This is a genomic window from Ramlibacter sp. JJN2-2R, assembly GCF_057747835.1.
Genome location: NZ_CM173226.1, coordinates 2604246 through 2716345 on the forward strand (window position 1 = coordinate 2604246; position 112100 = coordinate 2716345).

The 112100-nt window shown below is 71.6% G+C and carries 106 protein-coding genes, 1 tRNA gene and 1 other RNA gene (2 of these 108 cut by a window edge); 51 read left to right on the forward strand and 57 right to left on the reverse strand.

All coding sequences use genetic code 11. The features are described from left to right. Positions 1 to 217, reverse strand: the start of a protein-coding gene (locus AC3ANR_RS12665) for a sulfate ABC transporter substrate-binding protein (protein WP_488288467.1). 809 nt of this gene lie to the left of the window's left edge; the window shows 217 of its 1026 coding nt (coding positions 1-217); it begins with the start codon at positions 215 to 217; the stop codon falls past the left edge of the window. Between the two features lie 110 nt (positions 218 to 327). Here AC3ANR_RS12665 and AC3ANR_RS12670 point away from each other — a divergent pair, with 110 nt between their 5' ends. Then, positions 328 to 600 carry an oxidative damage protection protein gene (locus AC3ANR_RS12670; protein WP_488288468.1) on the forward strand — a complete coding sequence of 91 codons (273 nt, stop codon included), beginning with the start codon at positions 328 to 330 and terminating at the stop codon, positions 598 to 600. A 13-nt stretch (positions 601 to 613) separates the two neighbouring features. Beyond that, positions 614 to 2404, forward strand: a complete 1791-nt coding sequence (locus tag AC3ANR_RS12675; RefSeq protein ID WP_488288469.1) for an FAD-dependent oxidoreductase — start codon at positions 614 to 616, stop codon at positions 2402 to 2404. Here the strand turns inward: AC3ANR_RS12675 and AC3ANR_RS12680 are convergent. Further along, the gene (locus AC3ANR_RS12680) at positions 2401 to 3135 is read right to left on the reverse strand and encodes a response regulator (protein ID WP_488288470.1); all 735 of its coding nucleotides are present in this window, start codon (positions 3133 to 3135) and stop codon (positions 2401 to 2403) included. The genes AC3ANR_RS12675 and AC3ANR_RS12680 overlap by 4 nt on opposite strands. Positions 3136 to 3309: 174 nt before the next feature. Between AC3ANR_RS12680 and AC3ANR_RS12685 the strand changes: the two genes are divergently transcribed. From AC3ANR_RS12685 to AC3ANR_RS12720, 8 genes are all read left to right on the forward strand, one after another. Next, on the forward strand, positions 3310 to 5121 hold the full coding sequence (locus AC3ANR_RS12685) for a nitrite/sulfite reductase (protein ID WP_488288471.1): 1812 nt from the start codon (positions 3310 to 3312) through the stop codon (positions 5119 to 5121). Continuing rightward, positions 5118 to 5507, forward strand: coding sequence for a DUF934 domain-containing protein (locus tag AC3ANR_RS12690; RefSeq protein WP_488288472.1), 390 nt, complete (start codon positions 5118 to 5120; stop codon positions 5505 to 5507). Before AC3ANR_RS12685 ends, AC3ANR_RS12690 begins: the two co-directional genes overlap by 4 nt. Further along, complete coding sequence (locus tag AC3ANR_RS12695; RefSeq protein ID WP_488288473.1) at positions 5507 to 6232, forward strand: phosphoadenylyl-sulfate reductase; 726 nt, start codon at positions 5507 to 5509, stop codon at positions 6230 to 6232. The genes AC3ANR_RS12690 and AC3ANR_RS12695 overlap by 1 nt, the downstream gene beginning before the upstream one ends. Next, entirely contained in the window at positions 6229 to 7161 is a 933-nt protein-coding gene (cysD, locus tag AC3ANR_RS12700) for a sulfate adenylyltransferase subunit CysD (RefSeq protein ID WP_488288474.1), read from the forward strand. The genes AC3ANR_RS12695 and cysD overlap by 4 nt, the downstream gene beginning before the upstream one ends. A gap of 164 nt (positions 7162 to 7325) precedes the next feature. Further along, positions 7326 to 8621, forward strand: coding sequence for a sulfate adenylyltransferase subunit 1 (locus AC3ANR_RS12705; protein ID WP_488288475.1), 1296 nt, complete (start codon positions 7326 to 7328; stop codon positions 8619 to 8621). A 112-nt stretch (positions 8622 to 8733) separates the two neighbouring features. Next, the gene (gene fdxA / locus AC3ANR_RS12710) at positions 8734 to 9057 is read left to right on the forward strand and encodes a ferredoxin FdxA (protein ID WP_488288476.1); all 324 of its coding nucleotides are present in this window, start codon (positions 8734 to 8736) and stop codon (positions 9055 to 9057) included. A gap of 15 nt (positions 9058 to 9072) precedes the next feature. Then, positions 9073 to 10176 (forward strand): NAD(P)/FAD-dependent oxidoreductase, encoded by a 1104-nt coding sequence (locus AC3ANR_RS12715; RefSeq protein WP_488288477.1) that lies wholly within the window; start codon positions 9073 to 9075, stop codon positions 10174 to 10176. A 77-nt stretch (positions 10177 to 10253) separates the two neighbouring features. Further along, positions 10254 to 10329 (forward strand) — tRNA-Asn (locus AC3ANR_RS12720). Between the two features lie 307 nt (positions 10330 to 10636). Here the strand turns inward: AC3ANR_RS12720 and AC3ANR_RS12725 are convergent. The 9 genes from AC3ANR_RS12725 to AC3ANR_RS12765 all read right to left on the reverse strand — a co-directional run bounded on the left by AC3ANR_RS12725 (position 10637) and on the right by AC3ANR_RS12765 (position 19068). Beyond that, positions 10637 to 11236: an NADPH-dependent FMN reductase gene (locus AC3ANR_RS12725; RefSeq protein ID WP_488288478.1), complete on the reverse strand. Its 600-nt coding sequence runs from the start codon at positions 11234 to 11236 to the stop codon at positions 10637 to 10639. Positions 11237 to 11273: 37 nt separating this feature from the next. Next, positions 11274 to 11777 carry a hypothetical protein gene (locus AC3ANR_RS12730; protein ID WP_488288479.1) on the reverse strand — a complete coding sequence of 168 codons (504 nt, stop codon included), beginning with the start codon at positions 11775 to 11777 and terminating at the stop codon, positions 11274 to 11276. A 317-nt stretch (positions 11778 to 12094) separates the two neighbouring features. After that, complete coding sequence (locus AC3ANR_RS12735) at positions 12095 to 13363, reverse strand: acetyl-CoA hydrolase/transferase family protein (protein ID WP_488288480.1); 1269 nt, start codon at positions 13361 to 13363, stop codon at positions 12095 to 12097. Positions 13364 to 13464: 101 nt separating this feature from the next. Then, the gene (locus AC3ANR_RS12740; protein ID WP_488288481.1) at positions 13465 to 14607 is read right to left on the reverse strand and encodes a CaiB/BaiF CoA transferase family protein; all 1143 of its coding nucleotides are present in this window, start codon (positions 14605 to 14607) and stop codon (positions 13465 to 13467) included. A 309-nt stretch (positions 14608 to 14916) separates the two neighbouring features. Continuing rightward, positions 14917 to 15561 carry a bifunctional 4-hydroxy-2-oxoglutarate aldolase/2-dehydro-3-deoxy-phosphogluconate aldolase gene (gene eda, locus AC3ANR_RS12745; protein ID WP_488288482.1) on the reverse strand — a complete coding sequence of 215 codons (645 nt, stop codon included), beginning with the start codon at positions 15559 to 15561 and terminating at the stop codon, positions 14917 to 14919. Positions 15562 to 15668: 107 nt separating this feature from the next. Then, entirely contained in the window at positions 15669 to 16688 is a 1020-nt protein-coding gene (locus AC3ANR_RS12750) for a TRAP transporter substrate-binding protein (protein WP_488288483.1), read from the reverse strand. 41 nt (positions 16689 to 16729) lie between these two features. Beyond that, positions 16730 to 17980 carry a TRAP transporter large permease gene (locus AC3ANR_RS12755; protein WP_488291803.1) on the reverse strand — a complete coding sequence of 417 codons (1251 nt, stop codon included), beginning with the start codon at positions 17978 to 17980 and terminating at the stop codon, positions 16730 to 16732. A 108-nt stretch (positions 17981 to 18088) separates the two neighbouring features. Then, complete coding sequence (locus tag AC3ANR_RS12760; protein ID WP_488291804.1) at positions 18089 to 18538, reverse strand: TRAP transporter small permease subunit; 450 nt, start codon at positions 18536 to 18538, stop codon at positions 18089 to 18091. Positions 18539 to 18585: 47 nt separating this feature from the next. Further along, positions 18586 to 19068 (reverse strand): gluconokinase, encoded by a 483-nt coding sequence (locus AC3ANR_RS12765; protein ID WP_488291805.1) that lies wholly within the window; start codon positions 19066 to 19068, stop codon positions 18586 to 18588. Positions 19069 to 19253: 185 nt separating this feature from the next. Here AC3ANR_RS12765 and gntR point away from each other — a divergent pair, with 185 nt between their 5' ends. From gntR to AC3ANR_RS12780, 3 genes are all read left to right on the forward strand, one after another. Then, the gene (gene gntR, locus AC3ANR_RS12770; protein WP_488288484.1) at positions 19254 to 20279 is read left to right on the forward strand and encodes an HTH-type transcriptional regulator GntR; all 1026 of its coding nucleotides are present in this window, start codon (positions 19254 to 19256) and stop codon (positions 20277 to 20279) included. A 218-nt stretch (positions 20280 to 20497) separates the two neighbouring features. Next, on the forward strand, positions 20498 to 21205 hold the full coding sequence (locus AC3ANR_RS12775; RefSeq protein WP_488288485.1) for an OmpW/AlkL family protein: 708 nt from the start codon (positions 20498 to 20500) through the stop codon (positions 21203 to 21205). A 215-nt stretch (positions 21206 to 21420) separates the two neighbouring features. Continuing rightward, entirely contained in the window at positions 21421 to 22266 is an 846-nt protein-coding gene (locus AC3ANR_RS12780) for a hypothetical protein (RefSeq protein ID WP_488288486.1), read from the forward strand. A gap of 65 nt (positions 22267 to 22331) precedes the next feature. Here the strand turns inward: AC3ANR_RS12780 and AC3ANR_RS12785 are convergent, their stop codons facing one another. The 3 genes from AC3ANR_RS12785 to AC3ANR_RS12795 are packed head-to-tail and all read right to left on the reverse strand — an operon-like array spanning position 22332 to position 24940. Further along, positions 22332 to 23606 (reverse strand): MFS transporter, encoded by a 1275-nt coding sequence (locus tag AC3ANR_RS12785; protein ID WP_488288487.1) that lies wholly within the window; start codon positions 23604 to 23606, stop codon positions 22332 to 22334. Positions 23607 to 23646: 40 nt separating this feature from the next. Then, entirely contained in the window at positions 23647 to 24021 is a 375-nt protein-coding gene (locus AC3ANR_RS12790; RefSeq protein WP_488288488.1) for a protein tyrosine phosphatase family protein, read from the reverse strand. Between the two features lie 34 nt (positions 24022 to 24055). Next, positions 24056 to 24940, reverse strand: coding sequence for an MBL fold metallo-hydrolase (locus AC3ANR_RS12795; RefSeq protein WP_488288489.1), 885 nt, complete (start codon positions 24938 to 24940; stop codon positions 24056 to 24058). Positions 24941 to 25094: 154 nt separating this feature from the next. Between AC3ANR_RS12795 and AC3ANR_RS12800 the strand changes: the two genes are divergently transcribed. Next, positions 25095 to 26474, forward strand: a complete 1380-nt coding sequence (locus AC3ANR_RS12800) for an MBL fold metallo-hydrolase (protein ID WP_488288490.1) — start codon at positions 25095 to 25097, stop codon at positions 26472 to 26474. Positions 26475 to 26487: 13 nt separating this feature from the next. On the opposite strand, the gene AC3ANR_RS12805 is transcribed toward AC3ANR_RS12800, so the two are convergent. Together AC3ANR_RS12805 and AC3ANR_RS12810 are read right to left on the reverse strand one after the other, a co-directional pair. Beyond that, a complete protein-coding gene (locus tag AC3ANR_RS12805; RefSeq protein ID WP_488288491.1) occupies positions 26488 to 27846 on the reverse strand; it encodes an ATP-binding protein in 1359 nt (452 codons plus the stop codon). After that, positions 27843 to 28505, reverse strand: coding sequence for a response regulator (locus AC3ANR_RS12810; protein ID WP_488288492.1), 663 nt, complete (start codon positions 28503 to 28505; stop codon positions 27843 to 27845). The genes AC3ANR_RS12805 and AC3ANR_RS12810 overlap by 4 nt, the downstream gene beginning before the upstream one ends. A 148-nt stretch (positions 28506 to 28653) precedes the next feature. On the opposite strand from AC3ANR_RS12810, the gene dsbD reads away from it, so the two are divergent. The 8 genes from dsbD (at position 28654) to AC3ANR_RS12850 (ending at position 36096) form a co-directional block, all read left to right on the forward strand. Further along, a complete protein-coding gene (gene dsbD, locus AC3ANR_RS12815; RefSeq protein ID WP_488288493.1) occupies positions 28654 to 30420 on the forward strand; it encodes a protein-disulfide reductase DsbD in 1767 nt (588 codons plus the stop codon). Continuing rightward, entirely contained in the window at positions 30417 to 31247 is an 831-nt protein-coding gene (locus AC3ANR_RS12820) for a TlpA family protein disulfide reductase (protein WP_488288494.1), read from the forward strand. The genes dsbD and AC3ANR_RS12820 overlap by 4 nt, the downstream gene beginning before the upstream one ends. After that, positions 31244 to 32095, forward strand: coding sequence for a thiol:disulfide interchange protein DsbG (gene dsbG, locus AC3ANR_RS12825; RefSeq protein ID WP_488288495.1), 852 nt, complete (start codon positions 31244 to 31246; stop codon positions 32093 to 32095). The genes AC3ANR_RS12820 and dsbG overlap by 4 nt, the downstream gene beginning before the upstream one ends. 35 nt (positions 32096 to 32130) lie before the next feature. Beyond that, entirely contained in the window at positions 32131 to 33495 is a 1365-nt protein-coding gene (locus AC3ANR_RS12830) for a dihydrolipoyl dehydrogenase (RefSeq protein WP_488291806.1), read from the forward strand. Positions 33496 to 33506: 11 nt separating this feature from the next. Next, complete coding sequence (locus AC3ANR_RS12835; protein ID WP_488288496.1) at positions 33507 to 33827, forward strand: hypothetical protein; 321 nt, start codon at positions 33507 to 33509, stop codon at positions 33825 to 33827. 53 nt (positions 33828 to 33880) lie between these two features. Then, a complete protein-coding gene (locus AC3ANR_RS12840) occupies positions 33881 to 34276 on the forward strand; it encodes a DUF302 domain-containing protein (RefSeq protein ID WP_488288497.1) in 396 nt (131 codons plus the stop codon). A 51-nt stretch (positions 34277 to 34327) separates the two neighbouring features. After that, positions 34328 to 35029, forward strand: coding sequence for a c-type cytochrome (locus tag AC3ANR_RS12845; RefSeq protein ID WP_488291807.1), 702 nt, complete (start codon positions 34328 to 34330; stop codon positions 35027 to 35029). A gap of 119 nt (positions 35030 to 35148) precedes the next feature. Beyond that, entirely contained in the window at positions 35149 to 36096 is a 948-nt protein-coding gene (locus AC3ANR_RS12850) for a c-type cytochrome (RefSeq protein WP_488291808.1), read from the forward strand. On the opposite strand, the gene AC3ANR_RS12855 is transcribed toward AC3ANR_RS12850, so the two are convergent. From AC3ANR_RS12855 to AC3ANR_RS12875, 5 genes are all read right to left on the reverse strand, one after another. Next, a complete protein-coding gene (locus tag AC3ANR_RS12855) occupies positions 36093 to 36860 on the reverse strand; it encodes a DUF2894 domain-containing protein (protein ID WP_488288498.1) in 768 nt (255 codons plus the stop codon). The two genes, AC3ANR_RS12850 and AC3ANR_RS12855, sit on opposite strands and share 4 nt — an antisense overlap. After that, positions 36853 to 37530, reverse strand: coding sequence for an OmpA family protein (locus AC3ANR_RS12860; protein ID WP_488288499.1), 678 nt, complete (start codon positions 37528 to 37530; stop codon positions 36853 to 36855). Before AC3ANR_RS12860 ends, AC3ANR_RS12855 begins: the two co-directional genes overlap by 8 nt. Continuing rightward, a complete protein-coding gene (locus AC3ANR_RS12865; RefSeq protein WP_488288500.1) occupies positions 37527 to 39701 on the reverse strand; it encodes a DUF802 domain-containing protein in 2175 nt (724 codons plus the stop codon). The genes AC3ANR_RS12860 and AC3ANR_RS12865 overlap by 4 nt, the downstream gene beginning before the upstream one ends. A 2-nt stretch (positions 39702 to 39703) precedes the next feature. Continuing rightward, positions 39704 to 40489 (reverse strand): DUF3348 family protein, encoded by a 786-nt coding sequence (locus AC3ANR_RS12870; RefSeq protein WP_488288501.1) that lies wholly within the window; start codon positions 40487 to 40489, stop codon positions 39704 to 39706. 420 nt (positions 40490 to 40909) lie between these two features. Next, complete coding sequence (locus tag AC3ANR_RS12875; protein WP_488288502.1) at positions 40910 to 41125, reverse strand: DUF3820 family protein; 216 nt, start codon at positions 41123 to 41125, stop codon at positions 40910 to 40912. A gap of 134 nt (positions 41126 to 41259) precedes the next feature. Here AC3ANR_RS12875 and AC3ANR_RS12880 point away from each other — a divergent pair, with 134 nt between their 5' ends. Continuing rightward, a complete protein-coding gene (locus AC3ANR_RS12880; RefSeq protein ID WP_488288503.1) occupies positions 41260 to 42180 on the forward strand; it encodes a cation diffusion facilitator family transporter in 921 nt (306 codons plus the stop codon). Between the two features lie 13 nt (positions 42181 to 42193). Here the strand turns inward: AC3ANR_RS12880 and AC3ANR_RS12885 are convergent, their stop codons facing one another. Beyond that, positions 42194 to 42469 (reverse strand): hypothetical protein, encoded by a 276-nt coding sequence (locus AC3ANR_RS12885; protein ID WP_488288504.1) that lies wholly within the window; start codon positions 42467 to 42469, stop codon positions 42194 to 42196. Positions 42470 to 42557: 88 nt separating this feature from the next. Further along, complete coding sequence (locus AC3ANR_RS12890; protein ID WP_488288505.1) at positions 42558 to 43052, reverse strand: RcnB family protein; 495 nt, start codon at positions 43050 to 43052, stop codon at positions 42558 to 42560. Between the two features lie 241 nt (positions 43053 to 43293). On the opposite strand from AC3ANR_RS12890, the gene aat reads away from it, so the two are divergent. Genes aat through AC3ANR_RS12905 form a run of 3 tightly spaced genes read left to right on the forward strand, consistent with a single transcriptional unit; the run spans position 43294 to position 45621 of the window. After that, a complete protein-coding gene (gene aat, locus AC3ANR_RS12895) occupies positions 43294 to 44040 on the forward strand; it encodes a leucyl/phenylalanyl-tRNA--protein transferase (RefSeq protein WP_488288506.1) in 747 nt (248 codons plus the stop codon). After that, positions 44037 to 44786, forward strand: a complete 750-nt coding sequence (locus AC3ANR_RS12900; protein WP_488288507.1) for an arginyltransferase — start codon at positions 44037 to 44039, stop codon at positions 44784 to 44786. The genes aat and AC3ANR_RS12900 overlap by 4 nt, the downstream gene beginning before the upstream one ends. 37 nt (positions 44787 to 44823) lie before the next feature. Continuing rightward, a complete protein-coding gene (locus tag AC3ANR_RS12905; RefSeq protein WP_488288508.1) occupies positions 44824 to 45621 on the forward strand; it encodes an IclR family transcriptional regulator in 798 nt (265 codons plus the stop codon). 67 nt (positions 45622 to 45688) lie between these two features. Here AC3ANR_RS12905 and AC3ANR_RS12910 read toward each other — a convergent pair whose 3' ends face one another. From AC3ANR_RS12910 to AC3ANR_RS12940, 7 genes are all read right to left on the reverse strand, one after another. After that, entirely contained in the window at positions 45689 to 46726 is a 1038-nt protein-coding gene (locus AC3ANR_RS12910; RefSeq protein ID WP_488288509.1) for a D-alanyl-D-alanine carboxypeptidase family protein, read from the reverse strand. 122 nt (positions 46727 to 46848) lie between these two features. Next, a complete protein-coding gene (locus AC3ANR_RS12915) occupies positions 46849 to 48387 on the reverse strand; it encodes a 2-isopropylmalate synthase (RefSeq protein ID WP_488288510.1) in 1539 nt (512 codons plus the stop codon). 8 nt (positions 48388 to 48395) lie between these two features. After that, complete coding sequence (gene leuA, locus AC3ANR_RS12920; RefSeq protein WP_488288511.1) at positions 48396 to 50099, reverse strand: 2-isopropylmalate synthase; 1704 nt, start codon at positions 50097 to 50099, stop codon at positions 48396 to 48398. A gap of 193 nt (positions 50100 to 50292) precedes the next feature. After that, on the reverse strand, positions 50293 to 51111 hold the full coding sequence (gene pssA, locus AC3ANR_RS12925) for a CDP-diacylglycerol--serine O-phosphatidyltransferase (protein WP_488288512.1): 819 nt from the start codon (positions 51109 to 51111) through the stop codon (positions 50293 to 50295). Positions 51112 to 51349: 238 nt separating this feature from the next. Then, the gene (gene ilvC / locus AC3ANR_RS12930; protein ID WP_488288513.1) at positions 51350 to 52366 is read right to left on the reverse strand and encodes a ketol-acid reductoisomerase; all 1017 of its coding nucleotides are present in this window, start codon (positions 52364 to 52366) and stop codon (positions 51350 to 51352) included. 163 nt (positions 52367 to 52529) lie between these two features. Then, positions 52530 to 53021, reverse strand: a complete 492-nt coding sequence (gene ilvN / locus AC3ANR_RS12935; RefSeq protein WP_135265519.1) for an acetolactate synthase small subunit — start codon at positions 53019 to 53021, stop codon at positions 52530 to 52532. Between the two features lie 113 nt (positions 53022 to 53134). After that, positions 53135 to 54925, reverse strand: a complete 1791-nt coding sequence (locus AC3ANR_RS12940) for an acetolactate synthase 3 catalytic subunit (RefSeq protein WP_488288514.1) — start codon at positions 54923 to 54925, stop codon at positions 53135 to 53137. 271 nt (positions 54926 to 55196) lie between these two features. Here AC3ANR_RS12940 and AC3ANR_RS12945 point away from each other — a divergent pair, with 271 nt between their 5' ends. From AC3ANR_RS12945 to AC3ANR_RS12970, 6 genes are all read left to right on the forward strand, one after another. Next, positions 55197 to 55763 (forward strand): RNA polymerase sigma factor, encoded by a 567-nt coding sequence (locus AC3ANR_RS12945; protein ID WP_488288515.1) that lies wholly within the window; start codon positions 55197 to 55199, stop codon positions 55761 to 55763. Then, positions 55760 to 56191: a DUF3619 family protein gene (locus AC3ANR_RS12950; protein ID WP_488288516.1), complete on the forward strand. Its 432-nt coding sequence runs from the start codon at positions 55760 to 55762 to the stop codon at positions 56189 to 56191. Before AC3ANR_RS12945 ends, AC3ANR_RS12950 begins: the two co-directional genes overlap by 4 nt. A gap of 14 nt (positions 56192 to 56205) precedes the next feature. After that, the gene (locus AC3ANR_RS12955; protein ID WP_488288517.1) at positions 56206 to 56901 is read left to right on the forward strand and encodes a DUF3106 domain-containing protein; all 696 of its coding nucleotides are present in this window, start codon (positions 56206 to 56208) and stop codon (positions 56899 to 56901) included. An 86-nt stretch (positions 56902 to 56987) separates the two neighbouring features. Continuing rightward, the gene (locus tag AC3ANR_RS12960) at positions 56988 to 57437 is read left to right on the forward strand and encodes an RDD family protein (RefSeq protein WP_488291809.1); all 450 of its coding nucleotides are present in this window, start codon (positions 56988 to 56990) and stop codon (positions 57435 to 57437) included. A gap of 30 nt (positions 57438 to 57467) precedes the next feature. Beyond that, entirely contained in the window at positions 57468 to 57872 is a 405-nt protein-coding gene (locus tag AC3ANR_RS12965; RefSeq protein ID WP_488288518.1) for a diacylglycerol kinase, read from the forward strand. Continuing rightward, positions 57869 to 58453 (forward strand): LOG family protein, encoded by a 585-nt coding sequence (locus tag AC3ANR_RS12970; RefSeq protein ID WP_488288519.1) that lies wholly within the window; start codon positions 57869 to 57871, stop codon positions 58451 to 58453. Before AC3ANR_RS12965 ends, AC3ANR_RS12970 begins: the two co-directional genes overlap by 4 nt. Positions 58454 to 58477: 24 nt before the next feature. On the opposite strand, the gene AC3ANR_RS12975 is transcribed toward AC3ANR_RS12970, so the two are convergent. Then, on the reverse strand, positions 58478 to 58816 hold the full coding sequence (locus AC3ANR_RS12975; RefSeq protein ID WP_488288520.1) for a P-II family nitrogen regulator: 339 nt from the start codon (positions 58814 to 58816) through the stop codon (positions 58478 to 58480). A 15-nt stretch (positions 58817 to 58831) separates the two neighbouring features. Then, a complete protein-coding gene (locus tag AC3ANR_RS12980) occupies positions 58832 to 60496 on the reverse strand; it encodes an NAD+ synthase (RefSeq protein ID WP_488288521.1) in 1665 nt (554 codons plus the stop codon). 8 nt (positions 60497 to 60504) lie between these two features. Here AC3ANR_RS12980 and AC3ANR_RS12985 point away from each other — a divergent pair, with 8 nt between their 5' ends. The 3 genes from AC3ANR_RS12985 (at position 60505) to AC3ANR_RS12995 (ending at position 64163) form a co-directional block, all read left to right on the forward strand. After that, the gene (locus AC3ANR_RS12985) at positions 60505 to 61680 is read left to right on the forward strand and encodes a GNAT family N-acetyltransferase (protein WP_488288522.1); all 1176 of its coding nucleotides are present in this window, start codon (positions 60505 to 60507) and stop codon (positions 61678 to 61680) included. A gap of 67 nt (positions 61681 to 61747) precedes the next feature. Beyond that, positions 61748 to 63259 carry a wax ester/triacylglycerol synthase family O-acyltransferase gene (locus tag AC3ANR_RS12990; protein ID WP_488288523.1) on the forward strand — a complete coding sequence of 504 codons (1512 nt, stop codon included), beginning with the start codon at positions 61748 to 61750 and terminating at the stop codon, positions 63257 to 63259. 112 nt (positions 63260 to 63371) lie between these two features. Then, positions 63372 to 64163 carry an esterase/lipase family protein gene (locus tag AC3ANR_RS12995; protein WP_488288524.1) on the forward strand — a complete coding sequence of 264 codons (792 nt, stop codon included), beginning with the start codon at positions 63372 to 63374 and terminating at the stop codon, positions 64161 to 64163. Positions 64164 to 64223: 60 nt separating this feature from the next. Here AC3ANR_RS12995 and ppa read toward each other — a convergent pair whose 3' ends face one another. Beyond that, positions 64224 to 64769: an inorganic diphosphatase gene (gene ppa / locus AC3ANR_RS13000; RefSeq protein ID WP_488288525.1), complete on the reverse strand. Its 546-nt coding sequence runs from the start codon at positions 64767 to 64769 to the stop codon at positions 64224 to 64226. Between the two features lie 227 nt (positions 64770 to 64996). Here ppa and AC3ANR_RS13005 point away from each other — a divergent pair, with 227 nt between their 5' ends. Then, positions 64997 to 67153, forward strand: coding sequence for a sodium-translocating pyrophosphatase (locus AC3ANR_RS13005; protein ID WP_488288526.1), 2157 nt, complete (start codon positions 64997 to 64999; stop codon positions 67151 to 67153). A 46-nt stretch (positions 67154 to 67199) separates the two neighbouring features. Here the strand turns inward: AC3ANR_RS13005 and AC3ANR_RS13010 are convergent, their stop codons facing one another. After that, a complete protein-coding gene (locus AC3ANR_RS13010) occupies positions 67200 to 67787 on the reverse strand; it encodes a TetR/AcrR family transcriptional regulator (RefSeq protein WP_488288527.1) in 588 nt (195 codons plus the stop codon). 116 nt (positions 67788 to 67903) lie between these two features. Between AC3ANR_RS13010 and AC3ANR_RS13015 the strand changes: the two genes are divergently transcribed. The 8 genes from AC3ANR_RS13015 (at position 67904) to AC3ANR_RS13050 (ending at position 76870) form a co-directional block, all read left to right on the forward strand. Beyond that, positions 67904 to 68722, forward strand: a complete 819-nt coding sequence (locus AC3ANR_RS13015; protein WP_488288528.1) for a metal-dependent hydrolase — start codon at positions 67904 to 67906, stop codon at positions 68720 to 68722. A 61-nt stretch (positions 68723 to 68783) separates the two neighbouring features. Next, entirely contained in the window at positions 68784 to 70217 is a 1434-nt protein-coding gene (locus AC3ANR_RS13020) for an aldehyde dehydrogenase family protein (protein WP_488288529.1), read from the forward strand. A gap of 24 nt (positions 70218 to 70241) precedes the next feature. Then, positions 70242 to 71003, forward strand: coding sequence for an SDR family oxidoreductase (locus AC3ANR_RS13025; protein ID WP_488288530.1), 762 nt, complete (start codon positions 70242 to 70244; stop codon positions 71001 to 71003). Between the two features lie 5 nt (positions 71004 to 71008). Then, a complete protein-coding gene (locus AC3ANR_RS13030) occupies positions 71009 to 71554 on the forward strand; it encodes a hemerythrin domain-containing protein (RefSeq protein WP_488288531.1) in 546 nt (181 codons plus the stop codon). 43 nt (positions 71555 to 71597) lie between these two features. Continuing rightward, the gene (gene moaA, locus AC3ANR_RS13035; protein WP_488288532.1) at positions 71598 to 72713 is read left to right on the forward strand and encodes a GTP 3',8-cyclase MoaA; all 1116 of its coding nucleotides are present in this window, start codon (positions 71598 to 71600) and stop codon (positions 72711 to 72713) included. A gap of 86 nt (positions 72714 to 72799) precedes the next feature. Continuing rightward, positions 72800 to 73411, forward strand: coding sequence for a molybdenum cofactor guanylyltransferase MobA (mobA, locus tag AC3ANR_RS13040; RefSeq protein ID WP_488291810.1), 612 nt, complete (start codon positions 72800 to 72802; stop codon positions 73409 to 73411). Then, entirely contained in the window at positions 73408 to 74697 is a 1290-nt protein-coding gene (gene moeA, locus AC3ANR_RS13045) for a molybdopterin molybdotransferase MoeA (protein WP_488288533.1), read from the forward strand. Before mobA ends, moeA begins: the two co-directional genes overlap by 4 nt. A gap of 10 nt (positions 74698 to 74707) precedes the next feature. Continuing rightward, positions 74708 to 76870, forward strand: a complete 2163-nt coding sequence (locus AC3ANR_RS13050) for an FUSC family protein (protein WP_488288534.1) — start codon at positions 74708 to 74710, stop codon at positions 76868 to 76870. A gap of 380 nt (positions 76871 to 77250) precedes the next feature. Here AC3ANR_RS13050 and AC3ANR_RS13055 read toward each other — a convergent pair whose 3' ends face one another. The 5 genes from AC3ANR_RS13055 to AC3ANR_RS13075 form a co-directional block, all read right to left on the reverse strand. Further along, positions 77251 to 77400 (reverse strand): hypothetical protein, encoded by a 150-nt coding sequence (locus tag AC3ANR_RS13055; RefSeq protein ID WP_488288535.1) that lies wholly within the window; start codon positions 77398 to 77400, stop codon positions 77251 to 77253. A gap of 143 nt (positions 77401 to 77543) precedes the next feature. After that, on the reverse strand, positions 77544 to 80675 hold the full coding sequence (locus AC3ANR_RS13060) for an efflux RND transporter permease subunit (protein ID WP_488288536.1): 3132 nt from the start codon (positions 80673 to 80675) through the stop codon (positions 77544 to 77546). Between the two features lie 15 nt (positions 80676 to 80690). Beyond that, positions 80691 to 82043: an efflux RND transporter periplasmic adaptor subunit gene (locus AC3ANR_RS13065; RefSeq protein ID WP_488288537.1), complete on the reverse strand. Its 1353-nt coding sequence runs from the start codon at positions 82041 to 82043 to the stop codon at positions 80691 to 80693. 171 nt (positions 82044 to 82214) lie between these two features. Next, positions 82215 to 82679 carry a ribonuclease HI gene (gene rnhA, locus AC3ANR_RS13070; RefSeq protein ID WP_488288538.1) on the reverse strand — a complete coding sequence of 155 codons (465 nt, stop codon included), beginning with the start codon at positions 82677 to 82679 and terminating at the stop codon, positions 82215 to 82217. Continuing rightward, entirely contained in the window at positions 82676 to 83440 is a 765-nt protein-coding gene (locus AC3ANR_RS13075) for a class I SAM-dependent methyltransferase (protein ID WP_488288539.1), read from the reverse strand. Before AC3ANR_RS13075 ends, rnhA begins: the two co-directional genes overlap by 4 nt. Before the next feature lie 19 nt (positions 83441 to 83459). Between AC3ANR_RS13075 and gloB the strand changes: the two genes are divergently transcribed. Together gloB and AC3ANR_RS13085 are read left to right on the forward strand one after the other, a co-directional pair. Further along, positions 83460 to 84233: a hydroxyacylglutathione hydrolase gene (gene gloB, locus AC3ANR_RS13080; protein WP_488288540.1), complete on the forward strand. Its 774-nt coding sequence runs from the start codon at positions 83460 to 83462 to the stop codon at positions 84231 to 84233. Next, a complete protein-coding gene (locus AC3ANR_RS13085; protein WP_488288541.1) occupies positions 84212 to 85759 on the forward strand; it encodes a transglycosylase SLT domain-containing protein in 1548 nt (515 codons plus the stop codon). Before gloB ends, AC3ANR_RS13085 begins: the two co-directional genes overlap by 22 nt. A 49-nt stretch (positions 85760 to 85808) precedes the next feature. Here AC3ANR_RS13085 and AC3ANR_RS13090 read toward each other — a convergent pair whose 3' ends face one another. From AC3ANR_RS13090 to AC3ANR_RS13100, 3 genes are read right to left on the reverse strand one after another with little or no spacing between them, the layout of a single operon-like run. Continuing rightward, a complete protein-coding gene (locus AC3ANR_RS13090; RefSeq protein ID WP_488288542.1) occupies positions 85809 to 86846 on the reverse strand; it encodes an NAD-dependent epimerase/dehydratase family protein in 1038 nt (345 codons plus the stop codon). Between the two features lie 42 nt (positions 86847 to 86888). Next, on the reverse strand, positions 86889 to 87419 hold the full coding sequence (gene rfbC / locus AC3ANR_RS13095) for a dTDP-4-dehydrorhamnose 3,5-epimerase (RefSeq protein ID WP_488288543.1): 531 nt from the start codon (positions 87417 to 87419) through the stop codon (positions 86889 to 86891). After that, positions 87416 to 88495, reverse strand: a complete 1080-nt coding sequence (locus AC3ANR_RS13100) for a hypothetical protein (protein ID WP_488288544.1) — start codon at positions 88493 to 88495, stop codon at positions 87416 to 87418. The genes rfbC and AC3ANR_RS13100 overlap by 4 nt, the downstream gene beginning before the upstream one ends. A gap of 252 nt (positions 88496 to 88747) precedes the next feature. Here AC3ANR_RS13100 and AC3ANR_RS13105 point away from each other — a divergent pair, with 252 nt between their 5' ends. Together AC3ANR_RS13105 and AC3ANR_RS13110 are read left to right on the forward strand one after the other, a co-directional pair. Further along, the gene (locus AC3ANR_RS13105; RefSeq protein WP_488288545.1) at positions 88748 to 90028 is read left to right on the forward strand and encodes a methyltransferase domain-containing protein; all 1281 of its coding nucleotides are present in this window, start codon (positions 88748 to 88750) and stop codon (positions 90026 to 90028) included. Then, the gene (locus tag AC3ANR_RS13110; protein ID WP_488288546.1) at positions 90025 to 91356 is read left to right on the forward strand and encodes a DUF4910 domain-containing protein; all 1332 of its coding nucleotides are present in this window, start codon (positions 90025 to 90027) and stop codon (positions 91354 to 91356) included. The genes AC3ANR_RS13105 and AC3ANR_RS13110 overlap by 4 nt, the downstream gene beginning before the upstream one ends. Here the strand turns inward: AC3ANR_RS13110 and AC3ANR_RS13115 are convergent. The 9 genes from AC3ANR_RS13115 to dnaX form a co-directional block, all read right to left on the reverse strand. Continuing rightward, positions 91339 to 92001 (reverse strand): PIG-L deacetylase family protein, encoded by a 663-nt coding sequence (locus tag AC3ANR_RS13115; RefSeq protein ID WP_488288547.1) that lies wholly within the window; start codon positions 91999 to 92001, stop codon positions 91339 to 91341. The two genes, AC3ANR_RS13110 and AC3ANR_RS13115, sit on opposite strands and share 18 nt — an antisense overlap. Before the next feature lie 9 nt (positions 92002 to 92010). Continuing rightward, positions 92011 to 92799, reverse strand: coding sequence for a glycosyltransferase family protein (locus AC3ANR_RS13120; RefSeq protein ID WP_488288548.1), 789 nt, complete (start codon positions 92797 to 92799; stop codon positions 92011 to 92013). 217 nt (positions 92800 to 93016) lie between these two features. Continuing rightward, positions 93017 to 93856 carry an ABC transporter permease gene (locus AC3ANR_RS13125; RefSeq protein ID WP_488288549.1) on the reverse strand — a complete coding sequence of 280 codons (840 nt, stop codon included), beginning with the start codon at positions 93854 to 93856 and terminating at the stop codon, positions 93017 to 93019. 2 nt (positions 93857 to 93858) lie between these two features. Then, positions 93859 to 94671 (reverse strand): ABC transporter ATP-binding protein, encoded by an 813-nt coding sequence (locus tag AC3ANR_RS13130; RefSeq protein ID WP_488288550.1) that lies wholly within the window; start codon positions 94669 to 94671, stop codon positions 93859 to 93861. 67 nt (positions 94672 to 94738) lie between these two features. Continuing rightward, positions 94739 to 95785: an ABC transporter substrate-binding protein gene (locus AC3ANR_RS13135; protein WP_488288551.1), complete on the reverse strand. Its 1047-nt coding sequence runs from the start codon at positions 95783 to 95785 to the stop codon at positions 94739 to 94741. A 115-nt stretch (positions 95786 to 95900) separates the two neighbouring features. Continuing rightward, entirely contained in the window at positions 95901 to 96314 is a 414-nt protein-coding gene (locus AC3ANR_RS13140) for an MAPEG family protein (RefSeq protein ID WP_488288552.1), read from the reverse strand. A gap of 85 nt (positions 96315 to 96399) precedes the next feature. Then, positions 96400 to 96987, reverse strand: coding sequence for a recombination mediator RecR (recR, locus tag AC3ANR_RS13145; RefSeq protein ID WP_488288553.1), 588 nt, complete (start codon positions 96985 to 96987; stop codon positions 96400 to 96402). Between the two features lie 4 nt (positions 96988 to 96991). Continuing rightward, positions 96992 to 97324: a YbaB/EbfC family nucleoid-associated protein gene (locus AC3ANR_RS13150; RefSeq protein ID WP_488288554.1), complete on the reverse strand. Its 333-nt coding sequence runs from the start codon at positions 97322 to 97324 to the stop codon at positions 96992 to 96994. 37 nt (positions 97325 to 97361) lie between these two features. Further along, entirely contained in the window at positions 97362 to 99227 is a 1866-nt protein-coding gene (gene dnaX, locus AC3ANR_RS13155; protein ID WP_488288555.1) for a DNA polymerase III subunit gamma/tau, read from the reverse strand. A gap of 74 nt (positions 99228 to 99301) precedes the next feature. Here dnaX and ffs point away from each other — a divergent pair. Both ffs and AC3ANR_RS13165 read left to right on the forward strand, forming a co-directional pair. Then, positions 99302 to 99398, forward strand: an RNA gene (gene ffs, locus AC3ANR_RS13160) — signal recognition particle sRNA small type. Positions 99399 to 100412: 1014 nt separating this feature from the next. Continuing rightward, entirely contained in the window at positions 100413 to 100604 is a 192-nt protein-coding gene (locus AC3ANR_RS13165) for a hypothetical protein (RefSeq protein ID WP_488288556.1), read from the forward strand. A 53-nt stretch (positions 100605 to 100657) separates the two neighbouring features. Here the strand turns inward: AC3ANR_RS13165 and AC3ANR_RS13170 are convergent, their stop codons facing one another. From AC3ANR_RS13170 to AC3ANR_RS13185, 4 genes are all read right to left on the reverse strand, one after another. Continuing rightward, on the reverse strand, positions 100658 to 100957 hold the full coding sequence (locus AC3ANR_RS13170; protein WP_488288557.1) for a hypothetical protein: 300 nt from the start codon (positions 100955 to 100957) through the stop codon (positions 100658 to 100660). Positions 100958 to 100968: 11 nt separating this feature from the next. Further along, positions 100969 to 102198, reverse strand: coding sequence for an MFS transporter (locus AC3ANR_RS13175; RefSeq protein ID WP_488288558.1), 1230 nt, complete (start codon positions 102196 to 102198; stop codon positions 100969 to 100971). 135 nt (positions 102199 to 102333) lie between these two features. Further along, the gene (locus tag AC3ANR_RS13180; RefSeq protein ID WP_488288559.1) at positions 102334 to 103248 is read right to left on the reverse strand and encodes a LysR substrate-binding domain-containing protein; all 915 of its coding nucleotides are present in this window, start codon (positions 103246 to 103248) and stop codon (positions 102334 to 102336) included. A gap of 151 nt (positions 103249 to 103399) precedes the next feature. Beyond that, positions 103400 to 105730: a sensor histidine kinase gene (locus tag AC3ANR_RS13185; protein ID WP_488288560.1), complete on the reverse strand. Its 2331-nt coding sequence runs from the start codon at positions 105728 to 105730 to the stop codon at positions 103400 to 103402. A gap of 183 nt (positions 105731 to 105913) precedes the next feature. Here AC3ANR_RS13185 and AC3ANR_RS13190 point away from each other — a divergent pair, with 183 nt between their 5' ends. Beyond that, positions 105914 to 106402 carry a hypothetical protein gene (locus AC3ANR_RS13190; RefSeq protein WP_488288561.1) on the forward strand — a complete coding sequence of 163 codons (489 nt, stop codon included), beginning with the start codon at positions 105914 to 105916 and terminating at the stop codon, positions 106400 to 106402. Positions 106403 to 106420: 18 nt separating this feature from the next. Here the strand turns inward: AC3ANR_RS13190 and AC3ANR_RS13195 are convergent, their stop codons facing one another. Continuing rightward, entirely contained in the window at positions 106421 to 109663 is a 3243-nt protein-coding gene (locus AC3ANR_RS13195) for a UvrD-helicase domain-containing protein (RefSeq protein ID WP_488288562.1), read from the reverse strand. Beyond that, positions 109656 to 112100 carry the 3' portion of a PD-(D/E)XK nuclease family protein gene (locus AC3ANR_RS13200; protein WP_488288563.1) on the reverse strand. 66 nt of this gene lie beyond the right edge of the window, so only the last 2445 of its 2511 coding nucleotides appear in the window; its start codon lies beyond the right edge, outside the window; the stop codon is at positions 109656 to 109658. Before AC3ANR_RS13200 ends, AC3ANR_RS13195 begins: the two co-directional genes overlap by 8 nt.

The following is a 112100-nucleotide window of genomic DNA, read 5'->3' on the forward strand; positions in this document are numbered from 1 at the left end:
CGTGCGACTGCCTGACCGCGACGTCCTGCCCGGTCCTGCGCTTCCAGTGCGCCGCGAACGCCTCGTTGAACTCGGTGTACAGCTCGCGCGTGGGGTCGTACGACACGTTCAGCAGCGTCACCGGCGGCTGCGCCGATAGTGCGGCCCGCGACGTGGACAGCGCGCCTGCCAGCGCGGCGGCAAGGGGAATCTTGATAAAGTCGCGGCGATGGGCCATGGAGTGCAGCTTCCGTGAAGTGGGAGCAGCGGATTCTTCGGGCCCGGCGCGCAAACTGGAACGATCGAGTTTTCAGTTGTTTATCCGCATAAGCTAATCAGGAGCCCCTCGTGGCCCGCACCGTCCATTGCATCAAGCTCGGCCGCGAAGCCGAAGGCCTCGATTTCCCGCCCTACCCGGGCGAACTCGGCAAGCGCCTGTACGACAACGTGAGCAAGGAAGCCTGGGCCGCCTGGCTCAAGCACCAGACCATGCTGGTCAACGAGAACCGCCTCAACCTGGCGGACCAGCGCGCCCGCGAATACCTCAAGCGCCAGATGGAGAACCACTTCTTCGGCAGCGGCGCGGACGTGGCGCAGGGCTACGTTCCCCCCAGCGCCTGAGCGCGCAGCCGGCGTGGCCCAACCGGTCGAGCGGCCGCCCGAGGGCACGCCGCGCAGCCCGCGAGCCGGTGACGCCGACCACGGCACGCGCGACGCACTCGCGCCGGCCGGCCCCCTGTTCCTGCAAGGATGCGGACTGCCCGCCGCCTGGGCCGGCGCGCGCGAGTGGCGCATCCTCCAGACCGGCTTCGGCCCCGGGCTGAACTTCCTCGCCACTTGGCGCGCGTGGCGCGACGATCCGCGGCGCCCCGGCCTGCTGCATTTCGTCGCGACCGAAGCGTCCCCCGTTCCGGCGCAGGACCTGCTGCGGGGCGCGCCGGACGACCCGGCATTGCTCGAGATCGCGCGTGAACTGGCTGCGGCCTGGTGGGGCCTCGTGCCGGGCGTGCACCGGCTGGCGTTCGAGGGCGGCCGCGTGCTGCTCACGCTCTGCGTGGGCGATGCCCGGCCGATGCTCCTGGAGCAGGCGTTCGCCGCCGACAGCGTGTTCCTGGACGGCGCGGATCCCGGCGGCGATCCCAACCTGTGGGAGCTGCCCGCCCTCAAGGCCGTCGCACGCCTGTGCCGGCGCGGCACCCGCATCGCGGCCGCTGCGGTGGCGGAATCGGTGCAGCGCGACCTGCGCCAGTGCGGCTTCCAGGTCGAGACGGTGTCCACGCTCCCCGGGCAGGAGCACCTGCGCGGCGTGTTCGAGCCGGCGTGGGACGCGCACGGCCCGTTCGCCGACCAGCGGCGCGCACCCGGCGAGGCACTCGTCGTCGGCGCGGGACTGGCCGGCGCCTCGGTGGCGGCTTCGCTCGCGCGCCGCGGCTGGCGGGTGCAGGTGCTGGATGCGGCCGCCGCGCCCGCCAGCGGCGCCTCGGCGTTGCCGGCCGGGCTGTTGGCGCCGCATGCCTCGCCCGACGACAACCTGCTCTCGCGCCTGTCGCGCGCCGGCGTGCGCATGACCCTGCGGGAGGCAGTCGCGCGGCTGCGCCGCGGCACCGACTGGGCGCCCACCGGCGTGTTCCAGCGGCGCGGCGCGCAGGAGCGCCAGGCGGCCGATCTCGGCGAGCCGGGCCGGCCGTGGCAGGACGCGCGCGAGGGCGGCCTGTGGCACCAGGCGGGCGCCTGGATCAAGCCCGCGGCGCTGGTGCACGCCTGGCTTGGCGAACCCGGCGTGCAGTGGCGCGGGCACGCGCGCGTCGCGTCGCTGGCGCCGGCGCAGGGCCGCTGGCGCGCGCTCGATGCCGACGGCGCCTGCCTCGGCGAGGCCGACCTGGTCGTGGTGGCGGCCGCGCTCGAGAGCGCCCCGCTGCTGGGCGGCCGCGTGACACTGCATCCGGTACGCGGCCAGGTCAGCTGGGACTGGGTCCCGCCCGGCGCGGCCGCGATGCCAGCGACGCCCGTCAACGGCAACGGGCACTTCCTGCCTTCGGTTCCGCTCGACGCCGGCACGGCCTGGCTCAGTGGCTCGACCTACGTGCGCGGCGACCGGTCCACCAAGCCGCGCGCGCAGGAGCAGCAGGCCAACCTCGAGCGGCTGCGGCTGCTGGTGCCCGAGGTGGCGCCGCAACTCGCGCCGCGCTTCGAGGCGGGGCAGGTGCAGGCGTGGTGCGGCGTGCGCTGCGCGTCGTCGGACCGCCGGCCGCTGCTGGGTGAAGTGGAACCGGGGCTGTGGGTGAGCACCGCGATGGGCTCGCGCGGGCTGACCTTCGCGCACCTGTGCGCCGAGCTGCTCGCAGCCCGGCTGCACGGCGAGCCGCTGCCGCTGCCCCTGCGCCAGGCCCAGGCGCTGGACGTGCAGCGCCAGCTGGCCGGCTAGACGCGCGCCAGCAAGGCGTGCAGCTGCGCGGGATCGGGCGGCGTGCCCGGCAGGGCGCGCGCGCCGGCCAGCCAGGCGCGCAGGCGATCGCCCGCCGACGCACTGGCGTTGGTCACGATCAGGTGCGCGATGCGCGGACTGGCCGCGCCCAGCTGGCGCGCCAGGCGCCAGCCGTCGGCCCGCGGCAGGCCCAGGTCGACCAGCGCCAGTTCGTAGTGGTGGTGGCGCGCCAGCTCCAGGGCGTCGGGCAGGGTTTCGGCCTCGTCGGCCTGCGTGAGATCGGCCAGTGCCAGCCGCGCGCGCAGGTACAGCCGGTGGTCGCGGTCGGCGCTGGCGATCAGCGCGCGGCGCAGCGGCGCCTTGTCGGATGCGGGCGCGGCACTCGCGAAGTCGAGGTCGATGTCGAAGTCCAGTTCGACGGGCGGCCGGAACAGCTCGTCCATCGCCGCGACGACGTTCGCCCACTGCACCGGCCGCTCGAATCCGCGCCAGGCCTGGGACGGCTTGCCGGGGCCGATCCAGATCATCCGCAGGCCCGCGTTGCTCGGCGACTCCATCTCGAGCACGGCTTCGTAGGACTGGCTGTCGATGAGGGCCAGGTCGGGCCCCGGGCCGCCCTGCCACAGCAGGTAGCGGATCTCGCGCTCCTCGGACAGGCGCAGCAGCGTGTGGAGGGCGTGCCGCTCCACGTCGGAAAAGCCGATCGCCCAGACCGAAACCGTCGTGCCCATCCCGCCCCTCGACCCCTCATGGTTGGGCCATCCCCCGGCCCTTCGCGCTTTTCCGGCGTGGCCGGCGATTTGCCCGCCGGTCCGCGCCAGTGCTCGCGCATAAGCTTATCCGCATAACGCGAGAACGAAAAAGTCGTTGGGATCCCCGTGGGCCGCTCGTAGAGTCGCGGGCCCATGTACCAGTACACCGAGTTCGACAGGGCCTTCGTGCGCGCCCGTGCGGCCCAGTACCGCGACCAGCTCGAGCGCAACCTCGCCGGCCAGCTGGGCGATGACGAGTTCCGGCCGCTGCGCCTGCAGAACGGCTGGTACATCCAGCGCTACGCCCCGATGCTGCGCATCGCCGTGCCCTACGGCGAGATCTCCGGCACGCAGCTGCGCGTGCTGGCCAGGATCGCGCGCGAGTACGACCAGCCCGACACTGCCTTGCTGCGCGAGGCGCAGGACCGGCAACTGGCGCTGGGCGAAGTGCCGGTGCCCGGCGGCACGCCGGTGGTGACGCGGCTGAAGACGGGCTACGGCCACTTCACCACCCGCACCAACGTGCAGTTCAACTGGATCCCGCTGGCCAGGAGCGCGGACGTCATGGACCTGCTGGCCAGCGTGAACATGCACGGCATCCAGACCAGCGGCAACTGCATCCGCAACATCACCAGCGACGAGCTGGCCGGCATCGCGCCGGACGAGATCGCGGACCCGCGGCCGTTCTGCGAGATCCTGCGCCAGTGGAGCACGCTGCACCCCGAGTTCGCGTTCCTGCCGCGCAAGTTCAAGATCGCGGTCAACGGCGCCGCCGAGGACCGCGCGGCCACCGGCTGGTACGACATCGGCCTGCAACTGCTGCGCGACGCCGCGGGCGAGCTGGGCTTTCGGGTGCAGGTGGGCGGCGGCATGGGCCGCACGCCGATCATCGGCAGCGTGGTGCGCGAGTTCCTGCCCTGGAACCAGCTGCTCAATTACGTGGAAGCCTGCATCCGGGTCTACAACCAGTACGGCCGGCGCGACAACCTGTGGAAGGCGCGCATCAAGATCCTGGTCAAGGCCGAAGGCCAGCGTTACATCGACCAGGTCGAGGACGAGTTCCGCCGCATCGTCGCCGCCGGCGCCCCGCACACGATCACGCAGGCCGAGTACGACCGCGTCGCCGCCTGCTTCGCGGTGCCCGACGTGCACCCGTCGCGCAAGGACGCCCGCCTGCACGAGATCGTGCGCGCCGACGCCGAGGCCGATCCGGCCTACGACCGCTGGCTCGAGCGCAACGTGCACGAGCACCGCCTGCCGCAGCTGCGCGCCGTGACGCTGTCGTTCAAGCGCCTGGGCCAGGCGCCCGGCGATGCCGACGCGGGCCAGCTGGAAGGCGCGGCCGACCTGGCCGAGCGTTTCTCGGCCGGCGAGGCGCGCGTCACCCACGAGCAGAACCTGCTGCTGCCCTGGGTGCACCAGGACGACCTGCCCGAGCTGTGGGCCGCGGCCCGCAAGCTGGGCCTGGCGCGCTCCAACATCGGCCTGCTGACCGACATGATCGCCTGCCCCGGCGGCGACTTCTGCTCGCTGGCCAATGCGCGCTCGATCCCGATCGCCGAAGCCATCACGCAGCGCTACCAGGACATGGACGAGCTGTACGACATCGGCGAGATCGACCTGAACATCTCCGGCTGCATCAACAGCTGCGGCCACCACCACGCGGGCCACATCGGCATCCTCGGCGTCGACAAGGATGGCAAGGAGTGGTACCAGGTCACGCTGGGCGGCGCGGACGGCTCGCACCTGTCCGGTCCCGCCACGCCGGGCAAGGTGGTCGGCCCCTCGTTCTCGGCCGCCGAAGTGCCCGAGGTGGTCGAGGCCGTGCTGGACGCCTACCGCCGCCAGCGCGTGAGCGTCGCGGGCCGCCCCGAGACCTTCATCGCCACCCTGCGCCGCGTGGGCATCGAGCCGTTCAAGGCCGCCGCCAACGCCGCGCGCTTCACCGAGCGGGAGGCCGCATGACCGTGCGCACGCTGACCATCCTGACGGCGCAGCAGTACGCCGGGCTGGGCACCCAGCCGGACGTGCTGCGCCTGGGCAACGACACCGACGCCGAGAGCGTGGCCTTCGAGGGCTCGCAGGTCATCGAGCTGGAGTTCCCGAAGTTCACCGACGGCCGCGCGTACAGCCAGGCCTTCGCGCTGCGCCGCCGCGGCTTCGCCGGCGAGCTGCGGGCCGTGGGCGCGGTGCTGGTCGACCAGCTGGTCCACATGCAGCGCACCGGCTTCACCACCGCGGTGCTGCGCGAGGACCAGGACATCGCCCACGCCCAGCGCCAGTTCGACCGCTTCGCGGCCTTCTACCAGGGCGACGTGCAGGCGCAGCCGCATTTCCGGAGGGCCGCCTGATGCGCGCCGTCGAACTGCATGCCCGTGCGTCCGCGGACCATGACCGCAAGCTGGCCGAGACGCAGCAGCTGCTGATCCGGGCGGCCGCCGAATGCTCGCCGCTGGTGCAGGCCAACAGCCTGGGCGCCGAGGACATGGTGATCACGCACCTGGTCAACGGCCTGGAGCTGGACATCCCGGTCATCGTGCTGGACACCGGGCTGCTGCACGCCGAGACGCTGGAGCTGCTGCGGCGGCTGCAGGCCGCCTCGCGCGCGCCGGTGCGGGTGGTGCAGCCGGTGCGCGAGTCGGTGGTGCAGTTCGTCAAGCGCGAGGGCAAGGAGCCGATGTACCGCAGCGTCGAGCTGCGCAAGGCGTGCTGCCACATCCGCAAGGTCGAGCCGCTGCAGCGCGCCCTGGCGGGCCAGCGGGCCTGGATCACCGGCCTGCGCCGCGAGCAGTCGGCCGCGCGCGCGGAGGTGCCGCTGGTCGACCGGTCGGAGGCGCGCACCAAGTTCAACCCGCTGGCCGAGTGGACCTGGGGCGACGTGTGGCACTACATCGCGCACAACGGCGTGGACTACCACCCGCTGCACGACCGGTTCTATCCCAGCATCGGCTGCGCGCCGTGCACGCGCGCGGTCAGCCTGGGCGAGGATTTCCGCGCCGGCCGCTGGTGGTGGGAGCAGGAAGGCGCCAGGGAATGCGGGCTGCACGTGAAGCCCAACGAAGGAGTGCCGGCATGAACGCCCCGCTCGAGCCGCGGCTGCTCGCGCAGCTGTCCAACCGCCACCTCGACGCGCTGGAGGAGGAGGCAATCTTTGTCCTGCGCGAGGTCGCCGGCGCCTTCGAGCGCCCCGCCCTGCTGTTCTCGGGCGGCAAGGATTCGCTGGTGCTGCTCAAGTGCGCCGAGAAGGCGTTCGGCGTGGGCCGCATCCCCTATCCGCTGCTGATGATCGACACCGGCCACAACTTTCCCGAGGTGACGGCGTTCCGCGACCAGCGGGCGCGCGAGCTGGGCGCCGAGCTGATCGTGCGGTCGGTCGAGGACTCGATGCGCCGCGGCACCGTGCGCCTGGCGCACCCGGGCGAGTCGCGCAACGTGCACCAGTCGGTGACGCTGCTGGAGGCGGTCGAGGAACTGCGCTTCGACGCGCTGATCGGCGGGGCTCGCCGCGACGAGGAGAAGGCGCGCGCCAAGGAGCGCATGTTCTCGCACCGCGACGGCTTCGGCCAGTGGCAGCCCAAGGCGCAGCGGCCCGAGCTGTGGACGCTGTTCAACACGCGGCTGCAGGCCGGCGAGCACTTCCGGGTGTTCCCGATCTCCAACTGGACCGAGCTGGACGTGTGGCAGTACATCGAGCGCGAGGCGATCGCCCTGCCCTCGCTGTACTACGCGCACCGCCGGCAGGTGGTCGAGCGCAAGGGCCTGCTGGTGCCGGTGACCGACCTCACCCCGCCGCGCGAGGGCGAGTCGCCGGTCACGCGCACGGTGCGCTTTCGCACCGTGGGCGACATCACCTGCACGTGCCCCGTCGTCAGCACGGCGGCCGACGCCGGCCAGGTGGTGGCCGAGACGGTGGCGGCGCAGGTCAGCGAGCGCGGCGCCACGCGCATGGACGACAAGACCTCCGAGGCCTCGATGGAAAAGCGCAAGAAGGACGGGTATTTCTGATGGACGCGGTGACGACGCCGGATGCGGGACTGGATCCCGGCCTTCGCCGGGATGACGCTGTGGGGAACGAGCACCAGGTTCACGGCTTTCGCCGGGACGACGGTGTGGTGGCCGATCGACGGCTTCACGGTCGTCGCTGGGATGACAACGTGGTGGATGGCGCGGTGAACGTGGCTCCCCTGCCCCAGGCAGAGGACGAGGCCGCGCGCAGCGCCGCCGCCCTGCGCTTCATCACCTGCGGCTCGGTGGACGACGGCAAGAGCACGCTGATCGGGCGCCTGCTGGTGGACAGCCAGGCCGTGCTGCAGGACCAGCTGGCGGGTGTGCAGCGCGCCGGCGCGGTGGACCTGGCGCTGCTGACCGACGGCCTGACCGCCGAGCGCGAACAGGGCATCACCATCGACGTGGCCTACCGCTACTTCGCCACGCCCGCGCGCAAGTTCGTGATCGGCGATGCGCCCGGCCACGAGCAGTACACCCGCAACATGGTGACGGCCGCGTCCAGTGCCGACGCCGCCGTGGTCCTGGTCGACGCCACCAAGCTGCGCTGGGCCGAAGCCGGCCTGGACCTGCTGCCGCAGACGCGCCGCCATGCCCTGCTGGTGCACCTGCTGCGCGTGCCGTCGATCGTGTTCGCGATCAACAAGCTCGACGCCGTGGCCGACCCGGCCGCCGCCTACCGCCACATCGCCGGCGCGCTGGCCGCGTTCTGTGCCGCCGCCGGCATCGAGGCCCGCGCGGTGGTGCCGCTGTCGGCCTTGAAGGGGCTGAACGTCGTCGAGCCGTCGATCGGCTGGGCCGGCTACGTGGGCCCGTCGCTGCTGCAACTGCTGGAGACGTTGCCGGTCACGGCCGCGGAATCGGCCGAGCCCTTCTCGTTTCCCGTGCAGTGGGTGGAGAAGTTCGCCGCCTCCGCCGACACCTCGCAGGGCCGCCGCGTGTTCTGGGGCCGCGTGGCCACGGGCCACGTGCAGCCGGGCGACACCGTGCGCGTGATGCCGTCGGGCCAGGGCGCGGTGGTGGCCCAGGTGCTGGACGGCGTGCGCCGCTCGCGCCCGGTCGGCGCCGGCCACAGCGCGGGCCTGGTGCTCGATCGCGAGGTGGATGTCTCCCGCGGCGACTGGCTGATCGCGGCCGGGGCCCCGGAGCCGGTGCGCGAAGTGACCGGCACCCTGGCCTGGCTGGACGACGAGCCGCTGGTGGCCGGCCGGGTCTACTGGGCCCTGCACGGGCACCGCTGGGTGAAGGCGCGCGTGCAGCGCCTCGTGCACCAGCGCGACATCCACACGCTGGCCGAGCTGCCCGCCTCCGAGCTGGCGCCCAACGCGATCGGCGTGGTGCAGCTGGCGCTGCAGGAGCCGCTGGCCACGCGGCCCTTCGCACGCGCCCGCGTGCCGGGGTCGCTGGTGCTGGTGGACACCGCCACCCACCGCACGTCGGGAGCCCTGCTGGTGCATTGACCTGCGTCAACGGTCGGCTGGCCCGGCCGTGCGCACCCATCCCATCCCGGCCGTGCGGGTGTGCCCCGCTGGGTAAAATTCGGGTTTCCCCCCAAGCACCGGTCCCCACCCCATGACCCACGTCGTCACCGAACAATGTATCCGCTGCAAGTACACCGACTGTGTGGACGTCTGCCCCGTGGACTGCTTCCGGGAAGGGCCGAACATGCTGGTGATCGACCCCGATGAGTGCATCGACTGCGCGGTGTGCATCCCGGAATGCCCGGTCAATGCCATCTACGCCGAGGAAGACGTCCCGGCCGACCAGGTCGGCTTCACCAAGCTGAATGCCGAACTGGCCCCGGGCTGGAAGAGCATCACCAAGCGCAAGCCGGCGCTGCCCGATGCCGAGGAATGGAAGGAAAAGCCGGGCAAGCTCGGCGAGCTGGTCCGCTGACCCCAAGAAGAATTCATGGAACCGCGACTCAACCAAGAAGTGATCAAGACCGCTGCCGCGCACGACGGCCCGATCGAGACCGATGCCGTCATCGTGGGCGCCGGCCCGGTGGGGTTGTTCCAGGTGTTCGAGCTGGGCCTGCTGGAGATCAAGGCCCACGTCATCGACTCGCTCGCCTACCCCGGCGGCCAGCCGATCGAGCTGTACCCGGACAAGCCGATCTACGACATCCCGGCCATCCCGGTGTGCACGGGCAAGGAACTGACCGACGCGCTGCTGCGGCAGATCGAGCCGTTCGGCGCCACCTTCCACCTGGGCCAGACGGTCACCGTGGTCGAGCGCCAGGACGACGGCCGCTTCTTCGTCGAGACGTCCAAGGGCACGCAGTTCCTGACCAAGACCATCTTCATCGCCGCGGGCGTGGGCGCCTTCGAGCCGCGCGCGCTGAAGGTCGACGGCCTGGACAAGTTCACCGGCACGCAGCTGCACTACCGGGTGAAGAACCCGGCCGACTTTGCCGGCAAGAACCTGGTGATCGTGGGCGGCGGCGACTCGGCGCTGGACTGGACGCTGAACTTCGCGGCCGAGGGCCCGAACAAGGCCGAGAGCGTGATCCTCGTGCACCGGCGCGACGGCTTCAAGGCCGCGCCCGCGTCGGTGGCGAAGATGAAGGAGCTGTGCGAGCAGTACGAGATGCAGTTCATCGTCGGCCAGGTCACGGGCTATGACGAGAAGGACGGCAAGCTCACCGGCGCCAAGGTCACCGGCGCCGACGGCGTGACCCGCGTGGTGCCGCTGGACATGCTGCTGGTCTTCTTCGGCCTTTCGCCCAAGCTCGGCCCGATCGCCGACTGGGGCCTGGACATCGAGCGCAAGCAGCTCGTGGTGGACACCGAGAAGTTCTCCACCAGCGTGCCCGGCATCTTTGCCGTGGGCGACATCAACACCTACCCCGGCAAGAAGAAGCTGATCCTCTCGGGCTTCCACGAATGCGCGCTGGCCGCCTTCGGCGCCGCGCCGATCATCTTCCCCGAGAAGGGCAAGATCCACCTGCAGTACACCACCACCTCGCCCAAGCTGCACAAGGTGCTGGGCGTCGAGACGCCGGTGTTCGACTGACGGGCAAACTTTTTTGCGGCGCCCACCGTCGAGGTCGCGGAAGCGCTTCAAAAAGACCCTATAATCGAAGGCTCTGTTCCCCGATAGCTCAGTCGGTAGAGCGCCGGACTGTTAATCCGTAGGTCCCTGGTTCGAGCCCAGGTCGGGGAGCCAAAATCCAGCAAGGCCCCGCACGCAAGTGCGGGGCCTTCGCCTTTCTGACCCAGTCGTTTCAGGACGAGCGACCGGCCTCCGGCGAATTCAAAACGCCCCGAAGCCCAGCGTGGCCCACACGATCGCGGCCAGGATCGCCACCCCACAGAACAGCCAGCCGGCCGCTCGAAGCGCGCGCCTGGCGCGCCAATGACGAAGAGCCGGTCCGTATGCGGAATCATGCATGGCCGTACTTGGCCACAGTCGCGCTGACCCGGCACTGACGAGGCATCGGTGCGCAGGCGCCGCCGACAGCCGGCACGCGCCATCAAGCCCGCAGTGCCCCGCCCAGCTTCAGCAGCGATGCCACCACGCCCTCCACTGCCTGCCGCGCCTTCTCGTCCTTCAGCGCCCCGGCGTCGTCGAACGCGTGGTCGGCCACGCCCAGCGCGTGCTGGCGCGGGCTGACGACCATCGCGAAGGCCATCTGCAGGTACTGGCGCAGGAAGTTCATCGAGCGCAGGCCGCCCAGCGGACCGGGCGACGCCGACAGCAGGCCGGCCGCCTTGCCGGCCGTGGCCTTCAGGCCCGCGGGGCGCTGGCCGCTGGCCGGCGCGCGCGACATCCAGTCAAAGGCATTGATCACCAGCGGCGTCGGAAAGCCGTTGTATTCCGGCGTGACGACCAGCACCGCGTCGGCCGCCACGATGGCGTCGATCAGGTCGCCGACGCGCTCGGGCACGCCCTGGCTCGCCTCGAGATCGCCGTCGTAGACCGGCAGCGCGAGTTCGCGCAGGTCGAGCAGGCGCACCGACGCGCCCTGGGCCTCGGCGATGCGGCACGCCGCGCGCGCCAGGGTGAGGTTCAACGATCCGGTGCGCACGCTGCCCGGGATCACGAGCAGGGACAGGGATTGGTTCTGGTTCATGCCTTCGATCTTGCCGCCGTTCGCCGGCCCTGCGGCCCTAGCCGAGCTTGCGGTCTTCTTCCTTCGCCTCGGCCATGGCCTCGGGCTCCAGCCGCTCCGCGGCCACGTTGGCGCGGATGAACCATCCCCACGCCGCCAGCACCAGCGCCGTCGCCGCCAGCAGCACGCCCGCGTAGAGCAGGTTCTCCAGGCCCTCGTGCACCGCCTTGAAGGCGGCCACCAGGCCCTCGATCGCAAGGGCCACCACCACGACGACCAGGAATCGCGAGAGGAAGCGCCGCACGCGCGTGGGCGCGCTGACGTGCGCGGCGCGGATCACCTCCTCCTCCGCGATCGTCTGCGCGATCTGCATCGCCACGACGGCCGAGGCGAGCAGGCCCACGGCTTCGATCACGGCATTGGCCGTCCCAGCCGACAACCCGGTCTGCAGGGCGTCCCAGCTGGTGCGGGCCGCCACCAGCATCAGCACCACGCCGGCGGCGGCGAACAGCACCGCCATGAGGGCATGCACCGCCGCGAAGGCCGTGAGCAGGGCTTTCATGGCTGCCCCCGTGCGCCTGGCCGGCGTGCCGCCCCGCAGGCGGTGGCCTCGTGCGTGTCCATCCTGTGCTCCCAACGCCGAGGTGCCGGCGCCTGCGCCGATGCTGCACCGCCGAGCAGCCACCCTTTGTAGGCGCACGCCGACTCGTTCAGCCCGGGCCGCGTCCCGCGGGTAGCAGCCGCGCCGTGTCGCCATCACCGGCACGCCTGGCGAGCCCCTGCGCCCTGACCTAGTCCGGCGTCCGCAAGCCCTGAACGTGTTCGGCGATGTGGCCCAGGATCATTCCGCGGCGGCCTGTGCGATCCCGTCGGTGAGGTTCATGCGAACTCCCCCCAGACCTGCCGCGCTTCGCGCAGCAGCGTGTCGCGCCGCTCGGGCGGGGCGATCGCCACCATCGCGCGGATGCGCTCGCGCAAACCCAGGCCGCGCAGCCGCGCGATGCCATGCTCGGTGGCGATCACGTCGACGTCGCTGCGCGCGGTCGTCACCGGCCCCGAGAGCCGGCTGACGATGCGGGACTCGCCCTTCTTGCCGCTGGACGGCAGCGCGATGATCGAGACGCCGCCCTCGGACTGCGCCGCCGCACGCACGAAATCCACCTGGCCGCCCACGGCCCCGATGTAGTCGGTGCCGATCGCCTCGGCGTTGACCTGGCCGGTGAGGTCCACCTCCAGCGCCGAGTTGATCGAAACCAGGTTGCGCAGCTTCGACAGCGTCGCGATGCCGTGCGTATAACTGGTCGGGCACAGGCGCAGCTGCGGGTTGCGGTCCGCGAAGCGGTACAGCCGCTGCGTGCCGAACAGCAGGCCGCTGATCGTGACGCCGGGGTCCATGCCCTTGTGGGTGTTCGTGACCACGCCGCGCTCCATCAGGTCGGCCACCGAGTCGCCGATCATCCCGGAGTGCACGCCCAGCTCGCGCCGGTCGGCCAGCATGGCGACGATGGCCTCGGGCACCGCGCCGATGCCCACCTGCAACGTCGCGCGGTCGGGGATCAGGTCCGCCAGGTGCTCGGCGATGCGGCGCTCCAACTCGCCGAACGGCGCCGCCGGCAATTCGAGTGGGGCCCGGTCGGTGTGCACGGCCACCGTGATCTCGTACTGCCGCAGCGGCCGGTCGCATGGCGTCCACGGCACCTGGGCATTGACCTCGGCGATCACCACCCGCGCCTTGGCGATCGCGGTGCGCACGTAATCGTTGACCAGGCCGAAGCTGTGCTCGCCCCGCTCATTGGCCGGGCTGACCAGCAGCATCACCACGTCGGTGCGGATCTGGCCGCCGCGGATCAGGCCCTCGATGGACGAGGTGTGGCATGGCACCGGCTCGAGCGCGCCGGCGCTGGCCAGCTTGCGCAGCGTGCCGATGCCGCCGAAGCCGCGAAAGCGCAGGTGGTCGGCGTGCTCGGGCTGGAAGCTGCGCGAGAAGCCGGAGCCGAAGAAGATGCCGGCGCCGCTGTAGCCGGCGCGCTGCTGCACGAGCTTTTCGGTCAGGCTCACCGGCTCGCCGCAGCCCTGGCCGAAAAGGATGCCGTCGCCCGGGCGGATGTGCTGCGCCAGGTCGAGTTGCTCGAGAGCTTCGACGCGCATCGTCAGGCCTCCTGCGCGGCCAGGACCTGCGCGCGCTCGCGCAGGGGCACGAAGTCGACGCTGGATTCCTCGTCGTGCAATCCGGCCATTCGGTGGGTGTCCTAGTCGAGTGCGGCGGCGAGTTCGGTGTCGCCCAATCCCCAGGCGCGGGCCCATTCGCGTGCATCGCCGTCGGTCCCCGGGGGCGAAGGCTGGTCCGGCGGCGTGGCAGAGAAGCGCGGCGCCGGCGCGGGCTGCGTGATCCCGTCGGCGGTGAAGAAGGCCCCCCGCGCGGCGTGCTGCGGATGCTGCGCGGTCTCGCGCGGCGCCAGCACGGGCGCGAAGCAGCCGTCGCAGCCTTCGAGCGCGGCGCACCAGTCGGCACGGGTGCGCTGCGCGAAGATCCGTTCGAAGCGGCTGCGCAGCGCCGGCCACTGGCTGCGGTCGTCGAAGTCAGGCAGTCCGGCGACGTCGGCGCCCGCATCGCGGAGCTTGTCGACCAGCACCCGGCGGAACTTCGCCTCGATCGGCGCGATGGAGACGTATTCGCCGTCCGCGCAGCGGTAGACGTCGTAGTACGGCGCGCCCGAGTCCAGCAGGTTCGTGCCGCGCGGGCCGTCGTGCAGGCCCGCGGCATGCAGGCCGTGGAAGGGCGTCATCAACGCGTTGACGCCTTCGGTCATGGCGGCGTCGACCACCTGGCCCGGGCCGCCGGCGCGCACGTGCAGCATCGCGGCCACCATGCCGAAGGCCAGGAACATCGATCCGCCCGCATAGTCGCCCAGGAGGTTCAAGGGGGGCGTCGGCGCAGCGCCCTCGCGGCCGATCGCGTGCAGCGCGCCGGCCAGCGCCACGTAGTTCAGGTCGTGGCCGGCCACGCGAGCCAGCGGTCCCGTCTGGCCGAAGCCGGTCACGCGGCCATAGACGAGCCGCGGGTTGTCCTGCAGGCAGGCCTCGGGGCCCAGGCCGATGCGCTCCATCGTCTGCGGGCGAAAGCCCTCGATCAGGCCGTCGGCCTTCGCCACGAGCGCGCGCGCCAGGGCCACGCCGGCAGGCTGCTTGAGATCGACGCGCAAGGTGCGCTTGCCGCGCAGCAGCAGGTCGAACCGCGGCGGCCGCTCGATGCCCAGCCCGCTCGGTTCCACCCGGTCGATGCGGATCACCTGCGCGCCCAGGTCCGCCATCAGCATGCCGCACAGCGGGCCGGGGCCGACGCCCACGAATTCGACGATGCGGATGCCCGCGAGCGGCCCCGCGCGCGTCATTCGGCCTCCTGCCGGGCGGCGTCGTTGTTGCGCGGGGATGGCGAGGCGAAGCGCCCCATGGCCATCGACGTCATGTCGATGAGGCGGATGCCGTGAAGAGGTTCCATGGCGGGCGATGCGCTCCAGAGTCGTGCTGCGGATGCCGGCGCACGGGCTCCGACCCACCGCGCCGAGTATTCGTGTCCTCGGACGAGTCGTCCATGGGGGAAACGTGTGATGCCGGGGCCGGGCAGTCTTGGGCGACGTGATGGCCTTCCACGGCAGCGACGCGCCGCTGACGCTGCCGCTGCCGACGGACTCGACTTGGCGCTACGCCGTCGCGCAGGCCAGCGCCTGCGCGGCCAGCTCCCGCACCCGGTCCCAGTCGCCGGCTGCCAGCGCGTCGGCCGGCGTGATCCAGGAGCCGCCCGCCATCGCGACGTTGGGCAGCGCCAGGTATTGCGCCAGGTTCGCCGGCGACACCCCGCCGGTCGGACAGAAGCGCAGGTCCGGCAAGGGGCCGGCCCAGGCCTTGAGGGTCTCGACCCCGCCGACCTGCGCGGCCGGGAAGCACTTGAGCAGCGTGTAGCCCGCTTCGCGCGCCGCCATGGCTTCGCTCGCCGATGCCACGCCCGGCACGAAGGGCAGGCGCGCCGCACCGACCGCGTCCAGCAAGGCCGGCGTCGCGCCCGGGGACAGCGCGAAGCGCGCGCCGGCGTCGAGCACCTGGCGCACCTCGTGCGCGCGGGTGACCGTGCCGGCCCCCACGCACATCCCGGGCACGGCCCGCGCGATGGCTTCGATGGCGGCCAGGGCCGCCGCGGTGCGCAGCGTGACCTCGACGACGTCGATGCCGCCGTCCAGCAGCGCCTGCGCCATCGGGACGGCCTGCGCCGGATCGGCGACCACCACGACGGGAACGACGCGGGAACGGAACGAAGGAAGGGAGGAAGGATTCAAGGTCGGGCCAGGCATGCGGATGGCGACCGCAGGCAGCGCGCTGCGCCGCCCGTGCCGTCCGTTGAAAAAAAAAGCCGATGCCCGCCGCGAGGCGCGCACCGGCTGGCAGGGACGCGCGCGGGCTACTTGCCGCCGCGGATCTTCTTCAGCTCGGCCTGGGTCTCGTTCCACAGGTCCATGCCGACGTCGGCCGCGATGGTGGCGTTCACCTTGGTCAGCTTGTCGCGCATGCGGGCGGACTCGGTCGCGGGCAGCTCGTTGATCTGCATGCCCTTGGCCTTCAGGTCGGCCAGCGCCTTGGCGCCTTCCTCACGGGTGTCCTTGCGCTCGAAGTCGCGGCTGGCCTTGGCGGCGTCCAGCAGCACCTTCTGCTCGTCCTTGGACAGGCCGTCCCACCACTTCTTGGACACCAGCACGATCCACGGGCTGTAGACGTGGTTGGTGACGCTCAGGTACTTCTGCACCTCGTAGAACTTGGACGACAGGATGGTGTTGTAGGGGTTCTCCTGGCCGTCGACCGTCTTGGTCTCCAGCGCGCTGAACAGCTCCGAGAACGGCAGCGGCACGGCGTTGGCGCCCAGGGTCTTGAAGCTGTCCAGGTAGACGTTGTTCTGCATCACGCGCAGCTTGATGCCGTCCAGGTCTTCCATCTTCTGCACCGGACGCTTGCTGTTGGTCAGGTTGCGGAAGCCGTTCTCCCAGTAGGCCAGGCCGACCAGGCCCTTGTCCTGCAGCTTGTCCATCACCTTCTGGCCGATCGGGCCGTCCAGGACGGCGTCGGCTTCCTTGGTGTTGTTGAACAGGAACGGCGTGTCCCACAGCGCCATTTCCTTGGTGATGCCCACCAGGGTGGCGGTGGAGCCCACCATCATCTCCTGCGCGCCGCCGATCAGGGCCTGCTGCATCTGCACGTCCGGGCCGAGCGCGGCGGCGCCGATGGCGCGCACCTTCATCTTGCCCTGCGAGGCCTTCTCCACCTGGGCGGCGAACATCTTGGCGGCGCGGCCCTGGTTGCTGTTCTCGTTCAGGCCGTAGCCGAAGCGGATCAGGCGCGGCTTGATGTCGGCGGCGAAGCCGGCGAGGGGCGCGAGCAGCGAGGCGGCGGCGGCCGCCGCGAGCACGGTGCGACGAAGGATGGTCATGCTTGTCTCCATTGCGAGGGTGGGGGAAGGGAAATGCCGCATCAGCGCATCCACGCGACCGGCATGGTGACCAGCTGCGGGAAGGCGGTGAACAGCGCGAGGATCAGGACGTAGGTCACCAGGAAGGGGTTCACCCCCTTGATCACCTGGTGCAGCGACAGCCGGCCGACGCCGGCCACGACGTTCAGCACGGTGCCCACCGGCGGCGTGATCAGGCCGATGGCGCCGTTCAGCACGAACATCAGGCCGAAGTACACGGGGTCGATGCCGGCCTTGGTGGCGATCGGCAGCATCACCGGGGCGAAGATCAGGATGGTGGGCGTCAGGTCCAGCGCGGTGCCGATCAGCACCAGCACGATCATCATCACCGCCATCAGCAGGCGCGGGCTGTCGACCAGCGGGCCGAGCCAGCCGGTCAGCACGGTGGGCAGGTCCGCCAGCGTGATCATGTAGCTGGCCACCTGGGCGCCGGCGCACAGGAACATCACGATCGCGGTCGTCTTGGCCGCGCGCACCAGCACCGGGCCGATCTCGGCGATGCGCATCTCGCGGTGGATGAACAGCGCCACGGCCAGCGCGTAGAACGCCGCCACCACGGCCGCTTCGGTGGGCGTGAAGATGCCGGTCTTCATGCCGCCGATGATGATCAGGGGCATCAGCATGGCCCAGAAGGCCTTGGCCGTGGCGCGCAGGCGCTCCTTCATCGGCAGCGGCTCGCCGGCCGGCAGCTCGATCTTGCGCAGCACCAGCTTCCAGGCCACGATCAGGCCCACGCCCATGATCAGGCCGGGCACGATGCCCGAGAGGAACAGCGCCGAGATCGAGGTGTTGGTGGTGACGCCGTAGATCACGAACGGCATCGACGGCGGGATGATGGGCGCGATGATGCCGCCCGAGGCCAGCAGCCCGGCGGAGGTGGCCATGGGATAGCCCTGGCGCTTCATCATCGGCAGCAGGATGGTGGCCAGCGCCGCCGTGTCGGCCAGCGCCGATCCGCTCATGCTGGCCATCAGCACCGCCGCGCCGATGGCCACGAAGCCGAGGCCGCCGCGGATGTGGCCGACCCAGGCCTGCGCCATGTCGATGATGCGCTTGCTGATGCCGCCGGAATTCATCAGCTCGCCGGCCAGGATGAAGAACGGCACGGCCAGCAACGGGAAGCTGTCGATGCCGGCGACCAGGTTCTGGGCCAGCAGCTGCGTGTCCCAGAAGCCGAGCACCCAGGCCATGCCGGCGCCGGTGAGCACCAGGGCCAGCGCCATGTTCATGCCGATGCCCATGAGCACCAGCATGCCGGCGGAAAAGACGATGAAGGCGAGTGCTTCGGGGGTCACAGGACCACCTCCATGCTTCGCATTGCGATGGGAGCCCCTTCGGGCGGCCGTGCGGTGCTCATGCCATCACTCCACTTCCGCCGCGTGGCCCAGGTCGAGCGGCTCGCGCTTGACCAGTTCGATCACCGCCATCACGCCGATGGCGACCGCGCACAGCAGCGCCGGCAGCGGAAGCAGCGCGGCCGGGTAGCCCAGCACCACGGAGCGGCTGCCCATGCCCACCACCACCTGCTGCCAGGCGCCCCAGGCGAGCAGGCCGCAGCCGAGCAGCACCGCCAGGCGGATCAGCACGGTCATCGCCATCATCGCGGCCGGGCGCTTCTGCAGCAGGCCCACCAGCGAGGTGAAGGCCATGTGCTCGCCGGCCGGATAGGCGGCGGTGGCCCCGATGAACACCATCCAGACGAACAGCAGGCGCGACAACTCCTCGCTCGCGGCGATGCCGCTGCCGAAGCCGTAGCGCAGCACCACGTTCACGAAGACGGCGACCGCCATCACGCCGAGGCAGCCGGCCATCAGGAAGTTGCTCAGGCGCTGCAAGCGCCCCGGGGCGGCGGGAGGGTTCACGGGGTCTCCTTGTCTTGCAGCCAGTCGGCGACCTGGCGCAGCAGGCCCTCGGGCGGCGCGAGCGCGTCGACGCGCAGCACGCCGGGCTCGCCCACCGGCGATTCCAGGGTCGCGAACTGGCTGTCCACCAGGCTCGCCGAGAAAAAGTGCGAACCGCGGCCGGCCACGCGTTGCCGCGCCGAATCGCGGTCGATGTCGAGAAAGACGAAGCGCAGGCCGGGCGCGGCCTGGCGCAGGCGGTCGCGGTAGGCGCGCTTGAGCGCCGAACAGGTGAGCACGACGCCCTGGCCGTGGGCCGCGAGCTGCGACCCCAGCACTTCGAGCCACTGCGCCCGGTCGGCGTCGGTCAGCGCGGTGCCGCGCGCCATCTTCTGGCGGCTCTCCGGGCTGTGGAAGTCATCGCCCTCGACCAGCGGCAGCCCCTGGGCGGCGGCGATCGCCGCACCCACGGTGGACTTGCCGCAGCCGGCGACGCCCATGATGACGAGACGATGGCTCAAGGGATAGCGCTATCCAAGAAAGGCTGAAAAACTGCACGTGGCAAGAACGGTGTCGATTCGGCCCACGGGACACGGCCCGTGGTGGCCGGACTGCCTTGCCAGTGCAATCGGATAGCGCTATCCTAGCTGGCACCCCACCCCACCGTATCCGGGTTTCCACTTAGATGCATTCGAAGCCTGCCCGGCCGCGCGCCACCGGCCGAGTCACCCTGGCGGACGTCGCCCGTGCCGCCGAGGTGAGCCCGATCACCGTCTCGCGGGCCCTGCGCGGCGAGCGCGCGGTGGATCCCGAACTGGTGGCCCGCGTGCAGGCCGCCGCGGCCAGGCTCGGCTACGTGCCGGACCCGGCCGCCCGCGCCCTGGCCTCGCGCCACGGCAACCAGGTCCCCCTGCTGGTGCCGGCCCTGTCCAACGCCCTGTTCGTCGACCTGCTCGAAGCGGCGCAGGAGACGCTCGGCGATGCCGGCTACCAGACCCTGATCGGCGTGACGCACTACGACCCGGTCGAGGAAGAACACCTCCTGCGCAGCCACCTGCTGCAGCGCCCCGCCGGCCTGCTGGTCACGGGCTTCGACCGCAGCGAGGCGAGCCGCCGCCTGGTGGAGGGCAGTCGCGTGCCCTGCGTGTACCTGATGGAGACGTCCGACCAACCCGGAGTGCACAGCGTGGGGTTGTCGCAGGCGGACGCCGGCCGCGCGATGACGCGCCACTTGCTGCAGCGAGGGCGCCGGCGCATCGCCTTCGCCGCCGCGCAGCTGGATCCGCGCACGATGCAGCGCCTGGAGGGCTGGCGCGTCGCGATGCGCGAGGCCGGACTGCATTCGCCCGTGCTCGAATGGCTCAATCCCCATCCCTCCTCCATCGCGCTGGGCGGCGTCATGTTCGAGCAGATCATGGGCCAGACACCGCCCGTGGATGCGATCTTCTTCTGCAACGACGACCTGGCGCAGGGCGCGCTGCTGGCGGCGCTGCGGCTCGGGATCCGGATCCCGGAGCGGGTGGCGGTCGCGGGGTTCAACGACCTCACCGGCAGCGACCAGATGATCCCGCCGCTCACCACCATCCGCACCCCGCGTTCGGAGATGGGCAGGCAGGCGGCCACCATGCTGCTGCAGTTGATGCGCGGCGAAGCGGTGCCGCGCCGCTGCATCGACCTCGGCTTCGAGCTGGTGGAACGCGGCAGCACCTGAGGCACTGAAGAGCGCCGGGGCGAGGTTCGCTCCGGCTCGATGCGCTGCGGCCGTGAGCACGCCCTGGTCCGGTCGCGTCGCCGCCAGTCCGCCAGCGTGCTCAGCCGCAGCGCAGCTCCCGTCGCATTTGCACCCCACTTGACCCCGCGCAAGGCGCCGGCAACGCGTCGCTCCTAGATTGGCCCCAGCACCGCCATGGAGGCGGATCGGAGGTTGCGATGGTCGACAGGTTTTCCCTCCCCGGTTCGTCGCTGGCCGTGGCGATGCTGCTGGCATCCACGGGCGCGATGGCGCAAAAGGCCGGCGACACGATCCTGGGCCTGGGCTTCGCGGCCATCGCCCCCCGCGAGTCGCTCGGTCCCCTGACCTCGGTGGGCCCGGCGGCGCCGGTGTTCAATGCCGCCACCGCGGGCGCCACGGCGAGCATCGACCGGGTCGACACGATCACGTTCAGCGTTCTGCACATGTTCACGGACCACTGGGCCGCGGAGCTGAGCCTGGGCGTGCCGCCGAAGTTCACCGTGGACGTGCAGTTGCGGTCCGGCCCGCGTCCGGGCGCGGCGACCGCGCGCGAGCTCACGCCGGCGCTGGTGGGCAAGTACCTGTTCCGCAATCCGGGCGACCGCGTGCGCCCCTACCTCGGGCTGGGCGTCACTCATGCCAGCTTCTCCAACGTGACGGCCAACAAATCGGACCCGATCGTGGCGAGCCTGGCGCGGGACTCGGCGTCCCTGAGTTCGTCGTGGGCACCGGTGTACAACGCGGGCCTGATCTACAACATCAACGAGCGCTGGTCGGTGAACGGCTCGGTGTCGTACATCCCGCTGCGCACCGATGCCACCTTCGTGGGCTCGGGCACCACCACCACCGGCCGCCTGACACTCAATCCGGTCGACTACGTGGTGCGGCTCGGCTACAAGTTCTGAGCATGCCCGCGCGCGGTCCGGACGGCACGGCGTCGGATCGAGACGGTGCCCTGACCCGAGCCCGCAACACCTGACCGGAGGATCGACGACGGCGGGCGCAGACATCGCCCGCCGGAGATCCTGGCGCCGTCCTACGGGATCCAGCTCCACCGTCGACGTCCGCACGGCGCGGCCGTTTCTTAGGGTGTTCGCTTCGCGGACTCCAAGCCATCACGATGCCGACGCCATCCGCCCCCGGCCGACGGGGCCTGCCCCGCCTTCTCCTTGCCGGCGCGCTGCTCGCGCTGGCGGCCATCCTGGTCGCGCTCTGGGTCCGGGCCCGGCAGGAGCCACCGCCCGCGCGCCCTGCCGTGTCGCCCGCCGCCGCGCCAGGCCAGGGAGCGCGGTTCGCCACGCAGGGCCCGTTGCCGGACCTGCAGGGGGTCACCGCGTCCAAGGATGTGCGGGAGATCGCGAACTGGGCCTTCGCCACGGGCGACAACGAGGGCAAGTCCGTCGTCATCCTGGACAAGAAGGCAGCCCGGGTCTACGTGTTCGATCCCGCCGGCAAGCTGCAGGCGGACACGCCCGCGCTGCTGGGCGCGGCGATCGGCGACGACTCCGCCCCCGGCATCGGCGACAAGCCGCTGTCGGAGGTGCGGCAGGAAGAGAAGACCACCCCGGCCGGCCGCTTCGTCGCCGAACCCGGGCACAACACCCATGGCGAGGACATCGTCTGGATCGACTACGACGCCGCTGTGTCGATGCATCGCGTGCGCCCGACGGTGGCGGCGGAGCAGCGCCTGGAGCGCCTGAGCTCGCCGACCGAGGCGGACAACCGGATCTCGTTTGGCTGCGTCAACCTGCCGGTGGATTTCTACGAGCGCACCTTGAGTCCCACCGTGCAGAAGACCGGGGCCGTGATCTACGTGCTGCCGGAGACGCGCAGCCTGCGCGAGGTGTTCGGCTCGTGGGACGTGACCGATCCGCATGCGAAGCCGCCCAACCGGGACGATGCGGTGGCGCAGCGGCGGGCCAGCGTGGCCCGGGCGCCGCGTCAGGAGCGCGAATCCACGCCCTGAACCGGCGTGCCCTTGCCCTGAACGGTGACACGGCGCCTGCGCCGGCCACGGCCCCCGGCCGCGCGTCAGTGGGCCGGGTGCAAGCCCGGATTCGTCTCCTCGCCCCAGACGAACAGGACCGCACCCGACAGCGCCATCGCCACCGCCACGAACCAGAAGCCGCTCTCGATGCGCCCACCCAGCGCCGCTGCGGCTCCGAGCCCGAGGGCGCCGATGCCGTAGCCCAGGTCGCGCCAGAAGCGGTAGATGCCGATGGCCGAGGCGCGCCAGGCGGGAGGCGCGATGTCGGCGACGGCCGCACTGAGGTTGGGGTACAGCATGGCCATGCCCAGGCCCGAGATCGCCGCCGAGACACTCCACCATAGCGAGCCCTGGCCGAGCGGCATGAGCGCCACGCCGGCGCCACAGATTCCCATGCCCCAGGTGTTCATCAGGTGGCGGCCCACCCGGTCGGACAGCTTGCCGGTGACCAGCTGGGCCAGGCCCCAGGTGAACCCGTAGACCCCGACGATCCAGCCGATGCCGGGCAGGCCGACGCCGCGCTGGTGCAGGTAGACGGGCCAGAAGGCCCACACCAGCGCGTCGACGAATTTCTCCACCAGTCCCGCCTGGCTGATGGCTGCCAGGCGGCGGTCGCGCCATGTCATCAGCGCGAAGACTTCGGCGGTCGAGGGATTCGCGCCCACGGCGCGGGCCGGCGGCGGCTTGGCGGCAGCGTTCGGCACCGCCGCCCGGCGCATGTCGTCGCGCGCCCACGGCAAGGTCTCCGCGATCGCGGCCCACGCCAGCACGGTCGCCAGTCCGATCACGGTCGCGCCGAACCACAGCAGTCCTGCCCGCGGCCCGAGTGCCGACGCCAGGTAGCCGGTGGCGACCCCGGCCAGGGCGACGCCGACGTAGCCGGCGAATTCGTTCAGGCCGATGACCAGGCCCCGCTGGTCTGCCCGCGTGAAGTCGAGCTTGGCGGTCTGCGTCATCGACCACGTCAGGCCCTGGTTGACGCCGAGCAGCACGGTCGCGACCACCATCCACGACCAGCTCGGCGCGAAGTAGACCAGCGGCGGGATCGGCAGCGCGACCAGCCATCCCAGCAGCAGCACGGGCCGGCGTCCGATCCGCTCGGCCAGCCGGCCCGCCACGAAGTTCATCGCGCCCTTGACGAAGCCGAAGGCCACAACGAACGCGACGAGCAGCATGAAGGAGCCGCGCGGGACGCCGTACTCCGACTCCGCCAGCGCCGGAACGACGTTGCGCATCATCCCGATCGTCATGCCGACCAGCAGCACCTGCAGCAGTTGCTGCAGGAACTGCGAGAGGTTGTGCCGGATGCCGAACTTCATCGCGCGTTGGCGGGCGGGGTCCCGCCGGCAGGCCGGCGCGTCATGCGCCGTGCCCGGCGCCCTTCAGGTCCTGGCCCATGCGGTACAGCGCCGCGGACCGGCGGCCGGTGCGGCAGAAGGCCAGCACGGGTTTGGGCAACTGGCTCACGGCGTCCGCCATCCGGCGGGCGTCCTCCTCCGAATGCCCGGAGGGGCGCACCGGCACGAACCGGTAGTCGAGGCCCGCGGCCCGCGCCGCGGCTTCGATCTGCTCGCTGGTGGGCTGGTCGGGCCCGCCTTCGAGGTCGGGCCGGTTGTTGATCAGCGCGCGAAATCCCGCCTGGGCGGCAGCCGCCACGGCGGCCGGCATGAGCTGGCCGGTGACGTACAGCCCGTCGCCGACGAGCTGGGCCTGGATGGGTGGTTGGCGATCCATGCGGTGTGTCTCTTCCTTCGGGAATGTCGAGCGCTCAGGCCGCGGGCCTGGGCAACGCGTTGATCGGGATGCGCAGGTAGGCCACCCCGTTCTCGTCCACCGGCGGCAGCTGCCCCGCCCGCACGTTGACCTGGATCGAGGGCAGCAGCAGCGTGGGCACCTCGAGGGTGGCGTCGCGCGCCTTGCGCATCGCGACGAAGCCCTCTTCGGTGATGCCGTCGCGCACGTGGATGTTCCTGGCCCGCTGTTCGGCCACGGTCGTCTCCCACTGCGGCGCATCCCGGCCCTGGGGCGGGTAGTCGTGGCAGACGAAGACGCGGGTCTGCGCCGGCAGCTCCAGCAGGCGGCGGATCGACCGGTACAGCGTGTGGGCGTCGCCGCCCGGAAAGTCGGCCCGCGCCGTGCCCACGTCCGGCATGAACAGCGTGTCGCCGACGAAGACGGCTTCCTCGATCAGGTACGCCAGGTCGGCGGGGGTGTGCCCCGGCACGAGCATGGCCTTGGCTTGCAGGCCGCCGATCATGAAGGTCTCGCCGTCCTTGAACAGGTGGTCGAACTGGCTGCCGTCGGGCAGGAACGTGCGCTCCAGGTTGTAGATCTTCTTGAAGATCGCCTGCACCTCGCGGATGTTCTCGCCGATCGCCACCTTGCCCCCCACCCGCTCGTGCAGGTACCGGGCGCCCGAGAGGTGGTCGGCGTGCGCGTGCGTCTCGAGGATCCACTCCACCGCCAGCCCGTGCTCCCGCAGGTAGGCCAGGATGCGGTCGGCCGCCTTGCTGTCGGTGCGGCCCGCCTTGAAGTCGTAGTCGAGCACGGGGTCGATCACGGCGGCGGCCCGGGTGTCGGCGTCCCACACCACATACGACACGGTCCAGGTCGGCGTGTCGAAGAACGCCTGAATGCGGCTGCGCGAAGTCATCTCTGCCCTTCCTTTCAATCTACTTTCAAACATTATATCTATCGATAGATTGTTTTCAAGTCCGCCCTGCGGCGCCGCGCGGCAGAGCCACACGCGCGCATCCGCACCCACTATGCTCGTTCGCCCCCCCGCAACGTGGAAAGGAGCCGGTCGGATGTCGCTCGTGTTCGAACAGTCGTTGACCGCATCGATGGGCGATGCGAGCTACCTCGTCGGCGACGACGCGGCGCGCGTGGCCGCCGTCGTGGATCCGCAGCTGGACATCGAGCGCTACCTGCAGGCGGCCCGCCGGCACGGCCTGGCGATCCGCTACGTCATCCAGACCCACGTCCACGAGGACTTCGCCAGCGGCGCCCACGCGCTGGCACAGGCCACGGGCGCACCGCTGTGCCTCAGCGGCCACGACGCGCCCGCCTACGGGTTCCCGCACCGCCTCGTCCACGACGGCGACGAGCTGGAACTCGGCGGCATCGGCCTGACGGTCAGGCACACGCCGGGCCACACGCCCGAGCACATCGCGCTGCTGCTCGCCAAGGCCGCGGAGAAGGACGCCCCGTTCGCCGTGCTGTCCGGCGGCTCCCTGCTCGTGGACGCCGCCGGCCGGACCGACCTGCTGGGCCCCGAACGGGCCGATGCGCTCACCCGCGCACAGTTCCGGACCCTCACGCAGTTCTTCCTGTCGCTGGCCGACGGCGTGGCCGTGTACCCCACCCACGTGCACGGCTCGCCCTGCGGCGCGGCGATCGGCGACAAGGTGTCGACCACCATCGGCTACGAGCGCAAGCACAACGCGCTGCTGCAGCATCGCGACGTGGACGCGTTCCTGCGCGCCGCGCTCGACGACCTGCCCCCCAAGCCGCGCTACTACCCGCGGCTGAAGGACCGGAACACCCAGGCTCCGCCGGCGCACGCCGGCACGCGGGCGCCGGCCCTGCCGCCCGCGGACTTCAAGGCCCTGCTCGACAAGAACGAGCACCAGTTGCTCGACACGAGGCACATGCTGGCCTTCGGCGGCGGCCACATCCCGGGCGCGTGGAACATCGGCGCGGCCGGCCACCTGTCGATCCAGGCGGGCTGGATGCTCGATCCGGAGCGTCCCCTGTTGCTGGTGCTCGAGTCGGACGAGCAGCTCGAGACCGTGCTGGCGCACCTGGCCCGCACCGGATTCGAGCGCGTCGGCGGCTACCTGGCCGGCGGGATGACCGCCTGGCAGGACGCCGGCCTGGCACTGCAGCCGCTGGCCCAGTTGCACGTCCGGACGCTGGCCGACAGGCTTGAGGACTACGCCGTGCTCGACGTGCGCAGTCCCCAGGAATGGAAGAAGGGCCACGTGCCCGGCGCGCGCCACCTGTTCCTGGGCGAGCTGGCGCAGCAGCTGCCGACGCTCGATCGCACCAGGCCGGTGGCGGTGTACTGCGACAGCGGCTACCGCGCCTCGATCGCGGCCAGCCTGCTGCAGGCGCGCGGCTTCGACGCGAGCAACGTGCCGGGCAGCTGGCAGGCCTGGAGGGAACTCGGCCTGCCGGTCGAGTGACCGGCCAAGCGCATCAGGCGGGTTCGACGGCGGCCAGCGGCAGCACGAGTTCCGCCGCCAGGCCGCGCGGCGTCCGGGGCGCCAGGCGCAATGCGCCACCGTACCGCTGCGCAATCGTGCCGGCGATCGACAGGCCGAGTCCGCTGCCCGGCCCGCTGCCGGCGGCGCGCCAGAAGCGCCGGGTCGCCAGCGCGCACTCGGCGGCCGACATCCCCGGGCCTTCGTCGAGGACGGCGAAGCGCACCTGCCCGGCCTCGGCGCCGATCGCCAGCGTCACCGCCGAGCCCGGCGGCGCGGCCTGCAAGGCGTTGTCCAGCAGGTTCCTCAGCGCCGACACGAGCAGGGGCTCCGGGATGGCGGCGGCGGCCGGCGCCTCGGGCGCGGTGACGACGACCCGGGCCGCGTCCGGGCGCACCTGCTGCGACACCCGCGCGGCTTCCGCCGCGGCCTGTGCGGCATCGCACCGCTCGCTGCCCGCCGCCGGCGCCTCGCCCTCCAGCCGCGCCAGCAGCAGCAACTGCTCGATGGTCCGCTGCATCCGATGCACGCCGGCATCCGCGTGGTCCAGCGCATCGCGCACCTCGGGGTGCCCCTCGTCGCGCAGCGCCAGCCGCAGCACCTGCAGGTGCGTCTTGACGCCCGTCAGCGGCGTGCGCAGCTCGTGCGCGGCGTCGTCGGTGAAGCGCCGCTCGCGCGCCATCGCATTGCGCACGCGCTCCAGCAGGTGGGCGATGGTGTCCACCAGCGGCTTCAACTCCCGTGGCACCCGGGCCGGCGGCAGCGGGGCGTCGTCGTCGGGTTTGCGGGCCGCCAGCAGGCCGCGCATCTTCTCCAGCGGCGCCAGCCCGCGCCCGATGCCGATCCACAGCATCAGCAGGCTGCCGGCGAGCGCCACGCCGAACGGCACGGCGACCGTCAGCGCGACGTCACGCAGCAGGGCCTCGCGCAGGTCGATCCGGTCCGCGGTCGCGACCCGGATGGCGCCTTGCTGCAGCACGTAGGTGCGCCACGGCTTGCCGCCATAGAAGCGGGTGCTGTAGCCGGGCGCCGCGTCTTCCATCGGCGGACTGGCGCCGATGCGCGCGACCTTCTGCACGGACAGCTCGCCGCGCAGCAGGCTCACCTCGCACGCCAAGCCGTCGCGCGCCACCACGTCCATCAGGGCGGCCGGCGGTCCCCGCGTCCCCAGCCCCGGCGCCGCGAACTGCGTCGCCAGCCCGGCCACCATCCGCGCCGAGGCGGCCAGCCGCTCGTCCAGGGCCGTTCGCACTTCGGTGCGCAGGCCGGCCAGCATCCACGCCGCCACCAGTCCCCACAGCACGAGCAGCGAGCCGCCGATGATCACCAGCAGGCGGGCGCGCAGGCTGTTCATGCCGCCCTCCCGAGCCGGAAGCCGACGCCGCGCACCGTCTCGATCGCGTCGGCACCGAGCTTGCGCCGCAGGTGGTGCACGTGCACGTTGACGGCGTTGCTCTCGACGTCCTGCTCGAAGCCATAGACCCGGTCGCGCAACTGCTCGGGCGTCAGCACCTGCCGCGGGTGCTGCAGCAGCGCCGTCAGCAGCGCGCGCTCGCGCCGCGACAGCTCCACCGCCCGGCCGGCCACCCGCAGCTCGCCGGTGGCGGGCTCGAACTCCAGCGCGCCGTGCACGATCCGGTCCGTGCTGCGGCCGGCGGCGCGCCGCAGCAATGCATGCAGCCGGGCCACGAGTTCGTCGAGGTCGAAGGGCTTGAGCAGGTAGTCGTCGGCGCCGGACCGCAGGCCGCTCACGCGGTGCGCGACGGCGTCGCGCGCGGTCAGCACCAGGACGGGCAGGTGCAGGCCGCGGCCGCGCCAGCGCACCAGCAGTTCCAGCCCGTCCCGGTCGGGCAGACCCAGGTCGAGGATGGCGACGTCGAATTCCGCGGCGGCGATGGCGGCCTCGGCCCGGGCGGCTGTGTCCACATGGTCCACGGTGAAGCCGTGCAGGCGCAGGCCCGACACGATGCCGTGGGCGACCAGCGGGTCGTCTTCGATCAGGAGCACGTGCAAAGGATGGCTCTTTCCAGGGGCGCGGCGCGCGATGGCTGCCGGGCGGAAGGGGGGATAACGATGCCTTAATCCGCGGCCGCCAGACTCGGCGGCGATGCAGGACAGACCCGCCTTGGAACCTCGACGGCTCGCACAGTTCCGTGCCTGGATGCTGGCTCTGCTGTGGCTGCTGCCCTTCTGGACCGCGGCCCACGCCGACACGGCGTTCCTGCAGCCGGAGCAGGCGTTCAAGCTCGGCGTGGACGCCAGCGGCGACGGCAAGGTCACCTTGCACTGGTCGATCGCCCCCGGGTACTACCTGTACCGCGACCGTTTCGCCGTCGCGGCGGCGCCCGGCGGTGCCGCCCTGCCCGTCGACTGGCCCGCGGGCGAGCGCAAGGCGGATCCGAACTTCGGGACGGTCGAGGTCTTCCACCGGGACGTGAGCGTGGCGGTGGACACGAAGGCGGCCTCCGCGCTGGAGGTCACGTGGCAAGGTTGCGCCGAGCAGGGACTGTGCTATCCGCCGCAGAAGCAGACCGTGCAGTTGCCGGGCGCATCGGCCGCATCGGGCGCGGCACCGCCCCCGCCGGCACCGTCCGGGGTCGCCGCATCCACGGGTGGCTCGGCCGACGCCTGGAGCGACACCGGCATCAGCCGCACGTGGGCCCAACGCGGCCTGTGGTGGAGCCTGCCGCTCGCGTTCGTCCTCGGCCTGGGCCTGGCCTTCACGCCGTGCGTGCTGCCGATGGTCCCGATCGTCTCGGGCATGGTGGTGGGCCAGCAGGCGGGCGGGCGCCGCGCGCTGCTGCTGTCCGTGGCGTTCGTCCTGCCGATGGCGCTGGTCTATGCCGGCCTCGGCATGCTCGCCGCGCTGGCGGGCGCGGGCTTGCAGGCCACGCTGCAGAACCCATGGACGGTGGCCGCCTTCAGCCTGCTGTTCGTCGCGCTGGCGTTCTCGATGTTCGGCTTCTTCGAGCTGCAGTTGCCCGCGGCCGTGCGCGACCGGCTGGCCAGGGTCCGTGCCGGGGGCGGCAGCCTCGGCGGCGCCGCCGTCCTCGGCGCGCTGTCGGCCCTGCTGGTGGGCCCGTGCATGACCGCGCCCCTGGCGGGCACCCTGCTGTACATCGCCCAGAGCGGCAACCTGCTGCAGGGGGCGCTGCTGCTGCTGGCGCTCGGCCTGGGCATGGGTGTGCCGCTGATCGTGATCAGCACCCTGGGCGCGCGCTGGCTGCCCCGGCCGGGTCCCTGGATGAACCGCGTCAAGGGCGCCTTCGGCTTCGTCATGCTGGGCACGGCCGCCTGGATGGCGCAACGCGTCGTTCCCGGCCCGGTCGCCCTGCTGCTGTGGGGCGCGCTGCTCGCCTCGGCGGCGCTCACGGCCTGGCAGCTGGCCGCGCCCCAGCCGCACCGTGCCGGCGCCTCGCTGGTGGTGCGCAGCGCCGCCCTGCTCACCGGACTCTGGGGCGCCGCGCTGGTGCTCGGGGCCGCGGCCGGCGCCAGCGATCCGTTCCGGCCCCTGGCGGCGTCGCGCATGCTGGGGGCGTCGCCGGCCACGGAGAGCGCGAGCGAGTTCGAAGTGGTGCGCGATCCGGCCATCCTGCAGGCCCGGCTCGATGCGGCCCGCGCGCAAGGCCGGCCGGCGCTGGTGGACTTCTCGGCGGACTGGTGCACCTCGTGCAAGACGCTGGAGCGCGAGGTGTTCGGCAGCGCCCCGGTGCTCCGGTCGCTGCAGGGCGTGCTGCTGCTGCGCGCCGACGTCACGGCGGGCGACGCGCCGCAGCAGGCGCTGATGCGCCGCTTCCAGGTGATGGGTCCGCCCACCGACCTGTTGTTCGACGCGCGCGGCGCCGAGCGGCGTGGCGACCGTCTGGTGGGCGAGTTCGAAGCCACCGAGCTCCTGCGCCGCGTTCCCGACCTGAAGGCCGCCCTTTGAATTCCGCCATCACCCTCGGGCCGCTGGCCATTCCCGTGACGCTGCTGCTGGTGCTGGGCGCGGTGTCGGCGGCATGGTGGGCCGGCGGGCGCGTCGGCCAGCGGCGCGGGGTGTCCACCGAGGCCGCGCTCTTCGTGCTGCTGGGCCTGGTGCTGCTGGCGGCGCGCCTGGCGTTCGTCCTGCGGTTTCGCGTGGCCTACCTCGATGCCCCGTGGTCGATCCTGGACATCCGCGACGGGGGCTGGAGCCTCGTGGGCGGCGTGATCGGCGCCATCGCGGGCGCCGCCGTGCTCGTCGCCTGGCGAAAGGCGCTGGCCCGGCCACTGCTGGCCGCGCTCGGCACGGCCGCCGCGATCTGGGTGGCCGGCACCCTGGCTGCCGACGCGCTGCAGCCGCCGGCGCGCGGATTGCCTGCGCTGGAACTGCCGTCGCTGGCGGGCGGCGAGCCGGTCGCGCTGGCGGGTTTCAAGGGCAAGCCGGTCGTGGTGAACCTGTGGGCCACCTGGTGCCCGCCGTGCCGCCGCGAGATGCCGGTCCTGCAGCGTGCGCAGCAGCAGCACGCCGACGTGCACTTCGTCTTCCTCAACCAGGGCGAGCAGGCCGCCAGGGTGACCGCCTTCCTCGCCGCCCAGGGCCTGCCGTTGCGCAACGTCCTGCTGGACACGCACGGCCAGGCCGGCGTGCAGCTGGGCCATCGCGCGCTTCCCACCACCTTGTTCTTCGACGCGCAGGGCCGGCTGGTCGACACGCGCGTCGGCGAGCTCTCCGCCGCCACCCTGGCCGAGCGCCTGGCCGCGCTCGCCGCCCTTCGATCCGGACCCCCATGACCCGACGACCCGACTCCTCCATCCTTCCCCGCGCACCGCTGCGCAGCGCGCGCGTCCCGGCCATTGCGCTGGCCGCCGCCGCCCTCTCGTCGTTCGCGCTGGCGGCGCCCGAGCGCCCCGCCGCCCTGCAGGCCCTCGAAAAGCAGGGGGTCACCATCGTGGGCACGTTCCCCGCGCCCGGCGGGCTCACCGCCTGGGCGGGCTATGTCGGCCAGCGGCCGGTGGCGCTCTACGCCACGCCGGACGGCAAGCACGTGATCGCGGGCACGCTGCTGGATGCCGAGGGCAAGGAAGCGGCGGACGACGCCCTGGACAAGGCGGTGCGCGGCCCGATGTCGGCCGGGGCCTGGAAGCAGCTGGAGTCGAGCCACTGGATCGAGGACGGCAAGAAGGGCGCGCCGCGCACCGTGTACGTGTTCACGGATCCGAACTGTCCCTACTGCAACAAGTTCTGGGCCGACGCCCGGCCGTGGGTCGACAGCGGCAAGGTCGTGCTGCGCCACGTGATCGTCGGCATCCTCACGCCGACCAGCCCCGGCAAGGCCGCGGCGCTGCTGGCGGACAAGAACCCCGCCGCGGCGCTGGCCGCCTATGAGCGCGGGCACGCGGCACAGAACAGCAAGACCCTGGCCAGCGGCCGGCCGCGTCCCCTGGCCGACGACGGGCTCAAGCCACTGGCGGACATTCCGCCGGCGATCCAGGCACAACTGGCGGCCAACGAACGGCTGATGGCCGCGCTGGGCGTGCAGGCCACGCCGGCGATGGTCTGGCGCGATGCGACCGGTGCGATGCAGGTGCGCACCGGCGCGCCCGACTCCGTGCTGCCCGTGGTGCTGGGCCCGCGGTGAGCACGCGTCATTCCAAGGAGCCTGGCTTGCCTCAAGTGATCGACACCGACATCGCCGTGATCGGCGCCGGCACGGCCGGCGTCACCGCCTTCCACGAGATCCGCCGCGCGGGCCGCACGGCCCTGCTGATCGACCGCGGGCCGCTGGGCACCACCTGCGCCCGGGTCGGCTGCATGCCGTCCAAGGCCGTCCTGCACGAAGCGCACGGGGTGGCGCTCGTGCGCGCGCTGACCGGCGCGGCCGCGACCAGCGGCGCCGACGTCCAGGCCGCGTGGCGGCGCGCCATCGCCACCCGGGACCTGCTGGCCTCGGGCGCCGCCAACCGCACCCGCAGCGGCGCGGGTGACCGGCTGGTGATGGGCACGGCCCGCTTCGTCAGCCCCACCGAACTGGACGTGGACGGCACGCGGGTGCGCGCCCGCGCCTTCGTCGTGGCCACCGGCTCGCGGCCGGTCGTTCCCACGCCGCTGCAGGGCCTGGGCGACAGGCTGCTCACCACCGACACGCTGTTCGAGCTGGACGAACTGCCGCGCCGGATCGGCATCCTGGGATTGGGCGCGATCGGCCTGGAGCTCGGGCTGGCCCTCGCCCGGCTCGGCCTGGAGGTGGTTGCCGGCGACATGCGCGGCACGCCGGGCGGCATGGCCGATCCCGTGGTGGCCGAGCGTGCCAGGCAGCGCTTCGCGGGCGAGCTGACGATGTGGCTCGGACGTCCGATCGAGGCCCGGGTCTCGGGGGGATCCGTGCTCGTCACCAGCGGGGATGCCTCGGCCAGCGTCGACAGGGTCCTGGCCGCGCTCGGCCGCGTGCCCAACACCGAGGGACTGGACCTGGACCGCGCGCAGCTCGGCCAGGACGCGCACGGCCGCCCGGTCGTGGACGCGGCCACGTTGCGCGCCGGCAGCAGCGCCATCTTCTTCGCGGGCGACGTGCATCCGGACCGCCCGCTCATGCACGAAGGCGTGGACGAAGGCGTGATCGCGGCCCGGGGCGCCCTGGCGCTGCTGGGCGCGGCCGTCCAGCCGCCTCCCGCGCGCCGCACGCCCCTGTCGATCGTCTTCAGCGATCCGGACCTGGCGACGGTGGGGGCGTCCTTCGATTCCCTCGCCGGCCAGGACATCGTGATCGGGTCGGCGGAGGGCTCCGGCAACGGCCGCTCGCGCATCCTGGGCGCGCAGGACAACCTGGTGCGCCTGTACGCCGCGCGCGACGGCGGCCGGCTGCTGGGCGCCAGCCTGATGGCCGTGCACGGCGAGCACCTGGCCCACCTGCTGGCGTGGGCCGTGCAGCGTGGCGAAACCGTCCCACGCCTGCTCGAGCTCCCCTACTACCACCCGTCGGTCGAAGAGATGGTGCAGTCCGCACTCAAGGACGCAGCCAGCCAGATCACCGGCGCATGACGAGCTGAACCATGGCCACGAACCCCGACACCCCCTTGAAGATCCTGCTGCATGCCCCGACCACCGGCGCGCTCGCGCGCGCCCGCAGCAATGTCGCCAACCTGCGCAAGCACGCCTCGCCGCCCGAAGTGCGCATCGTCGTCAACGCCGACGCGGTGGCCGCCGCGCTCGATGCGCCCGACAGGGCTGCGGACGCGCAGACGTTCGTGTGCCCGAACACGCTGGCCAAGATCGGCCGCACGGCGCCCGCGCCACTGACGGTGCTCGGCGAAGGCTCCGTGATGGCGCTCGCCCGCCTGCAGGGCGAAGGCTGGCGCTACATCCGTGCATGAGCCGCGCGCGGCCTACCATGCATCGACCCACCCAGACCCGGAAGGACCACCCCATGTACGGACAGCACATCAGCATTGCCGGCCCCTTCGCCGCCGCGCTCGAGAAGGTGACCGCCGCCCTGAAGCAGGAAGGCTTCGGCGTGCTCAGCGACATCGACATCCAGAAGGCGATGCAGGACAAGCTCGGCGTGGCGATGCCCGCCTATCGCATCCTCGGCGCCTGCAATCCCCCGCTGGCGCACCAGGCCCTGCAGGCCGAGCCGGAGATCGGGCTGCTCCTGCCGTGCAACGTCACCGTGCGTCAGTTGCCGGACGGCCAGGTGGGCGTGGGCTTCCTGGACCCGCAGACCATGGTCCAGCTCACCGGCAATCCCGCCGTCACGGCCGTGGCCGACGATGCCGGCCAGCGGCTGGAACGCGTGCGGCGCGCGCTCGGCGGCGCCGCCTGAGCGCCGAGGACCCGCGCCGAAACCGTCCGACTGCCTGCCTGTCGACCCATGATCCACCTGTCCCGACTTTCCCGTTCGCTGCCGGTCGGCCTGCTCTTCGCGGTCGCGGCTTCCCTGGGCCACGGCGCGCCGCCGCCCTCGGCCGATGCGGCCGCAGGCGCCCGCATCGCCTCGGGCGGCACGCCCAACGGCGCCCCCGCCTGCGCGGGTTGCCACGGCGCGCGTGGTGAAGGCAGCGGCGCCTTTCCCCACCTCGCCGGCACGGGCGCGAGCTATCTGCGCGAACAGCTGGACGCGTTCGCCAACGGGACGCGCAAGAACCCGGTCATGCAACCCATCGCCCAGGCGCTCTCGGCCGAGCAGCGGGGGCAGGTCGCGAGCCACTACGCCGCGCTGCCGGCGGCGCCCAAGGGCGCCGACCGCGAGGCCCGCGGCCCGGCCGATGCCGGGCCCTGGCTGGCCACCCGGGGCCGGTGGGCGGACGGCATCCCCGCCTGCGCGCAGTGCCACGGTCCCGGCGGCAGCGGGGTCGGCGCGAGCTTTCCGCCGCTGGCCGGGCTGCCGGCCACGTACATCGCCGGGCAGCTGAAGGCCTGGCAGACGGGCGCACGCCCGCCCGGGCCGCTGGGCCTGATGGAGGCGATCGCGCGCAAGCTCAAGGACGCCGACATCCAGGCGGTCAGTGACTATTACGCCGGCCTGGCCGCGCCGGCCGTGGCGGCGGGCAACACCGCGCCGAAGGGAACGCCATGAGCAACTTGCACCATCGCCAGCATGGCCGCGTGTCGGGCGCGCTCGTGATCATCGTGGCGGCAGCGGCCGTCGTGCTGGGCGGCATGTTCGTCGGCTCGAGCGTCCTGTTCGAGCGCTCGATGCGCGAGCCGATCGAGGGCGCCTACCGCGATCCCGCGAAAGCGCCCGCCTCCGCGCCCGCAGCCGCCGTCGCGAAGGCGCCGGATTCGGGGCGGGCCGACGCGCCGCCATCCCCCGCGGCCGCCACGGCGGCCGGCGGTTCCCCGGCCGCATCGAAGACCTTCAGCCCGCCGCCCGAGGACAGCATCCCGGACAACGAGTACGGCAAGATGATCCGGCTGGGCGAGAAGGTGTTCAACGAGACGGGCAGGTACGCCGCCAGGTACGTCGGCAACGACCTGAGCTGCGTCAACTGCCACCTCGACGCGGGCCGCAAGCACGACTCCGCCCCGCTGTGGGCCTCGTTCATCCACTACCCCGCGTTCCGCAGCAAGACCGGCCAGGTGGACACCCTCGCCTCGCGCCTGCAAGGCTGCTTTCAGTACAGCATGAACGGCAAGGCGCCGCCGCAGGACGACGAGGTCATGACGGCCCTGCAGACCTATGCCTTCTTCCTCGCCAAGGGCGCGCCGGTGGGCATGCCGGTGGACGGCAGCGGCTATCCGAAGCTGAAGAAGCCGGCGCAGCCGCCCGACTATGCGCGCGGCGAGAAGGTGTACGCGCAGAACTGCGCCCTGTGCCATGGCGCCGACGGGCAGGGCCAGCGCGCCGGCGACCGCCAGGTGTTCCCGCCGCTGTGGGGCCCGCGGTCCTTCAACTGGGGCGCCGGCATGCACCAGGTGAACAACGCGGCCGGCTTCATCTGGGCCAACATGCCGCTAGGCAAGGGCAAGAGCCTGACCGAGCAGGAAGCCTGGGACGTGGCGCTGTTCATGGACAGCCACGAGCGGCCGCAGGATCCGCGGTTCAAGGGCTCGGTCGCCGAGACCCGCCAGAAGTACCACGACAGCGACGACTCGCTGTACGGCAAGACGGTCAACGGACACGTCCTGGGCAGCGGCCACTAGGGCGTTGCGCCCCCGCCCTTCTGGCGCGCGGCGCGCGGCTTGGCCGCCTTGCCCTTCCTGGCCTGGCCCGCCTTTGGCGCGTCCTGCTCGTGCGCCTGCTCCAGCCACTGCAGCGAGTCCACCAGCACGACGAAACGTTGCAGGTAGTCCGCCGACAGCTCCTGCATGAGCGCGAGCGACTCCAGCACCAGGGCATGCGAGTTGAGCGGGCCGGCGCCCGCGGGCCGGCGCGCCACGGCCTGCTCCACGCGCTCCAGCGTGCGACCGCTCGCCCACGCGCGCCGGAAGCGCTGCACGCTGGCCAGCTCGCCGCGCTGCTGCGGCTCGCCCGTCGCCGCGGCAGGAGCGGCCACCTGGGTTCCGGCGAGGCGGCGGTTCAACTGCGCGAGGGGCGTGCACTCGGTCGCACGCCCGGCCCGCGCGGCCAGGCGACGCATGCCCCGCACATCGGCCGCGGCCTGCAGCTCCCGCAGCTGCGCCGACAGCCGCGGGTGGCCGGCCAGCAGGCGCGCGGCTTCCTCGTTCGCGGCCTGCCGCGCCTGCTGCCACCGCTGCGCGAAATCGTCCAGTCCCGCCTGCAGCTTCCGATCGAGCAACCGGCGCACCGGCTCGCGCTGGCCGGGCAGCCGGCGCGCCAGCGCTTCCAGCGCATGGAAGCGGGCCGGATCGAGCCGCCACGCGCCCTCGCCGCGCAGCGCGGCCAGCCGCGCCTGCAGCGGCTCGCCTGGCGGCTGCGGTGCGACGCGATCCGCGGACTCACTCATGGGCGGTCGCCGGACCTGCGGCGCCGCCGCGAGTCGAAGCCGTCGACGCCCGCGGCACGGGCGCCATCTCGACCCGCCGGTTCAAGGCACGGCCGCTCTCGCTGTCGTTGGAGGCGACCGGCTGCTCGGCCCCGAACGCCGCGGCGAACACCTGCGACGACGGCATGCCTTCGTCGATCAGCGCGCGGGTCACGGTCAGGGCCCGCTCGGCCGACAGCTCGAGGTTGTCGGTGAAGCGCCGGTTGCCCTCCTGGATCGGCTTGTCGTCGGTGAAGCCGCTGACCATCAGCACCTCGTTGCGTTCGCCGAGGTAGACCCGCAGCGGGTGGACCAGGCTCCTGAGCAGCTGCCGCCCCTCGGGGCGCAGCTGGTCCGAGTTGAGCGGGAACAGCACGCTGCCGCTGATGCCGATGCGCCCGTCGCGCACCGTGACGCGGCCCGAGGCCAGCGGAATCGCCAGCGCCTTCTCCAGGGCCATGCGGCGCTGCTCCTCGATGCGGCGCTTCTCCATCTCCGACTTCAGGCTCGCCACCAGGTCCATCTGGACCACCAGCACCCCGACCAGCACCAGCACGAAGGCGCCCAGCAGGCCCGCCATCAGGTCGCCGAAGACGGTCCACACCGGCGCGACCTGCTGCGCGCCGTCGTCGGTGTCCTCCAGCTCCGTCACCCGCTGGCTCCCTCGGCGACGGCGGCCGGCCTGGCCTGCAGCTGGCGCAGGCTGGCGACCACGCCCTCCTGCGACGCGATGCTCAGGTCGATCACCTCGCGCGCCTGCGCCACGTAGTAGGCCAGCTGCTCGTCGCTGCGCGCGGTGGACCGGTGGATCGCCGACTCGACCTGCTGCAGCGTGTCCAGCACCTTGTCGTTGCTGGCCTGGAACAGCTGCACGGCCTGGCCGAACGCCTCGGCCAGGCTCGCCAGTTCGACGGCGCTGGCGCCCGCATGGGCCGCCGCGTCCGCCGCCTGGTCCGCATGCGTCTCGACCGCCCGGGCGAACCGGCTGCCGGCCTCGTCCAGCACCGCGCGGGCCGAGTCCACCAGCGCCTCGATGGCCGCCTGCTGCTCGCCCGACGAGCGGGTGGCGGCCTGCACCAACGCGGACAGCTGCTCGAGCAGCGACGTGCGCTCCTGCAGCGCCAGGTTGTCCCGCTCGGCCACCCGGCTCATCTCCTCGCGCAGCTGCGCCAGCACGCCGGCCGCGGCCCGCGGCACCTCGGAGGCGGTCTGGAGCAGGCGGGTGATCGGTGCCTCCAGCGCCGCGCCCAGCGTGGCCAGGTGCTGCGCCACGGCCGCCTGCAATTCGTCCAGCCGGTCGACCGCGGCCTGGCCGCGCTCGCCCTCTTCCTGCCGCAGCGCACCCAGCTCCGAGCGCCAGAGCGCCGCCAGCTCGTTCATGCGCTGGCCGTGCTGGTCGACCCAGCGCGCCTCGGTCTCGATGCGCGAACGCACCAGCTCCTCGGATTGCGAGAGCAGCCGCGCCGCGCCGTCCAGCGTCCGGCCGGCCTGCTCGCCGGCGCTTTGCGCGATGCGCCCGGCACTCGCCTCCAGCGCCTCGCAGACCGCTTGCTGCTGAGCGATCGTCTCGCCCGCCACCCGCTGCCACTGGCCTTCGAGCCGGGCCGCCATGGCCTGCAGTTCCTCGGTCCAGGCCTGCAGCCGCGCCCGCTCGGCGGCGGCCTGGTCCGATTGCGACCGGGCCAGGCTGTCGCCGACGCCGGCCACCAGGGTGGCGCTGCGCTGCTCGAACGTCTCGGTGAACGACGCCAGCGTGCGCTGCAGGTGGCCCGCGGCGGCGTCGCTCGCGCGCACGTGCTCGTTCAGCGCCGACCGCCACGTCTCGGCGACCGTGTGGGCGGTGGCGCCGAACTGCTCCGACAGCACCTCCACCTGGGCGTGCGCCGCATCGGCCAGGCGCTCGTGCTGCCGGTGGGCTTCCTGCACGATCTCGGTCATGGCCGAGGCGACCACCGGACGGATGCTGTCGCCGGCCGCCGTCGCGGCCGCGGTCAGGCTCTCCTGCAGCGACGTGCCCACCGCGCGCGCCAGCTCGCCGTAGGCCTGCGTCGCCTCCTGGTGGAACCGGGCCTGGCCGGCCGACAGCTGCGCGTCCAGCTGCCGGCTGCGCTGCTCGATGCGCTCCATCATCGCGTCCAGCTTGTCGACGACCGCCGGCAGCGCGGCGGCCTGCGCCTGCAGGGCCCGGAAGGTTTCCTCGCGCTGGTGGGCGAAGGAGAACGGCTTGAGCGCGCCGGCGACGCCGCTGTCCAGGTGCCGCGCCACGTCCAGGCGTTCGCGGCGGCTGATGGCCGACATCAATCCCAGCATCGCCGATGCCGCGACGCCGGCGACCGAGGTGCCGAACGACAGGCCCAGGCCCTTGATCGGTTCGGCCAGCGCCGCGCGGATCGCCTGCAGGTCGGTCGACCCCTGCAGGGCGAACACGGCGCCCTTGAACGTGACGACCATACCCAGGAAGGTGCCGAGCATGCCGAGCATGACCAGCAGGCCCACCAGGTAGGGCGTCAGCGCCGGCCCGGGCAGGCCGGCGCGCGTGCCCTCCACGCGCAGGCGCACGGCGTTGCGCAGCGAAGGCGGCACCCGCTCGAGCCAGGCATCCAGGCGATCCGGGGGCGTGGCGGCGGCATCGGCCAGGGCGGCCGACAGGCCCGCGGTGGCCAGCCGGAACTGCCGCAGCTCGAAGGCGCCGAACAGGTACACGCCCGCGATCGCCACCGTCATGGCCAGGGCCAGCCAGTTGGTGCCGGCAAAGCCCAGGCCCACCCAGGCCACGGCCAGCAGGCCGGTGGCGAAGGCCAGGCCGAAACTACGTTTGCTCATGGTCAATCGTTCGATTCCTTGTTGAGTGCGTCGATCAGGCCCGCGACGGGCTGCAGCCGCAGGTCCAGCTCCGCCGCCAGCGCCTCGCGCCAGAGCGTGCCGAACGTGTCGAGCCACCCGCCCGGGCGGCGCCACAAGGCCGGGTCGTCGGGCAGCCCTGACGCCTCGACCTCGCGACGGTGGGCCCGCCGCAGGTCCTCGAAGCGCCGCTCCAGCCGGCGAGCCACCGTGGGCAGCAGGGACTGCTCGCGCGCGGCGAGCACCTGCTCGAGCGCCGCATCGAGCGCCGCGAGGGCGCGCAGCCGGGGCGAATGGCGGCCGACGGCCTGGCGGACGTGGTCGCGCAGCGCACCGGCCATCTGCTCCATCTGGCGTTGCAGCTGCAGGTGCCGCTGGTGGTACGGCGCGTAGGCCACCTCGGCCGCGCCGGCGGCCTGGGCGGGCGCCGCGGCCTCAGGTGCGTCGCCGCGCAGCCGCGCGGGGCCCGCCGGCCGCTGCAGCTCGGCGAGCGGGATGGGCTGCGCGATCGCGTGGGCCAGCGCCTGTCGCACACGCTGCAGATCCTCCCGCAGCGCACGCGCGGAGGCCGGCCGCGACGGCGGCGAGCCCGCCGCAGCCGTGCCCGCCGACCTGATCGCCTGGTGCGCCGCCTGCAGCCGGATGGCGTCGAAGGCGTTCAGGCGCAGGCTCAGCCGCTCCGCGAAATCGAGGGCGGCTGCGTCCGTCTCCACCGGGGTCCACTCGCCCAGCAAGCGGACGAGCGGTGAACTACTGAAGGTGCTGCGCAAGAACAATCCTGTGCGCCGTGCGGGGCGCCATCCGATCCGTCGTTGTCAGTTGAGAGGGTCGCGGCCCTTCGCGGGTCGCGGCCGCCTGCGGTGGCAGGAACGTGGCCTGCCGGGAGCGGCAGACCGCTCGCCGCCGCGCGCCTGCCAGGCCGCACCCGGTCAGGCCGAAGCTGGGGCGAAGCTGGGGGCCGGCCGGGGCGACGCGATCGCCGTCCCGCAGAGCCGTTGCAGCGGGACCGTATTAGAAACGATCCGGGCCGGCCTTCCCGGGGCACCGGCCCGCCACGCGGCGCGTGCCTCGGCCGGCCGGCGGCAGCCGCCCACCACGTCGCACGGGTGTTGCCTGCGAGCCCCAAGGCCGCGCACTTTTCGCGGCAACCGGGCACGGGCAGGGGCGCCGCCTCGCGGTCGAGATCGAGGTCAGCGCCTCGGCGGACGCAGCGGGTCCAGCAGGTGCCGCATGCCGTTGTGGTCGATCTCGTGCATGAGGGCCAGGAGCTGGCCGATCTCGCCGCGCGGGAAGCCCTCGCGGGCGAACCAGGTCAGGTAGTTCCCGGGCAGGTCCGCGATCGGCGTGCCCTTGTGCTTTCCGTACGGCATCTCGACCTGCACCAGGCGCAACAGGGGATCGCTCATGGCCCGATTGTGGGGTCGCGGGTGCAGCCCATGCGGCGAGGCACTGGCCAGGCCGCGGATGGTCGGCCAGCGTCGATGGCGGCCTGGCGGCGGCCTCCGACAGCCGAGCAGGCGGCCCGGGCCTAGCATCCGGCATGGCCGAATCCAAGATGGCGGTGTACGGCGCGATCGCGGCCAACCTGGCCATCGCGGCGACCAAGTTCGCGGTCGCGGGCGTCACCGGCAGTTCGGCGATGCTGTCCGAGGCCGTCCACTCGGTCGTGGACACCGGCAACGGGGTGCTGCTGCTGGTGGGCATGCGGCGCAGCGAGCGCCCTCCCTCGCCCGAGCATCCGTTCGGGCACGGCAAGGAGCTGTACTTCTGGAGCTTGATCGTCGGCGTGCTGATCTTCGGGCTGGGCGGCGGCGTGTCGATCTACGAGGGCGTGATGCACATCCGCAAGCCCGCGGAGATGACCGCGGACCCGTTCTGGAACTACGTGGTGCTCGCGGCCGCCGCCGTGTTCGAGGGCGCCAGCCTGGTCGTCGCCTGGCGCCAGCTGCGCCGGCAGCGCATCGGCGACGACGGCGCGTGGGAGTCGCTGCGCCGGAGCAAGGATCCCTCCACCTACACCGTCGTCGCGGAGGACTCGGCCGCGCTGGCCGGACTGGCGATCGCCGGGCTCGGGGTGTTCCTCAGCCATTGGCTGCGGATGCCGGCGCTCGACGGCGTGGCCTCGGTCCTGATCGGCCTGCTGCTGGCCGGGGTGGCCGTGCTGCTGATCCGCGAGTCGCGCGGCCTGCTGGTGGGCGAAGGCGTGCGTCCCGAGACGGCGCAGGCCATCCGCGAGATCCTGCGCGAGGAGTCCGGCGGCGGCGAAGTCGGGCCGCTGCTGTCGATGTACATCGGCACCGACGAGGTGCTGGTGACGGGCGCCGTGACCTTCCGCCCGGACCGGGCGGTCGGCGAGACGGCCGAAGCCGTGCAGCGCGCCGAGGGCCGGATCCGGGCGCGCTTCCCGAAGATTCGGCGCATCTACATCGAGGCGGCGCCCGCCGGCTGCCCGCCCCGGTGAGCCGGCGCCGGGGTCAGCCCGCCCGCGCGCCGGACCTGGGCGTCGAGCGTTCCCTGTGCGATCGCGCCGGACCCGGCCGCAGGTCCGAGGCGCGCGCATGCTCGACGAACTCCCGCTCGGTCATGACGTAGAGGTCCACGCGCGGGTAACTGCTGCCCTTCACCTGGGCTTCGATCACGAACTGTCCGGCTGCGCCCGGCCGTTCGCACCGGACCCACCAGCGCTGGCCGGAGCGGTCGATGAACGTTTGCCCGGGCAGCGGCGACTGCGGTTGCTTCGACGTGTTCATGAGTTCATGTTCGGGCTCAACAACCCGTCGATCTGTCGGACACCGGCCGGCGGACTTGTAGGCCGGTTCCGACACGACGCCCTCGCGCTCACTGCATGACGATCACCTGCACGATCAGCCCGGTGGCGATGGCGACCAGCAGGAAGTCGCCCCCGACGGCCACCCAGTAGTGGCCGTAGGGCGGCGGCGGCAGGCGGTAGATCGGCCAGTTCTCGACGACATACGAGCGGCTGCGGTACTGCGGCGGCAGGTGCCCGCCGCGGTGCCACTCGGGGCCGCGCGGTCCCTCGCGATAGTCCGGGCGGCGGCGGTCGTCGTCGCGGCGGCCGCGGTCCCAGTCGCGCCGGTCACGTTCCCAGTCGCGCCGGTCATCGCCACGCGGGCCGGGGCGGCCGTCGGGGCGCGGCCCGGGCCGGTGCTCCGGGCCCGGGCGGTTGTCGATCCGTGGCCGGCCCGGCTCGATCCGGCGTGGAGGCCCTTCGGCCCGGTGGCCGGCATCGGGACGCGGCTGCGCGAACGACGTCGCGGTGAAGCCGGAGGCAAGCGCCGCCGCGGCGGCCGCCAGCACGTTCCTGCGTTGCATGATGGGACTCCTTGCAGTGCACACGGCTGCAGCGTGCGCCCGGCCGGTGAATGCGGCGCCCCGGGCGTGTGACCGCAGGGCAAAGTCCGTTGCGGCTTGCGACTCGGCAGCGCGGGTCGCCCCCAATTCGCGGCCGCGGCCCGGAGAGGCGCTGTGCAGCAGTGAGGGCCCGGTCGCGCGGCACCGGCCCGCGTCCGGGTTTCGCCACAATGGCATCCTGCTCTGGCGTGTGCCCGTCCCCATGAAGCTTCCCTGGCTCGATCCCGGTGACCCGTTCCCCGACGCCTCGCAGGCGTGGGACGACTCGCAGCCCGCGCCGGGACTGCTCGCGGCCGGCGGCGCCCTGGACGTGCAGACGCTCGAGCGCGCCTACCGCGGCGGCATCTTTCCCTGGTTCAGCGAGGGCCAGCCGATCCTGTGGTGGAGCACCGACCCGCGCATGGTGCTGTTCACGGCCGAGTTCCGGCTGCACCGCTCGTTGCGCAAGACGCTGCAGAAATTCATCGCCGACCCGCGCTGCGAGGTGCGCATCGACAGCGCGTTCCATCGCGTCATCCGCGCGTGCGCGGGCAGCGCCCGCGAGGGCCAGTCCGGCACCTGGATCGTGCCGGACATGGTGCGGGCCTACGAGGCGTTCCATGCGGCCGGTCACGCGCACAGCGTGGAGACCTGGATCGACGGCGAACTGGCGGGCGGTCTCTACTGCGTGAACATCGGCCGGGCCGTGTTCGGCGAGTCGATGTTCACCCGCGCGACCGATGCGTCCAAGATCGCCCTGGCGGCCCTGGTCGCCTTCTGCCGCGCGCACGCCATCGACTTCATCGACTGCCAGCAGAACACCGGGCACCTGGCCTCGATGGGCGCGCGCGAGGTGCCCCGCGGCGCGTTCGTCGCGGCGGTGGCGCAACGCGCGAAGCTGCCCGCCCCGCAGTGGAAATTCGAGCCCGTATACTGGAGCGAACTCGTGTTGCCGAAGCCTGCCGCGTGACGCACCTCAAGGACCTTCCGCTCCAGACACTGCAGTTCTACGCGACGGCACCCTACCCGTGCAGCTACCTGCCGGGCAAGCAGGCGCGATCGCAGGTGGCCACCCCCAGCCACCTGATCCACAACGACGCGTACTCCGACCTGGTCACCAACGGCTTTCGCCGCAGCGGCATGTTCACCTACCGGCCGTATTGCGACGGCTGCCGCGCGTGCGTGCCGCTGCGCGTGCTGGCGCAGGCCTTCCGGCCCGACCGCAGCCAGCGCCGCGCCTGGGCGCGGCACCAGACCCTGCAGGCACGCGTCCTCAAGCTGTGCTTCGTGCCGGAGCACTACCAGCTGTACCTGCGCTACCAGAGCGGCCGCCACGCGGGCGGCGGCATGGACCACGACAGCATCGACCAGTACACCCAGTTCCTGCTGCAAAGCCGGGTCAACTCGCGGCTGGTCGAATTCCGCGACACCCTGCCCGACGGCTCGCCGGGCGCGCTGCGCATGGTGTCCATCCTCGACGTGCTGGGCGACGGCCTGTCGGCCGTCTACACCTTCTACGAGCCCGACTCGGCGGCCAGCTACGGCACCTACAGCGTGCTGTGGCAGATCGACCAGGCCCGCAAGCTCAAGCTGCCGCACGTGTACCTGGGCTACTGGATCGCCGAGAGCCCGAAGATGAGCTACAAGGCGCGCTTTCGCCCGCATCAGGTGCTGCACGAGGGCACCTGGGTGGACGAGGGCTTGCGTCCGGCCTGATTTCACAAGATAAAATGTGGGACGCGCGAGCACTCCCATGCGAAAGCAAGACAGCGGCCAAGCCGCCACCCCCACCATCCAGGTCATCGAGCGCATGTTCGCGCTGATCGACGTCCTCGCCTCGCGCGAGGAGGCTGTCTCGCTCAAGGAGATCAGCGAGAAGACCGGCCTGCATCCGTCGACGACGCACCGCATCCTGAACGACCTGGCCGTCGGGCGCTTCGTCGACCGGCCCGAGGCCGGCAGCTACCGCCTGGGCATGCGCCTGCTCGAACTGGGCAACCTGGTGAAGGCCCGCCTGAATGTCCGCGACGCGGCGCTCACGCCGATGCGCGAGCTGCACAAGCTGATCCAGCAGCCGGTCAACCTGTCGGTGCGGCAAGGCGACGAGATCATCTACGTCGAGCGCGCGTACAGCGAGCGCTCGGGCATGCAGGTGGTGCGGGCGATCGGCGGCCGCGCGCCGTTGCACCTGACCTCCACCGGCAAGTTGTTCCTGGCCGCGGACGATCCGCAGCGCGTGCGCGCCTATGCCACCCGCACCGGCCTGCCCGGTCACACGCGCAACAGCATCACGCAGCTGCAGGCGCTGGAGCGCGAGCTGGCCAAGGCGCGCCAGTACGGCATCGCCCGCGACAACGAGGAACTGGAGCTGGGCGTGCGCTGCATGGCCGCGGGCATCTACGACGACCAGGGCAAGCTGGTGGCCGGCCTGTCGATCTCGGCGCCGGCCGACCGCCTGGACGAAGGCTGGCTCACCAAGCTGCAGGCCACGGCCAACGAGATCTCCACGGCGCTGGGGCACAAGGCGCCGGCGCAGCGCGTGGCCGCCTAGCGCCAACCGGTCCGCCCCAAAAGCAAACGGCGCCCGCGGGCGCCGTTTTGCATGGGAGGCAGGACGGCTAGCCGCTGACCTGCCGGATGACCGACGACGTCGCCGGCGTAACGCTCATCGCGGCGCCCGCGGGCGCATTGGTCTCCACCCAGCGGCGGACGCGCTCGGCATCGGCGATGCGGCTCAACTTGCCGGCCGAATCCAGGAACACCATGATCAGCTTGCGGCCGGCGACCTTGGCCTGCATCACCAGGCACTGGCCGGCCTCGGAGATGTAGCCCGTCTTCTGCAGGCCGATCTCCCAGTCGGGGTTCTTCACCAGCCGGTTGGTGTTGTTGTACTGCAGGGTGCGCTTGCCCATCGCGAACTGGTAGCCCGGCGAGGTCGAGTACTCGCGCAGCTGCGGATCCTGGTAGGCGGTGTTCACCAGCGTCGCGAGGTCGTGCGCGCTCGACTGGTTGCGGCTGGACAGGCCCGTCGGATCGACGTACTGCGTGTCCTTCATGCCCAGGATCTGGGCCTTGGTGTTCATCAGGCCGACGAACGCCTGCAGGCCACCCGGATACGTGCGGCCCAGCGCGTGCGCCGCGCGGTTCTCGCTCGACATCAGGGCCAGGTGCAGGGCTTCGGCGCGGGTGAGCGTGGTGCCCACGCGCAGGCGCGAGCTGCTGCCCTTCTCGGTGTCGACGTCGTCCTGGGTGATGGTGATCACCTCGTCCATCGGCAGCTTGGCCTCGCTGATGACCAGGCCCGTCATGAGCTTGGTCAGCGACGCGATCGGCAGCACGGCCTGGTCGTTCTTGGAGAACAGCACCTCGCGGGTGTCCTGGTCGATGACCAGGGCGACGGCCGAGCGAAGCGCCAGCTCGTCGTGCTTGCCGTGCAGCCCGGCGATCTGGCCGAACGACGGCTTGGCCGCGATCACGACCGAGCGGCGCTTGGTGGCGACGATGGTCTTGGAAACGCGAGCCTTCTTGGCGATCGGCTTGCGAACGCCCGCCTCGGCGGTGGCGGGCAGGAGGGCGGCGGCGATGGAGATCGCCGCCACGGTGTGGAGGAGTCGGGTGAAGGTCTTGCTCACGGCATTCGGCGGCGCTGCATGCATCAAAAGACTCCTGGTGGTCCCTTTTGACCCTGCCCAGCAGTCTAGCTGAGCAGTAAAAATGACGCAACATCAACGACTTAGGCTACTTTCCTAAGCCGCGGCCGAATTATATGGACACAACCCTAACCTTGTGCAGCCACCCGCTCAGCTTTACTTTGTAACTTGTTGAGGGCGCTCAGGTAGGCCTTGGCCGACGCGACCACGATGTCGGGGTCGGCGCCCACGCCGTTGACCACCCGGCCCGAGTTCTGCAACCGGACCGTGACCTCGCCCTGGCTCTCGGTCGAGCCGCTGATGGCGTTGACCGAATACAGCACCATCTCCGCGCCGCTCTTGACGTGCGCCTCGATGGCCTTGAGCGACGCGTCCACCGGGCCGTTGCCGTCGGACTCGCCGCGCACCTCCTTGCCGTCGGCCGTGAACACGACCACGGCATGCGGGCGCTCGCCCGTCTCGCTGTGCTGGGCCAGCGACACGAGGCGGAACGTCTCCTGCTCGTGCGTGACGGCCTCGTCGCTGACGAGCGCCAGGATGTCCTCGTCGAAGATCTCGCTCTTGCGGTCCGCCAGTTCCTTGAACTTGGCGAACGCGGCATTGACCTCGGCCTCGCTGTCGAGCTGGACGCCCAGCTCCTGCAGGCGCTGCTTGAACGCGTTGCGGCCCGACAGCTTGCCCAGCACGATCTTGTTGGCCGTCCAGCCCACGTCCTCGGCGCGCATGATCTCGTAGGTGTCGCGCGCCTTGAGCACGCCGTCCTGGTGGATGCCGCTCGCGTGCGCGAAGGCGTTCGCGCCCACGACCGCCTTGTTCGGCTGGACGACGAAGCCGGTGGTCTGGCTCACCATGCGGCTGGCCGCGACGATGTGGCGGGTGTCGATGCCCACCTCCAGGCCGAAGTAGTCCTTGCGGGTCTTCACCGCCATCACCACCTCTTCGAGCGAACAGTTGCCCGCGCGCTCGCCCAGCCCGTTGATCGTGCATTCGACCTGGCGGGCGCCGCCGATCTTCACGCCCGCGAGCGAGTTGGCCACGGCCATGCCCAGGTCGTTGTGGCAGTGCACCGACCAGATCGCCTTGTCCGAGTTCGGGATCCGCTCGCGCAGCGTGCGGATGAATTCGCCGTAGAGCTGCGGTACCGCATAGCCCACCGTGTCGGGCACGTTGATCGTCGTCGCGCCCTCGGCGATGACGGCCTCCAGCACGCGGCACAGGAAGTCCATCTCGCTGCGGTAGCCGTCCTCGGGGGAGAACTCGATGTCGCCGCAGAGGTTGCGGGCGAAGCGGACCGACAGCCGGGCCTGCTCGAGCACCTGCTCGGGCGTCATCCGCAGCTTCTTTTCCATGTGCAGCGGCGACGTGGCGATGAAGGTGTGGATGCGGGCGCTGTTGGCGCCCCGCAGGGCTTCGGCGGCCCGCGCGATGTCGCGGTCGTTCGCGCGCGACAGCGAGCAGATGGTCGAATCCTTGATCGCCGCGGCGATCGCCTGCACGGCCTCGAAATCGCCGTTGGAGCTGGCGGCGAAGCCCGCCTCGATCACGTCGACGCGCAGGCGCTCGAGCTGGCGCGCGATGCGCAGCTTCTCGTCCCTGGTCATCGAGGCGCCGGGCGACTGCTCGCCGTCGCGCAGGGTGGTGTCGAAGATGATCAGTTTGTCGGCCATGGGGGTCCTCATTTCGCGGGCGTCGTTTCGGGGGCCGGCACCTGCTTGCCGCCGGCCTGGGCGCGCTGCAGGCCGGACACGATGGCCTTGAGCGACGCGGACACGATGTTCGCATCCATGCCGACGCCGAACAGCGTGCGCCCGGCCACCCGCAGCTCCAGGTAGGCGACGGCCTGCGCGTTGGCGCCGGCGCCGATCGAATGCTCGTGGTAGTCCAGCACGCGCAGCTCCTGCCCGGTGGCCGCGGCCAGCCCCTGGACGAAGGCATCGATCGGCCCGTTGCCCGCGCCCTGCACGGCCAGCTGGCGGCCGGCCACCGTCACATCGGCGGCCAGCGTCACCCGCTTGCCGTCGGCGCCGCCGGACTGCTCCAGCACCTGGTGGCGCGGCGATGCCACGCCGCGCACGCCGTATTCGCGCTCGAACAGCTCGAACAGCTCGCGCGCCGAGAGCTCCTTGCCGCTCGCATCCATCACGGCCTGCACCACCTGGCTGAACTCGATCTGCAGGCGCCGCGGCAGCTCGAGCCCGTACTCGCTCTCCAGCAGGTACGAGATGCCGCCCTTGCCCGACTGGCTGTTCACCCGGATGACGGCCTCGTAGCTGCGGCCCAGGTCCTTGGGATCGATGGGCAGGTACGGCATGTCCCAGATGTCGCCTTCCTTGCGCGCGCCGAAGGCTTTCTTGATCGCGTCCTGGTGCGAGCCGGAGAACGACGTGTAAACCAGGTCGCCCACGTACGGGTGGCGCGGGTGCACCGGCAGCTGGTTGCAGTGCTCCACGTCGCGCCGGATCTCGTCGATGTCGGAGAAATCCAGGCCCGGATGCACGCCCTGCGTGTAGAGGTTCAACGCGACGTTCACCAGGTCCAGGTTGCCAGTGCGCTCGCCGTTGCCGAACAGGCACCCTTCCAGTCGGTCGGCGCCCGCCATGACCGCGAACTCGCCGGCCGCCGTGCCGGTGCCCCGGTCGTTGTGCGGGTGCACCGACAGCACGATGCTGTCGCGCCGCGCCAGGTTGCGGTGCATCCACTCGACCATGTCGGCAAAGATGTTCGGCGTCGAGTGCTCCACCGTCGAGGGCAGGTTGACGATGCACTTGCGCGCGGGCGTCGGTTGCCAGACGTCGGTGACGGCGTCGACGACGCGCTTGGCGAACGCCAGCTCGGTGCCGGAGAACATCTCGGGCGAATACTGGAACACCCACTCCGTGCCCGGCTGCCGCGCGGCGAGCTCCTGGAACAGGCGGGCCTGGCTGGTGGCCAGCTCGACGATGCCGTCCTCGTCCAGGCCCAGCACCACCTCGCGCATCACGGGCGCGGTGGCGTTGTACAGGTGCACGATGGCGCGGCGCGCGCCCCGCAGCGCCTCGAAGGTGCGGCGCACGAGCGGCTCGCGCGCCTGGGTCAGCACCTGGATGGTGACGTCCGGCGGCACCAGGTCTTCGACGATCAGCTTGCGCACGAAATCGAATTCCACCTGCGAGGCCGAGGGAAAGCCGACCTCGATCTCCTTGAACCCGATGCGCACCAGCGTCTGGAACATGCGCAGCTTGCGGGCGATGTCCATCGGCTCGATCAGCGCCTGGTTGCCGTCGCGCAGGTCCACGCTGCACCACACCGGCGGGCGGCCGATCACGGCGTCGGGCCAGGTGCGGTCCTTCAGGGCGACCGGCGCGAACGGCCGGTACTTGCTGGCGGGGTTCTTCAACATGGACATGGTCGTCTTTCGTCTCGGTGGTGAACCAGCAGCCCCAAAAACAAAACGGCCCGCTGCTGGTGCAAACGGGCCGTCGAGTGAGGTAGGAACGCGCGCGCTACCGTCTCCGCCCGTGGGGGGATAGCAGTAGAGCCAGCGAAATCAGGTGCATCGCGGATGACTTTAGCACAAGTGCCACGGCGGCCGTTCAGCGGTGCAGGCCGCTTTCCTCGGGCTCGTCCGTCGAGGTGCTGATGACGCTGACACGCTGGCCCTTGGCCTTGCGCCAGCCGTACAGCGCGTAGCCCGAGAGGCCGTAGACGCAGAACAGGACGAACAGGACCACCGGCGGGTCGATGTTGATGACGGCGATGCCCAGCGCGATCAGCACGATCACGACGAAGGGCACGCTCTTTTTCATCGAGATGTCCTTGAAGCTGTAGAACGGCACGTTGGTGACCATCGTCAGGCCGGCGTACAGCGCGAAGGCGAACATGACCCAGGACACCTCGTAGCCCTTGACGCCGTAGTCGGTCATCAGCCAGATGAAGCCGGTGACCAGCGCCGCGGCCGCGGGCGACGGCAGGCCCTGGAAGTAGCGCTTGTCGACCACGCCGGTGTTGACGTTGAAGCGCGCCAGCCGCAGGGCCGCGCAGGCGCAGTAGACGAAGGCGGCGATCCAGCCCCAGCGGCCCAGCCCCTTGAGGGCCCATTCGTAGGCGATCAGGGCCGGGGCGGCGCCGAACGAGACCATGTCCGAGAGCGAGTCCATCTGCTCGCCGAACGCGCTCTGGGTGTTGGTCATGCGGGCCACGCGGCCGTCCAGGCTGTCCAGGACCATGGCGACGAACACGCCGCTGGCAGCCAGGTCGAAGCGCTGGTTCATGGCCATCACGACGGCGAAGAAGCCCCCGAACAGGGCCGCCAGCGTGAACAGGTTGGGCAGGATGTAGATGCCCTTGCGGCGCTTGCGCACCACGACGCCTTCCTCGGGGCTGGTGTCCGTGTTCGTGGTGCCGTCGTGCATGGGGGGCGAGTGTAAACGCGACAAGGGACAGGCCGCCCGGGGGCGGCCTGTCGGAGTGGGGATCGCGGCGTTGGCCGGGTCTCGCCTGGGTGTCGGCGGGGTCCGGGCGTGGCCCGGGATGAGGCGCGGGTGTCGGGCGGGGATCCCGGCGTGCGCCGGGACGAGGCCGGGGCGTCGAACGTGGATCCCGGCGTTCGCCGGGATGACCTTGCGTGCGGCCTGCGGCCGCACTGCAAGGTCAGTTGCGGGCCTTGTCGACGAGTTTGTTGGCCTTGATCCAGGGCATCATGGCGCGCAGCTTCTCGCCCACCACCTCGATCTGGTGCTCGGCCGTCAGGCGCCGGCGGGACTGCAGCGTGGGGGCGCCGGCCCGGTTCTCGAGGATGAAGCTCTTGGCGTACTCGCCGGTCTGGATGTCGCGCAGGACCTTCCTCATCTCCGCCTTGGTCTCGTCGGTGACGATCCGCGGTCCCGTGACGTACTCGCCGTACTCCGCGTTGTTGGAGATCGAGTAGTTCATGTTCGCGATGCCGCCCTCGTAGATCAGGTCGACGATCAGCTTGAGCTCGTGCAGGCACTCGAAGTACGCCATCTCGGGGGCGTAGCCGGCTTCCACCAGCACCTCGAAGCCGGCCTTGATCAGCTCCACGGTGCCGCCGCACAGCACGGCCTGCTCGCCGAACAGGTCGGTCTCGGTCTCCTCGCGGAAGTTGGTCTCGATGATGCCGGCCTTGCCGCCGCCGTTGGCCATGGCGTACGACAGCGCCAGGTCACGGGCCTTGCCGCTCTTGTCCTGGTGCACGGCCACCAGGTGGGGCACGCCGCCGCCCTGGGTGTAGGTGCTGCGCACGGTGTGGCCGGGCGCCTTGGGCGCGACCATCCACACGTCCAGGTCGGCACGCGGGACGACCTGGCCGTAGTGCACGTTGAAGCCGTGCGCGAAGGCCAGCGAGGCGCCCTGCTTGATGTTCGGCTCGACGTCGTTCTTGTAGACCGCGGCGATCTGCTCGTCGGGCAGCAGGATCATCACCACGTCGGCGGACTTCACGGCCTCGGCGACTTCGGCCACCTTCAGGCCGGCCTTCTCGACCTTGGGCCAGGAGACGCCGCCCTTGCGCAGGCCGACGACGACCTTCACGCCGCTGTCGTTCAGGTTCTGCGCGTGCGCATGGCCCTGCGAGCCGTAGCCGATGATGGCGACCGTCTTGCCCTTGATCAGGCTCAGGTCACAGTCCTTGTCGTAATAAACCTTCATGAGTCTCTCCAGAAAAATCAGATTGAAACCACGCTGCGCGTAGCCTGCGGCGCACGAACACCAACCACCGAATCGCGGGCCACCGCGGAGCCGGCTTTGCCGGGCCGCTGGTGGCGCCCCCTCGAGGGGGAGGCGCCGCAGGCGCTTCGGGGGTGGGTCATTGCTAGACGCGCAGCACGCGCTCGCCGCGGCCGATGCCGCTGGCGCCGGTGCGCACGGTCTCGAGGATGGCGGTGCGGTCGATCGCCTCGAGGAAGGCGTCGTTCTTCGACTGGTCGCCGGTCAGCTCGATCGTGTAGCTCTTCTCGGTGACGTCGATGATGCGGCCGCGGAAGATGTCGGCCATGCGCTTCATCTCCTCGCGCTCCTTGCCGACGGCCCGCACCTTCACCATCATCAGCTCGCGCTCGGTGTAGGCGCCCTCGGTGAGGTCGACCACCTTGACCACCTCGATCAGGCGGTTCAGGTGCTTGGTGATCTGCTCGATGACGTCGTCCGACCCGGTGGTCTGGATCGTCATGCGCGACAGCGACGGGTCCTCCGTCGGCGCCACGGTGAGCGATTCGATGTTGTAGCCGCGGGCCGAGAACAGGCCCACGACGCGGGACAGTGCGCCGGGTTCGTTTTCCAGCAGCACGGCGATGATGTGTTTCATGGCGCGATTCCTCTTTTCGGTGCCCTCCCCCGCCGCCGGTAAGCGACGGGCTCGGCAAGCCAATAGATTCGTCAGGGAAGCCGCGTCCGCCGCCGGGCGGCGCGGCCGGGGGGTTACAGGTCTTCGCTGCCCAGCAGCATCTCGGTGATGCCCTTGCCGGCCTGGACCATCGGGAACACGTTCTCCGTCGGGTCGGTGCGGAAGTCCATGAACACCGTGCGGTCCTTGAGCTTGCGCGCCTCGCGCAGCGCGGGCTCGACGTCCTGCGGCCGCTCGATCAGCATGCCCACGTGGCCGTAGGCCTCGGCGAGCTTGACGAAGTTGGGCAGCGCGTCCATGTAGCTGTGGCTGTAGCGGCCCTCGTAATCGAGCTGCTGCCACTGGCGCACCATGCCCAGGTAGCGGTTGTTCAGCGAGACGATCTTGATCGGCGTCTTGTACTGCAGGCAGGTCGACAGCTCCTGAATGCACATCTGCACCGAGCCCTCGCCGGTGACGCAGTACACCTCGCTGTCCGGCCGGGCCAGCTTGATGCCCATCGCGTAGGGGATGCCCACGCCCATGGTGCCCAGGCCGCCGGAGTTGATCCAGCGGCGCGGCTCGTCGAACTTGTAGTACTGGGCGGCCCACATCTGGTGCTGGCCCACGTCCGAGGTGATGTACGTGTCCACGCCGCGGGTCAGCTTCGCCAGCGTCTCGATCACGAACTGCGGCTTGATCACGTCGCGGTTGTCGCGGTCGTAGCGCAGGCAGTCGCGGCCGCGCCACTCCTCGATCGTCTTCCACCACGCGGCCAGCGCCGGCGCATCGGGGCGCGCGCCGGATTCGCGGATCATCGAAATCATCTCGCCCAGCACTTCGCGCACGTCGCCGACGATGGGGATGTCGACCTTCACCCGCTTGGAGATGCTGGAGGGGTCGATGTCGATGTGGATGATCTTGCGCTCGTTCTGTGCGAAGTGGCGCGGGTTGCCGATCACCCGGTCGTCGAAACGGGCGCCCACGGCCAGCAGCACGTCGCAGTTCTGCATGGCGTTGTTCGCCTCGAGCGTGCCGTGCATGCCCAGCATGCCCAGGAACTTGCGGTCGTTGCCCGGATAGGAGCCCAGGCCCATCAGGGTGTTGGTGCACGGATACCCGAGCAGGTCGACCAGCTGGCGCAGCTCGCCGGTGGCGTTGCCCAGGACCACGCCGCCGCCGGTGTAGATGTAGGGCCGCTTGGCCGCCAGCAGCAGCTGCAGCGCCTTGCGGATCTGGCCGCCGTGGCCCTTGCGCACCGGGTTGTACGAGCGCATCTCCACCTTGTCCGGATAGCCGGTCCAGGCGGTCTTGTTGAACGACACGTCCTTCGGGATGTCCACCACCACCGGGCCGGGGCGGCCGCTGCGGGCGATGTGGAAGGCCTTCTTCAGCACGTCGGCGAGCTGCCGCACGTCCTTGACCAGGAAGTTGTGCTTCACGATCGGGCGCGTGATGCCCACCGTGTCGCACTCCTGGAACGCGTCCAGCCCGATGGCCGGCACCGGCACCTGGCCGGTGATGATCACCATCGGGATGCTGTCCATGTACGCGGTGGCGATGCCGGTCACCGCGTTGGTGACGCCCGGGCCCGAGGTGACCAGGGCCACGCCGACGTCGCCGGTCGCGCGGGCGTAGCCGTCGGCCGCGTGCACGGCCGCCTGCTCGTGGCGCACCAGCACGTGCTGGATCGTGTCCTGCTTGTAGAACGCGTCGTAGATGTGGAGGACCGCGCCGCCCGGGTAGCCCCAGACGTACTTGACGCCTTCGGCCTGCAGGGACTTGACGAGGACTTCGGCGCCGCGCAACTCCAGTGCGCTGGCCCGAGCGGGGGTGCCGGCCGTGGCGGCCGCCGCGGAGGTGAGCTCCGCCTTGCTGATTTCCATCTTCAACCTTTCGAGTTTCGGGAACGAAACACCGTTTGGTGCCCCTTCGCACACCCTCGTGAGGCTGCGTCGGGACTTAGAACCTCGGGCCATGGGCGCGCCAGTCGCTGCGCCGGATCCGGATTCGTTTGCCTTTTGACTTGCAGCGGCCATTATCGCACCACGCGGACGGCCCAGCCCGACAGCAGGCCGCCCCGGTGCCATAATCGCGCGCCGACACCGACCCCAACCTCACGACAGCGCTGCGGCGCACCCGCACTTCCCGCCCGCCTTGGCCACCGAACGAGAACTTTCCGACTTCCTCAAGAGCGTCGAGAAGCGGGCCTTCAAGCGATCCGTCTACCACGTGCGGGACGAGGAAGCGGCCCTGGACATCGTGCAGGAAAGCATGATGAAGCTGGCCGAGCACTACGGCGACAAGCCGGTCGCCGAGCTCCCGATGCTGTTCCAGCGCATCCTGTCCAACTGCACGCTGGACTGGTTCCGGCGCCAGAAGACCCGCAACGCGCTGTTCTCCAACCTGAGCGACTTCGAATCGGCCTCCGAGGACGGAGATTTCGACCTCCTGGAAACTTATACGGCCGTGGAGGGTTCTCAGCAGGCGGAGAGTGCCGAGGACGTCACCCGCCGGGCGCAGATCTTGCGGGAAATCGAAACGGAGATCCTGGCCCTGCCGGCGCGTCAACGCGAAGCATTCCTGATGCGTTACTGGGAGGACATGGACGTGGCCGAAACGGCGGCGGCCATGGGTTGTTCGGAAGGCAGTGTCAAGACACACTGTTCCCGGGCAGTCCAGGCCCTCAGCAAAGCTCTGAAGGCAAAGGGATTACAAGCATGAATGTCGTCGTCAACCGTGATCTGGCGCTCGCCCGCCAGGACCAGTTCGGCAGCCGCGTGGCGCGCCGGCTGGATGCCGCCACGCTCGAGCTGCCGCACGACATCTCCGAGCGGCTGCGCGCCGCCCGCGTGCAGGCGCTCGCCGGCCGCAAGATGACCCCGCTGCAGCCCGTCCGCGAGGTCCACGTGTCCGCCGACGGGCAGGCCACCCTGGGCACCGGCAACGAGCGCATGAGCCTCTGGCAGCGCCTCGCGTCCGCCCTGCCCCTGATCGTGCTGGCCGCCGGGCTGGTCACCATCCACGTGGTGCAGAACGAGCGCCGCGCCAAGGAAGTGGCCGAAGTCGACGCGGCCCTCCTCACCGACGACCTGCCGCCCTCGGCCTACGCCGACCCCGGCTTCGTCCAGTTCCTCAAGTCCGAACACTGACCGAGGGGCGGCGCGTGCCAGGCCATCGCCCCCCACCCCACGCAGCGACCCGGACCAAGGCGCTGCGCTTCTGGCTGGGCGCCATCGGCGCCCTCGCGTGCGCCGCCGCGTTCTCCCAGCCCCCCGCCCCCATGGCCGGCGCCTCCGCGCCGGCTGCGCCCACGCGGCCGGGCACGGGCAAGGTGGCCGCCCAGACCGCCAAGGCCGCGACCCGCCCCGCCTGGGCCGAACTGAACGTCTCGCAGCAGCAGGCCCTGCGGCCGCTGGCCCCGGCCTGGAACACCCTGAGCGAGGCGCAAAAGCGCAAGTGGCTCGCCCTGTCGAGCAACTACCAGCGCCTCTCGCCCGAGGAACAGGCCAAGCTGCACAGCCGCATGACCGAATGGGCGACGCTCAGTCCCCAGCAGCGCACGCAGGCCCGCCTGAACTTTGCCGAGACCAAGAGCGTGCCGGCCAGCGAGAAGAAGGCCAAGTGGGAGGCCTACCAGGCCCTGTCCCCCGAGGAAAAGCGCAAGCTCGCCGCCGGCGCGGCAGCCAAGACGCCGCCCACCGCCGCCGCCGTGCGGCCGGTGTCGCCGCAAAAACTCGCCCACGTGCCACGCGGCAGCCGCGGCACGACCTCGCCGCGCATCGTGGCCGGTTCGGCGGGCGAGCCGCCGGCCGCCGTGCCACCGGCGGCGCCGGCGGCCCCCCCGACGCAGGCCAACTGACCGTGGCCTCCCGCCTGTCGCAGACGCCGACCGAGGGCGCCGGCCCGGCGGTGCCCGACCTCACCGCCCCGGCGCTGGCGCGCCGCATGGCGGCCTGGCTGTACGAAGGGCTGCTCCTGTTCGCCATCGTGTTCGTGGCCGGCTGGCTGTTCAGCACCCTGGGCCAGATGCGCAGCGGCATCGATCCCCGCCGGCCCCTGCTCATCGCGTTCCTGGCCGTCGTGGTCGGCATCTACTTCGCCTGGTTCTGGAGCCGCGGGCAGACGCTCGCCATGAAGACCTGGCACATCCGCGTGGTCGACCGCGCCGGGCGCCCGCTCACGCAACAGCGCGCGGCCCTGCGCTACGTGTGCAGCTGGCTGTGGTTCCTGCCGCCGCTGGTGCTGCTGGCTCCGCTGCACCTGGGCGGCCGGGCCGACGCGCTGGTCATCGTCGGCTGGGTGGTGGCCTGGGCCGCGGCCAGCCGCCTGCATCCGCAACGGCAGTTCTGGCACGACGCCCTGGCCGGCACCCGGCTCGTCTCCGCGCCCCGCTGACCGCATCGCGCGGTCGTGGACAATGAGCGCATGTCACCGTCGTCCGAAGTGCTCCCACCCGTCCATCCCCAGAAGACCCGCAGCGGATTGAGCCGCGTCTGGCACGCCACCGGCTACTCGCTGCAGGGCCTGCGCGCGGGCTGGGGCGAGACCGCCTTCCGGCAGGAAGCCTGCGCCGCGCTCGTCCTGCTGCCGCTGGCGTTCTGGCTCGGGCAGGGCTGGGTGCAGGTCGCGCTGCTGGCCGGCTCGGTGCTGCTGGTCATGATCGTCGAGCTGCTCAACACCGGCATCGAAGCCGTCGTCGACCGTGTCGGCCCCGAGTGGCACGCGCTGTCCAAGCGCGCCAAGGACATGGGCAGCGCCGCCGTCATGCTCAGCCTGCTGCTGGCCCTGGGCATCTGGACGGCCGCCATCGCGGAGCGCTTCGCCCGATGACCGCGCCGTTCTCGATCTGTGTCTACTGCGGCTCGCGCAACGGCGTGCCGGAGCATTTCGCCCGGGCGGCGCGCGACGTCGGCCGCTGGATCGGCGAACGCGGCGGCCAGCTGGTCTACGGCGGCGGCAACAACGGCCTCATGGGCACGGTGGCCGACGCCACGCTCGAGGCCGGGGGCACCGTGATCGGCGTCATCCCGCAGGCCCTGGTCGACAAGGAGTTCGCCAAGCGCGACTGCACCGAGCTGCACATCGTCGAGACCATGCACGACCGCAAGCGGATGATGGCCGAGCGCGCCGGCGCCTTCCTGGCGCTGGCGGGCGGCATCGGGACGTTCGAGGAGTTCTTCGAGGTCTGGACCTGGCGGCAGCTGGGCTACCACGACAAGCCCGTCGGCCTGCTCGACACCGCCGGCTACTACGCCCCGCTGCTGCAGTTCCTGGGCGCCAGCATCACGGCCGGCTTCATGAACGACTGGCAGATGGACCTGATCCGGGTGGGCGCCGAGGTCGACCCGCTGCTGCAGGCCCTGGCCGAGGGCGCCAAGCCCCCGCAGGCGCAGGACCTCTCGCAGATCTAGCCGCGGCGGCCGCGCCGCCGGCCGTCAGATCGCCGACTCGTCGGCCTCGCCGGTGCGGATGCGCACGACGCGCTCGACGCTGGTGATGAAGATCTTGCCGTCGCCGATCTTGCCGGTGCGCGCGGCCTTGACGATGGCATCGACGCAGCGCTCGACGTCGTCGTCCTTGACCACCACTTCCACCTTCACCTTCGGCAGGAAGTCCACCACGTACTCGGCGCCGCGGTACAGCTCCGTGTGGCCCTTCTGCCGGCCGAAGCCCTTGACCTCGGTCACGGTCAGGCCGGTGACGCCGCACTCGGCCAGCGCCTCGCGCACTTCCTCCAGCTTGAACGGCTTGACGATGGCGGTGATCTGTTTCATGTCCTCGATATCCCTCTACGCGCGGAACTTGCCGGTAATAGGATAGCGCCAATCCTTGCCGAAGCCCCGGTGCGTCACGCGGATGCCCACCGGCGCCTGGCGGCGCTTGTATTCGTTGATGCGCACCAGCCGCGCGACCTTCTCCACCACCGCGCGGTCGAATCCGGCGGCGACGATCTGCTCCACGCCCTCGTCGTCCTGCAGGTAGCGCGCCAGCACCGCGTCCAGCACCTCGTAGGGCGGCAGGCTGTCCTGGTCCACCTGGCCGGGCCGCAGTTCGGCGCTGGGCGGGCGCGTGATGATCCGCTCGGGGATCGGGTCGGCGCCGGTGCCGTAGGGGTCGTTGCGGTTGCGCCAGCGCGCCAGTGCGAACACCGCGGTCTTGAACACGTCCTTGATGACGGCGAAGCCGCCGGCCATGTCGCCGTACAGCGTGCAGTAGCCGGTGGCCATCTCGCTCTTGTTGCCGGTGGTGAGCACGATGCTGCCGAACTTGTTCGACAGCGCCATCAGCAGCACGCCGCGGATGCGGGCCTGGATGTTCTCCTCGGTCGTGTCCTCCGGCAGGCCCCGGAACTCGCCGGCCAGCGCGGCCTTGAACGCCTCGAACTGCGGCGCGATCGAGATCTCGTCGTAGCGCACGCCCAGCCGGGCGGCCATGTCGCGCGCGTCGATCCAGGAGATGTCGGCCGTGTAGGGCGACGGCATCATGACCGCGCGCACCTTGTCCTTGCCCAGCGCATCGACGGCGATCGCCAGCACCAGGGCCGAGTCGATGCCGCCCGACAGGCCCAGCAGCACGCCAGGGAAGCCGTTCTTGCCGATGTAGTCGCGCACGCCCAGCACCAGCGCGTCCCACAGTTCGGCCTCGGGCTCGCGCTCGGGGGCGATGGGCGCGGTCAGCGCCAGCCCGTCCGACGCCTGGTGCGCGGTGAGATGGAACAGGTCCTCGCGGAACGAGGGCGCGCGGCCGGCCAGCGTGCCGTCGGCGCCGACCGCGAACGACCCGCCGTCGAAGACGACCTCGTCCTGCCCGCCGACCAGGTGGGCGTAGACCAGCGGCAAGCCGACCGCGCGGGCCCGCTCGGCCATGCGGGCGATGCGCTCGCCGCCCTTGCCCGCGTGGTACGGCGACGCATTGATGACGGCCAGCAACTCGGCGCCGGACTCGCGCGCCAGCATGGCCGGCTCGTCGAACCAGGCGTCCTCGCAGATCAGCAGGCCGACGCTGACGCCTTCGCACTGGAACACGCAGATGCCCTTGCCCGGCGTGAAGTAGCGGCGCTCGTCGAACACTTGGTAGTTGGGCAGCTCGCGCTTGGCATACGTCTCGAGCACGCGGCCTTCGCACAGCACGCTGGCGGCGTTGAGCCGGCGCTGCACCTGCACCGAGCGGCTGCGCACGTCGCCGCCCACCGGATGGCCGACCACCACGTGCAGGCCCTTTAACCCGGCCAGTTCGTGGGCCACCGTCTTCAGGGCATCATCGCAGGCGGCGATGAACGCCGGCCGCAGCAGCAGGTCCTCGGCGGGATAGCCGCAGATCGACAGCTCGGGGGTGAGAACCAGGCGCGCGCCGCGCTCGTAGGCCTGGCGGGCGGAGGCGATGATCTTCTGCGCATTGCCCGGCATGTCGCCCACGATCAGGTTGAGCTGGGCGATGCAGATGTGAAGGGCCATTGTCAGCAGTGAAGAACGACCCGAACGATTATGTCATCCGGCTCTGCGCCGCGCCGTCGGAGGTGGACGCGGACGCATGGAACGCGCTGTTGGGCTCGCAGGACGCGCCCACGCCCTTCATGCGCCACGAGTACCTGGCCGCGCTGCACGACAGCGGAAGTGCGACGGCGCGCAGCGGCTGGACGCCGAGCTACCTGACCCTCTGGCGCGGCGACAGCCTGCAGGCGGCCTGTCCGCTGTACCTGAAGGACCACTCGTACGGCGAGTACGTATTCGACTGGGCCTGGGCCAACGCCTACGAGCAGCACGGGCTGGCCTACTACCCAAAGGGCCTGGTCGCGGTGCCGTTCACGCCGGTGCCCGGCTCGCGGCTGCTCGCCCGCGACGACGGCGCGCGCCGGGCCCTGGTCGACCTGCTGGTGGCGCTGTGCAAGCAGAACGGCCTGTCGTCGCTGCACCTGCTGTTCCTGTCGGACGCGGACGTCCGGGCCTGCGCCGACGCCGGGCTGATGGCGCGCCACACGGTCCAGTTCCACTGGACCAACCACGGCTGGGCCACGTTCGACGATTTCCTGGCCAGCCTGGCGCAGGACAAGCGCAAGAAGATCCGCCAGGAGCGCCGCAAGGTGTCCGAGGGCGGCGTGACCTTCCGCGCGCTCGAGGGCGAGCGCATCACCGAGGCCGACTGGGACTTCTTCTACCGCTGCTACGAGCGCACGTACCGCGAGCACGGCAACCCGCCCTACCTGCGGCGCGATTTCTTCCGCCGAGTGGCGCGCGACTTGCCCGCCCACTGGCTGCTGTTCATCGCCCGGCGTGGCGGCCGCGACATCGCCGCCAGCCTGATCGCCCTGTCCCGCGATGCGGCCGGCGGGCCGCAGGCCGCCTACGGCCGCTACTGGGGGGCGCTGGAGCGGGTGGACTGCCTGCACTTCGAGGCCTGCTACTACCAGCCGCTGCAGTGGTGCGTCGAGCACGGCGTGCAGCGCTTCGAGGGGGGCGCGCAGGGCGAGCACAAGATGGCGCGCGCGCTGATGCCGGTGAAGACGCACAGCGCGCACTGGCTGGCGCATCCGGCCTTCGCCGATGCGGTGGAACGGTTCCTGGATCGCGAAGGCCAGGGCATCGAGCACTACCTGGACCACCTGGAGGCGCGCTCACCCTTCCGGCAGCCGGACGCCTGAGGCGGACCGCCGGCCCGGGCACCGCGTCGGCGGCAACGGGCGTATCGTGGGCCGTGGAGGCGCCACCATGAAGACGCTCAGCGGCCTGGACGCCACGTTCCTGTACCTGGAGACCCCCGAGACGCCGATGCACGTCGGCTCGCTGCACCTGCTGCCCGAGGGCTTTCGCGGCAGCTTCCACCAGGCGGTGCGGGACCACATCGCCCGCCGCCTGCACCTGGTGCCGCTGTTCACGCGCCGGCTGGCCGCCATGCCGCTCGGCTTCGGCCATCCGGGGTGGGTGCAGGCGCAGGACATCGACCTGGACTTCCACGTCCGCCAGGTGCCGGGCTCGCGCCTGTCGGTGCATCGGGTCGAGTCGATCGCAGCCGGGTTGCACGGGGAGCTGATGGACCGCGGCCGGCCGCTGTGGCAGTTCCATGTCTTCGACGACGTGGCGCCGCCGCGCGGCATGCAGGTGCGGGGGCGCCTGGCCGCGTTCCATTCCAAGATCCACCATGCGGCGCTCGACGGCAAGGCCGGAACGCTGCTGGCCCATGCGCTGCTCGACCTCGGGCCGATCCCGCGCGACGTGCCGCCGCCTGATGCCCGCAGCGCCCCCCTGGACGACCTGCGCGTCGGCCACCTGGTCGGCCAGGTGCTGTCGAACTCGCTCGCCCAATACGTCCGGCTGGCCCGGGCCGTGCCGCAGGCGCTCTCCTCGCTCGGCGCGGTGGCCGGGCAGTCGTTGCGCCGGGCCGGCCCCTCGAAGGTGCCGTTGCGCCTGGCGCCGCACACGATGTTCAACGTCGGCATCGGGCCCCGCCGCGCCTTCGCCACCGCGACCCTGCCGTTCGGACCCGCCCGCGAACTGGCCCGCGAAGCCGGCGGCAGCTTCAACGACCTGGTGCTCTGGGTCTGCGCCACCGCGCTGCGCGACTTCCTCGCCCGGCACGGCACGGTGCCGCGACAGCCGCTGGTCGCCGCCATGCCCGTGAGCCTGCGCGAGGCCGGCAACCAGGAGATGGGCACGCAGGCGTCGATGTCGCTGGTGCAGCTGGGCACGCACCTCGCCGACCCGGTGGCACGCATGCAGGCCATCCTGCACTCCACCGGCAAGGTCAAGGGCGCCCTCGTCGGCCTGAAGACGGTGCTGCCGACCGACTATCCCTCTCTGCTGGCGCCCTGGCTGGTCGGGGGGGCCGGGCGGTGGGCCCTGCAGGCCTACGGCCGTGCGGGAGTCGCGCAGCGGCTGCCCGTGCTGGCCAACGTGGTGATCAGCAACGTGCCCGGACCGCCGGCCCCGCTGTACCTGGCCGGCGCGCGCATGCTGACCTTCCATCCGATGTCGATCATCCTGCACGGGCTGGCGCTGAACATCACGGTGCAGACCTACGCCGGCCGCGTCGACTTCGGCCTGGTCGGCGACGCCGCGGCGCTGCCCCGGCTGCACGACCTCGCGCGCGGCATCGAGGCGGCGTGGCTCGAGGCGCTGGTGGTCTTCGGCCCGCGGATGCCCAACCCCACCCCGGCCCGCCGCACGCGGCGCGCGACGGCGCGGCCCGCCGGAAAGGCGACGCCGGCGGCGCGAAAGGCTTGAGGAACACTGCGCCCGACTCGCCGCTCCAAGGATGGCGGCCCAGGGCCCGGCGGCATGCGACGGCTGCCAATGTCGCGCTGCGCCCTGCCACCTGACGCGCGGCCGCCAAGAGATGTCCACGAAGTCCCAGCAACGCCCTCCCGCCGACCTGCCCCCGCCCAGCCTGGCCATGCTGACCCTGGAATTGCGCGCCCCCTGGGAGTTCGGCGCACTGCTGCCCGCCTGGCCGGTGCTGCAAGGCGCGCCGGCCGGCGACGGCCACGGCGCGATCGTGTTCCCCGGCCTGTCCGCCTCGGACGGCAGCACGCTGCCGCTGCGCCGCTACCTCGATTCGCTCGGCTACGCCACCCGCGGCTGGGACCAGGGCATCAATTTCGGCCCGCGCGGCGGCGTGCTGGCACGGGCCAGGAACGGACTGCAGGCGCTGTGCGAGCGCACCGGCGGCAAGGTGAGCCTGATCGGCTGGAGCCTGGGCGGCATCTATGCGCGCGAACTGGCCAAGGAGCTGCCGGACCTGGTGCGCTGCGTGGTCACGCTGGGCACGCCCTTCGCCGGCCCGCCCCGGTCGACCAACGCCTGGCGGCTCTACCAACTGGCCAGCGGACGCGACATCCAGCGCGAGGCGGAGCGGTTCGACCTGCCAACCGCCCCGCCGCTGCCCACCAGCAGCATCTACTCGCGCAGCGACGGCATCGTCGCGTGGCAAGGCAGCGTCCAGCATCCCGACCACGGCCGCACCGAGAACATCGAGGTGGTGGCCAGCCATTTCGGCCTCGGGCTCAATCCCGCCGCGTGGTGGGCGGTCGCGGACCGGCTGGCGCAGCCGCCGCACGACTGGCGGCCGTTCCGGCGGCCCTCGCTGCTCGGATTGCAGGGCCTGCTGTTCCCCGATCCCGCGCGCTGACAGACTCGCCATGAAAAAAGCCGGGCATCGCCCGGCTCCTGTCTTTCGCTGGCGAACGCCTCAGGCGCCCTGGCCCTGCGCCTTCTTGTAGTTGGCGATGCCGGCCAGCACTTCCTGCTTGGCGCTCTCGGGGCCTTCCCAGCCCAGCACCTTGACCCACTTGTTCGGCTCCAGGTCCTTGTAGTGCTCGAAGAAATGGGAGATGGTCTTCAGGCGCAGCGGGTTCAGGTCCTCGGGCTTTTGCCACTGGGTGTAGATGGCCAGCACCTTGTCCACCGGCACGGCCAGCACCTTGGCGTCGTCGCCGGCCTCGTCCTGCATCTTCAGGATGCCGATCGGACGGCAGCTGACCACCACGCCGGGGATCAGCGGCACCGGCGTGATCACCAGCACGTCCACCGGGTCGCCGTCGCCGGCGATCGTCTTGGGCACGTAGCCGTAGTTGGTCGGGTAATGCATGGACGTGCTCATGAAGCGGTCCACGAAGATGGCGCCGGTCTCCTTGTCGACCTCGTACTTCACGGGGTCGGCGTTCATCGGGATCTCGATGATCACGTTGAAGGCGTCGGGAACATGCTTGCCGGGGGTGACGTTGTCGAGGGACATCTTGTGTTCTGGGTTGGGAAAAGTGAAGGCTCGGGATTAACCCTGATTTTACTTTCGCGCGCCTTGCTTTCCCGTCGCGCTGCCTTGGGCGCGTCACATCTTGCGCTTATAGTCCGCCCGTTGGCCAATCGGGTCTCCCGTCGGGATGCCGCGAGGAAGCAACGCAGCGGGGGCACCGCTCGCGTGGCGCCTCCTCCAAGCAGAGCAATGACTAGGAGATGGAAGAAATGACTGGCAACTCGGCGCTGATCCTGGCGCTCGTCTGCGGCCTCGCGGCCGTGGCCTATGGGTTCTGGGCCCGCAGCTGGATCCTGTCGCAGGATGCGGGCAATGCCCGCATGCAGGAAATCGCGACGGCCATCCAGACCGGCGCGGCGGCCTACCTGGCACGGCAATACAAGACCATCGCCATCGTCGGCGTGGTGCTGGCCATCCTGATCGGCGTGTTCCTCGACGGCCAGACCGCCGTCGGGTTCGTCATCGGCGCCGTGCTCTCGGGCGCCTGCGGCTTCATCGGCATGAACGTCTCCGTGCGCGCCAACGTGCGCACCGCGCAGGCGGCCACGCACGGCATCGGCCCGGCGCTGAACGTCGCCTTCCGCGGCGGCGCGATCACGGGCATGCTGGTGGTGGGCCTGGGCCTGCTGGGCGTGACGGGCTTCTACTGGTTCCTGGCCGGCAACGGCCAGCTGACGCCGGCGTCCAAGCTGTCCACGATGCTCAACCCGCTGATCGGGTTTGCCTTCGGCTCCTCGCTGATCTCCATCTTCGCGCGCCTGGGCGGCGGCATCTTCACCAAGGGCGCCGACGTCGGCGCCGACCTGGTGGGCAAGGTCGAGGCCGGCATCCCCGAGGACGACCCGCGCAACCCGGCGGTGATCGCCGACAACGTGGGCGACAACGTCGGCGACTGCGCCGGCATGGCGGCCGACCTGTTCGAGACCTACGCGGTCACGCTGATCGCCACCATGGTGCTGGGCGCCCTGCTGGTCACCAACGCCGGCCAGGCGGCCGTGCTGTACCCGCTGGCGCTGGGCGCCGTGTCGATCATCGCGTCGATCATCGGCTGCTTCATGGTCAAGGCCAAGCCGGGCATGAAGAACGTGATGCCGGCCCTGTACATGGGCCTGGCCACCGCCGGCGTGCTGTCGCTGGTCGCCTTCTGGTTCGTCACCGGCTGGCTGATGCCCGACAACGCCATCACCGCCACCGGCTCGCAGATGCGCCTGTTCGGCGCCTGCGCCGTGGGGCTGGTGCTCACCGGCGCGCTGGTCTGGATCACCGAGTACTACACCGGCACGCAGTACAAGCCGGTGCGCCACATCGCCCAGGCCTCCACCACCGGCCACGGCACCAACATCATCGCCGGCCTCGGTGTGTCGATGCGCTCGACCGCCTGGCCGGTGCTGTTCGTCTGCATCGCGATCATCGTCTCGTACACCCTGGCCGGCCTGTACGGCGTGGCCGTCGCGGCGACGTCGATGCTGAGCATGGCGGGCATCGTGGTCGCGCTGGACGCCTACGGCCCCATCACCGACAACGCCGGCGGCATCGCCGAGATGAGCGACCTGCCGGCCTCGGTGCGCGACATCACCGACCCGCTGGACGCCGTGGGCAACACCACCAAGGCCGTGACCAAGGGCTACGCCATCGGCTCGGCGGGCCTGGCCGCCCTGGTGCTGTTCGCCGACTACACGCACAAGCTCGAAGGCTACGGCCGCGCGATCAGCTTCGACCTGTCCGACCCGATGGTGATCGTGGGCCTGTTCATCGGCGGCCTGATCCCCTACCTGTTCGGCGCCATGGCGATGGAGGCCGTGGGCCGCGCCGCCGGCTCGGTGGTGGTCGAGGTGCGCCGCCAGTTCAGCACCATCAAGGGCATCATGGAAGGCACGGCCAAGCCCGAGTACGGTGTCGCGGTCGACATGCTGACCAGGGCGGCCATCAAGGAAATGATGATCCCGTCGCTGCTGCCGGTGGTGGTGCCGGTGCTGGTCGGCCTGCTGCTCGGCCCGAAGGCGCTGGGCGGCCTGCTCATGGGCACCATCGTCACCGGCCTGTTCGTCGCCATCTCCATGTGCACCGGCGGCGGCGCCTGGGACAACGCCAAGAAGTACATCGAGGACGGCAACTACGGCGGCAAGGGCTCCGAGGCCCACAAGGCCGCGGTCACCGGCGACACGGTGGGCGACCCGTACAAGGACACCGCCGGCCCGGCCGTGAACCCGCTGATCAAGATCATCAACATCGTGGCGCTGCTCATCGTGCCGCTGGTGGTGAAGTTCCACGGCGCCGATGCGGCCCCGGTGCGCGCCGAATCGGCGCCCGCCGCGGTCACCGCCCCGGCACCGGCCCCGGCGATGCCCGCCTCCGCGGCCAAGTAAGCGGCCCCCGGCCCACTGCTGCAAGGCCCGCCTCGGCGGGCCTTGTTCATTTCAGCCGGCCGGTGACCGAGCGCACGAGCTGCGCGGCCGGCGCCACGAGTTCCTCGAGCCGACCGACGCGGTCGCGCTCGATGCTGTCGAGCACCAGCTCGTTGATGCCCCCCACCACGGCCAGGGCCATCTGGGGCGACAGCGGGCCGCGCCGCGAGCGCGAGCCGTTCACCACCTCCAGCATGAACGACGCGATCTCGTCGTTCACGCGCCGGCGCGAGGCCAGGCCCTGCGGGCCCAGGCCGAGGATCTCGACATACAGCGTGCGCAGCAGCACGGGATTGGAGGCCATGCAGCCGAGGTAGGCCGCGAGCGCCTGCTCGACCTGGGCATCCCAGGGCTGCGCCGGGTCGATGGCCGCGCGCAGCACCTTCAGCGCGTTGTGGCTCGCCGCCTCGTACAGGGCGACCAGGCACTCGGCCTTGCCGGCGAAGTGCTCGTAGAAGGTGCGGCGCGAGACGCTCGCCTCGCGCACGATGTCGGCGATCGTGGTCGCGGCGTAGCCCTTGTCCGCCACGGCGTGGGCCATGCCCTCGAGCAGGCGTCCGCGGTGTTCGGAGACGGCAAGGTCCAGGTCGCTCATCGGTGGTCATTGTCGCCGTTCGTCCGGGCGGAGCGATTGGTACTTGACAGTACCACGGGCGGCGGCCACCATGCGGCGATCGGTACGACTGCGTACCGTCCAGCCGTTCCACCGCCATGACCGCCCTCGTCGTCCGCCGCCTCCTTGTCGACATGGAAGCGCCGATCGCCCGCCACTGGTGCGCGGGCGACGCGTTCCGCACCGCGCTGTTCAACGCGCTGTCCATGAGTTTTCCCGTGGGCGAGCAGTTCTTCATCGACGCCGTCCGCGGCGGCTTCCAGGCCCTGCCGGCCGGGCAACAGGAGACGTTCCGCGCCGAGGTCCAGGGATTCGTCGGCCAGGAGGCCACGCACCGCCGCCTGCACGCCCTGTACAACCAGCACCTCGCCCGGCTCGGCCTGGTCAACCACTGGGAGCCGCGCGCGCGCAAGCGGCTGAAGCTGCTCGAGGGCGCGGACATCCGCCATTGGGTGGCGATCACCGCGGCCAACGAGCACTTCACCGCCATCCTGGCCGACTGGATGCTGCACAACCCCGACCTGCTGGGCGACCAGGATCCGCGGCTGGCCACTCTGTGGCTCTGGCACAGCGCCGAGGAGTCGGAACACAAGTGCACGGCGTTCGACCTGTACGCGGCGCTGGGCGGCAGCCAGGCCTGGCGCCTGACCTGGTTCCGCCGCGTCACCACGATCTTCCTCATGGACACGATCCGGCAGACGCTGAGCAACCTGCGCCAGGACGGCACGCTCTGGCGCTGGCGCACCTGGAAGAGCGCGGCGTCCTACCTGTTCGGTCCGCGCGGCCTCGTGCGCCAGACCTACCGCCCGTGGAAGGCGTACAAGCGCCCGGATTTCCACCCCTCCCAGCAGGACAGCTCCGCCTCGCGCGCCTGGCTCGCGGAGCACTCGCACCAGTTCACGCCGGTCGGGGCCTGACCGCCGGCGGCCGCACCGAGTACTTTCGGCCACGCCTTGCGGCTTGCCGCAGAATGGCCGCATGCAACTGCACTTCATCGGCAACGCCGGCCACCGCACCGCCTCGGGCCGGACGATCCCCGTCATCGACCCGTCCGACGGCCAACCCTTCGACGAACTCCAGCGCGGCAGCCCCGAGGACATCGATGCCGCGGTGCGCGCCGCCCGCCAGTGCTTCGACGGCCCCTGGAGCCGGCTGAGCGCCGCCGAGCGCGGCCGCCTGCTCATGCGCCTGTCCAACAAGGTCGCCGAGCATGCGGAGGAACTGGCCGCCATCGAGCAGCGCGATTGCGGCAAGCCCACCCGGCAGGCGCGCGCCGACGCGCTTGCGCTGGTGCGCTACTTCGAGTTCTATGCCGGCGCCTGCGACAAGCTGCACGGCGAGACCCTGCCCTACCAGGACGGCTACAGCGTACTCACCTGGCGCGAGCCGCACGGCGTCACGGGGCACGTCATCCCGTGGAACTACCCGATGCAGATCTTCGGCCGCAGCGTGGGCGGCGCGCTCGCCGCGGGCAACACGTGCGTGGTCAAGCCGTCGGAGGACGCGTGCCTGTCGCTGCTGCGCGTGGCGCAGCTGGCGGCCGAGTGCGGCTTTCCCGCCGGCGCCATCAACATCGTCACCGGCTTCGGCCACGAGGTGGGCGACGCGCTGGCGCGCCACCCCGGCATCGACCACATCAGCTTCACCGGCAGCCCGCTCGTGGGAACGCTGATCCAGCAGGCGGCGGCGGAGCGGCACTGCCCCGTCACGCTCGAACTGGGGGGCAAGAGCCCGCAAATCGTGTTCGACGACGCCGACGTCGAGGCGGTGCTGCCCACCGTCATCAACGCCATCGTGCAGAACGCGGGCCAGACCTGCTCGGCCGGCTCGCGGCTGCTGGTGCAGCGGCCCCTGTACGAGCCGCTGCTCGATCGGCTCGGCCAGCTGTTCGCCAGCCTGCGCGTCGGGCCGGCGGCGATGGACCTGGACGTCGGGCCGCTGATCCGCGCCAGCCAGCAGCAGCGCGTGTGGGACTTCCTGTCCGATGCGCAGCATGCCGGGATCCCGATGGTGGCGCAGGGCCAGATCGTCGACGAGGCGCCCGACACCGGCTTCTACCAGGCGCCCACGCTGCTGCGCGACGTGCCGGTGACCCACCGGCTGGCGCAGGAAGAGGTGTTCGGGCCGGTGCTGGCCGCCATGCCGTTCCAGGACGAGGACGAGGCGGTGGCGCTGGCCAACGCCACGCAGTTCGGCCTGGTCGCGGGCATCTGGACGCGCGACGGCGGCCGCCAGCTGCGCATGGCCAGGCGCGTGCGCAGCGGCCAGGTGTTCATCAACAACTACGGCGCCGGCGGCGGCGTCGAGCTGCCGTTCGGCGGCGTGAAGTCCTCCGGCTACGGCCGCGAGAAGGGCTTCGAGGCGCTGTACGGGTTCACCACGCTCAAGACCGTGGCGATCCGCCACGGCTGACCGGCCAGCAACAAGGAGCAAAGCATGCGGGTCCAGGACAAGTCCATCATCGTCACCGGCGCCGGCCAGGGCATCGGCGAAGGCATCGCCAAGCGCCTGGCGCAAGAAGGCGCGCAGGTGATCGTCAACGACATCGACGCTGCGCTGGGCGAGAAGGTCGTGGCCGCCATCCGGGCCGCCGGCGGCCGCGCGTCGTTCTTCGCCGCCGACGTGACCAAATCCGACGACATGAAGGCGCTGGTGCAGGCGGCGGTGCAGCGCCACGGCAAGCTGGACGTGATGGTGAACAACGCCGGCTGGACGCACCGCAACCGTCCCGCGCTCGAAGTGAGCGAAGCCGAGTTCGACCGCGTCTATGCGATCAACGTCAAGAGCATCTACCTCGCCACCATCCATGCGGTGCCGGTGTTCCGCGCCAACAAGGGCGGCAGCTTCATCAACATCGCCTCGACCGCCGGCGTGCGTCCGCGGCCCGGGCTGACCTGGTACAACGGCTCCAAGGGCGCGGTGATCACCACCAGCAAGTCGCTGGCCGCCGAGTTCGGCCCCGACAACATCCGCGTCAACTGCATCAACCCGGTGTTCAACCCGGACACCGGCCTGTCGGCCGAGTTCGCGGGCGGACCGGTCGACGAGGCCCGGCGCGCCAAGTTCCTGGCGACCATCCCGCTCGGGCGCTTCTCCACCGCGCTCGACGTCGCCAACGCCGCGCTGTACCTCGCCAGCGACGAGGCCGCGTTCATCTCGGGCGTGTGCATCGAGGTCGACGGCGCGCGCTGCGTCTGACGCCCATGGCCGCCAGCCGCCTGGGCGAACTCACGCCCTCCCCCGCCGCCGGCTTCGAGCAGCCGTTTGAGATGCTCGCGGCCTGCCACGAGCGGATCGCGCGCACGCTCGACCTGCTGCGGCGCCTGCAGGCGCACCTGCGCACCCACGGCGGCGACGAGCAGGCGCGGCAGGCGGCGCGCGACGTGATGCGCTACTTCGACATGGCCGCGCCCCAGCACCACCTGGACGAGGAGCGGCACGTGCTGCCCGCGCTGGAAGCCAGCGGCGATCCGGCGCTGGCGGCGCTGGCGCAGCGGCTGCGCACCGACCACCGCGCCATGGAATCGGGCTGGGCCGCCGCCCGGGCGGTGCTGGCCGAGGTGGTGGAGGGCCGCCTCGGGCACCCGGACCCCGCCCAGGAAGCCGCCCTCACCGGCTTTGCCGCCCGCTACGCCGACCACGTGGTGGCCGAGGAACAGGTCGCGTTCCCCTGGGCGTCCGGCCGCCTGGATGCGGCGGCGGTGGCCGCGATGTCGGACGACATGCGCAGGCGCCGCGGCGCGGCATGAACCGCGTCCGGCAGGGCCATGCCGGCGCAGGCAAAATCCACCCGTGGCTGAACGTGTGATCCCCCTCGTCGACCAGCGGCTGGTGCCGCTGGCGGCGCCCGTGCCCCTGGCGCCCGTGGCGGCCACCGGGCAGCTCGCGGACGCGCTCGGCCGGCCGATGCGCGACCTGCGCATCAGCGTCACCGACCGCTGCAACTTCCGCTGCAGCTACTGCATGCCCAAGGAAGTCTTCACCAAGGACTATCCGTACCTGCCGCATGCCGACCTGCTCACCTTCGAGGAGATCACCCGGCTGGCCCGGCAGTTCGTGGCGCACGGCGTGCGCAAGATCCGCCTCACCGGCGGCGAGCCGCTGCTGCGCAAGAACATCGAGGTGCTGGTCGGGCAGCTCGCCCAGCTGCGCACCGCCGACGGCGAGCCGGTCGAACTGGCGCTCACCACCAACGGCTCGCTGCTGGACCGCAAGGCCCGTGCGCTGAAGGAAGCCGGGCTGCACCGCGTGACGGTCAGCCTGGACGGGCTGGACGACGCGGTGTTCCGGCGCATGAACGACGTCGACTTCCCGGTCGCCGAAGTGCTCGCCGGCATCGACGCGGCGCGCGAGGCGGGCCTGGCGCCCGTCAAGGTCAACATGGTCGTCAAGCGCGGCACCAACGAGCACGAGATCCTGCCGATGGCGCGGCATTTCCGCGGCACCGGCACCGTGCTGCGCTTCATCGAATACATGGACGTGGGCGCCACCAACGGCTGGCGCATGGACGAGGTGATGCCCTCGGCCGAGGTGGTGCGCCTGCTCGCGCAGGAGTTCGCGCTGCACCCGCTGGACGCCGCCGCCCCCGGCGAGACCGCCGAGCGCTGGGCCTACGACGACGGCGCCGGCGAGATCGGCGTCATCAGCAGCGTCACGCACGCGTTCTGCGGCAGCTGCAACCGCGCCCGCCTCTCCACCGAAGGCCGCCTGTACCTGTGCCTGTTCGCCAGCAACGGCCACGACCTGCGCACGCTGCTGCGCGGCGGCGCCAGCGACGCCGACATCGCCTCGGCCATCGGCCACATCTGGCAGGGCCGCGCCGACCGCTACTCCGAACTGCGCGGCCAGCTGCCTGCCGACACCGCGACCGGCCGCCGCCGTGTCGAGATGAGCTACATCGGCGGTTAAGGCATGGCCCCGACGCTCGTCACTTCGTGGATCACGCTGCCTCCGGGGGCCATTGCGCCGTCCTGCCGCAACCGGGTGGGGGCGGCGTGATCGAGCGCGACGACATCACCGGGCTCGTGCTGGCCGGCGGCCGCGGCTCGCGCATGGGCGGCGTCGACAAGGGCCTGCAGAACTTCAACGGCGTGCCGCTCGCGCTGCACACGCTGCTGCGCCTGCAGCCGCAGGTGGGCGACGTGCTGGTCAACGCCAACCGCAACCTGGCCGCCTACGAGGCGTTCGGCGCCCCCGTCTGGCCGGATGGGCTGCCCGACTTCGCCGGCCCGCTCGCCGGCTTCCTCACCGGACTGGAGCGCTGCGACACGCCCTGGCTCGTCACCGTGCCGTGCGACACGCCGCTGTTCCCGTCCGACCTGGTGGCGCGCCTGGCGCTGGCGGCCGATGCGCAGCAGGCGGAGATCGCCATGGCCAGCGCGGCCGAGCAGGACGGCCAGCTGCGCACCCAGCCCGTGTTCTGCCTGCTGCGCCGCGAGCTGCTGGAGAGCCTGGTGCGCTTCACGCAGGGGGGCGGCCGCAAGATCGACGCCTGGACCGCGCAACACCGCGCGGTGACCGTGCCGTTCGATGCGCCCGGCGACGACCCGCGCGCCTTCTTCAACGCCAACACGCTCGCCGAGCTGCGCGGGCTCGAGCAGCGATGAAGTCCCTCGACCAGATCGCTGCCGAGCTGCAGGGCTACGACCCGCAGGCGCTGCCCGCCGCCTCGGTCAACGCCTTCCTCGCGCAGCTGGTGCAACCGGTCACGGACACCGAAATCGTTCCCACCGGCGACCTGCTCGGCCGCGTGCTCGCGCGCGACGTGGTCTCGCCGCTGAGCGTGCCGCCGCACGACAACTCCGCGATGGACGGCTACGCGTTCGACGGCGGCCAGCTCGCCGGCGCCCCGCTCTCGCTCGCCGTCGTCGGCACCGCCCTCGCGGGCAAGGCGTGGCAGGGCCGCGTGGGCGCGGGCGAGTGCGTGAAGATCACGACCGGCGCCATCATGCCGGCGGGCCTGGACACCGTGGTGCCGCAGGAGTTCACGCGCACCGGCGCCGACGGCCGCGTCGAAATCCCGGCCGGCGTCGTGCGCCGCGGCGACAACCGCCGGCTGGCGGGCGAGGACCTGATGGCGGGCCGCCCCGCGCTGCTGCAGGGGGAGCGCCTCGGCCCCGCGGCGTGCGGCCTGCTCGCCAGCCTGGGCCTGCCCGACGTGGCGGTCGTGCGCCGGCTGCGCGTCGCGTACTTCTCCACCGGCGACGAGATCCTCAGCCTCGGCGAGCCCCCGCGGGAAGGCGCGGTCTACGACAGCAACCGCTACACCGTGCGCGGCCTGCTCGCTCGGCTGGGCTGCGAGGTGGTGGACCTGGGTGTCGTGCGCGACAAACCCGCGCAGCTCGAACAGGCGTTCCGCGCCGCGGCGGCCCAGGCCGACGCCATCATCACCAGCGGCGGCGTCAGCGTGGGCGAGGCGGACTTCACCAAGGCCATGATGAAGCAGCTGGGCGACGTGGCGTTCTGGCGGATCGCCATGCGCCCCGGCCGCCCGATGGCCGTCGGCCGCATCGCGGGATCGCGCCCGGGGCAGGCCCCCGCGGTGCTGTTCGGCCTGCCCGGCAATCCGGTCGCGGTGATGGTGACCTTCCTGGCCTTCGTGCGTCCCGCGCTGCTCCGCATGATGGGCTGCCGCGACGCCGCCCCGCCACCGCTGCTGCGCGCGCGCAGCGTCGAGGCGCTGCGCAAGAAGCCCGGCCGCACCGAGTACCAGCGCGGCATCGTCGGCCCCGGCGCCGACGGCAGGCTGCAGGTGCGCATCACGGGCAATCAGGGCTCGGGCGTCCTCAGTTCGATGGTGCAGGCCAACGGCCTGATCGTGCTGCACCACGCGCAGGGCGACGTCGCCCCCGGCGACGAGGTGGACGTGATGATGTTCGAGGGCGTCGCCTGACCTTGCCGCATTGAGAGCCTCCCTCCGCCCCGTCCTGCGCGTGCTCCTCAGCTCGCACGTGACCAACGGCGTCACGGCGGGCGCGGGGCTCCTGGTCATCTCCGCGCTGGTGCACCTGCTGCTCGGCCCGGCCGCGGCGGCAGCCGCGACGGTCGGCGTCATCGTCGGCACGCCGGCCGACCAGCCCGCGCCGCGGCGGGGCAAGTTCACCCACCTGCTGCCCGCGGCCCTGATCGGCACGCCGCTGTTCCTGGCCGTGCAGCTGGTGCGCGACGAGCCGCTCGCGCTGTGGGCGCTGCTGGTGGCCGCCACCTTCGTCGCCTTCCTCGGCGCGGCCTGGGGCAAGCGGGGGCTGCCGATCGCGATCTCGGCGATGTTCGCGATGGTGTTCTCGCTGGCCACGCCGGCCTCGGAGGGCACCGACGCCGCGCTGCGGCAGACCTGGCACTTCGCCCTGGGCGCGGGCCTGTACCTGGTGTGGGCCACGGCGGCCAATGCGGTCCTCAATGCGCGCTACCGCACGCTGGCCCTGGCCGACTCGCTGCTCGCCGTCACCAGCCTGATGCGCGCGCAGGCGGCGCAGCTGGCCGGGCCGCAGGACACCGGCCTGGTCGGCCGGCTGATGAAGCAGCAGGCCGGCCTGGCCGACCAGCTGCAGACGGCACGTAACCTGCTGCTGGAGTCGCCCCGCACGCCGGCGCGGCAGCGCCTGGCCGGCATGCTGATGCAGGTGCTGGACATGCGGGACCACCTGGTCGCCTGCGCGCTCGACCTGGACGCGCTGGCCGCCGCCCCGGAGCAGCAGCCGCTGCTGCGCGGCCTGGCGCTGCAGCTCGAGGGCCTGGCCGACGACCTCGACGGCGTGGTGGACGCGCTGCTGCTCGGTCGCCAGGTGCCGCCCTTCACCCGCGAGCGGCCCGCCATGCCCATGCCGTCCGCCGAGGCCGTGCCGCCGGCCGACCGGTTGCAGCCGCCCGCGCACCTCCTGGCCCGCTCCCTGGCCGGGCGGGTGGTCCATGTGCACGAAGAGGTCGGGCGGGTGGTGGCGATCGCCCGCCGCGACCGCGAGCCCGACCTCGACGTGGTCCGCGCCGCCTGGCAGCTGTTCGTCAGCCCCACGGTGTGGTCGTGGCGCCCCTTCCTGGCCCTGTGGCGCTGGGACGCGCCGCCGCTGCGGCACGCCATCCGCGCGGCGCTGGCCATCGCCTGCGCCCAGGCGCTGACGATGGTGCTGCCCTGGGGCTCGCACGCCTACTGGATCCTGCTGACCATCGTGGTCGTGCTGCGCGGCAGCCTGGCCCAGACGCTGGAGCGCCGCAACGCGCGCGTGGCCGGCACCCTGCTGGGCAGCGTGCTGGCCGGGGCGGTGCTGTCGGCCGGCGCATCGGTCACCACGCTCACCCTGGTGGTCGTCCTCGGCCAGGCGGTGGCGCATGCGTTCGCCATCCGGCGCTACCTGGTCACCGCCGTGGCCGCCACGGTGCTGGCGCTGGTGCAGGCGCACCTGCTGGGCGGGGGCTCCTCGCCGGTCTTCGACGTCGCCGAGCGCATGGCCGACACCGCCATCGGCGTGCTGCTCGCCTGGGTGTTCAGCTACGTGCTGCCGTCCTGGGAGCGCTCGCAGATCGCGGCCCTGGTGGCCCGCACCGTGGCCGCGCAGGCCAAGCACGCGAAGCTGGCGCTCGGCCTCGGGCAGCTGGACGCCATCGACAACGAGGCCGAGCTGGCTTGGCGGCTGGCCCGGCGCGAGGCCTACGACAGCCTGTCGGCGCTGGTGCAGGCGGTCCAGCGCGCGCTGGCCGAGCCACGGGCCGTGCGCCCGCGGCTGCAGGACCTGGAGCGGATGCTGGGCCACGGCTACCAGCTGCTCGCGCAGCTGACCGCCGTCAAGACCATGCTGCTGCAGCGGCGGGACCGGTTGGCGCTGCAGCAGCTGCGCCAGCCGCTGCAGGAAGGCGCCGCGGCCATCGCGGCGGCCTTGGCGGGCACGCCGCCGGCCACGCAGCGCGCGGCGGACGGCGAACTGCCCCCGATGCTGGAATTGCCCGACCCGTACCTGGACGACCTCAGCCCCTGGCTGCTGCGCCGGCTGCACCTGGCCGTGGGCATCGCCCGTGAGCTGCACGCGGATGCGCAACGCGCCCTGCAACCGCAGGCGACGCAGGAAGGCTGAGTCCGGGCGCCGGCGCCCCCGCAACGCATCCGGCGGGATGAGGGGTCGACCGCCGCCCCATCAAGGCGGACTCGGCGGCGCAGTCCGGAAGCCCGGAGCGGGCTGGAGGCCAGGGGCCGGGCTGAAGTGCCGGAGGCCGGACTGAAGGTCCAGGAGCTGGCTTGCGTACCCAGCCGGGGTGCGGCGCCCTGCGGCGCGGGCGGCCGGTTGCGGCCTCGGCAGGAGGCCTTGCCGCGGCGCGGCAGTCACGACCGCCAGCACGATGACGGCGGCGGGGCCAGCCTGGAGAAAGATCCGGCGCGAGACGGTGTCCATGGCCGCGGTGCCTGCCCGGGGGCGGGAACCGCTGCGGCAATCCTGCCGCGCCGGCGGACGCCTCGTCAGGCGAACATGCGCCGGGCCTCGTCGGCCAGCTGCTGGCGTTTCATCACCAGCTTCGGCAGGTCCGGGTGCATCGGATCGATCTCGCGCAGGGCCCAGCCGTAGAACGCCTGTGCGAACGTGACGTGGATAAAGCGGATGATCTTCATGGCCCCGATGGTCGGGGGATATGGCAGAGCCATCCGGTCGGTACGTGCCTGAACCATTTGTCGGTGCCGCGGCGGGCCTGTTGTCGGACGGCGGCGACCCTACCGTGGAACGCGACGGTCGGCGCGCCGCCGCTACGGATCGGTTACTTGGCGATGAGGTCGCCGTGGGCGTGCGGCGCGGCGTCCCCGCGCTCCTTCGCCTTGTTGGCGCCCGGCACCTCGCGGCGCGCGAACAGCATGTACATGGTCGGCACGACGAACACCGTCAGCGAGGTGCCCAGCGCCATCCCGCCCACGATCACCCAGCCGATCTGGATCCGGCTCTCGGCACCGGCGCCGGTGGCCAGCGCCAGCGGGACCGCGCCCAGCACCATCGCGCCGGTGGTCATCAGGATCGGGCGCAGCCGCAGCGAGGCCGCCTCGACCACCGCGTCGACCAGCTCGCGGCCCTGCTCGCGCAGCTGGTTGGTGAACTCGACGATCAGGATGCCGTGCTTGGTGATCAGGCCCACCAGCGTGATCAGGCCGATCTGCGAATAGACGTTCAGCGACCCGCCGGACAATTTCAGCGCCAGCAGCGCGCCGATCATCGACAGCGGCACCGACAGCATGATCACCAGCGGGTCGACGAAGCTCTCGAACTGCGCCGACAGCACCAGGAAGATGAACACCAGCGCCAGCACGAACACGACGGCCAGCGCGCCCTGCGAGTTGCGGAACTCGCGCGAGGTGCCGTTCAGGTCGGTGGTGTAGCCCGGCTTGAGCACCTTGGCCGCCGTCTGGTCCATGAATGCCAGCGCCTGGCCGAGCGAATAGTCCGGCGCCAGGTTGGCCGTGATGGTGGCCGAGCGGCGCTGGCCGAAGTGATTGAGCTCGCGCGGACTCACGCTCTCGCTCACCTTCACCAGCGCCGACAGCGGGATCATGGTGTCGTTGCGGCCGCGCACGTAGATGCCGTCGATGTCCTCGGGCGTGGTGCGGCCGCTGGGGCGGTTCTGGATGATCACGTCGTACTGTTCGGCATCGCGCTTGTAGCGCGTCACCTGGCGGCCGCCCAGCGTGGTCTCCAGCGCGCGTGCCACGACGTCGACGCCCACGCCCAGGTCGGCGGCCCGGTCGCGGTTCACCTCGATGCGCAGCTCCGGCTTGTTCAGCCGCAGGTCGATGTCCACGCCCTGGATGCCGGGGTTGCGCCCGATCTCGTCGGCGACCTGCCGCGCCACGCGCGAGAGGTTCTCGTAGCTGTCGGAGGTCTGGATCACGAAGTTCAGCGGCCGGTCGCGAAAGCCCTGGCCGAGCGAGGGCGGCGTGATCACGAACGCGTTGACCCCCGGCAGGTTCGCCAGCTTGGGGCTCATCTCGCGCGCGATCTCCAGCGTCGTCTTGTGGCGCTTTTCCCAGTCGATGGCCCGGTACACCACGCTGCCCTGCGACACCGTGGGGTTGCCCAGGCTGGCGAAGATGCGGTCGAACTCGGGGTACTGCTGGCCCAGCTTCTCGAGCTCCTTCGCATAGCGGTCGGTGTAGTCGAGCGTGGCGCCGTCCGGGGCGTTGATGTTGGCCAGGATGGTGCCGCGGTCCTCCAGCGGCGACAGCTCGGACTTCATCGTCGGCCAGATCAGGGCGATGGCCGCCGCGCTGGCCAGCATCACCCCGATGACGATCCAGCGCGCCTGCAGCAGCACGCCGGCCGCGCCCGGCCGGCGGGCCGTGAGCACCCAGCGCAGCAGCCGGCCGTAGCCATTGGACAGCCGGGTCAGCACGCGCTCCATCCCGCGGTCGAACCAGTTGGGCTTGGGGTTGTGCCGCAGCAGCTGCGAGCACATCATGGGCGTGAGCGTCAGCGCCACGAAGCCCGAGACCAGCACTGCGCCGGCCAGGGCCAGCGCGAACTCGACGAACAGCCGCCCCGTGCGCCCGGGCGTGAACGCGAGCGGCGCGTACACGGCCACCAGCGTCAGTGTCATGGTGATCACGGCGAAGCCGATCTCGCGCGCGCCCTTGATCGCGGCCGAGAACGGATCGAGCCCCTCCTCGATGTGCCGGAAGATGTTCTCCAGCATCACGATGGCGTCGTCCACGACCAGGCCGATGGCCAGCACCAGCGCCAGCAGCGTCAGCGTGTTGATGCTGAAGCCGGCCAGCGCCATCATCGCGAAGGTGCCGATCAGGCTGACCGGGATGGTGATGATCGGGATGATCGACGCGCGTACCGTGCGCAGGAACACGAAGATCACCAGCGCCACCAGCACCACGGCCTCGCCGATGGTGTGGTAGACGTTGCGCACCGAGCGGTCGATGAACAGCGAGTTGTCGTTGGCGACTTCGATGTTGATGTTCGGCGGGAGGTCCTGCTTGAGCTTGGGGATCATCTCCCGCACGCCCTGCGACAGCGTCAGCGGGTTGGCGGTCGCCTGGCGGATCACGCCGGTGCCGATGGCGGGCCGGCCGTTCAGGCGCATGCCGCTGCGCACGTCCGCCGGGGCTTCCTCGACCCGGGCGACGTCGCGCAGGCGCACGGGAAAGCCATTGACGGTCCTGACCACGATGTCGCCGAACTGGGCCGGGCGCACCAGGTTGGTCTGCGAGGTGACGCTGAACTCGCGCTGCTGCGACTCGATGCGCCCGGCCGGCACCTCGAGGTTGTTGCGCCGCACGGCGTCCTCGATGTCCTGCGTGGTCAGCCGGTAGCCCGCGAGCTTGTCCGGGTCCAGCCACACGCGCATGGCGTAGCGGCGCTCGCCGAAGATGCGCACGTCGGCCACGCCGGTCACCGTCTGCAGGCGCGGCTTGACGATGCGATTGACCATGTCGTTGATCTGCAGCGGCGAGAACGTGTCGCTGGTGAACGCGAGCCACAGGACCGGGAAGGCGTCGGCCTCGACCTTGGCGATCACCGGCTCGTCGATCTCCTGCGGCAGCTTGTTGCGCACGCGCGAGGTGCGGTCGCGCACCTCGGCGGCGGCCGCGTCGGCGTCCTTCTCCAGCCGGAAGCGCACCGAGATCTGGCTCTGCTCGGCGCGGCTGATGGACGTGAGCACGTCCACGCCGTCGATGCCGGCGATCGAGTCTTCCAGCGGCTTGGTGACCTGCGACTCGATCACCTCGGCCGAGGCGCCTTTGTAGTTCACGCTGACCGTGACCACCGGCTCGTCGATCTTGGGGTACTCGCGCACCGCGAGCCGGTTGAAGCTGACCGCGCCGATCAGCAGGATCAGCAGCGACAGCACGGTGGCGAACACCGGGCGGCGGATGGCAATCTCGGGCAGCTGCATCGCGGCTCCTGCGGGTCAGCGCGCGGGACGGCCCGGCCCGGAGGCCCGCGCCGTGGCGTCCGCCACCTGGGTCGTGCTGCAGGGATTGGCGCCGGCCGGCCTGGCGGCGGCGACGGCGGCCGGCTGGCTGGCGGCCGCGGGGGCCGGCGCTGCCGGTGCCGTGGCGACACCGGCGTTCGCGGCCGGGGGCGCCGCCGCGTCGGCCGGGGCGGCCGCCGGCGCCGACGCAGCTGGCGTCGCACCGGGGGCCCGGGCCAGCTCCATCACGCGCACCACCATGCCATCGCGCTGGATGCGCTGCTGGCCCGCGGTGACGACCACGTCGCCGGGCTGCAGGCCCTCGGTGATCTCCACGCGGCCGGGCTGGCGGATGCCGACCTTCACGTCCACCCGCTGGGCGACCTTGCTGTCCTGGTCGGGGCCGTCGACGAGCCGGTACACGAACAGCCGGTTGCCCTGCGGCACGATGGCCTCCTCGGGCACCACGCGCGCGCCGTCACGCTGGCCGAAGATGGCACTGACACGGGCGAACATGCCCGGCCGCAGCGCGAGCTGGCGGTTGTCGATGCAGCCGCGGATGCCGATGGAGCGGCCGTTCGCGTCGACGGCGGGATCGATCGCCTGGATCACCGCGTTCCAGCGGCGGCCCGGCAACACGTCGGTCTGCACCACCGCCACCTGGCCCGGCTTGAGCTTGGCCTGGTAGCGCTCGGGCAGCCGGAAGTCGACGTACACGGCGTCGAGGTCCTCGATGTTCACGATGTCCGCGCCGTCCTTGAGGTAGTCGCCCACGTTCACCGTGCGGATGCCGGCGATGCCGTCGAACGGCGCCACGAGCCGAAGGCGCGCCGCCGTCGCCGTGGCCAGGGCGAGCTTGGCATCGGCCACCTGCAGGTTGGCTGCGCTCTCCTCGACCTGGCGCTGGCTGATGAAGTTCTGCGCCACCAGTTCCTGGTTGCGCTTGTGGTTGGCGCGCGCGATCGACAGCTCGGCACGGGCCTGCTGCACCTGGGCGAGCGGCAGCTGGTCGTCCAGTTGCACCAGCAGCTGGCCGCGGCGCACGCGCTCGCCATCGCGGAAGTTGATGCGCGTGATGCGGCCGCTGACCTCGGGCCGCAGCATCACGCTCTGGCGCGAACGCAGGCTGCCCACCGCCTGCGCGTCGTCGCTCAGGCGCTGCACTTCCACGCGCGCCACTTCGACCATCGGCGCGGCGGCCTTGGCGCCGGCCTCTCCCGCCGATGCGGTGGAGGCGGCGGCACCTGTCGGCGCCGTGGCGGCCGGCTTGTGCTGGTACCACCAGGCGGCGGCGGAGGCGGCCGCGATGCCGACGGCGGCGATCGCGATGTGGAGGGGCTTGGAGGCCATGGACTTCGAGGCTGGTGGAGACGGCCCCGGCACCGCGCGCCAAGCGCGCCGCGACGGGCAACGCATCATTGTGGCAGCGCAATGCGCCGCGCCCATGAGGGCGCGCCCCAACTCCCGGCTCGTTCGTGGGACGGCGGGGCCGGCTTTACGCGCCGTTTACCGGGCCGCGGCTCAGGCGGCCGGCGGCTTGCGGCGCCCGAGCGCCACCTCGACGCCCATGTTGGCCAGCGCGTCAGCGCGCTCGTTGCCGGGATCGCCGTTGTGGCCGCGCACCCAGCGCCAGTCGATCACGTGGCCGCCGCCCTGCACCAGGCCGTCGAGCTGCTGCCAGAGTTCGACGTTCTTCACCGGCGTCTTGCCGGCGGTGCGCCAGCCCTTGGCCTTCCAGCCGGGCAGCCACTCGGTGATGCCCTTGAGCACGTACTGGCTGTCGATGTAGAGCGTGACGGCGCACGGGCGCTTGAGCGCCGACAGCGCCTGGATCACGGCCGTGAGCTCCATGCGGTTGTTGGTCGTGCCCGGCTCACCGCCGAACAGTTCCTTCTCGTTGCTGCCCGAGCGCAGCAGGACGCCCCAGCCGCCCGGGCCGGGGTTGCCCTTGCAGGCGCCGTCGGTGTAGACCACCACCTGGTTCAAACCGTCTCCTTGGTCATGTCGTGTTGTGGCTGGCGGTTGGCCAGCGGCACCGGGGCCGTGGGCAGTGCCTTGGCCGGTTTCCAGAACTTGCCCACCAGCTTGGGGCCCGGGATGCGCTTGGTGGCGACGATGAAGTACACCGCGCCCAGGATGGGCCACCAGCGCTCGCCGGCGATGTCCATCCAGTCGAAGCGGCCCAGCCACTTGTCGGTCAGCAGCGCGGGCCGGTAGCAGCCGAAGTTGCCGGTCTCGACCTCGAAATTGAGCAGCCGCAGCCAGTCGCGCAGGCGACGGTAGCCGATGAACTCGCCCGCGTCGGGCAGGAACAGCTGGCCGAAGCCCAGGCGCCGGTACAAATGCGCGCGCCGTTGGCGCAGGCCCCACAGGCTATACGGGTTGAGGCAGGAAATCACGACCTTGCCCTCGGGCATCAGCACGCGCTCGACTTCGCGCAGCGTGGCGTGCGGGTCGTGGTTCAATTCCAGCGCATGCGGCAGCACGACGAGGTCGAGGCTGTTGGCCTCGAACGGCAGCGCCGCGTAGTCGGTCAGCAAGGCGGGGCGGCGCGGGCCGGCGACGGGCGCGGACTCGCGCAGCCCGAGCCATTTGTACGGCATCCGGTTGGCGGCGAGCGCATCGAGCTCCGGCACGCCCAGTTGCAGCGCGTGGTAGCCGAAGATGTCCGCCACGGCGCGATCGAACTCGGCCCGCTCCCAGGCCAGCAGGTAGCGGCCCGGGGGGGTCTCGAACCACTCATGCATTCCTATAATCGCATCGCTCATGACGTTGATTCCCCTGCCCGCCTTCCAGGACAACTACCTCTGGGTGTTGCATGACGGGCATCGGGCGCTGGTGGTGGATCCCGGCGACGCACAACCGGTGTTCGACTTCCTGCAGCGGTCCGGCTTGCAACTGGACGCGATTCTAGTCACGCACCACCACCCGGACCACGTGGGCGGCGTCGACCGCCTGCGCGACGCCACCGGCGCGCCGGTGTACGGTCCCGCGCGCGAACGCATCCCGCCACCCTTCACCCCGCTGGCCGGTGGCCAGTCGGTGCAGGTGCTGGGCATCACGTTCGAGGTGATGGACGTGCCCGGCCACACCGCCGGCCACATCGCCTACCACGCACCCGACGTGGACGGCCGCCCCCTGCTGTTCTGCGGCGACACCCTGTTCTCCGGCGGCTGCGGCCGGCTGTTCGAGGGCACGCCGGCGCAGATGCTCGCGTCGCTCGATGCGATCGCGGCGCTGCCCGCGGCCACCCGGGTGTGCTGCACGCACGAATACACGCTGTCCAACCTGCGCTTCGCGCGTGCCGTGGAGCCGGACAACGAGGACCTGCGCCGCTACCAGGCCCGGTGCGAGGCACTGCGCCAGCGAGGCGAACCGACCCTGCCCGCCACCCTGGGCGAGGAGTTGCGCATCAACCCGTTCCTGCGCGTTCGCGAGCCCGCCGTGGCCCGCGCCGCGCAGGCTTTCGACGGGGCCCGTCCCGGGGACGACGTGGCGGTGTTCACCGCCATCCGCCAATGGAAGAACGAATTCAGATGAAGCTGCACGCCGCCGGCCTAGTCCTGGCGCTCCTGTTGGCCGGTTGCGCCAGCACGCCCACCCCGGCCCCCGACGAAACGCCGAGCCCCAAGTCCGCACCCGCCGTCACCGGCGAAGCATCGCCGCCCCCGGCCGCCGTGCTCCCCCGCGGTCCCCTCAAGCCGATCACGCCCACCGAGATGTCGCCGTCGCGCAGCGTGGTGACCACGCAGCCGCCGGCCGACCTGTGGGAGCGCATCCGCGCCGGCTTCGCCATGCGCGAGCTGAACAACGACCTGGTGCACCAGCAGGAGCAGTGGTACGCGAGCCGGCCCGACTACATGCAACGCATGACGGACCGCTCGCGCAAGTACCTGTTCCACATCGTCGAGGAGCTGGAGCGCCGTGGCATGCCGAGCGAACTGGCGCTGCTGCCCTATGTCGAGAGCGCGTTCAACCCGCAGGCGGTGTCCAGCGCGCGTGCCGCGGGCATGTGGCAGTTCATGCCGGGCACGGGCCGCGACTACGACCTGAAGCAGAACTTCTTTCGCGACGACCGCCGCGACGTGCTCGCCTCGACGCGGGCCGCGCTCGACTACCTGCAGCGGCTGTACACGATGTTCGGCGACTGGCACCTCGCCCTGGCCGCCTACAACTGGGGCGAAGGCAACGTCAGCCGCGCCATCGCGCGCAACCAGCGCGCCGGCCTGGGCACCTCGTACACCGACCTGAACATGCCCAACGAGACGCGCAACTACGTCCCGAAGCTGCAGGCGGTCAAGAACATCCTGGCCAACCCCGACCAGTTCCACGCCGAGCTGCCGGTCATCGAGAACCACCCGTACTTCGACATGGTGACGGTCGACCGGGACATCGACACGGCGCTGGCCGCCAAGCTCGCCGGGGTGGAGCTGGATGACTTCAAGGCCCTGAACCCGCAGCTGAACCGGCCCGTGATCCTGGCCGCCGGCACGCCGCAGATCCTGCTGCCCTGGGACAACGCCAAGGTGTTCCAGCGCAACCTGGCCGCCTACACCGAGGGCCGCTTCGCCACCTGGACGGCCTGGACGGTGCCCGGCACGATGAGCGTCGCCGAGGCCGCGCGCCGCGCGGGCATGAGCGAGAACGAGCTGCGCAGCATCAACACCATCCCGCCGCGCATGCTGATCAAGGGCGGCTCGGTGCTGGTGGTGCCGCGCTCGCCCGACAAGGCGGACGACGTGGCCAGCCACGTGGCCCAGAACGGCCAGCTCAGCCTCGCACCCGAGATGCAGCTGCGCCGCATGACCGTCAAGGCGGGCCGGCGCGACTCGGTGGCCTCGATCGCGCGCCGCTTCCGCGTCGCCCCGGCGCAGGTGGCCGAGTGGAACAACGTGGGCAGCGGCGCCAGCTTCAAGGCCGGCCAGCAGGTGGTGGTGTACGTGCCAGTGCGCGCCAAGGCGGGGCCCCGCGTGCACGGCGCCGCCATGAAGCTGCCGCACGGCCCGCGCAATGCCGGCGGCGGCAAGCCCCGCACCCGCGCGGTGCAGAAGCAAAAGCGCCGCTGACGCACCTCGGGCGGTCCATGCTGCGGGGCGCGCGTGGACCGCGGCGCCCTCAATGCCGCCAGAAGAACCGGTCGTCGAGCTGCCCCGACGCGCTGAGGTACTTCAGCTGCTTGAGCCGGGTGAACGGCCTGGCGGCGAAGGTGGCGGCGTCGATGCCGATGCGCTCGAACACCTCATGCAGCTGGCGGGCGCCCCGGCGCGCGTCCCAGGCACAGCGGAAGCCGGGCAGCTGCCGGTGGATCTTCGAGAAGTCGACCCGGTAGCTGCGGTTGTCGCCGCCGCTCGGCCCGAAGGTCAGCTCGCAGCCGGGATAGACCGTCGCCACGATCTGCGCGATCTCGCGCACCTGGTAGTTGTCGGCGTCGTGGCCCACGTTGAAGACCTCGCCGTGGACTGCGTCCTGCGGCCCCTCCAGCACGCAGGCGATCGCCTCGCAGATGTCCAGCACGTGCACCAGCGGGCGCCAGGGCGTGCCGTCGCTGGTCATCGCGATCTTGCCGGTCGTGGCCGCGACGCCGCACAGGTTGTTCAGCACGATGTCGAACCGCATCCTGGGCGAGGCCCCGTAGGCGGTCGCGTTGCGCAGGAAGGTCGGCGAAAAACCCGGCGCCGCCAGCGCGCCGACGTCGCGCTCGACCAGCGTCTTGCAGGTGGCGTACGCGGTCTGCGGATTGACCGGCGAGCGCTCGGTCATCGGCTCGCCGCCGTCCGCCACGCCATAGACGCTGCACGAGGACGTGTAGACGAAGCGCTTCACGCCCGCGGCCCTGGCCAGCCCGGCCAGCCGCACCGAGGCCTGGTGGTTGATCTGGAACGTCAGCTCGGGGACGTTCTCGCCCAGCGGGTCGTTGGATAGCTCCGCCAGGTGGACCACCGCGTCGACACCCTGCAGGTGCTCGGGCTGCAGCTCGCGGATGTCGCCGTAGATCGTGCGCGGCAGGCCAGGCACCAGCACGCGGTCGCTGAACAGCCACCCGTCGCGGTAGTAACCCGTGTCGAACCCCACGACCTCGTGCCCGCGCGCCTGGAGGAGCGGCGCCAGCAGGCACCCGATGTAGCCTTCGACACCCGTGACAAGCAGCTTCATGGTGATCCCTTTCCTTGCTCGTGATTCGATGGTCGCGGCGCCTCAGCGGACGAAGTCCGGCCAGGCACGGTCCTTCTGCGAAACCTGCGTCACCGGCACCGGCCACTCGATGCGGAACGCCGGGTCGTCGTGCCGCGCGCCGCGCGCGGCGTCCGGCGCGTGGAACTCGGACATCTGGTAGCAGACGACTGCGTCGTCCGACAGCGCGATGAACCCATGGGCGAACCCCTTGGGCACCAGCAGCATCCGCCCGTTCGCCTCGCTCAGCTCGACGCCCAGCCACCTGCAGCAGGTCGGCGACTCGGGGCGGATGTCGACGATCACGTCCCAGACGGCCCCGCGCACGCAGCACACCAGCTTGTCCTCCTGGTGCGGCGCGGCCTGCCAGTGCATCCCCCGCACCGTGCCCGCGTGGCGCGTGACGGACATGTTGGCCTGCACCATCCGCGCCGGCAGGCCGTGGGCCGCGAACTCGCGCTCGCAATAGGTGCGCGCGAAGGAGCCGCGTTCATCGCAGCGCGGCTCGGGGTCGACCAGCGTCGCGCCGGCCAGCTCGGTCGGCGTGAAGATCATGGCCTCACGGCCCCGCCGCCCAGGTTGGGCGCCTGGTGCACGTGCAGTCCGGGCTTGGCCCTCGGCGCCTCGGGGGCCGCCCGGGTGCCGGCGAGCGTGCGCAGCGGCAGTGGCACCGCATCCGCCACCGCCCGCGACGGCGCCTCGTGCAGAAGCTGTGCGAGCACCTGCAGCCGGATCGGGGCCTGCGGGTCGTCCGGAAACTTGCGCGCGAAGAATGCGCGCGAGTTGCGCAGCAGCTCCAGGTCGCCCTCGCCGAAGCAGCCGGTGCGCGCGCCGTTGTACGCCTTGACCACGTGGTTCATCGGCCCCTTGGTGGTGACGAGCTGCATCAGGAAAGTCGGGAACAGGAACTCCTCGGGGATGCGCAGCCGGCTGAAGTAGTCGCGCATGCCTGGCCGCGCGAACAGGCCGACCATGCCCGCGACGATCTCGCGGCGGGCGCCGAACCAGGCCGTGCCGTAGTACGGATGGAAGCTGTCGTCGAACGGATGGCGCGCGATCGAGGGGTGCCGCAGCGCGTGGATGAGCAGTTCCGCCGGCCGTGCCAGCAGTCCCCTGCCCCCGCCGCTGCGCAGCCAGATTCCCGCTTCGTCCCGGCGCCCGCACGACGGGGCGAAATAGGCATCGGTGGCGCGCCGGGCCAGCCGGTGGCGGAACGAGTCCTGCGGCGTGAACGCGCGGTAGCCCACGTTCATCAGCGCGTCGCGATCGCGCAGCAGGTCGACGCAGTCAAAGTGCGCCTGCGCGTCCCCGGACACGCGGGCCTCGAACTGCGCCATCGGGGCGATCGGAAGGCACGTGGGACTGAGCAGCTGCAGGTAGTCGAAGTCCAGATGGGCCAGCGCGTACCGCAGCGAGTGGAAGATGCCGTCGACGAAGCCGAAGAAGGCCCAGCCGGTGCGCCTGGGATCGGGCACGAACCGGACGTTCGGCGCCTGCAGGGCGAAGTCCGGCGTCTGCGAGAAGTCGTGATGCACGAGCACGGTGTGCGGCGCGAGCGCGCGGGCCAGCTGGTCGACCGTCTGTGGCTTGGCGACCGCCGACATCACCAGGAACACAATACGTGGCTGCATTGCTTCTCCCTCGGGGCAGGACCATCGCCCCGCCGCCGTGGCGGGCCCGGTCACACTGCCGCGCCAACTATAGGGACGCACGGCGCACGCGTGAATGGCGACTCGGCCTTTTCGGCGCCGTCCTACGCGATGGCCTCGCGCCGTCCGACGCGCCTGCCCCCTCCGGCCCGCTTCCCGTTCTGATAATGAAATCACTGTCCAGCCAGCGGGCCCTTCGGCCGGACCCAGCCTTGATCGGAGGTCATTTCATCCATGTCGACCATGATGAACCAGCTCGATGCGCCAAGGAAGAGTCCGCTGAGGCAGCCCACGTGCCGCTTCTGCGGTGCCGCGCTGCACCACACGTTCACCGACCTGGGCATGTCGCCGCCGTGCGAGAGCTTCCTGGCGGCCGAGCAACTGAACCAGATGGAGGCGTTCTATCCGCTGCACGTGCACGTGTGCGAGCACTGCTTCCTGGTGCAGCTGGAGGAGTACGTCAGCCCCGAACACATCTTCACCGAGTACGCGTACTTCTCGTCCTACTCGGACAGCTGGCTGGCCCACGCCAAGGCCTACACCGAGCGGATGGTGGACCGCTTCCACCTGGGCCGCGAGAGCCTGGCCGTCGAGCTGGCCAGCAATGACGGCTACCTGCTGCAGTACTTCATGGCGCAGGGCGTGCCCGTGCTGGGCGTCGAACCGGCGGCGAACGTCGCCCGCGAGGCGACCAAGAAAGGCATCCCGACGCTGGTGAAGTTCTTCGGCCGCGACCTGGCGCTCGAGATGGTGCGCGACGGCATCCGCGCCGACCTGATCCTGGGGAACAACGTGTTCGCCCACGTGCCCGACCTGTGCAGCTTCACCGAGGGCATGAAGATCCTGCTCAAGCCGCGGGGCGTGATCACGCTGGAGTTTCCCCACCTCATGCGGCTGATGGAGGGCAACCAGTTCGACACGATCTACCACGAGCACTTCTCGTACTTCTCGTTCATCACCGCGATGAAGGTGCTGGCGCGGTTCGACCTCGCGGTGTTCGACGTCGAGGAGCTGGCGAGCCACGGCGGCTCGCTGCGCGTCTACGCCTGCCATGCCGGCGACGATTCGCATCCCGTGGGCGAGCGCGTGCGCGAACTGGCCAGGCGCGAGGAAGCCGCCGGCTTCACCCGCATGGAGACGTACCGGTCCTTCGACGAGCAGGTCAAGGCGACCAAGCGGAACATCCTCGGCTTTCTCATCGACGCCCGGCGCAACGGCAAGACGGTGGCCGGCTACGGCGCGCCCGGCAAGGGCAACACCCTGCTGAACTATTGCGGCATCCGCACCGACCTCCTGGACTACACGGTCGACCGCAACCCGTACAAGCACGGCAAGTTCCTGCCGGGCACGCACATCCCCGTGTACGCCCCGGACAAGCTGCGCGAGACGCGGCCCGACTACGTGTTCATCCTGCCCTGGAACCTCAGGAAGGAGATCCGGGAGCAGCTGTCGTACATCCGCGAATGGGGCGGCAGGTTCGTGGTGCCCATCCCCGAGGTGGAGGTCTTCGAGTGACTTCGGGGGCCGGGGCTGGCCGCGACTTCGCGGTGCTCGGCCCGCGGATGCATGGGCTGGTGCGCGAGCTCTATCCGATCTGCCGCAGCATCACTGGCGACGGCGTGCGCCAGACGCTGGCGCGGCTGCAGCAGGAGATCCCGCTCGAGGTGCACGAGGTGCCCAGCGGCACCCCGGTGTTCGACTGGACCGTTCCCCGCGAGTGGAACATCCGCGATGCCTGGGTGAAGGACGCCAGGGGCGAGCGGATCATCGATTTCCGCCGCCACAACCTGCACGTCGTCAACTACAGCGTGCCGGTGCGGCGCACGATGTCCCTGGCCGAGTTGCGCCCCCACCTGCACTCGTTGCCCGACCAGCCGGACCTGATTCCCTATCGAACCTCCTACTACGAGGAGTCCTGGGGCTTCTGCCTGCCGCACCGGCAGCTGGAGCAGATGGCCGAGGGCGACTACGAGGTGTGCATCGATTCGACGCTGGCCGACGGCCACCTGACCTATGGCGAATGCGTGCTCGCGGGCACGTCGGACGAGGAGGTGCTGGTGTCCTGCCACGTCTGCCATCCCTCGCTGTGCGACGACAACCTGTCGGGCGTGGTCGTGGCGACCTACCTCGCAAAATGCATGGCGCAGGCGCCGCGCCGCTACACCTACCGATTCCTGTTCATTCCCGGCACGATCGGCTCGATCACGTGGCTGAGCCGCAACGAGGATCGCGCGCACCGCATCCGCCACGGCCTGGTGCTCACCTGCATCGGCGACCGCGCCGGCTTCACCTACAAGAAGAGCCGCCGGGGCGATGCGCCGATCGACGTCGCGGTGCGGCACGTCCTGCAGCACTCGCTGCGGGACTTCAGCACGATCGACTTCTCGCCCTACGGCTACGACGAGCGCCAGTACGGCTCGCCGGGCTTCGACCTGCCCGTCGGCTGCCTGATGCGCAGCCACCATGGCCAGTTTCCGCAGTACCACACGTCGGCCGACGACCCGGGCTTCGTCGACCCGGGCCAGCTGGCCGATGCCCTGGGCACCATCGTCTCGGTGTTCGACGTGCTCGAGCACGACCGTGCGTACCTGAACCTGAATCCGAAGTGCGAGCCGCAGCTGGGAAAGCGCGGCCTGTACCGCGCGGTGGGCGGGCGCGGCATCCGGCAGCTGGAGATGGCCATGCTGTGGGTGCTCAACCTCTCGGATGGGCGCTTCGGCCTGCTCGACATCGCCGAGCGCGCCGGCATCCCGTTCGACGTGGTGCGGGAAGCGGCGCAACTGCTCCTGGACCACGGCCTGCTGGCGCCGTGCGCCGCCGGCAATTCAGGGCCCGAGCACTAGCTTGCGGCAGTAGAACGCTTCGGCGTACCGGCCGGGCGCGGCGCACTCCACCCCGCGCAACCTGGCCAGCGCCAGGAAGGTGTCTTCGCTCAGCCACGCCTTGTTGGATTCGGACTGGAAGACCTGGCAGATGTGCCTGGCCTTGCGCTCGCAGGAGACCCGGTCCAGCGGGTTGAAGAAGTTGGGGCTGCCCAGGTCGCCGTCGTACTTGGGGATCTCGTACTCGAGGATCAGGTGCCGGCGCCACGTGTTCCACGTCAGGTCGCTGATGGTGCGGTGGTCCTGGTGGCGGTCGTCGCGGTAGTGGGTGAAGATGACGTCGGGGTCGACCTCGCGCTTGAGGCTCTCGAACGACTGCTTGATCTCCGCGCCCTGGTACGGAAAGAAGCCGTCGCGGAATTTCTGGACGATCACGCGCGCCGGCCGGCCCGCATCGCGCAGGAACAGCGCCGCGCTGGCGCGCGCTTCCTGCTCACGCTCGGCGGTGGAACTGAAGACCACCCAGGTCACCTCGACATCCGGCCGGCCGGCCAGCAGGTGCAGGATGGTGCCGCCGCAGCCGATCTCGATGTCGTCGCAATGCGCCCCCAGCAACAGGACCTTGAGCGGCGCGGCTGGATCCCGGCGGAACTGGATCGGCAGCATGGCGCCAGCTCAGTTCGGCACGACCTGCAGGTGCCCGGTCTCCCGGGCCTTGCCGCTGCCCTTCCACATCACCCAGGGCGCGGCCCCGCTGGCGTACAGGCTCTCCAGCTGCTGCTTGTCCTTGAGGGTGTCCATGCTGGCCCAGAAGCCGTCGTACACGTAGCCCAGCAGCTGCCGCTCGCGGGCGAGCCGCCGGAACGGCTCCTCGACCAGCTCCTCGTTGTCCCGCATGTAGCGGAAGATGTCCTTCTTGAAGACGAAGAAGCCGCCGTTGATGCGCGCGTTGCCGTTGTTGATCGGATGGATGTCGGTGACGAGGTCGGTGCCTTCCTGCATGGCGACCACGTGGTAGCTGAGGTTCGGCCGCACGCACATGAAGCTGGCCACCTTGTCCTGCCGGTGGAAGTGTTCCAGGTGCTCGGGCAGCGGCAGGTCGGTCAGGCCGTCGCTGTAGTTGGCCAGGAACTCGTCCTCGCCCTCCAGGTACTTGCGCGCGGCGCGCAGCCGCTGGCCGATGTTGGAGGAGATGCCCGTGTCCGCGAACGTGATGCGCCAGTCCTCGATGTCGCGTCCCATCAGCTCGAGCGTCTTGCCGCCGCCGGACAGCACGAAGTCGTTCGAGACGCACTCGTTGTAGTTGAGGAAGTAGTTCTTGATGGCGTCCGCCCGGTACCCCAGGCAGAGGATGAAGTCCTTGTGCCCGAAGTGGGCGTAGTACTTCATCACGTGCCACAGGAGCGGCCGGTCCCCGATGTGCACCAGGGGCTTGGGCAAATTCTCGGCATCGCGGATGCGCATGCCCAACCCACCACAAAACAAAACGACTTTCATGCCTGTCCTGTCCGTGTGTCGACCAAGGGGTCGCCTGCGACATCCGTGCAGGCGCGGAGCAGCCAGTGTGCAGAACTTCAGGTTGAAGCACATGAGCCACGGGGGCGCGTTTCAACCGTTACGCCTTGCCATTGGAAGAGCCGGCCACGCGGCAGCGGGCCGGCAACGGGACAGGACGGGAGGGCTAGAGCTTCTCGGTCTCGCCCTGCCTCGGTTGCCACTTCATGAGGCGGCGCTCGATGCGGCCGACGAGGCCGTCCAGCACGAGGGCGAACGCGGTCAGCACGACGATGCCGGCGAACACCGTGTTGACGTCGAACGTGCCCTCGGCCTGCAGGATGAGGTAACCGACGCCGCGCGCCGAGCCCAGGTATTCGCCGACCACCGCGCCCACGAAGGCCAGGCCCACCGAGGTGTGCAGGCTGGAGAACACCCAGCTGGTGGCGCTGGGCAGGTAGACGGTGCGCAGCAGTTGCTTGCGGTTGGCCCCGAGCATGCGCGCGTTGGCCAGCACCACCGGGCTGACCTCCTTGACGCCCTGGTAGACGTTGAAGAACACGATGAAGAACACCAGCGTGACCGCCAGCGCCACCTTGCTCCAGATGCCCAGGCCGAACCACAGCGCGAAGATCGGCGCCAGGATCACGCGCGGCATCGAGTTGGCGGCCTTGATGTAGGGGTCGAGGATCGCGCTGGCCGTGGGCGCCAGCGCGAGCCACAGGCCGAAGGCCAGGCCGAGCAGCGTGCCGATGCCGAAGGCCAGCACCGTCTCCAGCAGCGTGACGCCCAGGTGCACATAGATGTCGGCGCGGCCCTCCAGGCCGTCGGGGAACAGCGCGTTCGGCGCCACGGCCACCGGCAGGAACCACGACCAGACGCGGCCGGCGACCTTGATCGGCTCGCCGAGGAAGAAGGCCGTCTGGTCATTGCGCGAGACGACGTGCCAGAGCACCAGGATGACGAGGAGGAAGCCGACCTGCCAGGCACGCAGGTTCTTCTCGCCGGGACGCAGGGCGCTCCACATGGTCAGGCCGCCTTCTTCAGTTGCTGGGCGTAGCCCTTGAGGACCTCGTCGCGCAGCACGCCCCAGATCTGCGTGTGCAGCTCGACGAAGCGCGGGTCGGTGCGCACCTCGGCGACGTCGCGCGGACGCGGCAGGTCGATCGTGAATTCGCCGATCGGGTGCGTGGCGGGCCCGGCCGACAGCACCACCACGCGGTCGCTCATCGCGATGGCCTCGTCGAGATCGTGCGTGATGAACAGGACCGCCTTGCGCTTGGCGGCCCACAGGTCCAGCACCTCGTTTTCCATCAGCTGGCGGGTCTGGATGTCGAGCGCCGAGAACGGTTCGTCCATCAGGATGATGTCCGGGTCGAGCGCGAGCACCTGGGCGAGCGCGGTGCGCTTGCGCATGCCGCCCGACAGCTGGTGCGGATAGCGGTCCTCGAAGCCGGAGAGCCCGACGCGCGCCAGCCACGCCTGCGCCTCCTCGCGCGCCTGCGCCTCGGGCACGCCCCGGTACTGCAGGCCCACCATCACGTTGTCGATGGTGCTGCGCCAGGGCATCAGAGCCTCGGCCTGGAACATGTAGCCGGCGCGGCGGTTCACCCCGGCCAGCGGCTCGCCGAACACGCGCACCTCGCCGGAGGAAGCCTGCAGCAGCCCGGCCCCGACGTTCAGCAACGTCGACTTGCCGCAGCCGGTGGGGCCCACGACCGAGACGAATTCGCCCGCCGCGATGCGCAGCGTGGTGCGGCTGACCGCCGTGTAGCGCTGGCCCGGGTCGTCCTTCGATCGGAACGTGACCGAGATGTCCAGGAGTTCGAGTGCGTGCGACATGGGCCGCTAGCCTACCAAACGACGAGCCGGCCACTGGGGCCGGCCGCGGTGCGCGGGACGCGGCGCGTCACGCCTTGTACTTGTCCTTGGCCCGGCGCGCGAAGACGTTGGTGTAGGTCTTGGCGAGGTCGATGCGTTCGGGCTTGACGCTCGGCTCGAAGCTGGCCAGCGCCTTCAGCGCGGTGCGCGCGCCCTCGTCGGGCAGCTGGCCGTCCAGCGAGATCGCCTCGCGCACCTTGTTGAACGACGCCAGGTACAGCGCGCGGTCGCCCAGGAGGTAGGCCTCGGGCACGGTCTTGATGATGTCGCTGGGACCGGCGGTCTGCAGCCACTTGAGGCCGTGCACGATCGCATTGGCCAGCGCCTGGCAGGTGTTCGGGTTGTTCTTGACGAACTCGGCGTTCGTGTACAGGCACGCCGCCGGCATCGGCCCGCCGAACACCTCCTGCGTGCCCTTGAGGGTGCGCGTGTCGCTGATGATCTTCACGTCGCCGCGCTGCTCGAGCATCGTCATCACCGGGTCGGTGTTGCTCATGGCGTCGATCTGCCCCGAGCGCAGGGCGGTGAGCGCGCCGGCGGCGGTGCCGACCCCCACGTAGCTGACCTCGCTGGCCTTGATGCCTGCGCGCGAGAGCACGAGGTTGGCCACCATGTTCGTGGACGAGCCGGGCGCCGACACGCCGATCTTCTTGCCGCGCAGGTCGGACAGCTGCTTGTAGTGCGGCATGGTCTTGGTCGACACGCCCATGGCGATCTGCGGAGCCCGGCCCATGAGCACGATCGACTCGATGAACTGGTTCTTGCTCTGCATGTTGATGGTGTGCTCGTACGCGCCGCTGACGATGTCGGCGGAGCCGCCCACCAGCGCCTGCAGCGCCTTGGCGCCGCCGGCGAAGTCGGAGATCTCGACCTCCAGGCCCTCGGCCTTGAAGTACCCCAGCTGCTCGGAGATGGTGAGCGGCAGGTAGTAGAACGCCGCCTTGCCGCCCACCGCGATGGCGAGCCTGGGCTTCTCGATGCGGCCCTGCGCGCGCAGCGCGGGCACGGCCAGCGTGGCGGCGGCGGCCCCCGCGGCGATGGTGAAGCCGCGGCGGGTCAGGCGGGGGGTGGTCATGGGGTGTTTTCCTCTCTGCTTCTCGTGTGCAGCGAGCGTACCCAGCACCCCCGCGAACCGCATCCGGACCTCCCCTTGCGGGTTTTCACGTAAAGCGGAAAGGTTCAGCGCGGCGCTACTGCCAGGCGGACAGCAGGATGGCGATGTTGACCAGGAACGCGGCCGCCCAGATCGCGGAGCGCACGGTGGCCAGGCCCGCCACGTACATGGCGATGTAGATGATCCGCAGCGTGACGAACAGCACCGCCAGGATGTCCAGGCGGGTCTGCGGCGCGGCCAGCTGGTGCGCGATGATGACCGCACCGATGAAGAACGGCAGCGCCTCGAAACTGTTGGCCTGCGCGGCGTTGGCGCGCGCGCGCCAGTCGGTGAGCCGGTCGAGCCAGGCGCGCGGCGCCTGGTTGTCGTAGCCGCCCTGGCTGCGCGGCTTGCCGAAGCCGCCGGACTTGGCCAGGTAGGAGCACAGGTAGGGCAGCAGCACGGCCACCAGCACGCACCAGTAGGCCACGGTGAATCGCATCGTCGTCATCGTTCCCCTTCGCTCCCTCTCGTCGATCGTTGTCGTGTCGTTGTCGTTGTCGTTGTCTTGATCGTCGTGGCCGGATGCGCGCCCTTCAGCGGCGGTCCACCAGCGCGTGCGCGATGGTGCCCAGGTCCACGTATTCGAGTTCGCTGCCCGCGGGCACGCCGCGCGCCAGGCGCGTGACCTGCAGCCCGCGCTGCTTGAGTGCTTCGCCGATCACGTGCGCCGTGGCTTCGCCCTCGGCGGTGAAGTTGGTGGCCAGGATCACCTCCTGCACGACACCGTCGGTGGCGCGGTCGAACAGCTTGGCCAGCCCGATGTCGCGCGGGCCGATGCCGTCCAGCGGGCTGAGCTTGCCCATCAGCACGAAATAGCGGCCGCGGTAGGCGGCGGTGCGCTCCAGCGCGGCCTGGTCGGCGGGCGTCTCCACCACGCACAGCTTGGTGGCGTCACGGTTCGGGTCGCGGCAGGTGGCGCAGACCTCGTCCTCGGTGAAGGTGTGGCACAGCGTGCAGTGGCGGATGCGCGCCGTGGCCTGCATCAGCGACTGCGCGAGCAGCTGGGCGCCCTCGCGGTCGTGCTGCAGCAGGTGGAACGCCATCCGCGAGGCGGACTTCACCCCCACGCCCGGCAGGCGCCGCAGGGCTTCGATCAGGGCGTTGAGGGTCGAGTCGGCCAAGCGCTCAGAAGGGCAGCTTCATCCCGCCCGGCAGCCCAGGCATGCCGGCGGTGATCTTGCCCATCTTCTCCTGCGAGGTTTCCTCGGCCTTGCGCACGGCGGCGTTGAACGCGGCGGCGACCAGGTCCTCCAGCATGTCCTTGTCGTCCGCGAGCAGGCTCGGGTCGATGGCCACGCGCTTGACGTCGTGCTTGCAGGTCATGGTGACCTTCACGAGCCCGGCGCCGGACTCGCCGGTCACCTCGATGGTGGCGAGTTCGTCCTGCGCCTTCTTCAGGTTGTCCTGCATCGCCTGGGCCTGTTTCATGAGGCCGGCGAGCTGTCCCTTGTTGAACATGGTGGGTTTCCTTGCGTCGGTGCGCGGCGTCGTGCCGTCACACGGGTTTGATGCTTCCAGGCACGATTTTGGCCCCAAAGTCGCGCACCATCTGCTGCACGAAGGGGTCGTTCCGGATCACTTCCTCGGCGGCGCGCTGCCGCTGCGCGGCCGCGGCGGCATTGCGCCGCGCGGGGCTGTCGGCGACCGGCCCGATCTCGATGCCCAGCTCGACCTCGTGGCCGGCGGCGCGCAGCGCGCCCTGCAGGCGCTCGCGCGTCGGCCCCTGGTTGAGCGACTCGCGCTCCACGCGCAGCAGCCAGTGCCCGGTGTCGCGCGCGACCAGCTGCGACTGCAGCGCCAGTTCGCGCACGAGCGCGGTGATCGCCTCGCTGGCCACCAGCTGCTGCACCGTGGCGTGCCAGAAATCGCCCTCCTCCGTGCGCACGAAGTCGGTGGCCGGCGCCGGCGTCTCGCGCAGCGGCTCGGGCTGCGTGCGCACCGGCACGCCCATCACGTCCTGGGCGGATCGCTCGCGCACCGCGCCAGCTGGCGGCCGCGCGGGGCGGGCTTCGACGACGGGCAGCACCTGCCCGGGCGGCAGGGTCGCGGCCGGGGGTGCGGCGCGCTCGGGCGCCACGGGAGGCGCCATGCCAGGCACCGGCGGGCGCGCCACGGGTTGGGCGGGCGGCGGCGACGGCGGCGGCGACGGCGACAGGGCCGGCGGCGCCGACATGGACGGCTGCGGCGAGGCCGAGGCAGCCGGCCGCTCCCGCTCAGGCGGCGGCGAGGCTACGAGCGGAGTTTTTTTTTCAGCCGAGGCGGACGCGCCGGGCTGGAAGGCCAGCAGGCGCAACAACACCATCGTGAGCGCCGCGTATTCGTCCGGCGCGAGGCCGAGCTCGGCGCGGCCGTGCAGGCACATGGTGTAGAGCAGCTGCGTCTGGTCGGCCGGCAGCGCGGCGGCCAGCCGCGCGATCTCGGCGGCGTCGGGGTCGCCGCCGCCATGGCCGGGCACCGCCTGCGCCACGGCCATGCGTTGCAGCACGGCCGCCATTTCCTCCAGCGCGCCCCCGGCGCTCAGGCCCTGCACGCGCAGCGCCTCGGAGATCTCGACCACCGCGCGGCCGTCGCCGGCCGCCAGCGCGTCGATCAGCCGGAACACGTGGCTGCGGTCGACGCTGCCCAGCATCTGGCGGATGGCCGCCTCCTGCAGGTTGCCGCCGCCGTAGGCGATGGCCTGGTCGGTGAGCGACAGCGCGTCGCGCATGGACCCGCGCGCGGCGCGCGAGAGCAGGCGCAGCGCCTGCGGATCGGCGGGGATGCCCTCGGCCTCGAGCACGTGCGCCAGGTGGCCCTGCACGGTCTCGGGCGCCATCGGCCGCAGGTTGAACTGCAGGCAGCGCGACAGCACCGTGACCGGCACCTTCTGCGGATCGGTGGTGGCCAGCACGAACTTGAGGTACTCGGGCGGCTCCTCCAGCGTCTTGAGCATCGCGTTGAACGCGTGCCCGGTGAGCATGTGCACCTCGTCGATCATGAAGACCTTGAAGCGCCCCTGCACCGGCTTGTAGACGGCCTGCTCGAGCAGCGTCTGCACCTCGTCCACGCCGCGGTTGGAGGCGGCGTCCAGCTCGGTGTAGTCGACGAAGCGGCCGGCGTCGATCTCGGTGCAGGCCTGGCAGACGCCGCACGGCGCGGCCGTGATGCCGCCCTGCCCGTCGGGGCCCTGGCAGTTGAGCGACTTGGCGAGGATGCGCGAGACGGTGGTCTTGCCCACGCCGCGCGTGCCGGTGAACAGGTACGCGTGGTGCAGCCGCTGCTGCGTGAGGGCGTTGGCGAGGGCCTGCACGACGTGCTCCTGCCCGACCATCTCCCCGAAGGTCCGGGGCCGGTACTTGCGGGCGAGCACGACGTACGACATCGCGGGCATTCTAAGGGCGCGATGCACCCAACTCAGCGGCGCGACTCGCGTGCGAGTCGCCTACAATCGGCAGTGACGGGCCTCCCCGCATGGTGAAGCGGCCAACCGGGTCAGGTGGGGAACCAAGCAGCCCTAACTGTGGAGCCAGTGCCGGGGGTAAGGCTCGTCACCTCTTTCCACAAGATGCGTTCCGAATCAATGACCTGGCGCTCGCCAGGCCGATTCGTGCGCCATCCGTGTCACCTGTCGGTGTCACCCGGACGTCAAGCCATCGCGACACATCGGCCGGAGCGTCGACTCGATGCGGCCCCGCGCAAGGCTCCGCCACACGACTTGCCCTGTCGACGCGGCCGCTCAAGGTCGGCCCTTGCCGCCCCCACCGCCGCCACCGCCACCCGCTCCGCCGCTGCCACCTCCACCGCCCGCGCCGCCGCCTGGGCCACCGCCGCCCCCCGGCCCGCCCCCGCCGGCGCCTCCGCCCGAGCCGCCACCGGGGCCGCCGCCACCGCCGCCGCCCCCTGCGCCACCGCCGCCGACTCCCCCGCCGCCACCTCCGCCACCGCCTCCGCCACCGCCTCCGCCACCGCCTCCGCCACCGCCTTGGCCGCCGCCACCCTGTCCGCCACCCTGTCCGCCGCCCGGGCCACCACCGCAGGCGGCAGGGGTGCCTCCGAACAGCTCGGCCAACCGGGCGCCCAGTTCACAGAATCCCCGGGTGGTGAGCAAAGGCAGGGCCACGACCAGCCCGATCGAGACCACCGACACCAGCAGCGCGTACTCGATGATGGTGGCGCCGCGCTGGCGGCCGCGCTGGATGGGCAAGGTGGAGTGCATGGTGCGAGGCCTGGAGCGAATCTCGAGCGTACGCATTCGGCCGCGAGCCGGCCATAGGAAGGCCCGCGGCGAATCGTCACGCGCCCACCGTGACAAACCTCCTGCGGGACTCGGGACGGCACGGCGGCCACATCCGATCCGCATGGCATGGCCGAAGCGACCGCGCGCGGACCGGGCAGCGCCTCCGAATGCCAGCGGTGGTGATGTGGCGCTTCCTCCGAGCGTCGCCATCCCCTCCCGATCGCACTGCGTCCCCAAGGACAGGTCCTACGGCCCCGCAGCCGCCCACCCCACCCGCACGCAGGCGAAGCGCCCGCAACCGGGCCGAGGGCGGGCCCGCATAGTGCCCCGGTGGACAAGACAACAAGGAATGACAACGACCAGGCGCCAGGCCGGGCACCGCCGCGGGCGGACGGCGCCGATGAACGCAGTTCGGAGTCGCAGGTGACGGCGGTCAAGGCGCTGCACAAGCTGCGCCGGTTGGACAGCGCCCTGGCCACCGCGTACGAGCCGGGGGTGGAGCGGCGCAAGAAGCCGCGTTAGCTGGCCTGCGCAGGGCACATCGCCACCGGTGCGGATCCCCCTTCCCTCCACTCCTAGCCGCAGCCGGGCCAGGCCAGCATCGACCCCGGCAGCCGCAGCATCCAGCCGCCGACGTGCCAGCCCTGGGTGGTGCGCAGCGACGGCACCTGCAGCTGCACGACGCGACCGCCGGCCCAGAGCCCCGCCACACGCGTGTCGTCGCCGAACTGCTGCAGCTGCCGACCTGCCGGCTCCGCGGCGGCGAGCCAGACCACGCCCGGCGCCGGGCTGGCGGCCGCCAGCCGGTCGAGCGCGAGCGCGGCCGCCAGCAGCAGCACCACGGCGCCGGCCAGCGCGACGGCATGGCGCAGCACTTGGTTTCCCTTCAGGCGGCCGCGAGGCGGCCGAACGGCTGCGACGCGCGCTCGCGGATCGGCAGGTTGACCGCGCCCGCGATCACCGACAGCGCGATGCAGCACCACCACACCATGTCGTACGAGCCGGTGAGCGTGAACAGGGCGCCGCCCAGGTACACGCCGAGGAACGAGCCGACCTGGTGGCTGAAGAAGACGATGCCGAACAGCGTGGCCATCCAGCGCGTGCCGAAGAAGGTGCCCACCAGCGCCGAGGTGAGCGGCGCAGTCGACAGCCACAGCAGCCCCATGGCCGCGCCGAAGGCGAGCACCGACAGCTTGCCCACCGGCGTCAGCACGAAGGCCAGCAGCACCACGGCGCGGCCGAAGTAGATCCCGGCCAGCAGGTTCTTCTTGCTCAGGCGCGCACCCCACACGCCGGCGGCATACGCGCCCGCCACGTTGAACAGGCCCACCATGGCGATGGCCCACGAGGCGATCGAACCGTCCAGCCCCTTGTCGGCCAGGTAGGCGGGAAAGTGGGTGGTGATGAAGGCCAGCTGGAAGCCGCAGACGAAGAATCCGAGCACGAGCAGCACGTAGCTGGGGTGGCGCAATGCGGCGCCGACCACCTCGGCGCTGCTCGCGCCCGCCGCGCCGCGCGCCGGCCGCAGGGGCGCGTCCCCACGCACGAGCGGCGCCGCCAGCAGGATCAGTGCGATCGCGCCCGCCATCGCCCAGGCGCCCTCGCGCCAGCCGGCGGCGCCGATCAGGGCCTGGGTCAGCGGCACGACGACGAACTGCCCGAGCGAGCCCGCCGCGGTACCCAGCCCCAGGGCCCAGGAGCGGTGCGACTCGGGCATCGCGCGGCCGAGCGCCGCCAGCACCGTCACGTAGGAAGCGCCGCCCATTCCCAGCCCGGTGAGCAGGCCGGCCGTCAGGCAGATCGCCACCGGCGTGGCCGCGAACGCCAGGCCCACGATGCCGGCGCCATAGAGCACCGCGCCGGCCAGCAGCACCCGGCGCGCGCCGTGCCGGTCGGCCACCATGCCGGCGAAGGGCTGGGCGACGCCCCAGGCGATGTTCTGGAGGGCGATCGCGATCGCGTACACCTCGCGCGAGAGTCCGAGCTCGCGCGTGAGCGGGTCGGTGAACAGACCGAACGCGCTGCGCACGCCGAACGAGAGCAGGGAGATCAGGCAGGCGGCGACGAGCGTCGCCACGAGGGCGGGCGCGAGGGCCGGACGGGCGTTGTGGGGCATGGAAACTCCGGGGGAAGACGGGCGGGCACGCTGCCCGCCGCGAACGCGCAGCACTGCGCGTGAGATTCCATTGTTGGCAGCAGGACAGCGGCCGTCACCCGACTTGACGGCCGGGCCGCATGCCGCACCGGCATGTCAAGCCGTGGCGGCTCCCGACGGCGCGGCCTCGGCGCGGATCCAGTCGGCGACCTTCGCCACCTCGCGGCGCGGGGCCCCGTCGGCCAGCACCAGCCAGTACGCATAGGTGCTGGGCTCGGCCTGGCCGGCGCCGGGCACCAGCACTAGCCTACGGTCCTCCAGCATCGGCGCCAGCAGCTCCAGCCGGCCCAGCGCCACGCCCTGCCCCGCGACCGCGGCGTGGATCACCTGGTCGTACTGGTTGAAGCGCAGCACGCTGCGCGCCTGGTGCAGGGACCAGCGGCGCGCCGCGAGCCAGTCGGCCCATTGCAGCCAGGGCCGGCGATCCTCGTACTCCAGCAGCACCTGGCGGCCCAGCGTGCGTTCGCTGTCCAGCGCGTGCAGGCCCAGGGTGGGACTGGCCACGGGCGCGATCGTCTCGCCGAACAGCCGGACCGCGCCGCGCGGCGCCTGGTCGTCGGCGCAGTAGCGGATCGCCAAGTCGATCTGCTCGGAGGCCAGGTTGAGCACGCTGTTGCTGGCCGCCACGCGCACGTCCACCTCGGGATGGCTGCGCTGGAACTCGCCCAGCCGCGGCAGCAGCCACAGGCCGGCCACCCCGATGCTGGCGGTGATGGTGACCGGCCGGCGCCCGCCCGTGTGGAACGCCTCCATCGCATCCTGCAACTGCTGCAGGGCGGCATCGGCACTGCGGAACAGCCGCTCGCCCTCGGCGGTGAAGCGCACGCTGCGCCAGCTGCGGTGCAGCAGCTTCACGCCGAGCATGTCCTCGAGCGCGCGCACCTGCTTGCTCATCGCCGACTGCGTGACGCACAGGTCGTCGGCGGCCTGCGTGATGCTCATGCGGCGCCCGACGGCGACGAACCCGCGAACGAGGTCAAGCGGAGGAAGGCGAACCAGCGGCTGCGACATGCGAAGGGCTCATGGGAAAGCCCATTATTGCCGGCGCGTTCCGGCGCGACATGAGGCCGCGGAATGCCAGCCGGGAGCGCGGCGACTGCGGGCCGGGCGCTGCCGCTTCGGCATCCAAGCCCGCCTGTCGCTGGCGAGAGGCCGCGCGCCGTCAGCCTCGGGCCGGACCTGGCCCAACGGCGTCGCCGTCCTGGCCTGCGCCGCCCAGCGGCAGCTCGAAGAAGAACTCCGTGCGCACGCCCGGCTGGCTGTCGAAGCCGATCGTGCCGCCGTGCGCCTGCACGATGCTGCGGCAGATGTTCAGCCCCAGGCCCGTGCCGCCCTTCTCGCGCCGGTCGCTGGCGTCGGCCTGGGCGAAGCGCTCGAACATCCGCGCGCGGAACGCCGGCGGGATGCCCGGGCCGTGGTCGACCACGCCGACGCGCGCGTTCGCGCCGCGCTGCTGCAGCGCCACGACGACTTCGTCGCCGCCGGGCGAGAACTTGGCGGCGTTGGAGACCAGGTTGACGACCACCTGCGTGATGCGATCGGCGTCGGCGGTGACCCACAACGGCTCGTCGGCGGCGTCGAGCCGCACGCGCACGCCGAGCCCCTGCGCATAGGCGGCCGTGTCGTGCAGCGCGCGCTCGACGACCTGGCGCAGGTCGAGCCGCTCCGGCTGCAGCGCCAGCCGGCCGGAGGCGATGCGCTCGACGTCCAGCACGTCGTTGATCAGACGGATGAGCCGCTCGCAGCTGCGCGTGGACATGTCCAGCAGCTGCCGGCCCTGCGGCGACAGCGTGCCCGCCACGCCGCCGGCCAGCAGCCGCAGCGAGCCGTACACCGAGGTGAGCGGCGTGCGCAGCTCGTGCGAGACGGTGGAGACGAACTCGCTCTTGAGCCGGTCGACTTCCTTGCGGTGGGAGATGTCGTGCATGAAGCCGCACAGCAGCTGCAGCTTGCCGGTGTTGACCACGCCCACGCGCAGCTCGACCTCGATCTCGCGCCCGTGGCGGTCCACCACGACCCGCTCCACCGGCGCGCCGCCCAGCGGCGCGGTCTTGATGCTGCGCACCAGCTCGAGCGCCCGGCCGGCGGACGCACGGTAGCGCTCGGGCACCATGGTGTCGATGAGCGAGCGGCCCACGACCTCGTCGCGGCGCCAGCCGAACAGGGCCTCGGCGCGCGGGTTCCAGTCGGTGATCCTGCCGTCGAAGTCGACCCCGATGAACGGGTCCGGCGCCGATTCAAGGATGGTCTGGATGCGGCGCTCGTTCTCCCGCACGTGCTCGAAGGTCTCGCGCAGGGCGGCCGTGCGCTCCTCGACGCGGCGCTCCAGCGAGGCGTTCAGGTCGCGCAGCGCCGCTTCCTTCTGCTGCAGGTTGGCCACCAGCGAGCGCAGCGCGCCGCCGAGCTGCTCGACCTCGCGGTAGGGAGCCGCGGCCAGCGGCGCCAGCGAGCCGCCCTGCTCGAGCGTGCGGGCATCCGCCGACAGCTGGATCAGCGGCCGCGTCACCAGCCGCGCCGCCAGCCAGCCGATCAGGCTGAACAGCGCGGCGACGCCCAGTCCCCACAGCGCCAGGTGCCGCTGCAGGCTGCGCACGGGCTCGTATGCCTCGGCCAGGTCCTGGCGCACGAGCACGCGCCAGCCCAGGCCGGGGTAGCTCTGGTAGCCGCGGTCGTGGCTGTAGCCGACCAGGTAGTCCTTGCCGTCCGGCCAGCGCTCGGCGACATAGCCGCGGTGCGAGGTCGCGGCGGCCAGGCTGGGCAGCGTGAGCTGGCGCCCCTCGACGTCGGGCGGCCCGAGCAGCACCACGCCGCTGGCCGAGACGATCAGCGGCTCGGCGAACTTGTCGCGGGTGACCGGCAGGAAGATGACCTGCTCGATCTCCCGCGCCCATTCCCAGGACAGGTGCGCGCCCAGCACCGAGGGATCGTTGCGGCCGGCGCCGCCGACGGGGAACGCGATGTCGACGAACCGCAGGGGCTGCGCGCTGCGATTGGGCAGCAGGCGCGCCAGCAGCACCGCTTCGTGCACGTCTCCCAGGTAGGGGCGCGCCCGGCCCTCGTTGAACCAGGGGCGCGCCGTCACGTCGGCGCCGGCCAGCATGCCGCCGGTGGAGGCGACCACCTTGCCGGCCGGCCCCGCGAGGCCGATCCAGGCGTAGTGGCGGTAGGTGCGCTGCAGGGTGTCCAGCTCGGCCCGGATGCGGTCCGGATCGCTGATGCCGGCCAGGCGCTGCGCCATCAGGCCCACCTCGCGATGGCGCTCGTGCATGGCCCGATCGAGCCGGCTGGTCGTCTGGTTGGCCAGTTCCGCCAGGTTGCCGCCGATGCTCGATCGCACCTGGTCGCCCGCGATGCGCTCGCTGACCGCCAGCAGCACGCCGGTGACCAGCACCGACAGGAGGGAAAAGGCGAAGGCGAGGTAGCTGCCGAGGCCATGGCGGGCGGCCCGGCCGGACGAGGTGGCGGCGCGCTGGCGCGACAGGAAATCGATCACGGCCGCGATTGTCAGCGATTGCCAGGCATGCGACGTCTCGCACAGCGTGCGGCTGCGCCGGCCGACATCACGCGACGGATGCGTCCCACACGTGCGGCGGCGCCTGCTTCGCACACTGCCACGCAAGAGACACCAGGGAGGTTCCTCATGCGCCGAGCGGCGTGCCGTGTTCGCGGAGTCCCGATGCCAGGCATCGGCGTCGCGGTTTGGGCGGCCGCCGCCTGCCTGTGCCTTCCCGCCTGGAGCCAGCAGGATGCCGTGCAGGTCGCCGCGCTCGGGGACAACGTGCAGGTGGCCGCGCTGGGCGACATCGAGGTGCCGGTCCCCGCCGGGCGCAGGGTCCCGCGCCTCTCCATCACGGCCCGCGACGCCCTGCCCGGCGCCGCCGTGCCCGGCAGCGTGGACCTGGGCCTGAACTGGCGCCAGCCCATCGCCGGCAAGCAGATCGATTTCGCCGCCTGGCGCCGCCTGGCGCCGCCCACCGATGCCATGGCGCTGATCCAGCAGCGCGATCCCGTCTTCGGCGCTAGGGTGGAGATGAAGCTCGCTTCCAGGACGGCCAAGAGCTTCTTCGCCGACAAGTTCATCGGCCTGCAGCTGGACAGCGGCGCGCGCATCGGGCTGCGCCGCAGCAACGGCAATCCGACGCTCTACTACCGCAACCAGTTCTGAGCCGGGGCGGCGCCGCCCTCAGTCGAGACGCACCAGCCGGCCCTCGCCGGTGAGGAAGGCGCAGGCGACGGGCTCGCCCGGGTGCAGCGCCGACACGGCGCGCGCATACCGGCGCAGCTGCGCCTGCAGCGCCGCATCGCGCTCCGGGTGCGCGGCGGACTTGTGGTCCAGCACCCACCAGTGGCCGTCGTGCCGACGCAGCAGGCGATCGAGCCGCAGCACCTCGCCTTCGTGCACCAGCTCGGCCTCGTCGGCCGCCCAGGCGACCACCGCGGCGTCCCAGGCCCAGGCGCCCTCGCCGGCCAGGATGCGCAGGGCCATGCCGTGCGCGGCCGCGGCCTGGCCGGCATCGAGCCCGAACCCGCGTCCGAGCCGCGCCAGCGCGGCGCCCTCGGGCAGCCCGTGGCCACCGCCATGCAGTTCGAGCAGCCGGTGCAGCAGTTCGCCGATGCGCGACGCCTCGGTGCCTTCCTGCCGGCGCGTCGCGGCCGTCGCCGGCAGCGTGACGGGCGGCAGCACGGGCAGCGAGATCGAGGGGGCCGCGTCGGGCCCGCCGTCTCCGGGCGCGTCCGGCGCGGCGGCTGCCTCGGCCGGCTCGCACAGCGGCGCGAGCCGCTGCCACCAGCTGCCCGCGGCCGGCGTGCGCGGCTCGATGGACGAGAGCACCAGCTCCTGGCGCGCGCGGGTCATGGCCACGTACAGGGCATTGAGTTCCTCGCGCCGGCGCGCGGCCTGCTCTTCCTGCAGCGCGCCGCCGTTGCAGGCGGGCGGCCGAGCTTCGGAGGCGATGAAGCTGAAGCGGCGCGGCGCCGCGTCCTCGCCCGGCCAGTCGACCAGCACGCCCATCGTCTCGGCGCGCGCCGCCGGGGCGTCGGTGTCCAGCAGCAGGACGATCGGCGCCTCCAGGCCCTTGGCGCCATGCACCGTCAGCAGGCGGACGGCCTCGGTCGCCGCCACGGCCGGCCCCTGCACGCCACCGGCCTTCAGGGCGCGCACGAATCCATACGGCGTCGCGTAGCGGCCGCCGTCCAGTTCCAGCGCGGCGCCGAGCAGCGCCTGCAGGTTGGCCAGCACGGCGTCGCGCAGCGGGGCCGGCGCGGCCTGGGCATAGCGCGCGAGCACGTCGCCGTCGTGGTAGATCGCGTGCAGCGCATCGTGCGGCGGCAGCGTGTCCACCCACGGCTGCCAACGCGCGAACGCGGCCGCGGCGGCGGCCAGTGGCGGCGGCCAGCCGTCGCCGGTGCGCAGCAACTCGAGCCAGGCGCGCGGAGTGCCTTCGGCCTGCCGCTGCCGCGCCGCGGTGGCGATCGCCACCAGGCCCGCATCGTCGATGCCGAACAGCGGCGACTTCAGCGCGCGCGCGAGCGACAGGTCGTGCGTCGGCGAGACGAGCACGTCGAGCAGCGCCACCACGTCCTGGACCTCGGGCACGTCGCCCAGGTCGGTCTTCTCCGGCTGCTGCGCCGAGATGCGCAGGTCGCGCAGTTCGTCCTCCATCGCCGAGAGCCGGTCGCGCTTGCGCGCCAGCACGAGGATGTCCGAAGGCCGCACGCCCTGCGCGAGCCGGCCGGCGATCCAGCGCGCGGCCTGCCGGCATTCGAGCGTCACCAGGCGCTCCTCGGGCAGTTCGCGCGGCACGGTGAGCGAGTCGCGCCAGCCGCCCGCGCCGCCAGCGGCCGCGGCCTCGTCGGCCACCGGCCGGGCGACGGCCGGCAACTGCAGAAGCCGGCCGGGCTCGCGCGAGGCGGTGCTGTGGGCCCGGAAGCCCTGGTACTCGCCGGCGGCCTGCGCCTGCGCCATGACGCGGTTCACCGCCGCGAGCACCTCGGGCGCATTGCGCCGCGTGTGGTCGCAGCTGAGGCGGTCGCCCCGCAGGCCGTCGGCGACGAAGCGCTGCGCGGCGGCGAACACCTGCGGCTCGGCGCGCCGGAACCGGTAGATGCTCTGCTTGGGGTCGCCGACGATGAACACGCTGGGGGCCGCGCCGGCGCCGGTGTAGCCGCTCAGCCAGGCGTGCAGCGCCTGCCACTGCAGCGGGTTGGTGTCCTGGAACTCGTCGACCAGCAGGTGGCGCACGCGCGCGTCGAGCCGCTCCTGCACCCACCCGGACAGCACGTCGTCGGACAGCAGGCGGTGCGCCGCCTGCTCGACGTCGGCCATGTCGACCCAGCCGTGCTCGCGCTTGAGCGCCGCGTACTCGGCCAGCAGCACGCGCGCCAGGCGCACCATGCGCTGCTGGTGCAGCCAGGCCTCGTGCTGGGTGCGCGCCTCGCACAGGCGCTGCGCCAGCGCCTGCGCGGCGCGCACCTGCTCGATGCCGGCGAGCTTGTCGTTGAACTTGCGCGGCTCGAGCTTCTGCGTCAGCAGGGCCGCCAGTGCCTGGTCGAAATCGGCGTCGGCCAGGGCGCGTTCCAGCTGCGAGCCGCAGGCCGAGAAGGTCGCCTGCGACGCGCGGCCCAGCGCGCGGGCGGCGACCGAGAAGCTTTCCCACACCGGGCCGGGCACCGCGACCGCGGCGGCGGGCTCGGGCAGGCCGGCGAACTCGGGGAACACGGCGTGCCAGTGCTGCACCGACGCCTCGGGCACGCCGCCCTGGTCGGCCAGCGCGAACTCGACGCGCTTGTCCAGCGCGCCGCGCAGCGCCTTCAGCGTCTGCGAGCGGCCATGCGCCGCGACGCCGGCCTCGTAGTCGGCGCGGGCCGCCGCGTCGGCGGACACCACCACGTGGAAGCGGCGCCACACCTTGTCGATGGCCTCGCTGTCGTCCTCCAGCAGCGTGTAGCGCGCCGGCAGGCCCAGTTCCTCCAGCGTGGCGATCGGCGCGTTGCGCAGCAGCGCGGCAAACCAGCTGTGGAAGGTGCGGATCTGCACGCCGCGGCCGTCGGCCAGCACGCGGGCGTGCAGCGCGCGCAGCGGCTCGCGCAGCGCGGCGGCCTGGGGCGCATCGACGCCCCGTTCCGCGAGCGCCTGCTCCAGGCGCGCCGCGTCCGCCGATGCGAACTCGGCCAGCCAGTCCTGCAGGCGCTGGCGCATCTCGCCCGCGGCCTTCTTGGTGAAGGTGATGGCCAGGATCTCGTGCGGTTGCGCGCCCTCGAGCAGCGCGCGCAGGATGCGCGAGACCAGCATCCAGGTCTTGCCCGCGCCGGCGCAGGCCTCGACCGCGACACTGCGGCGCGGGTCGCACGCCACGGCGTAGAACGTGCGCGCGTCGACCGGCCGGCCGTTGACCTCGTAGGCGAGCGGAGCAAGGTTGTCAGTCATGCCAGAAGTCCCGGCGGCACAGGCCGCGCGCGGCGCAGAACTCGCAGGCGCGCCCCTCGCCCAGCGCTTGGAGGGCTTCGCCCGCGCCGATGCGTTCCAGGTCGCCCTGGATGGCGGCGACAAGCTCGTCGCGCACCTGCACCACCTCGGGCTCCTCCACCGTGGTGGTCGTGCCGCGCTCGCCGACGTTGACGTAGGCGGCGGCCAGCGTGTCGTCCTCCAGCAGCGCGGCATAGAAGGCCAGCTGCGTGTCCTCCTGCGGCACCTTGACGCGGTCGCGCGTGACCTGCAGCGACTCGGTCTTGTAGTCCACCACCAGGCGGCGGCCGTCGGGCAGCCGGTCGATGCGGTCGATGCGCCCGACCAGCGTCACGGCGCCCAGCGGCGTCTGGTGGGCGGTTTCCGCGCTCTCGAAGCGCGCCCCCTGGGCCTCGTGGCCGGCGAGCCAGGCGAGGTAACCGTCGCGCACCTGGGGCCAGCCGGCCGCGAACGGCAGGAACTCGCCGTTGGCCAGGTCCAGGCGCCGGGTGGCGGCGTCCGCGCAGCGGTCGAGCAGCGCCGCCCGCTCGGCGGCGGGGTCGTCGCGCAGCGCGGCATGGAAGTCGCTCAGCACCAGGTGCAGCCAGTTGCCGAAGTCGCGCTTGTCCACCTCGACGTCGATCTCGGATGCTTCCTGCAGCCCGAGCTGGCGCAGCGCGAAGAAGCGGTACGGGCAGCGCCGCAGGTCGTCGTACGCGCTGGCGGACAGGCGCACCACGGGCACCTGCGCGCCTGAGGCCGACGGCCGCGCGACCGGTTGCGGCGCCAGCAGGCGCGCATCGCGCGGGTCGGCCGCCGGCGACTGCGGGTGCGCGAGGCGCCAGCCCTGCACGAGCGGACTGGGGAGCACGGGCTCGCCGGTGTCGTCGGTGCGGCGCCAGAGGACGTCCACGAACGGCGCCTGCAACGCATGGCGCCAGCCGGCGGCCTGCTGGCGCGCCAGCTCCTCGCGCGTGGGCAGGCCGAGCGCCGCGCGCTGGGCCGCCGTCCACGCGCCGGGCGGCTCGGGGGCCGCGGGCAGGCGCACCTCGTCGCAGCCCGCCAGCACGAGGGCGGCGAAGTCGCGCGCGAGCAGCTGGTGGAACGGCAGCACGACCACCTGCGCCGCCTCGGGCGCGGGCGGCAGGAAGCTCGATGCCTCCAGGGCGTCGCCGGCCCAGGCGGTGAACTCGGCCAGCGACAGCCGCCGCGCCGCCTGCGGCAGCTGCAGCCACTCGGCCTGCGCGCCGTCGGCCAGGCCGAGCACGTCGAGCAGCTGGTGGCCGGCGGCATCCTGCTGCAGGCGCGGCCAGTGCCCGGTCTCCTCGAGCAGCCGCCGCAGGTCCTGCAGCCACTGCGCCAGCGGACGCGGCGCCTGCAGGCCCTCGCGCCAGCCATCGGCACGCACCGCCCAGTCGAGCCAGGGGCCGGGCTCGGCGAGCCGGCGCACGTCCTGCCAGTCGCGCCAGCCCGCGCGGCGCACGCGCCGCTCGATGGCACTGACCGCGCCCGGCGGCAGGGCCGGCAGGTTCTTGAGCCAGTCGAGCACGGTGTCGCTGTCGGCCTGCCGGCGGCACGCCTGCAGCGAGCCCATCACCTGCGCGGCCGCCCGCGTGGTGGAAAGCTTCCAGCCGGTCTCGTCGCGGATGGAGATGCCGCGCACGCCCAGCATGGCGCGCACGCGGCGGGTCAGCACCCGATCGATGGCGGCCAGCGCCACCGGCGCACGGCCGGCCTCGAGGTGGCGCACCACGCAGGCGGCGGCGCGCTGGGCCTCGTCGGACGGGCCGGCGGCCTCGTGCAGCGACACCGCGCCCGGGGCGCCGGCGTCCTGCAGCGGCAGCCGCACGGCGCGTTCGCCGGCCAGGGCGACGATGGCTTCGGCCACCGCGTCGCGCTGCATCCCCTCGCACAGCACCAGCAGGTCCACGTCGCGCAGTGCCGCGGGCTCGAACAGGGCGTCGCCGGCGTACCGGCTGGCCGCGGCCCATTCGACGGCGATGCGCGCCACGGCGGCCTCGAGCGCGAGCACCGGCGCATCGAGGCCGGACGAGACGGCGCCGCGCACGGAAGCGGCCCATTCGGCACGCCCGCCGGGCGCGATGGCGGCGGCCGCGCCGGCGGCCTGCCAGGCGGCCTCGACCAGGCGGCCCGCCAGCACGGCGGCGCGCGGCGCGAGACCCGCGCGTTCGAGCCACGCCCGCGCGGTCAGCAGATCGCGGCCCATGTCGAAGCTGAGGTCGTCGGCGGCGGGCGCATGGCCGCGCCGGCCGGCCCAGTTCATGGTGGTCTCGAAGCGCGGCGCGAAGCCGTCCGGCTGCGCGCGCGCCCAGAGCCGGCGCGCGATCGGCATCAGCTGCGCGTACGGCAGCAGGACCACGGTGCGGGAAGGATGGATGCGGCGCTGGCGCAGCAGGTC

Coding starts and splice junctions, on each gene's coding strand:
- AC3ANR_RS12680 (WP_488288470.1), bottom strand. CDS start 3,135: ATGGGCACGACGGTTTCGGTCTGGGCGATCGGCTTTTCCGACGTGGAG.
- AC3ANR_RS12685 (WP_488288471.1), top strand. CDS start 3,310: ATGTACCAGTACACCGAGTTCGACAGGGCCTTCGTGCGCGCCCGTGCG.
- AC3ANR_RS12690 (WP_488288472.1), top strand. CDS start 5,118: ATGACCGTGCGCACGCTGACCATCCTGACGGCGCAGCAGTACGCCGGG.
- AC3ANR_RS12695 (WP_488288473.1), top strand. CDS start 5,507: ATGCGCGCCGTCGAACTGCATGCCCGTGCGTCCGCGGACCATGACCGC.
- cysD (WP_488288474.1), top strand. CDS start 6,229: ATGAACGCCCCGCTCGAGCCGCGGCTGCTCGCGCAGCTGTCCAACCGC.
- fdxA (WP_488288476.1), top strand. CDS start 8,734: ATGACCCACGTCGTCACCGAACAATGTATCCGCTGCAAGTACACCGAC.
- AC3ANR_RS12715 (WP_488288477.1), top strand. CDS start 9,073: ATGGAACCGCGACTCAACCAAGAAGTGATCAAGACCGCTGCCGCGCAC.
- AC3ANR_RS12725 (WP_488288478.1), bottom strand. CDS start 11,236: ATGAACCAGAACCAATCCCTGTCCCTGCTCGTGATCCCGGGCAGCGTG.
- AC3ANR_RS12730 (WP_488288479.1), bottom strand. CDS start 11,777: ATGAAAGCCCTGCTCACGGCCTTCGCGGCGGTGCATGCCCTCATGGCG.
- AC3ANR_RS12735 (WP_488288480.1), bottom strand. CDS start 13,363: ATGCGCGTCGAAGCTCTCGAGCAACTCGACCTGGCGCAGCACATCCGC.
- AC3ANR_RS12740 (WP_488288481.1), bottom strand. CDS start 14,607: ATGACGCGCGCGGGGCCGCTCGCGGGCATCCGCATCGTCGAATTCGTG.
- eda (WP_488288482.1), bottom strand. CDS start 15,561: ATGCCTGGCCCGACCTTGAATCCTTCCTCCCTTCCTTCGTTCCGTTCC.
- AC3ANR_RS12750 (WP_488288483.1), bottom strand. CDS start 16,688: ATGACCATCCTTCGTCGCACCGTGCTCGCGGCGGCCGCCGCCGCCTCG.
- AC3ANR_RS12755 (WP_488291803.1), bottom strand. CDS start 17,980: ATGCTGGTGCTCATGGGCATCGGCATGAACATGGCGCTGGCCCTGGTG.
- AC3ANR_RS12760 (WP_488291804.1), bottom strand. CDS start 18,538: ATGGCCGGCTGCCTCGGCGTGATGGCGGTCGCCGTCTTCGTGAACGTG.
- AC3ANR_RS12765 (WP_488291805.1), bottom strand. CDS start 19,068: ATGGGCGTCGCCGGCTGCGGCAAGTCCACCGTGGGTGCGGCGATCGCC.
- gntR (WP_488288484.1), top strand. CDS start 19,254: ATGCATTCGAAGCCTGCCCGGCCGCGCGCCACCGGCCGAGTCACCCTG.
- AC3ANR_RS12775 (WP_488288485.1), top strand. CDS start 20,498: ATGGTCGACAGGTTTTCCCTCCCCGGTTCGTCGCTGGCCGTGGCGATG.
- AC3ANR_RS12780 (WP_488288486.1), top strand. CDS start 21,421: ATGCCGACGCCATCCGCCCCCGGCCGACGGGGCCTGCCCCGCCTTCTC.
- AC3ANR_RS12785 (WP_488288487.1), bottom strand. CDS start 23,606: ATGAAGTTCGGCATCCGGCACAACCTCTCGCAGTTCCTGCAGCAACTG.
- AC3ANR_RS12790 (WP_488288488.1), bottom strand. CDS start 24,021: ATGGATCGCCAACCACCCATCCAGGCCCAGCTCGTCGGCGACGGGCTG.
- AC3ANR_RS12795 (WP_488288489.1), bottom strand. CDS start 24,940: ATGACTTCGCGCAGCCGCATTCAGGCGTTCTTCGACACGCCGACCTGG.
- AC3ANR_RS12800 (WP_488288490.1), top strand. CDS start 25,095: ATGTCGCTCGTGTTCGAACAGTCGTTGACCGCATCGATGGGCGATGCG.
- AC3ANR_RS12805 (WP_488288491.1), bottom strand. CDS start 27,846: ATGAACAGCCTGCGCGCCCGCCTGCTGGTGATCATCGGCGGCTCGCTG.
- dsbD (WP_488288493.1), top strand. CDS start 28,654: ATGCTGGCTCTGCTGTGGCTGCTGCCCTTCTGGACCGCGGCCCACGCC.
- dsbG (WP_488288495.1), top strand. CDS start 31,244: ATGACCCGACGACCCGACTCCTCCATCCTTCCCCGCGCACCGCTGCGC.
- AC3ANR_RS12835 (WP_488288496.1), top strand. CDS start 33,507: ATGGCCACGAACCCCGACACCCCCTTGAAGATCCTGCTGCATGCCCCG.
- AC3ANR_RS12840 (WP_488288497.1), top strand. CDS start 33,881: ATGTACGGACAGCACATCAGCATTGCCGGCCCCTTCGCCGCCGCGCTC.
- AC3ANR_RS12850 (WP_488291808.1), top strand. CDS start 35,149: ATGCGCGAGCCGATCGAGGGCGCCTACCGCGATCCCGCGAAAGCGCCC.
- AC3ANR_RS12855 (WP_488288498.1), bottom strand. CDS start 36,860: ATGAGTGAGTCCGCGGATCGCGTCGCACCGCAGCCGCCAGGCGAGCCG.
- AC3ANR_RS12865 (WP_488288500.1), bottom strand. CDS start 39,701: ATGAGCAAACGTAGTTTCGGCCTGGCCTTCGCCACCGGCCTGCTGGCC.
- AC3ANR_RS12875 (WP_488288502.1), bottom strand. CDS start 41,125: ATGAGCGATCCCCTGTTGCGCCTGGTGCAGGTCGAGATGCCGTACGGA.
- AC3ANR_RS12880 (WP_488288503.1), top strand. CDS start 41,260: ATGGCCGAATCCAAGATGGCGGTGTACGGCGCGATCGCGGCCAACCTG.
- AC3ANR_RS12885 (WP_488288504.1), bottom strand. CDS start 42,469: ATGAACACGTCGAAGCAACCGCAGTCGCCGCTGCCCGGGCAAACGTTC.
- AC3ANR_RS12890 (WP_488288505.1), bottom strand. CDS start 43,052: ATGCAACGCAGGAACGTGCTGGCGGCCGCCGCGGCGGCGCTTGCCTCC.
- aat (WP_488288506.1), top strand. CDS start 43,294: ATGAAGCTTCCCTGGCTCGATCCCGGTGACCCGTTCCCCGACGCCTCG.
- AC3ANR_RS12905 (WP_488288508.1), top strand. CDS start 44,824: ATGCGAAAGCAAGACAGCGGCCAAGCCGCCACCCCCACCATCCAGGTC.
- AC3ANR_RS12910 (WP_488288509.1), bottom strand. CDS start 46,726: ATGCATGCAGCGCCGCCGAATGCCGTGAGCAAGACCTTCACCCGACTC.
- AC3ANR_RS12915 (WP_488288510.1), bottom strand. CDS start 48,387: ATGGCCGACAAACTGATCATCTTCGACACCACCCTGCGCGACGGCGAG.
- leuA (WP_488288511.1), bottom strand. CDS start 50,099: ATGTTGAAGAACCCCGCCAGCAAGTACCGGCCGTTCGCGCCGGTCGCC.
- pssA (WP_488288512.1), bottom strand. CDS start 51,111: ATGCACGACGGCACCACGAACACGGACACCAGCCCCGAGGAAGGCGTC.
- ilvC (WP_488288513.1), bottom strand. CDS start 52,366: ATGAAGGTTTATTACGACAAGGACTGTGACCTGAGCCTGATCAAGGGC.
- ilvN (WP_135265519.1), bottom strand. CDS start 53,021: ATGAAACACATCATCGCCGTGCTGCTGGAAAACGAACCCGGCGCACTG.
- AC3ANR_RS12940 (WP_488288514.1), bottom strand. CDS start 54,925: ATGGAAATCAGCAAGGCGGAGCTCACCTCCGCGGCGGCCGCCACGGCC.
- AC3ANR_RS12950 (WP_488288516.1), top strand. CDS start 55,760: ATGAATGTCGTCGTCAACCGTGATCTGGCGCTCGCCCGCCAGGACCAG.
- AC3ANR_RS12960 (WP_488291809.1), top strand. CDS start 56,988: ATGGCGGCCTGGCTGTACGAAGGGCTGCTCCTGTTCGCCATCGTGTTC.
- AC3ANR_RS12965 (WP_488288518.1), top strand. CDS start 57,468: ATGTCACCGTCGTCCGAAGTGCTCCCACCCGTCCATCCCCAGAAGACC.
- AC3ANR_RS12970 (WP_488288519.1), top strand. CDS start 57,869: ATGACCGCGCCGTTCTCGATCTGTGTCTACTGCGGCTCGCGCAACGGC.
- AC3ANR_RS12975 (WP_488288520.1), bottom strand. CDS start 58,816: ATGAAACAGATCACCGCCATCGTCAAGCCGTTCAAGCTGGAGGAAGTG.
- AC3ANR_RS12980 (WP_488288521.1), bottom strand. CDS start 60,496: ATGGCCCTTCACATCTGCATCGCCCAGCTCAACCTGATCGTGGGCGAC.
- AC3ANR_RS12990 (WP_488288523.1), top strand. CDS start 61,748: ATGAAGACGCTCAGCGGCCTGGACGCCACGTTCCTGTACCTGGAGACC.
- AC3ANR_RS12995 (WP_488288524.1), top strand. CDS start 63,372: ATGTCCACGAAGTCCCAGCAACGCCCTCCCGCCGACCTGCCCCCGCCC.
- ppa (WP_488288525.1), bottom strand. CDS start 64,769: ATGTCCCTCGACAACGTCACCCCCGGCAAGCATGTTCCCGACGCCTTC.
- AC3ANR_RS13005 (WP_488288526.1), top strand. CDS start 64,997: ATGACTGGCAACTCGGCGCTGATCCTGGCGCTCGTCTGCGGCCTCGCG.
- AC3ANR_RS13010 (WP_488288527.1), bottom strand. CDS start 67,787: ATGAGCGACCTGGACCTTGCCGTCTCCGAACACCGCGGACGCCTGCTC.
- AC3ANR_RS13015 (WP_488288528.1), top strand. CDS start 67,904: ATGACCGCCCTCGTCGTCCGCCGCCTCCTTGTCGACATGGAAGCGCCG.
- AC3ANR_RS13020 (WP_488288529.1), top strand. CDS start 68,784: ATGCAACTGCACTTCATCGGCAACGCCGGCCACCGCACCGCCTCGGGC.
- AC3ANR_RS13025 (WP_488288530.1), top strand. CDS start 70,242: ATGCGGGTCCAGGACAAGTCCATCATCGTCACCGGCGCCGGCCAGGGC.
- AC3ANR_RS13030 (WP_488288531.1), top strand. CDS start 71,009: ATGGCCGCCAGCCGCCTGGGCGAACTCACGCCCTCCCCCGCCGCCGGC.
- moeA (WP_488288533.1), top strand. CDS start 73,408: ATGAAGTCCCTCGACCAGATCGCTGCCGAGCTGCAGGGCTACGACCCG.
- AC3ANR_RS13055 (WP_488288535.1), bottom strand. CDS start 77,400: ATGAAGATCATCCGCTTTATCCACGTCACGTTCGCACAGGCGTTCTAC.
- AC3ANR_RS13060 (WP_488288536.1), bottom strand. CDS start 80,675: ATGCAGCTGCCCGAGATTGCCATCCGCCGCCCGGTGTTCGCCACCGTG.
- AC3ANR_RS13065 (WP_488288537.1), bottom strand. CDS start 82,043: ATGGCCTCCAAGCCCCTCCACATCGCGATCGCCGCCGTCGGCATCGCG.
- AC3ANR_RS13075 (WP_488288539.1), bottom strand. CDS start 83,440: ATGCATGAGTGGTTCGAGACCCCCCCGGGCCGCTACCTGCTGGCCTGG.
- gloB (WP_488288540.1), top strand. CDS start 83,460: ATGACGTTGATTCCCCTGCCCGCCTTCCAGGACAACTACCTCTGGGTG.
- AC3ANR_RS13085 (WP_488288541.1), top strand. CDS start 84,212: ATGGAAGAACGAATTCAGATGAAGCTGCACGCCGCCGGCCTAGTCCTG.
- AC3ANR_RS13090 (WP_488288542.1), bottom strand. CDS start 86,846: ATGAAGCTGCTTGTCACGGGTGTCGAAGGCTACATCGGGTGCCTGCTG.
- rfbC (WP_488288543.1), bottom strand. CDS start 87,419: ATGATCTTCACGCCGACCGAGCTGGCCGGCGCGACGCTGGTCGACCCC.
- AC3ANR_RS13100 (WP_488288544.1), bottom strand. CDS start 88,495: ATGCAGCCACGTATTGTGTTCCTGGTGATGTCGGCGGTCGCCAAGCCA.
- AC3ANR_RS13105 (WP_488288545.1), top strand. CDS start 88,748: ATGTCGACCATGATGAACCAGCTCGATGCGCCAAGGAAGAGTCCGCTG.
- AC3ANR_RS13115 (WP_488288547.1), bottom strand. CDS start 92,001: ATGCTGCCGATCCAGTTCCGCCGGGATCCAGCCGCGCCGCTCAAGGTC.
- AC3ANR_RS13120 (WP_488288548.1), bottom strand. CDS start 92,799: ATGCGCATCCGCGATGCCGAGAATTTGCCCAAGCCCCTGGTGCACATC.
- AC3ANR_RS13125 (WP_488288549.1), bottom strand. CDS start 93,856: ATGTGGAGCGCCCTGCGTCCCGGCGAGAAGAACCTGCGTGCCTGGCAG.
- AC3ANR_RS13130 (WP_488288550.1), bottom strand. CDS start 94,671: ATGTCGCACGCACTCGAACTCCTGGACATCTCGGTCACGTTCCGATCG.
- AC3ANR_RS13135 (WP_488288551.1), bottom strand. CDS start 95,785: ATGACCACCCCCCGCCTGACCCGCCGCGGCTTCACCATCGCCGCGGGG.
- AC3ANR_RS13140 (WP_488288552.1), bottom strand. CDS start 96,314: ATGACGACGATGCGATTCACCGTGGCCTACTGGTGCGTGCTGGTGGCC.
- AC3ANR_RS13150 (WP_488288554.1), bottom strand. CDS start 97,324: ATGTTCAACAAGGGACAGCTCGCCGGCCTCATGAAACAGGCCCAGGCG.
- dnaX (WP_488288555.1), bottom strand. CDS start 99,227: ATGTCGTACGTCGTGCTCGCCCGCAAGTACCGGCCCCGGACCTTCGGG.
- AC3ANR_RS13175 (WP_488288558.1), bottom strand. CDS start 102,198: ATGCCCCACAACGCCCGTCCGGCCCTCGCGCCCGCCCTCGTGGCGACG.
- AC3ANR_RS13180 (WP_488288559.1), bottom strand. CDS start 103,248: ATGTCGCAGCCGCTGGTTCGCCTTCCTCCGCTTGACCTCGTTCGCGGG.
- AC3ANR_RS13190 (WP_488288561.1), top strand. CDS start 105,914: ATGCCAGGCATCGGCGTCGCGGTTTGGGCGGCCGCCGCCTGCCTGTGC.
- AC3ANR_RS13195 (WP_488288562.1), bottom strand. CDS start 109,663: ATGACTGACAACCTTGCTCCGCTCGCCTACGAGGTCAACGGCCGGCCG.